Here is a 113,241-nt window from a genome sequence, read left to right as displayed (position 1 = left end):
CAGATGTCTTCTTGTTATCTTTTGGATTCTCCAAGCGATGACTTGTCTGCCATCTACCAAAAATACACGGACATCGCCCTTCTGTCCAAATTCGCCGGCGGTATCGGTGTGGCTTACTCCCGCGTTCGTTCCCGTGGTTCTTTGATCAAAGGAACAAACGGTCACTCCAACGGTATCATCCCTTGGCTGAAAACCATGGATTCCTCCGTAGCGGCGGTCAATCAGGGTGGTAAACGTAAAGGGGCTGCCTGCGTTTATCTTGAAACTTGGCACGGTGACATCGAGGAGTTCCTTGAACTTCGCGACAACACGGGTGACGAAGCAAAACGTGCGCACAACCTGAATCTGGCTAACTGGGTTCCAGACTTGTTCATGAAGCGCGTTGAAGCTGATGCGATGTGGTCTTTGTTCGACCCTAAAGTGGTTCCTCATTTCGTAGACACTTACGGTGAAGAGTTCGAAAAAGCTTACGCAGAAGCGGAAGAAAAGAAACTTTACATCAAACAAATCAAAGCTCGCGACCTATACAGCCGTATGATGAAAACATTGGCTCAGACTGGTAACGGCTGGATGACTTTCAAAGACCACGCGAACCTGAAAGCCAACCAGACTGGCGAAGCTGGAAATGTGATCCACCTTTCCAACCTGTGCACAGAGATCCTTGAAGTGACCTCTGACAAAGAAACTGCGGTGTGCAACCTGGGTTCTGTGAACCTGGCTCGCCACGTGGAAAACGGTCAGTTCAACTTCGAAAAACTGGCTCGTTCTGTGCGCACGGCTGTGAAATACCTGGACCGCGTAGTTGACATCAACTTCTACCCTATTCAGACAGCTCAGGACTCCAACCACAAATGGCGTCCCGTGGGCTTGGGCGTGATGGGTCTTCAGGATGCATTCTTCCTGATGAAACTTCCGTTCGACTCTGCTGCTGCCCGTGATCTTTCTGCAAAAATTCAGGAAGAGATCTACTACAATGCGCTGGTCACTTCCTGCGAATTGGCTGAAAAACATGGTCCTCACGGTGCTTTTGAGCAGACCAAAGCCGCTAAAGGCTTGTTGCAATACGACCTTTGGGGTGTGACACCTTCTCAACCAGAACGATTTGAGAAGTTGAAAGAGAAAATCAAGAAGCACGGTTTGAGAAACTCTTTGATGATTGCGATTGCGCCAACGGCAACAATCGCGTCTATCGTGGGTTGTTACGAAGCGATCGAACCACAGGTTTCCAACTTGTTCAAACGTGAAACCCTTTCCGGGGAATTCATGCAGATCAATAAGTACCTTGTGAGTGACCTGAAAGCGATGGGCATCTGGAACGAAGACGTTCGCAACGAAATCAAGTTGCAAGACGGTTCCATTCAGGACGTGGCGATGATTCCTCCACAAATCAAGGAATTGTACCGCACTGTTTGGGAAATCCCGATGAAGTCTTTGGTTGATATGGCTGCCGATCGTGGCGCTTACATCGACCAGGCTCAATCCTTGAACTTGTTCCAGGAAAGCCCGACCATTGGAAAACTTTCCTCCATGTACATGTATGCATGGAAAAAAGGTGTGAAGACGACTTATTACCTTCGCTCTCGTCCTGCGACCAAAATCGCAAAAACGACAGTGAAAGCTTCCAGCAACTCTGCAAATCCAAATGTTTCTGAAAGCATGATGGATGCAGCTCCTGCTCAAGAAACTAAGAAGTCTTACTCTGACGCAGAAGTGATCGCATGCTCCCTGGAAAATCCAGAAGCCTGCGAAGCTTGTCAGTAGTCGCGGCTCACCCGCGGAGAGAGGTCCGCACTCGCGGACCTCTGAACCAGCAGCAGTAGCTGCGGAGTGCTGACTGGGGCGGTGCCTCAGTCGCTGAACCAGCGCTTTAAGCGCGTAGTACTTTTTTGGAGATTTTTATGATTCTAGATCCTGGCTTTAATCTGACTTTGCGCCCAATGAAATACCCTGTTTTCTACGAAATGTACAAAAACGGGATCAAAAACACCTGGACTGTAGATGAAGTTGATTTCTCTACAGACCTTGTGGACTTGCACTCCAAAATGACTGAATCAGAAAAACATCTGATCCGTCGCTTGGTGGCTTTCTTCGCAACGGGTGACTCTATCGTGGGGAACAACCTGGTATTGAACCTTTACAAGCACGTGAACTCTCCAGAGGGTCGCATGTACTTGTCCCGTCAGCTTTACGAAGAAGCTTTGCACGTGCAGTTCTATCTGACACTTTTGGACAATTACATTCCAAATCCGGATGAACGCGCTGAGGCTTTCGCCGCTGTTGAAAACATCCCGTCCATCAAAAAGAAAGCGGATTTCTGCTACAAATGGATTGATTCCATCAACGAGCTGAATGAGCTAAACACGATCGAAGATCGTCGCCGCTTCCTGATGAACTTGATCTGCTTCGCGACTTGCGTGGAAGGTTTGTTCTTCTATGCAGCGTTTGCTTACGTTTACTTCCTGCGCTCCAAAGGTCTTTTGGCCGGTTTGGCGTCTGGTACCAACTGGGTCTTCCGCGATGAGTCCATGCACATGGCTTTTGCGATCGAAGTTGTTAAAACAGCTCGCAAAGAAGAGCCAGAATTGTTCAACCAGCAAATGGAAGACATGGTTGTGCAAATGCTTGAAGACGCCATCGAGTGCGAGATGGAATTTGCTCACGACGTACTAAACCTGGGTGTTGCCGGATTGTCTGCGAAAGACATGAGACAATATCTTGAGTACTGCGCTGATCAACGCCTTGAAAGCTTGAACATTGCTCCACGCTACAACGTGAAAAATCCGTTCATCTTCATGGAACTTCAGGACATGCAAGAACTAGCCAACTTCTTCGAAAGACGCGTTTCCGCCTACCAAACAGGCGTATCCGGCGCCGTTGCCTTCGACGAAGCGTTCTAGTCGGCCACGCCGAGGAGGCTGGAGTGCCGCTACTCCGGCAACGCCGGAGTGCTAGCGGTCACTCAAGCTGAACTGGCTTTAAGGAACATTGTTGAAAAGCAACATTCTTTGGATCTTATTTTTTCTAATCTGCATGGGGGTGGGATTTCTACACGGAGTCCTGCCCCAAGGCATTTCTAGATCCTATTTTGTCAGTCCAATTAAAGTTCAGGTTTTGACCACTGATGAAATTCTTTTTCCGGAAAGTCTGCGCCAGGAATTGGAAGAGGAACTGCATGTTCGCTTCTCAGTGACTGTCACTCGCGACTGGGAATCCATGCTGGCGAATGTGGTGGCCAGCCCTTCTGCTGATTTGATTTTCCTGCCTTCGTACTGGGCCAACACCCTGGCACATCAGAGCCTTCTGGCCAATACGGCAGGAAATCGTGGTGAGCTTTTACAGCGAGTGGCTTCGGACTTTGTGAAAAGTAAAAAGCCTGAAGATTTTTACTTTTTGCCTTTTTACTGGATCAAAACCGGCATCGATACGCCGCTGGATGAAACATTCCTGGACTTCCTGAAAAACAAAAAGGAAAGTTTTCTTTTCTTGCTGGCGGACGAGGATTTGTTGTTAAAACATTTCCAGGTCTGGAAAGAGCAGGGACTTTGGGATCAGGTTTCTCAAAAAAGAATCCTGACTTTACAGCTCGATCAACTTTCAAAAACCAGTGATGAAGGAGCTGTCGAAACTCCTTTGAATCGTGAGTTCAAAGAAAGCTCTCATCCCTATTTGAGTGCTCTTTTGATCTGGGGAGCCGCCATTCCGGTCAACTCCACACAAAAAGAAGTGGCTTTGGAAATTCTCGAAACCTTGACCTCCACAGAGCATCAGGAAAAAAGTCTGTTGAAGACTCCGTTTAACTCGACTTTCTCCAATGTGACAGCCACAGAGATACCTTTACACCGCCGCGCCGATTTTATCCGCGACTTGCAGTTAAAAGACACACTGATTCTTGAATCCAAGGATCAGGAAGCCCCTCTTAAACTAAAAAACGACTTTAACTTCACCCTTTAGGGTTTCATTAAAGTCGTTGTCTGCTCTTTCACTTATAAGATTCTATTACTTGCTAAGATTGAATTGCGGGGCTCCACGGGCCTCATTAATAACCACGTTCCCGTCCGCATCGCGGGCCTGCAGATAAAGTCGCAAAGCGTGAACGGCCGGAGAGGCCAGTGACGTTATATTGACCAGAATGTTGAATCTTCCATTGCGACAGGTCCCGTAGCCAGAATTCAGTGGAGTGTTCGAGTTCAGATCTGTCACCGGCAATGGCGTACTGCCATTTAGAACGATGATGGAGTGAGAGGGATAGGTGGACACGTAACATTCACCTGTGACTTCGGCCTTGGTGTCCGTGCTGGTCATGTTAATATTGGGATTATACATCTGCAGCATCAGCTCTTCAGACTTGGGTTCTTTATTGACGGTGTGAGCGCTGGAATCGTCTTTTCGGTCTGTTAATAGAGAATCCCCCTGGATCGGCTGACAAGCCGTCACGAGCAGACAAAGACCCGAAAGTCCTGCTAAATACCGCACTGAAGATCTCATAAATCCCCCACTCAAAAAGGATACCTATCTTCATCGGCAAACTAAACCATTGGCATAACCCCTATCTCACATAGAGACAGTCTCCAGCAATTTTTTCTAATTTACCCGTCCTAAAATGAGACTAAAAGGTACCTGCTCACTTTTGCAGAAGCGACAAGTCATGCATTTTCCTTTTAGCATTTAATTCGAAAACACGATTCTAGGCGCCCGGCGTTCGGCTTTTAATGCGCAGCTTCTGCAAAAGTGAGCAGGTACCTTTTTCCAGTAGTTGTGGATCCAGGAACAGGAAGTAGGTTGAAACCATGACTGTGGCAAATGGCATCAGCCCCATAAAGATCCCAATGCCCGCATGGAAGGACAAACCCACCAACAGACACAAGTAACGGGTGCGGTGCCAGACCACCATCGCCGGGAAATAGATTTCAAACAGGATCGTCACATAGCCAATAACTGGAATGACCCATGGGAAATGCCTCAGGAAAGAAAAATCCATCGTCGTCATCTGCGGATTGGCCAGAACACTCCACAAAGCAGTCCCATCCCACCAACTGCCGCCTTTGAGTTTTTCCCATCCGGTGTAGGCATAGATCACGCTGATCTGAACCTGCATCATGCGGATCATCGCGGAACTTAGAACATCCGACTGTCGGAATTGGGTTTTTCGCAAAATCAGGTTCTTAAGGCTCAATCGTTCGCAGGACTGCGTGAAAGACATATAAAACAGGAACAAAGCCCCGATGATGTCCGCACCAAAGTTCACTGCGTAGTTTCTTTGCAGGAAGCCTGCATTGATGATCCAGGTGATCCACATCAACCAACGGCCACCGATGCCCAAGGTCAACAAAGCCAGGAAAACCACCAGCACCAAGTTCATGGCAAAGTTCATGGAGTCTGGCCAGAACATCCACATAAACAAAGGACGCCCCAACTCTGGCATCACTTCCAAAGCGCGAACGCGGGGAATCCAACTGGAGTCCGTGTAAAACTCCAGATTGTAGAACCGCGTGATATTCATATAAAGCAGGGTTCCGCACAGCATGACCCGCATATAGGCCAATCCCAGCAGATTTTGCGGGGCAAACCAGAACTGATCCCACTGAGCCCAGATTTTTTTGATCATAAGCTCTCCTCGTCCATCCCGCCCTGGCAGGACACGGACTCACGCACGGACTGCACTTCTTTGGAGAGATCCTTCACACTTTCTTCCTGAAAACGCACGGCCTGATCCAAGAACGGAATGGTCTCGATCACATGTTCCATATCAATAGAAGCTGCGCCCGGGTACTGACGGCACAGCCAAGGCCCCATCAAAAGGCGCAGTCTTTTCGCATCCAAAACCATATAGCGCATCAAAGCCCACTCACGCTTGTGGGTGATATTGGGAACATTGCGTTTGTCGTTTTGAATAGGGAAAAAACCCTCGACAGGTTCACGCTCTTCCTGAGAAGTCTCGCCTTCCAGGTTTTCAGATTCAGGGTAATAAACGGTGTATTTGAGATACATCGGGTGCGCGGGTTCCGGAGAAAAGAAGTTCCAGCCCGCGTTCAAACCGACGGTGTTGGCATAAGGGGTCACCACATTCGCGGTGACCCGCCCAAAGTAGGCTCCTACATTGGGCATGACCAACATCACAAAGATATTATAGACAATCCACAAGCTCAAAAGAGCTTTAAACAGAAGCTTCACCTTCTTCATCAATATCGTCCGCCTCGCCTAGGAAAGGCAACTCCTCGTCTTCGTCAGAAGATTCGTCGTCAGAGTCAGCGAACAATTGGTCGTCTGAAGCCTCATCCTGATCTTCATCATTATCAAATGCTACGATAGCCTCTTCCAGGTCGGAATCATCCTCACCGGTGGATTCCATACCTTCTTCAAGAGCCTCCATAGCTGTCTCTTCAGATCCTTCTGCAGAGATCTCTTCACCGCCTTCGCCTTCTTCCATGGAAGACTTAGGTTTCTTGGTGAATGCTGCCGCTTTCTTTTCAGCAGCCAACGCGACCAAAGTTGTACCCGCAGCCAAAGCCTCGTCGTACTTGGTCAGCCAGTTCTGATCACGCGTGGACACAGGTTCGCCGAATGCCAGGGCATCACGGATGTTCTGTGCGCGTTCCTGATCACGTTTTTCCGCCTGACGGCGTTTTTCTTCCTCGAAGAAGTTGCTGGTTGTCGCAATATCTTCAAGTTGTTCTTGAATCTTCATCAATTCTTCTTCCCCTTGAGAGTAAGAACCGACAAAGGTCTCTGACATAGAATCCGTGATCATCGCCAAAGTTGGTTTTTCTTCAGCCTGCTGTTCGTCGATACCTTCGGGCAGCAACTCGTCGATCTGAGACAAAGTTGGAAGCTCTTTCAAGCTTCTTAGGCCGAAGATTTCAAGGAACTTCTTAGTAGTTCCGTATTGCATAGGACGACCCGGCAATTCGGATTTACCTTCAAAGCAAACCAGATTTTTTTCCATCAAAGCGCGCAGCAAGTGTCCGGACTCAACGCCACGGATTTCATCAACTTCTGCTTTAACTGTTGGCTGCTTGTAAGCCACGATAGAAAGAACTTCCAAAGCCGGACCCGAAAGCTTGAATTGACGAGCTTTCAAAGTGCGCTTCAGGAATTCCATATTGTCGATTTTAGTGCGCAACTGATAGCCACCTGGAACTTCTTCCAAAGTCACACCACGACGGCCGCCGGCGTATTCCACCGCCAGTTGGTCCAGGGCGCGGCGGATTTTGTCTCCGCGGATGTTGGTACCCTTGAAAAGCAATTTTAAGGACGCCAGACTGACCGGGCGATCAGACGCAAACAGAACGCTTTCCACGATGCTTTCCAGGCGCTCTTCTTCAACGAACTCGACTTCTTCGATTTCAGCGGAATCAAAGCCGTCAAGCTCAGTGCCATCCACGGAAACTTCGTCATCAGAAGCCGCTTCCATTTCAGCGACTTCGTCTTCACTGACTTCAGGAAGGAAACCTTCAGTTTCTTCTTCCTCTTGCAGGAACAAAGAGGCTTCGGTATCCACGTCTCCGGCAGAAAGTTCATCAGAGGAGTCCTCAGCGTCGGACATTTCCTCGGCTTCAGCATCCACCATTTCAGAATCTTCGGAGTGATTTACTTCATCATTCAACAATTCGTCTTTTTCTTCAGACATGGTCCCCTCTTACACTTCCGTCACGTCATCTTTAAACAATTCATTTTCTGCAGCCAAGATTTCGTCGTCCGTGGCGATATCGTCAGCACCAGCGCCTTCAACCAGCTCTGTGCCTTCTGCAAGACCAGCACCCAATTCCATTTGGATCTGACTGTTTTCTTCCAACAGATCTTCTGCATCTGTCAGGATAAACTCTTCGTCAGCATCGATTTTCTTTGAATCTTCCATCATTTTGGCCGCCACCTGATCAGCACCCATGGAGTCGTATTCTTCCACACGGCTCAGGACGTCTGTTTCAATCGGCTTTTTCGTATCCACCCAGATGTCAGAATAGGCCTCGGACTGATAAAGACCGACAAAGCCCATTTTACCCAGCTCCAACAAAGACAGGAACGTGATCAAAGCCTGACGAGCGCGATCTTCTGTCGCCGTCACAAGCTCCATCAATGTGGTCTTCTGACCCACGATCAGACGGTCCTTAATTTCCAGAACACGGCTGGAGATGGACTGAGCTTTCGCCGCCACCTGGTGCACTTTCTTTTTCACGGAACGAAGCATTTTGCGGTAGCTGGCGATCAAAGAGAACAGGGCGTTGTCTTCCAGGACAATTTCTTCTTCCTTTTCATCCAGAGATTCACGCATACCGCGCAACCACACATCGCGACCCACCAACGGGCGCTCATAAAGAAGCTTCGCGGCCTCTTGATATTTTTGGTATTCAAGAAGCTTTTGCACCAGCTCTTTACGTGGGTCTTCGGTTTCAACGATTTCGCCGTTTTCATCATACTGAGGCAAAAGCATGCGGGACTTGATCTGAATCAGGGTCGCAGCCATCGCCACGAACTCGCCTGCCACTTCCAAATCCAGTTCTTTCATCAATTTGATGTAATCAAGGTATTGCTTGGTGATCTCATGGACTTTGATGTCCATGATGTCCATTTCCTCTTTACGGATAAGGTAAAGAAGCAGCCCTAGAGGTCCCTCGAATTTAGGCAACTGTACTGTAATACTCATGAAAGATGGTCCCCTCTACCAATTTCATTTTGAGAACGTTCTGCATTCGTTCCACAAGCCAAGCGGCGACAATTCAATCAAGCCGCTTGTGTTATTTCAACAACTTTTTAGATACCCACTCCGCCCATCGCAAGACCGATCAGGCGCTCAGAGCTCCAAATAACCGGGCCCACCAAAAAGCGCAGGACACCCGTTAAAACCAGCACCATCAGCACCATGCTGGTGATGTGCTCGTTTTGCTCCAGCTTATAATTCAAACTGGCTGGCAGGAAACGCGCCAGCACCTTGCCACCATCCAAAGGATGCACCGGCAAAAGGTTGAAGAAAGCCAGGAACATATTAGTCACAATAAACGTTTGCAAAATGGTCACCGCCCCTTTGGCATACATGCCGAAAGAGTAGTACTTCGCGACCAATGCGATGACAAAAGCCCCCACACACGCCAACAGGATGTTAGACAGCGGCCCCGCCAAAGCGATCCAGAACATATCCACCCGGGGGTTCTTCAAATTGCGCGAGTTCACCGGAACCGGCTTTGCCCACCCAAAGAAGATCGGCGAAGAGAAGATGATCGCCGCCAAAGGCAGGATGAAGGTTCCGATCATGTCCATATGCGCCAAAGGGTTCATCGTCAAACGACCCATTTGCTCTGCCGTGTTATCACCACGCAAACGCGCCACCCATCCGTGTGCAAACTCGTGGAAGCACAACGCAAAGAGGAAAGGAATAAAGTAAACGCCTATCTTGGCACCAATTTCCATCAAATCCATAGACCCTCACGCTAAAACACACCTAGACCCTTGTCTAGTGTAGCGAAACAGTTGCACATTTAAAGTGCAATCAGTCTAACACAGCTCGTTAAAAGTATCCCTCTTGTCCTCTCAAAATCTTGAATTCATCCCTTAAAACAGATACGGTCATTCCCGCTTTTCATACACGTTTTAACAAGAACTGAAGCCACCAGCTTTAGGCCTTACCTAAGCCCGATCCAAGTTCCGCAGCAGCAACTCCCGAAGGGAGGCGTCCGCGAGGACTGTCCGAAGGAGCGGGTTTAGGTAAGGCCTAAAGCTGGTGGCTTCCGATCGAAGGGAAATTCAATGTCTGATGTTCTAAATGCTCGCCCCGCTCTTACGACACTTTCTGAAGACGAAGTGGCTTTCCGTGATGCGGTAAGATCTTTCGCTGAATCTGAAATCAAACCTCACGTCACTCACATGGACGAAAAAGCGGCCATGAACCCAGAGATCCTGACGAAACTTTTCGAAATGGGTTTGATGGGTATCGAGACTCCTGAAAAATGGGGCGGCGCTGGTTCCACCTTCTTCATGGCCTGCCTGGCAGTTGAAGAAATCGGTCGCGTCGACGGTTCTGTTTCCGTTCTTGTGGACGTACAAAACACTCTGACCACCAATGCCTTCCTGAAATGGGGCACTGAGGCTCAGAAAGAAAAATACCTTAGCCAAATGGCGACCAAATCCGTGGGCGCTTATGCTTTGTCTGAATCCTCTTCCGGCTCTGACGCTTTCGCCTTGAAATTGAAAGCCGAAGACAAAGGTGACAAATGGGTCCTGAATGGCTCCAAATTGTGGATCACCAACGGTAACGAGGCCAATATCTTTATCGTGTTCGCGAACATGGCTCCAGAAAAGGGCTACAAAGGCATCACGGCGTTCATCGTTGAGCGCGGCTTCAAAGGCTTCACAGTAGGAAAAAAAGAAGACAAGTTAGGCATCCGCGCTTCTTCCACTTGCGAATTGCTATTTGAAAACTGCGAAGTTCCAAAAGAAAACGTTTTGGGCGAAGTCGGCAAAGGCTACAAGATCGCGATTGAAACACTGAACGAAGGCCGTATCGGTATCGGCGCACAAATGATCGGTATCGCTCAAGGTGCTTACGAAGCCGCTCTTGGGTACGTTAAAGGTCGCGAGCAGTTCGGCAAACCGATTGCTCACTTCCAGGGTGTTCAGTTCCAGTTGGCAGAAATGCGCACGGAGCTGGAAGCAGCTCGTTTGATGGTTTACAATGCCGCTCGCTTGAAAGACGCGGGTCAGGACTTCATCGAAGCTGCCGCAATGGCGAAGCTTTACTCTTCCCGCGCGGCAGAGAAAATCACTTCCAAAGCCATCGACTTGTTTGGCGGTAACGGTTTCACGAAAGAATATCCGGTTGAGAAATTCTGGCGTGACGCTAAGATCGGTCAGATCTATGAAGGAACAACCAACATGCAATTGCAAACGATCGCAAAAATGGAATTGGATAAATAGTTTTTATCTCTATCTGGTTCCGAAAAAAAGCTGGCGAGGCAAAACCTCCCAGCTTTTTTATTTTCTGTTGCAAGCCTGCAACCTTAAAAACATCTCTGATTGTCTTACCAAATTCAAATTTGCAAAAGCTTAAACCACCAGCCTAGAATCGCACAAAAATTATGTTCCAGGAGATGGTTTATGAAGTTTCTGATTGTCGCTCCCGCCTTGTTAATGATCGCCCTTTCATCGCAAGCCGCCAGCGTTTCCGGTCACGCCAACAACCGGCCGATTTCACTCAGTCTGCAAGAGGATCAGACCATCACCAAACTTTCCGGTCACGCAGACGGACAACCGCTGTCGTTGGAAATTCTTAAATCCGAAAACGGAAGTGTGATTTCGGGATACGCCTATGGGCAGCGGGTGTCTCTGAGCCTCTCTGTCACCCCTGAAGGGCAGACAATCAAGGGATTCGCCCGAGGCACCCCGGTCAAACTGGTCATCACCAAAGAAGGTGACATCATTCGGGTCGTCGGGCATGCCAACAACAGCCCCGTCTCACTGACCGTTGAAGGCTCTGCCTCTTTGGCAACAGCGCAAATCAACACTTTGTTGCGCCTGCCACTGCCATGGGTTCCCTAGGTTATTGACAAACCATTTGCGCCTGAATCTGGGTCACAATTTCGCTTTTTCCGCGCAAAAGTTTTAAAGGCACTTTCTTTAAGTCTTTGTAGGCTGCTTTATTAAATTCAGGTTTTTTTGAAAACTCACCGTAAGAGTGCGAGTCCACTTCCAGCACGAAGTCCCCAACTCGCATTCCCGCCCTCTGCGCCGGCGATTTCTTATCAACAGTGGTGACCTGGTACTTCAACTGCCCATTTATCGAAACCGGTTCGACGGCAAAGCCCAGCCTGGGAAGGCACCCGGGGGGACCGGCTTGTTTATGCTCCTGCACGCGGCTCTTGAGGGTCTCCAGACCTGTGATCCATGCCTTGGTGGACTCTTCAATAGCCTTGCGAAGAGCCTCTGATCCGACCAATCCACGCTGGCGCATCCAATAAATATCCTGTGGCCGCTCACCATAATTCTGCGCATAAACTGTCAGGTAGTAATCGCCAACTTTTTCATTCTGCTCTGAGCGTAGTGAATAAAACTTTCCATCCATGAGAACCTGCACACTTCTTTGCGAGGAGGTCGGGATTTGCTCCGCGGGAGCATCCCCTTTTTCTGTTTCTGGCGGGAGTGGGCCGACGTTTTCAAACGGAAATGCAGTCGCAAAACTGACCTCGGAATAGCTCATGCGAATGAAAACATGGGCGTCAACTTTGCCGGGAACCAGTTTAAATCCCAACGCCTGCAACTGGCTTTCGGTCTCTTTTTTAAGTTCTAACAGAAGATTCTTTTGCGTCAGTTCTTGGGACTTGTTTTCCAGCTCCACAAAGACATTCCAACCCGAAACACCTCTGCCCTCCGCCCAGCGGCCCCCACTGGGAATGGAACCTTCCATACGGGGAGCTTCCTGATTTTCAGGCTTTACCGAGGCAGAACGACAGGACGTCAATGACAATAACAACGTCAGCACTAGAATAAGCTTTAACATAACCCCTCTTAAGAACTTTATTCTGAGCGGAGGGACTTTTCTGCGGCAAGAAGTTTGCAACAAAAAGCCCTTTATCAGGACGTTTTCCCGCTTCAATTCACAGCCCCGCTACGCTAAGATCAAAAACATGAAAATCATCCTTGCACTCCTTCTGGCATTCCCTTCGATGACCTTTGCCTCTGACAAAGTCTTCCGCCTGCACCTGGCGACAGAGCCCGGCAGCCTGGACCCGAACAAACAAAAAACTTCAGCGTCCAGCTACTTATTGGGAAATCTTTATCGCAATGTTTTCACTTTTGATGACAAGGCCGGACTGGTTCCAGACCTTGGCAGTTCATGCTCCCGCGACAAAAAACAGGTTCTGACCTGCAAACTGAAGAAGGATCTGCGATGGAGCGACAACTCGCCTTTGACCGCCGAGGACTTCCTGCGCACTTACAAAAAGATTCTGGATTCAAAAACGGCGGCTCCCCGTGCGGATTTACTTTTTAAAATTAAAAATGCCCGAGACATTTACCTCGGCAAAGCCAAAATGACTTCTTTGGGGATCACGACCCCTGACGCCCTCACTTTGCGCTTTGAATTCCAGGAAGCCGATCCGGATTTTGAGTACAATCTGGCAAGCTTCCTTCTGGCACCGACCAAGAGCGATCTTTCCGCTTACTCCGGCCCCTACAAACTGGCTGAATGGAAAAAAGGACAAAAGATCATTCTTCTCCCCAACAACAGCTATCACGGAGGTCATGCTTCACGCCCTCAGGTAGAGTTTCTGTTCATTGAGGAAGACACCGTGGCCCTGCAGCTTTATGAAAAGAATGAACTGCAGTTCCTGCGCCGCTTGCCGACTCTGTTTATCCCTAGCCATAAGAAGCGCCCGGATTTTCACTGGATTCCGGTCACACGCCTGGATTATGTAGGGTTTGGGCCTGAGCTGAAAGATCGAGAGGAATTGCGCAAAGCCTTTATTTATTCTTTAAACTACGTGGAACTGCAGAAGATTTTTTCGTCTGAAGGGCGTCCTGGTTGTGTGGGAGTTCCGGATTCCTGGTTCCCGGAAAAAGCCCCCTGTTATGATTTTGACCTGAAGAAAGTGACAAAGGGTCTTTCCAGCAGCACTTATACGTTCATGTTTTCCAGCCTTGGCGGCGAAGATCACAAGCGGGCAACGGAATGGATGCAGAATCAGTGGATAAAGAATGCGGGGCTTAAAACCCATCTTGAAGCCAAAGAGAACAAAGTTTATCTGCAGATCCTGCAGAAATCTCCACCAGCTTTGTTCCGCAAAGGAGTCTCTCCAGACCGCCCGACCTGCCTGGCCGCACTGGAAACCTTTGCCCCGGAAAGCCCCGAAAATTACTTCCGCCTCAAGGACCCTGAATACGATCGCATTTTGTCCTCACTTGCACAGGCACGAAAAAGTGCTGAGCAGAAAAAATGGTGCCAGGCCGGAATGGACTTCCTGATACAGCGGCACCTTTGGATCCCTTTGGGTGGAATTCATTTCTCGATGCTGGCAAAGCCAGAATTTACCGGCTGGAAAATCAATCAAATGAATCAGCTGGACTTGTCGAACCTGCACTAAAGACCCTATGATAAACATCTATGAATGAAGCAACTCAGTCCGTCGATATCCACAAAGACCAGATTATATTCAGCGAAGGTGATGAGGGTGACTGTGCCTATATTATCGAAAAAGGTCGGGTTCTTATTTATCTGACCAAGGACAAAGAGGAAATCCCTCTGACGATCCTGGGTGAAGGCGAGATCTTTGGTGAAATGGCTTTGATCGACAACCAGAATCGCTCTGCTTCCGTGAGGGCGCTGGAGGACGTGCGCCTGGCGATCGTCACCAAACAGCAGGTTTTAGAGCGCGTTTCCACAGCTGACAAAGTCGTTCAATTGTTGATGCGAGTCCTGCTAAAACGTCTGCGCCGCAAAAACATGGGCGGTCCAGCACGACTGTCCGAAGTGGAAATCGACAATTCCGGAGCTGGCACCGATGGCACCCAAAGTGCGTTGGATCAGATCAAACTTGAAAATCAGATTTTCCAGGCCTTTCAGAACAAGGAATTCGAACTTTTCTACCAGCCCATCGTAAACCTGAAAACAAAAACCATCACAGGCTGTGAAGCTCTTTTGCGCTGGAATTCCCCGCAGCATGGTTTAGTGTCCCCGAATTTGTTCATTGATATCATCGAAAATTCGTCCATGGTGATCCCGATTGGTCATTGGATCATCAATCAGGCCCTGAAGGATCTGCGCACCATTCAGGATCAGTTGCGCTTAAATAAAAAAGAAAAGATGTCTGACGATTTCATGATGAGTATTAATATCTCCGGTCGCCAGTTCACACATTCTGACTTTGTGAACAATCTGGAAGATTTACGTGAAAAGCATGATCTGCAAACTCAGAATATCAAACTTGAGATGACTGAAAGAATCATGATGGATGGAGCCATTGCCCTGGACGCCCTGAACCAGTGCCGCAGCCTGGGATATGCCATTTCCATTGATGACTTCGGGACCGGATTCTCGGGTCTGCAATACCTGACTCAGATGCCGATCAGCTTCCTGAAAATCGACCGCTCGTTTGTGATGAAAATCTTAAGCGATCCAAAATCCAAAGCCGTGGTAAGTTCCATTATTCACTTGGCACACGCCATGGATATCGAGGTTATCGCTGAAGGTATCGAGCACCATGAAGAAGCCCTGGTTCTGGAAACTTTGGGGGCTCGCTATGGTCAGGGGTATTTGTTCTCTAAACCTGTGGATCTGGGCCGCTTCCTGAAACTGATCTAATTCCTCTGACTTTACCAATCCAATTCCATAGATAGCCAAGCCTTGCTTGGCTATCTTTTTATTGTCTCAAACTGAGATCTTCCAGATCTGAGAATATTTCCTAAAGTCCATTAGACCTTCGCCGATAAGTCTTATGTCTTAAGACAATTAACCAGCTTAAGATTACATCTGGAGGTCACTCGATGGCTGACAAAAATTTTTCAAAACAGATTCCAAACAATGTTGTTTCTCTTGAATCCGCTCGCTGCTGCGGTGAAGGCTGCAAAAAGAAATCCGAAAAAGCAGGTTTCTGCGCTGAGCACTTTGACTGGTTTAAAGCCGGTCTGATCACCAAAGAGGGCGCCAAGGCGCCGGACTTCGACAAGAAGTACTATCACTACACGGCGGCCAAAAAAGTGGCTTAAAGCCGTTCCTATTTCGAATTCTTCCGTGAAGCCGGGTTTCCCACCCGGCTTTTTTTATTCGACGACAGGCAACAAAACAGCCTCAGCGCTTAAAAGAAGATTTAAGGGATTTGAATAAGAAAGGCGCCGAAGATCATCAGGCCGACAAAGAAGAACTTTATTCCAATAGAAAACGCTTCGCGCAAGGACATAACTTCTCATCGGCCCTCTCCTTTGCTACCATAAGTCCAGTTCAAAAAACGGGAGTCAGCACATTGAAAAAAGCCGCCCTTATCACCGGAGCCAGCAGTGGCATCGGAGCCGCCACCGCCATCGAATTTTCCAAAAACGGATACTTTGTCTATCTGATGGGACGCAATAAGGAACGCCTTCAGGACGTGGCCTTGAAATGCCGTAGCGGGGCTTCGATTGTGTCCTGCGATCTTGCCGACGAGGCCGCTTTGAACAAACGCCTGGGCGAGGTTCTGGGGGCAAAAATCCACCGCGTTGAATGCATCGTGAACAGCGCGGGAGTTTATGAGGCTCACTCCACTGAAGAAGGCAGTGATGAAATCTGGCAACGACAGTTTGAAGTGAACATGCTGGGACCTTTGCGCATTGTGCGCGCCTTCTTCCCCTACTTCAAAGAACAAGGTGGTGGCAGCATCGTGAATATTTCCTCAACGCTGGGCCTGCGCCCGCAAGGACCGACCTCCTCTTACTCGGCCGTGAAAGCGGCTTTGATCAACTGGACACAAAGTCTGGCGGCGGAGGGGGGACCGCACAAGATCCGCGCCAACTGCGTCTGCCCCGGGATCGTGGACACACCCATTCACAGCTTCCACGGCCTGCCGGTAGAAAAGAAAAACGAAGTCGTGGAAAAGATGAAATCCCTGCAGCCACTGGGCCGCATTGGCCAACCCGAAGATGTCGCCAAAGCCGCCTACTTCCTGGGATCTGATCAGTCCGCCTGGACCACCGGAGCGGTCCTTGCTGTGGATGGCGGAATCAATCTGTGATTTTAACTTTAAAAAGCCCCTTCAGCTCGGCGCACTTTTATTATCAGCCCCAATGGGATGACAAAACCAATCGTGCGGAATTTGGTCGCTGCTTCACACAATATGGGCATGGACACAATTACACTCTGGAAGTGGGCTTTAAAGTGGCAGAAACCCAGTGGGAACAGGAAAAAAGCCATTTACAGGATATTTTATCCCAACTCACCGGCCAACTGGATCATGAGCACTTGAACTTTGTGATCCCAGAGTTTAAAAACACCATCCCAACCACCGAAAATATTGCTTTGTATTTTCTGAATAAACTTAAAGAGCAGGTCAAAGTCGAAAGCCTTTCTTACCTTCGCCTTTATGAAATGGATACGATCTGGACGGAGATCCGCTTATGAGTGACGACAATAAAGTGCGCCTTTCCAAACTGATGGCTGAACGCGGGATTTGCTCTCGTCGAGAGGCGGATGACTATATCTCTCGCGGTCTGGTGCGTGTGAATGGCGAAATCATCAGCCAGTTGGGAACCAAGGTGGATCCTGATGTCAGTATCACTTTGGAAGCTCAGGCTTTAAAACAACAAAAGCGACTGGCGACGATTCTTTTAAACAAACCTGTCGGCTATGTCTCAGCCCAGCCCGAGCCGCCTTATCAACCGGCCATCAAGCTGATCACGCCGCAAAATCAGTTTGGCAATTCGAAGATGCGCTTAAAAGAAGAACACTTCAAGGGCCTGGCCGTGGCCGGGCGTCTGGATATTGATTCACAAGGGCTGCTGCTTTTCACGCAGGATGGTCGCATCGCCAAACGCATTATTGGTGAAGAGTCCAAACTGGAAAAAGAATACATCGTGCGTGTGGAAGGAAAGCTTCCACCGGATAAACTAAAACTTTTAAATTACGGCCTTTCCCTGGATGGGAAAAAACTAAAACCCGCCAAGGTGGAATGGCTGAACGAAGATCAGCTGCGCTTTGTTCTGCAAGAGGGTAAAAAGCGCCAGATTCGCCGCATGTGTGAACTGGTGGGCCTGAAAGTCACGGGTCTGAAGCGGGTGCGCATCGGCAACATCCGTTTGGGAAAACTTCCCGAAGGTCAGTGGCGCTTCCTGGAGGACGATGAAAGCCTGGATTAAATTCTTAGGGCTGCTTCTGCCGCTGTCTTTAGCCCCCTCTGCCCAACTTCAAGCCAATCAAGGAGAGGCCTTTACCGTCTCTATCGAAAACGATACGCGCCGCCTGGGAGGACCGAACTCGGACAATGGCTACACCAATGGCTTTCGTTTCTCCTACCTTTATGCGGAAGACACCGTGCCTTCCTGGGTGCCTTTTTTAACCAACTGGACACCAGAGCTTCAGGAGGAGTTTAAAAACTCCACCACCAACTTTGGTATTTCGCTTAATCAGAAAATCTACACACCAGAAGACATCAAGGAAACAAAACTGATCACAGATGACCGTCCCTATGCGGGTTGGCTTTATGTCGGCTTGACTGCGAACTATAAAACTGAAATCCGCAGTCACACCCTGGAACTGGATCTAGGGGTTGTTGGTCCGGACTCTCTGGGTGAAGAATTTCAGAACAACTTTCACGACCTTATTGACGTGGACCGCGCCTATGGCTGGAAGAACCAATTAAATACCGAACCCACGGTGCAACTTTCGTACTTTCAAAAAAACCGCTTTGTCGATTATCTGGATAAAGATGCCGGGCGCATGTTTGATATCATCCCGTACATGGGGGCGTCCCTGGGAAATGTACTGATCGCCGGCCACGTGGGTGTGATTGGCCGCCTGGGCATCAACCTGCCAAATGACTTCGGCCCCACCCGTCCTTCCGCTTCTGACGGCGACATGATCAAAGATCCCCGCGAAAGCAAGGCCCAGCTCCCCTGGAGAGTTTACGGCTTTGCTGCGGCCCGAGGCAATATCGTTGGCAGGGATATCTTTCTGGATGGAAACACATTTGGTGGCAGCCACAGTGTCACCCGCAAAACGCTGACCGCCACAACGGAGTTCGGCTATGGCGTGCAGTATTACAACCTGAGTTTTATCTGGCGCTTTGTCACCACATCGCCCGAGTTTGAAGAACGCGAAAACTTCCACAGCTTCGCGTCCCTCACTCTTTCCTATTATCAAGATTTAGACTGACAAGCTCTTAGGCTTTGCGAGCCAGGAAATCCAGACGCAGATCCTCGAAGTATTTGATTTCATCTTCAGAAAACCCCGCCTTGGTGCGCAGAATACGATTGATCGGCTCGACCCGCTTCGGCAAGCGCACACGCAGCGAGGCCATGCGCTCTTTGAAGTCCACCGCCGCGTCGATCTTGTTTTCCCGGCAGATTTCGCGATACCAGACGGAACCGAAATTCACATGCCCGATTTCCTCAAAGTTGATCTGCTTCACAATCTTTTGGATGGTATCTTTGCCGGCAGTTCCTTCCAGGCGGCGGATCAAAGTATCCCCCGCGTCCAGTCCGCTGCCTTCCAGATAACGATGCACAATCAGAATTCGATCCAACAAAGTGTCTTCAGAACTGACCGCGCGCCACAAAGCAGAATGCACAGGCCAATCCCCCCACTTGAACCCCAGAGCCTCAATCCCCTCCAGACACATGCGTAAATGCTGGGCTTCGCTGACCGTGACGGCGACAAGCTCCTCTTTAAAGCCTTGGGGCGCCTCCGGAAACTCCACCAGGGTACGAACCCCCAGTTCCATAGCCTGAAGTTCAATGCTGGCCAGATCGTGCAGCATACGGGCCTGTCCCTCGGGGGTCGCAAAACCCTTTTTGGGAGGGTGCTCTTTGGGGTGCAGCAACAAGACGTCGCGGGCCGGGTCCTCGGGAATATCCGTCCACGGCTGCTTCAATTTAAAAGCCGCCTCACATGCTTGTTCGATCGTGTCTATTTTTTCCCAGACATCGGGGATGGAAAAACTGAACATAGCCCCTTTTACATCCCGCTCCCATTCTTGCCAAATATATACTGATTTGCTGCAATATATCTCCCAAGGCGAAGAAGGAGACATATGGGTAAATCATGGAAAAACGCCGGTAAAGTTGAGAAAGCTCAACAAAAAGGCCAAATATTCACCAAACTTGCGCGCGAGATCGCTGTTGCTGCAAAGGCTGGTGGCCCTGATCCCAACGGAAATGCACGCCTTCGCATGGCTATTGATGCCGCTAAAAAAGTTTCCTGCCCGAACGACACGATCGAGCGCGCTATTAAAAAAGGTGCCGGTCTTCTGGATGATGGCAAGGTGATTGAAGAGCTGACCTATGAAGGCTATGGCCCTCATGGCGTGGGCGTGATCGTGGAATGTCAAACCGACAACAAACACAGAACCGCTCCGGACATGCGTCATGCTTTCAAATCTCACGAAGGCAACATGGGTGAAACGGGTTCCGTGGCATGGATGTTTGACCGTGTCGGCCTGATTGAAGGCACCAAAGAAGGAACTTTCGATCCGGACGAAGAAGCGATTGAAGCAGGTGCCAACGAGGTCTATGAAGACGAGGGCACCTACGAATTCTACACTTCGGCAGATGATCTGGATGCTGTTCGTGAAGCGTTGACCAAACGTGGTTGGAAAATCACCAAAGGTGAACTGTCCTACAAAGCCAAGAACATCACCGAGCTGACAGACGAACAAAGAAAAGACGTTGAGGAGTTCTTGAACTACCTTGATGACATGGACGACACTCACCGCGTTCACGCGACAATCTAAAAAATATTTTAATTTAATACGCCTTAAGAAAGAGGAGACCCATGGTCTCCTCTTTTGTTTTAAGCCCAGTGCCAGGACACATCGTCTGGGACTTCTGCATTTGTGCTATAATAAACAATAGCTCCCGTTTCAAAAAGAGGCCCTTCAACACAAAGGAGGCCATTATGAAACACAAAGCTTTATGGCTTCTGGCCGCTTTGCTAATAATCCCGCATCTCACTGAGGGTGCGCCTTTTCAGGCCGAAACCAAAGACACGACCGGCAGCAGCTCTATCACCTTAGAAGAGCTTCAGCGAAAACCCGCCACTTCGCAGAAAGATTCTCCTTTACTCCCCTGCGCCGGTGAAGCTGCAAGGGATAAACTGTCAGACATGGCCAGACTGCAAAGCACCGACAAAAGTTGTCCGAACGAAGGCGCAATCAAACGTCATCCTTTGGCTCCTTCCAATGTCCCGGATCCCGGAAGACCTTTGCGCTTCCAGTAGGTGCCCAGAAAAACAAAAACCCACAGTTGGAGCTGTGGGTTTTTGCTTATTTCAGATTCTTTTTAAAATTACTGCTGCAAAGCCTTTACGATGTACGAGATGTTCGTCACATCCTCGCCACGGCAGCCCTCATCAGAACAACGGTTGCTGACCGTGCATTTATTTTCGCGGTCAAAGACAAAGTCCTGCGCCCCACGAACCAGGATTCCGACAACCTCATTGGTTCTGGCATTAAAAACGGCAGAACCTGAGTTGCCACCATAGGTGTCCAGATTGGCCTGGAAGTAAGCCCCATTCTGAGAACGCACTTTGGCGCCATCAGCAATCTTGGTTGGCAATCCGGACGGATGCCCCACAACGTAGATATCATCACCGGCTTCAACAGGTGTTGTTTGTAAACTCAAAACACGGTGACCACGCACCGGACGATCCAAACGAACCAAAGCATAATCCTGCTCACGAGTGTATTCGCGCGCAACGATCTCTTTGCAGGAATAAACATCTTCCTCAGCCACAGACAAAGGGGCTCTTCTTTCATCAATCATGCGATAACCGAACACGAAAGCATATTTCGCACAATCCGAGCTGCTGATGCAGTGACCGGCCGTCGCGATCAGATCTTCCCCCACAAGGGAACCCGAACAGTTGGCCGCCGCCGGCTGATCAAAGAAGGGCTCTGAAGAACACAGATTCATCTGTTTTCCGTAAATTTTTGCGTGAATTTTAATTTTGCCTTCAGCGCCTGGGACCAAAGAACTTTTAGGAATCAAAGCCACCGTCGAATCCGCGATTTCACGGATGTCAGAACGTTGAACCTGGTAAACATCGACTCGATTATCTTCACCGTAAATGACTTTGGGAGTGATATTGACAAATCCGACTGAAAACGTTGCTGCAACAGCGACAGAAAGCGCCGCGACGAATGAATTCCTTTTCACGATTTCCCCTCTGAACGACCCTCATGGTCATCCACCTCTTTTAGTCTGTGTAAAAATACAGGGAAAAACAAACTATTTTTTTGTTTTTAACAAATAATCGAAGGCCGTCGCATAGAGTTTGATTTGCTTTAGCATCGAATGAAGACCGTTGGCGCGACTCGGGGATAGGTTTCCTTCAAACCCCAAAGCTTTTAAAAATTCCGGCGGCGTCGCTAAAACTTCTGCCGGCGTCACTCCGGAATAAACACTCAGAACCAGTCCGACCAAACCCTTCACGATCAAAGCGTCACTGTCCCCTTGCAGAACCATCTGCCCCTGATCGTTCAAGCTGGCAGACAGCCAGACCTGAGACTGGCACCCCTTCACCATGTTCTGCTCGATCTTCAAAGACTCGGGCATTTCCGGCAGGCTTTTTCCCAACTCGATGATTTTCTTATAACGATCCTCCCACTGAGAAAGAGCGGAGAAATCGGCAATCACTTTGTTTTGTTTTTCTTGAATGGTCATCTTTATTTATTCACTTTTCAGTTTCGGCAAAATGGTGAAAAGCTCTTCTTCCAAAGACTGCCCTTGTTCACCGATCAATTCGTGGAAAGCCTTTTTATCCAAGTTCGCCACGATCTCAAAGCTCTTTTTATAAAAGCCCTCTTGATCATCATAATACCCGTTCCAAAGCTCGCGCGCGGTTTTTTCCGGCAAAACCCAGGACTTTTTTTCGGCGACTGTGCCATCAAAACGGTTGTGATAATCAAGTAAAGTCATAACTTGTCGCGGAGAGAAGTCCAGCATCGCCAGAGCCTCTTCCAGCAGGGCCAGCTCGACATACCAGAGATAATTGCTGAACTTTTCCCAGAATTTCAAACCCATCTTACCATAAGAGCTTTTGCAGAAGAAGGTCGTGCAGACCACCCCGCGATTGCGCCAGACGTTGCAGTTTTGTGTTTGTTTATTGTAGTACGGGCACAGCCAGTCTTCGCGCTGACCGAAGTCACCCTCTTCACGATTGTTGAACTCAACCTGGTACTTGACCGGCGCCACCATCCCGATGGGCAGGGCGTATTCGCGACGGGCCATCTTATCCCGCAGAATGCGATGAGCCTCGGTGGCCGATTCATCTAAAAAGGTCGCTCCGACCAGATAGTTGGCCAAGAAAGGATGAAAGGTGCAGCACTTCAGATCCTCGCGATAGTGGATCTTGGCCTTGTTGCGCGGGCGAGCCATGGCACAAGTGTCACAGGTGGCCTTTTTTTCTTCCGGAGAAAACTGCAGAATCTCTCGCGGAAGTATGTTTTCGTAAATGCGGGGAAGCTGATACTTTAACAACATGATCTAAGCCTTAGGGGCGAATCTTACAGCGTTCAATCACACGCTTTTTAAGATCCTTCAAGGGAGCAAAGCGAACCACGTCCGCATCCCATCTCCAGACAAAGTCACGGCAGTTCACAAAGTAAGGGAATGCCACCACGCCTTCGGCTGTGTAGTTTTTCTGAATCATAATTTCCGGCATCAAAGCGTCCATCAGAAGATCCACAGACGATGTCTTCAGAATACCGGCCTTTTCCAGCTCGACAGCCACCTCAATCGGTGTCACAAAGCCGACCTGACCAGACTGCAGGCGCGTGTCCAGAATCATAAAGCTTGTGTTGGAATAAACCACCCGGATGAACTGGTGAAAGCGGATTCCTTTGTTGGCGTACTCCTGGGAAATCTGCTGATAGACTTCAGCATCCTGCTCGCCGTTGTCGCCCAGGAAAATGACGGTATCAGGGCGAACCCGGTTCATGATGTCCCGTAAAGAATAAAGCTTATGAACGTCGGAATCGTAATTGGTGCGATTGATGTACTGACCTTCAGGGAATCCACCATTAACCAGGAATTTGCGGTGGGTGCGACCCATCAGCCAGTTCGGCGCACGGGATAGATACACGATATCCAGATCGGGCTGATCCTGATCGATCAGCTGATAAAGCTCACTCATGCCCAGGAAGCGGCTCTGGGAATCAAAGGCAAAACGTGCGGCCTCAGACAGATCCTTCACGTGCGCAAGTTTGATAGTGTCGTCGATATCACTGACTAAAAGAGTTTTGGCCTCAGCCGAAATGCCAAGAAGAAGCAGGACAAAAGCGATCCATGTTTTCATTGTTTCAACCTCCCTCAAAGCAGGAGGTTTTATAACATATTAGGCCCTTGGCATAGGGCCTTTTCAGGAAACCCTGTATTAAACACCCTGAGCGTCGAATTTCATGACAAATCGCTCGGGCGTAGCTTCGATCTGGAAGACGCCATCGCCATCTTTGTAGGACAGGCGGCCATTTTGCGTGTGGAACTGGTCAAACAGGGCGCGGGCCTGATCACCGCGGGCATCAAAGTACGCCTTCCCAGGAGCAATGCGAGCCAGGGCGGATTGATGGATGTAGATCGAGCACTGATAATTGTTTTCACCTTTGCGGGCACAGATGAAGTTCAAAACCTTCTGTGGAGCTTCCAGCACCTTTCCCCGGCCAATCATGGAGTCTTGCTCAGGACGATTCATGGTTTCAAAAAGAATCTGCGGCGAGCTGTCATTGGAGCCATCGTACATGACCGAGGCGATATTCACGATGAACTGCATCCCGACAAACTGGCCCCGGGTTCCTGCAAAGGAGGTGGAAACCGAAAGCATCATCAAAGCAAAAAGAAGAATTCTCACAGACACGTCCTTGTTGTTGTTTTTTGAGTTCTTCTCAAAGCTTAAGCAGTGTCTAAAAGTTTATCAACCGCATTCCCCTTCATGTCACCTGTCGAGTTCCTGCATACCCCTTTGAGACGCCCCATCTTGAGACTTATTTCACGTGTATTTTCAATATCTTACAACACCAAAAACCACCCTCGCCCCGGCACCCCCTGGCCTGCGGATTGCTCTATGTAAAAGTAACGAAACAAACCTGATTACAGGGGGACTTATGAAGACAATCATCACTATCGCAATCCTGGCTTTCTCTTGCTCTTCCTTTGCTTGGAGCAGCCGTGATGCCGCTTCTAAAGAGTACACCTTCAAATACAAGATGGCGGGCCAAAGCCTGGAGCTTAAAAAATCCGCAGGCAGCTACGAGGAAGCCTATGAACAGGCCGCCCAACAGTGTTTCAGCTTCTACAAAGGCGCTGGCAAAGTTTCCGAAGACCGCGGCTTGGATATCATCGACGTCTGCGCGAACCCACGTTCTTAGTTACGACCAAAGACGCAGCGCTTCTGCAAAAGGCAGCTGGCGTCTTGCCGTGGCCCCGGAGGTCGCTTATATTAAACAAGCAATCTAAGGAGCGGTTTATAATGGGAATTCTTAAATCCATCGGTCAATTTCTAGTTGGTAAAGATCCAGACATCTTTGATGAAAAGGGTCAGGTCTCTCACAAACTTCCAAAGAAAACTTGGGAAATGTGGCACAACCGCACGAAGACTCACCCTGAATACAATTGGCGTAACCACACCGGCATTACCGGTGCGGCAAAAAAGAAGAGCAACTAAACCTCTTTGCCATAAAAACAAAAAAACCCAGCCTGCGAAGCTGGGTTTTTTTGTTTTTATCCCGCCATTCTTTTTGATTCTTCTCCGCGCACCAACAAATTCAACATCTCCACCAGTCGGCGCAACTCTTTGCTTTGCGCATTGAGATCCTCTGCCGCGGCTGATGTTTCTTCGGCGGCAGCTGCATTGGCCTGCGTGGCTGAATCCAACTGGGTGGTGGCGGTGGATATCTGCGCCAAACCTTGTGCCTGCTCGCGCGAGGTCACCGCGATTTCTGAATTCACGGCAGCCAGCTTTTCAATCGCATCAAAGACCTGCCCCATCACTTTATGACTGCTGCTGGCCAGTCGCGCCCCCTGTCCGGTCTTTACTGCACTTTGTGAAATCAACTGGGCTATTTCGCGCGCCGAGGTGGCACTGCGCTGGGAAAGACCCCGAACCGCCTCAGCGACCACGGCAAATCCACGCCCTTGCTCTCCGGCCCGAGCCGCTTCCACGGCGGCATTTAAAGCCAGAAGATTTGTCTGAAAGGCGATATCGTCGATGATTCCCACGATCTCCTGAATCTGCCGGGAGCTGACTTCGATGTCCGCGATAGATTTCAAAAGTTCCTGAAGCTGAGACGCTCCTTCCTTAGAAAACCGCATGGCCATGGCACTGAGATCCCGCGCCATTTCGGCGCGATCAGAGGTCAGCGTGACCTGACTGTTAATCTCCTCCAAGGAGGCCACTGTTTCTTCCAGGGAAGCGGCCTCTTCAACTGTGGCACTGGATAGCGCCTGACTGGACTTTGACATCTCTGCAGCAGCTGCCTCGACATGCGATCCGGACTCATCCAATGTCGCCGAGAGTTCGGCAAAGTTTTTATTTAATTTGCGACTCAACAGACCCCCGAAAATCAAACTGCCCGCGGCAAAAAGACCCGCAAACAGCCACATCGTGAACAGTACTTTTTCACGCATGATTTCAGCCTCTGCGATGGATTTCATATTAGCCTCTTTGAGCACCGTCCCCATACGCAAGAGGATCTTGGTCAGCTCATTGGCTTTTTCAACGGTCCCGGCCATTTCCTTTATCAGCACACTGTCTTCGACAGAGCCCACGCGGGACAGGATCGAACGGTAGTCCTTCTGCAAGACTCCCCACACCCGCACAAAGTCTTTCAGATTCTTTTGATTCTCAGCCACAAGACCGATGCCCTGCAGTCCCTGTATAGTCTGATCCATCTCAAGAAATCTTTTTTCCAGGGCCTGGGTTGTGACCTTTTGTTGATCTCCGGCATGAGCTGAGATTTCCTGCCACAGGAGTCTGGCAATGGCGTTGGAGTGAATCCGCGCATCCCCGATCATCTGCGTGATGGGAATTCTTTTTGCGCTCAATCCTGTGATGACCTCATCCAAATTTTGAATTCCCCTTAAGGCCACCACCGAGGTCAGAATCAAACCCGCTACAGGAACTGCTGATAACAACAACAGTCTGCCATTGAGACTTTTCAGAAACTTCATAACTCACCTCTTGCAATGTCCCATCTATCGGTGAGTCTGATTTATTACTTTTTAGAAATACACAAGGTTCATGACGGCGGTCAGGTTGAGCGGAATCTATCCTGAAGAGCGCTCACGATTTGTTCAGGATTCCCTTGCGCTTTGACGACAAAGATATCATCCACCTGTCGCCCCCACGTATGCACCCGAGCTGACTTGATACTGATCCCCAGATCACTCAAGGCCCGGGCCGCAGAAGCCAACAGTCCCGACTGATCGGCCGCTTTGAAACTCACGACCCATTCTTTTTCATCCGCACTGACCAGTTGAATGGAATCAAATTTTACCATTGGAGCAGGCTTGCTTTGCATCGAACTGTTTTCAAGTATCTTGATCAAAGAGGCCACGGGCCGCGAACTGCTGACCTGGAACCAGTCATAAACCCCCACCTTCGGCAAAGTTTGAATGGACGCATGACGAATCCCCAATCCCAGGGAATAAAGCTGCCCGACATAGTCACTGAGCAGCCCCTGACGATCTTCTTTGTTGTGGAAGCGAATCCATAGATCCCCTTTTCGTGTCTTGAGCACCAGGGGTTTTAATGAATTGTCGCTGCTTTCGGCTTTTTTCAGATCTGTGACCAGCTCTTTTAAAGAAACACTTTCAAGCAACTGCACACCCAGCTCTTCCACCACCTGAGCATCCACCTGCAACTTCTTGCTTTTCTTTAAGGCCGCAAAGTCGAAATAATTTTGCGCACGCTTTGATTGAAGACTTAACACTAAGTCCTTTAAAAGTTTGGCTTTCCATTCATTCCAAGCCTCGGGATTGGTGGCCCGAATATCAATGGCTGTAAATAAAGCCAGACGCAAAAGACGGGAACCCCCGACTCCCCTTTCACGCAGTTCTTGCCAGACCTTAGGGTCCTTTGGATCTTTACGGAAGGCCGCCTGAGAAAGCTCCAGGTGATTTTGCACCATCCACTTCACCTCAGCAGTGAAGGCTTTGCCAAATCCGTAGGTTTTAAAGTCGCGCTCCGTGAGCGTCACCCCCAGATCGGAATGATGTTCCGGGCTTTCCATGCCTTTGGCTAAATCGTGATACAAACAGGACCAGCTCAAGATACGCCAGTCTTCGGTCGTCAGATCTTTGGCAATAAACTTTAACGGCCCCAGACCTGAAGGCTTTTTATACACGCGCTTGACCTCGCGACAGGCCTGCATGATGTGGGAATCCGCGGTGAAGCGATGGTACTGATCGTGTTGAACATAGCCCACCAACCGTCTGATTTCAGGCACCAGTTTATCGATCAACCGCGAACGAAACACACTAACCAACAGCTCATCCGACGCTTTCACATTCAGAATCTTATCAAGCACCTGCCCCCGGCGTTTCGCCGCTGATTTGACGACGGAATCCGGCAGCAAGATATCCAGATTCTCGCGGACCTTTTTCTGAACCAAAACGCGGGAACTCTTATGTAACGCAGTTAAAAAATCCTCGAACTTTCTAAAGGTCTGACTTTCAATTTTTTTCAGATCCTTTTCGGAGGCTTCAGCAACCTCCACGATCCAGTCCGAATAGAAATGCACGCGGGACAATCCGCGCTGCAAATCCCGCATAAAATCCTTATGCGACTTAAAGCCCATCCACTGAGCCATATCAAACTGTGCCGCTCCGGAAAGAACATCACCATATCCATCCAGATGAAGCTTCTGGCGCAAACTTAGGAAATAACTGCGATAATACTGAAGTACATTCAGGGCATGTCCGGGATTGGTGAACTTTTCCGCGAACAGTTCATAGATCTGAAGGCCCTGCTCCAGATCGCGCAGGCCTCCTGGACCAAACTTGATATTTGGTTCCAGATAGTTGGTGATGGAATCATAGCGCTTTTCGCGGTTCTGACGCTCTTCTTTTACGGCCCGCAGAAGTCCCCGGCGGTATTGGTTTTTCTTGCTCCAAATGCGCTTTTGTTGTTCGAAAAGTTTTTGGGCCGCCTCGGGCGTCCAGGGACGCGCTTTGAGCAGAGCCAGAATATCAAAGGCCTCGACATTCTCAGTCCAGTCCGCTGGATTGTGTGGCATGCGATAGCGCAGCTTAAGCCCTTGCTCCTGCAAGGCATCCACAAAAGAGCGCACCTTGCCTTCATCACCGCAGAACAAAACATCAATGTCAGATTTGGGGCAGAGTTCACCCCGCGCCCAGGAGCCGATAATAATAGGATGGCAGTCTTTCCACTCAGGCCGGGTTTTGAAAAGCTCTTCCAGCCGATCTCCCAGCCAGGAAGATAAATTCTCGGACGAAAAACAAAACACCTGACGAACATCTCCGTCAGGTGTCATCAGCGGAGGCACCAAAACCTCCTGAGCTTGATTCCATTGTTCTGAATTCAAAAAAGACTTCTGCGCCATAAAAATATGGTAAACGAAGCCCCACCGAAAACAAACCTTAAGTTACCAATCTGATCAATGCGCCCGATCCATCTGCAGTATTCAATCGGGCTATAAAGGCTTCAGACAAGGCGGGAGGAAGGTAAGCGCGGAGGCCTACTCAATGTAGGCCGCACAAGCGTCCGCCCGACCAACGCAGGATCAAGCCTTTATAGACTGATTGGAGACTAGTTCTTTCCATTTGGCGATTTGGTTCATGGCCTCTAGCGGACTCATCTGCATCAAAGGGTATTTTTCCACTTCATCCAAAAGGTTCTTCAGACTTTCAGAGATCTGAGAAGCCCCGGCAAGATCCATGTCCATGGCTGGCACTTCGACTTCCGCAGACAAAGAGTCCAACAAAGAAAGCTGGCTGGAGGCCTGAACCCGCTTGGACTCAATGTCTCTCAACAAACTTTTTGCGCGACGAGTGACCGTTGCTGGCAAGCCTGCCAACTCGGCCACCTGAACCCCGTAGGACTTCAAAGCCGGGCCTTTTACCAAAGTATGCAGGAAGCGGATTTCACCGTTTCGCTCGGCCACAGTCATGTGCGCATTGGTGATCTGACCAAAACTTTGATCCAAAGAGGTCAGCTCATGATAGTGAGTGGCAAAGAACGTCAGAGCTTTCACCTCACTCAGCAGATGTTCCAAAATCGATTGGGCCAGACACATTCCATCAAACGTGCTGGTTCCGCGCCCCACTTCATCCAGAATCACCAAAGAATCCTTGGTGGCATTCTTTAGCATCGCGGATGTTTCAGTCATCTCGACCATGAACGTGGATAGCCCCTCGGACAACTGATCACTCGCCCCGATACGGGTGAAGATCGCATCAAAGATTGGCAATTGAGCCTCATCACAAGGCACGAAAGAACCCATTTGAGCCAAGATGGCAATCAAAGCCACCTGACGCATCAGCGTGGATTTACCGGCCATATTCGGGCCCGTCAGCAGCAAACAAGAGTGCTGGCGAAGCTCAATGTCGTTGGCCACAAAGTTTTTCTTCACAGTTTGTTCAACCACCGGATGGCGGCTGGCCTTCATTTTCAAAGACCCATCGGCAGAGAAACTTGGACGAACATATTTTTCTTCAAGGCTGAGCCAAGCCAAACTTGAAACCACATCCACTTCACTGCACTCATGCGCCAGCCCCAACAAAGCCGGACACTGAGAAAGGATTTCCTTGCGAAGAGCTTCAAAGAATTCAAATTCCAGATCTGCTCGCTTCGTGTTGGCACTAAGAACTTTTCTTTCAAGCTCGATCAGCTCTTCCGTACAATAGCGCTCGGCATTGGTCAGGGTTTGCTTACGCTGATAGTTCGCCGGCACCTTGTCTTTGTGAGAATTGGTGATCTCGATATAATAACCAAAAACGTTGTTATAACGAATCTTCAGGCTGGAGATTCCAGTCTTTTCTTTTTCCTCAACTTCCATGCGCGACACCATGGCCTGCGCATTGGTGGAAAGCTCAATCAACTCATCGAGTTCCGCCGAAACCCCAGTGCGGATCAGATAGCCCTGCTTGGTCGTCAGTGGCGGATCCTCGACCAGAGTGCGCTCAATTTTATAAGCCAGCTCGCGCAAGGCCTCAAAATTAGCCGTCCCGCCCGTGGCGTGAACCAAAACCTCCAAAGAACTGATACCGGCATGCACGCTTCCCGCCAAAGCCAGAAGATCGCGGCCATTGCACTGAGGTTGAGAAATCTTACCCAAACGGCGTTCGATATCGCCCATCTGCCCCAGAATCTGGCGCACGCGTTTGAGCTCCAGCACATGGTTTCGCCAGAACTCAACATTGGTCAGACGCTGCTCGATCGCATTTTGATCGCGCAAAGGGAAGCTCAACCACTGACGAAGCAAACGGCTGCCGGCGGACGTCTGAGTGCGGTTGATGGCATGGAACAAACTGCCCAGGCCTTCGCCCTTATAAGTTGAGAAGATTTCCAGATGACGCTGTGTTGTTGCGGTCAGCTCCAGACGGTGCTCAAGATCGCGCAGTTCAAACGCAGACAATGTCGCCAAAGATTCATCACCCGACATGTTGCTGACATAAGAAACCAGACGTGCTGCTGACATCGGTGCTTCATTTTTCAAAAGCGGATGAAGGGCATCGGCGATGTCTTCATGATGGCTGATCAGAATTCCATCAAGACCCGTCAGCAGGGACTCATCCTCTTTGTTGATGACTATCTCCGCCACAGGAAGAATCTGCAGGAAGCGCAAAAGCTCCGCCGTTTTTTTAGAACGGAAGAAGAAAGCCTCTCCCGTGGTGGTGTCCAGGAAACTCAAAGACTCAGCATCAAGGCTTGCCAGATAGTGCGGTTTAGTGCCATCCAAGGTGTCTGAATCGTAAACCATTCCCGGCGTCAGAACGCGGGTCACGCCACGCTTAACAATTCCTTTGGCTGTTTTCGGATCCTCCAGCTGATCACAGATGGCAACCTTAAAACCGTGCGCCAAAAGCTTGTTGATGGGTCCTGCGATGGAGTGGTGCGGGACTCCGCACATCGGAGTTTCATCCTGGGATTTTTTATTTCTTTGAGTCAGCGCAATTCCCAAAACCGGTGCGGCTTTGACAGCGTCATCAAAGAACATTTCAAAGAAGTCCCCCATACGGAAAAGAAGGATTTTATCTTGGTGGACAGACTTGATGTCCCAGAACTGTTTCATGAGCGGAGTAAGATTCGACATAGGCCAAAAAAATTAACGAAACCTCGGCCCTATTTCACCCTAAAACCTCCATTGACGCGCACCCCCGAAAGGTACCTGCTCACTTTTGCAGAAGCACTGCTCCGAAATTCGATTTTAACCCCCTCTGAGTCAGGGATTTATTGACGTTTCTGTGCTGCCTAAGAGTTACACAACTCCGGGATATGCCTAGAAAAGGGGGACTTTCTCTTGGAAAAGGGCGCCTGCATTTTCCTCTTTACCCAGACGAAATTCTTTTTGAATCAATCGATCAGACTTTGAGATGGGTCAATGAGACTCCCAACTCTTATGATACAGAGATTATAAAGCAGAGCCTACGCAAGGGGGTCTTCGATGTTGCGACCGATCGGCGGACAGGACGTCCGAGAGAGTTACTCCTAAATCCATATTAAAAAAGCGCCGCGAAGAATGTCGCGACGCTTCTGCAAAAGTGAGCAGGTACCTTTTATTCCAAGGCTTTCATTAGTTTGGTGTAGATTCCGTCGAAGCCGCCGTTGCTCATGATCAGAATCACGTCGCCCTTGTGGGCTTTGGACTTCAAGGCGGCCACAATATCATCGGCCGTATCAAAGTCGGCGGCTGTCACCTGGGACTTCTTTAAATCATCCACCAGCTCGTGACTGGAGAAGCGATTTTCCTCGTCGATCTTGCTTTGATCAAAGGCTTTGGCCAGCAACACTTCATGCGAACCCTTGAAGGCTTCGACATAGTCTTTCTGGAAGACTTTGCGACGGGAGGTCGCGCTTCTGGGCTCAAACACCGAGAAAACCTTGCGCCCCGGATATTTCTTCTGAATGCCCTTCACGGTCTCACGCACCGCTGTTGGATGGTGGGCGAAGTCTTCGATCACCAAAATTCCGTTCGGTTCGCCCAGAATTTCCTGACGGCGCTTGACGCCCTCGAAAGATTCCAGCGCAATTTGAATGCGGTTTTCCGAGAACCCCAGCATCTTGGACATCGCCACCACCGCCGTCGCATTCAGAACGTTGTAATCGCCCGTGATCTGCATGGCATAAGGGCCCAGGATTTCACCTTTGTGATGAACTTCAAAGCCCAGACCATTGGCATTCTGGAACATGATCTTCGCACGGAAGTCCGCCTCGGCGCCAAAACCGTAAGTGAAAGAATTTTTGCATTTCGCCAGCTTACGAAGTTCCATCACGTTGGCATCTTCAGAACAAGCCAGCAACGTGCCTTCTGCAGGAATCAGATTCATCAAGCGAGCAAAGGATTTCTTCACATCATCCAGGTCTTTATAGATATCCGCATGATCGAATTCCACCGAAGTCAGAATCACATGCTTTGGACGATAGTGAATGAATTTGGGAACCTTATCGAAGAAGGCCGTGTCGTATTCGTCCCCCTCAATAATGAAATAATTGCCTTCCGGATTTTTAAAGGACTGCGAGAAGTTTTTCGGAATTCCACCAATCAAAAAGCCCGGCTTCACTCCGGCATTTTCCGCCACCCAGGCCATCATCGAAGTCGTCGTGGTTTTCCCGTGAGTCCCCGAGATCACGACACTTTCGCGATTTTCAATGATAAATTCGCCCATGGCTTTAGGGAGCGATGTGTACGGAATCCCGAGTTTCATCAACTCCTGGGCCTCTTCATTGCTGGCGGAAATCACGTTACCCACGATCACAAAATCCGGCTTCGGGTGCAGGTTTTCGGCCTTATAACCCTTCATGATGTTGATCCCCAGATTTTCCAGTTGCGTGGACATCGGAGGATACGGATTGGAATCACTGCCAGTGATTTTAAAACCGCGGTCTTTCAAAAGACCGGCCATCGACGCCATCGCGGTTCCGCAAATACCCATCAAGTGAATGTGACTGCCTGGTTTAATATTCATTTTAAAGTCCACTTCTTCTGTAGTTTTCAACAATCCAATTATGGATATCCGGACGAAGTTTGCCAAAGGCTTTGTTGTCGGCTCCATAAAGAACGCGATTAGAAAGGATGCACACACTCAAATCCATCTTCGGATCATACCAGACTGAGGTCCCGGTAAAGCCCGTATGACCAATCGAATCCAGCGAAAAATACGTCCCGCAGCTGGCCGAACCTGGTGTCGGCATCATATACCCCATCGCCCAGTCGCCTTGTCCTTCCGGAAGCGCGCGTTTGGCAAAAAGCTGAGCCGTCTTCTGACGGATGGAATAACGGGCAATCCCCAACAAGTGTGATCGCAGGTGCAACGAGAACCAACCCACATCATCGATGCTTCCGAACAAGCCCGCATGGGTGGAAACACCCCCCAGTGCCCAGGCATTCAGATCATGGACTTCACCCTGCACCAGTTTACGCCGCACCGGACATTCTTCAGTTGGAGCATACAAGGAAAGTTTGTTGGTCACTTGATTGTCCGGATGGAACTCCAGCGTGGTTCCAAGATAGAATTTATTTTTAATGTCCGTCCAGACATCATCCAGGGACTTATCATAGATTTTTTCAATGATATAACCCAGCACCAGGAAGCCTACATCCGAATAAATGGCCGTTTCCTGTTTTTCAATTTTCAAACCCTGCAGGATCGACTGCAGTTGTTCGCGGCGTTTTTCCCGCGAAAGCGACGTGTTGATTTCCTGATACAGAGGAAGCCACCATGGCAAACCTGAGCTGTGAGTCAGAAGCTCGGTGATTTTCGTGTCTTTATGCTGAAACCACGGCAAGAGATCGCTGACTTTGGTTTCAAAATTCCATTTGCCGCTTTCAAATGCCTGCAACATCGCCTGCGTGGTGAAAATCACTTTGGTCAGGCTGGCCAGATCGTAATAGGCATAGGTGTTACCCACGGCCACATCACAGATAATACGTCCTCCCTGATAGGCTCTTACCATCACTCCCGGAGTCGTATCGCGGATGCGCTCTTCCAACTGCGAGATCAGATTTCTTTCCAAAACAGAATATTTCATTACGGACGTCCTCCGGTTTCAATCTGTAACAAGACCCGACCACTATTGACGGTCAATTCACAGGATGTGTTAAAAGGAACGGGTCGCTGCACTGGCGCGTGTCCCGCCTCAAGGCCCTTGAAAAGAGGAATCTCCAGATCCTCGGCCCAACGTTTAAAGACTTTATTCGTTTTATCCGCGCCGGTTCCCCCGGGTTCTTCGCCACCGAAGAAGTCCCCCAGAATCAGACCCTGGCATTTTTTAAAGATTCCCGCCTGACGGAACTGCTCAAACATACGATCTACGCGGTAACCACGCTCGCCGATGTCCTCGACAAAAAGAAGCTTCTTGTCGGCATTAATCTGCCATGGCGTTCCCAAAGTGGACTGCAACACCGTCAGATTCCCCCCGGTGATACGGGATTTGATCGTTTTAGCTTCGCGTGCCGCCTGATTCAGAGGCTTGAGTTTCTTAAACTCAATTTTTTTGGTCTTTCCAAAAAGCACATCATGAATTTCTTTTTCATGTTTGGCAGACACCAGGTTGCGCCCCAAACGATCCAAAAGTGGTGCATGCAACGTGGACCAGCCCCATTCCTGAGTCACAAATGTGTGCAAAGAGGAAATATCACTGATCCCAATCAACAACTTGGGTGTCTTTGGTTTTTTGAGCTTCGCCAGATAGGGCAACAAACGATTGCTGCCATAACCGCCCCGCAGACACCAGATCACCTGGGAATCCCTGGACTCAATCGCAGCCTTCAGAAAACTCCAGCGCGCCTCATCTTCATGCGCATGCAGAAAATGCGGTTTGATGATGCCTTTGGGAATTCGCGGCTGAAGCTTCCACTTTAACAAAAAATCCCGGGCACCTTCGACCTCATGAGGCTTTGACGGATAGCCCGGAGCGACCACATCAATGACATCATTTTCCTTTAAAAACTTCCAACTGCCTGTCATCCGCTACACCCGTTTGATAATATCTTTGATAGCTTTTTTATGTTTTTTCCCTGTGAAAATCTCGTCGATTTCTTTCGGCTTTAGCAGCTTACTGATCTGATCATCCACCAAAAGTTTGTCTTTCAAGTGCTCTCCATAAGCCAGGGAGTGACACAGACGCTGCACCAACGCATAGGCCTCTTCACGGATCATCCCCTTTTGAATCAGGGCCAGCAGAACATGAGAACTGAAAATCTGACCTTGAGAACTTTCAATATTGTCCATCATGCGCTTTTTATTCACATCCAGACCATCCAAAAGAATCGTCATACGATGACACGCATAATCCGCGACGATGAAAGCATCCGGGAAGACAACACGCTCAACCGAAGAATGACTGATATCGCGCTCATGCCACAGGGCCACGTTTTCCAGACCAGCGATCGCATAACCACGAAGCAGGCGGGAAAGGCCCGTGATATTTTCCGCACTGATGGGATTCTTCTTGTGCGGCATTGCAGAAGATCCCTTTTGCCCCTTGGTGAAACCTTCCGTCACCTCTCCCACATCACTGCGCTGCAAGTGGCGAAGCTCCACAGCCAGGCGTTCCAGACCCGTGCCAAAGATCGCCAAAGCTGAAAGCATCTCGGCGTGCCGGTCGCGGGGAATCACCTGCGTGGCAATGGTTTCTGTTTTTAACTTCAACTTTTTTGCCACCAGATTTTCAATTTTCGGCGCCTGACTGGAGTACGTACCCACAGCTCCACTGAGCTTGCAGATCATCATGTTGTCCAACGCCGCCTTCACTCGCTTTTTATTGCGCTGAGTTTCAGCCAGAAAGCCGGCCATCTTAAATCCGAAAGTTGTGGGCTCTGCGAACATTCCATGCGTGCGCCCTGCACACAAAGTTTCAGCATGACGGTTCACCAGGGTCTTCAGGGATTTTTCCAAAGCCTCTATGGATTTCATCAGCACCACACCCGCTTCACGAACCTGCAGACTGAAGGCTGTGTCCAACACATCCGAAGAAGTCAGGCCATAATGGATGAACTTCCCCTGAGGACCGACATTTTCAGCCAGATTGGAAACAAAAGCGATCACGTCGTGTTTGGTTTCACGTTCGATTTCAGAAATTCTTTTAACGTTGAAGCGGGCCTTTTGCGCAATCGTCTTGGCCGCCCCTTTGGGAATAAGACCCAATTGCGCCTGCACTTGCGCCACAGCGATTTCGACTTCCATCATCTTGCCGAATTTGTGATCAGAATCCCAAAGAAGGCCCATCTCAGGGCGAGTGTATCTTTCAATCACGAGTTCTGTTCCTTTCGCTTCTTTTCCTTTTGTTCCTTGAGCAGCTTTTCTTTCCACCAGCTCACGATACGGCCTTGGATGGCCTCATGATTGTCAAAATAAGAGCCCCAGTGATAGTTCGGCCAAACTTCCGGTCCATCCAAATGCAAATTCCCATAAGAACTGCGACCCCGTCGTGCTTTCTGCTTCTCGCCGAAAACCGGGAACCGAGACGCCCCCAACTGGGCATAGGTGTAATAGTATTCCTGCGGGAAGCTCAGGATCTGAGGATCAGTCAAAGTCATGCGCTCTTTAAGATGGTTCTTCATGCGCTCACTGCGAACGGTCAGATAGTCTTTGTTGAACCTTTGCACAGTGGGGATTCGCATCCAGACATCAAATTGTTCTGGCAGCGTGGTTCTTTGCAACACCATCATATTTTCATGAGTCCACGGAGAGTCCACATCACCAATCATCACCGTATGCAAAGGCAGTCGATCCCGCTCAAAGCACGCCTGCAGACCGACTCGGTAACGCACCCAGCACCATTCAGGCTCCAAGGCTCCTTCCGGGAAGAAGTATTTACCCAGGCGTTCATTCAAAAAATAACTTTCTTCGCTGGTCAGCATCCACACAATTTGCTCCAAACGGAACAAACCTTGTTTTTCGCCGGAAAGCTCCAGACCCGTGATGGACTTACCACCACCGAATGAAACGTCCATGATCTGGTGCGGGCGGATGACATCCACCCCTTTGCTGGTCAGCCAGCTTAAGGATTTTTCCAAACCGTTGCGAGTCGCATGACGAACCAGGAATGAGGAGGTCAGCGGCGTCGGCACCCCCAGACGGGCCCCCTTGGCGTTGGAGGTGTAAGTTGTTCCCGACCACTGGTGCGCCAGATGCAGAATCCAGCTTGAATCAAAATCAAGGGCATCAATATTCTTGTAAAGATACTTTGCCGCCTTTTCGCCCGCGCCCCCGATCAGATGCTCCTTCACAGACGGCGCCAAAGTGGACTGGTCAATTTTATACTTTGTAACCGGCCCCTTAAACTCAAAAGGGCCGTCCTTCAGCCACAGAGTAAATCCATTTGGAACTTCGTCAAACGGATCGTCGGAATACATTCTTTCGGACTGGGATTCTGAAATGCGCTCGTTGCGGAAGAAACCAAAAGGTCCTTCCACATCTTCTGAAGGCCACACACCCAGTTTGCTGGATACATCAACAAGAGTTGTTTTAATTCCCTCTTTCGCCAGAGCCGCAGCCAACCAATGACCCCGACCAAAAGCTGAAATAAGGATAACGGGACTGCCAAGTTCCATCGCCGCAAATGTCTCCTGTTTTTGAAGTGAAATTGAATCCTAAAGGCTCTTAATGATTAGAAAATCACGAATTGATAAAGTCAAAGGTGCGCACTGCATCCAAAGTGCCTCCGGGGCTTTTTCTTGTGATTTCCCGATGGCGGACCTACAATACGCTCATCAGGAGGAACTCATGCGTCTTTTAACTCTCCTTGGCCTCATTTTCTGCTCTCAGCTTTCCTGGGCAAACGAGTCTGCCGTTGCGACAAACTTCTTCGATCTTTCTGCTAATTCTTTAAGCGGGAAGAAGATCAACTTTTCTACTTACCGAGGCAAAGTCGTTCTCGTTGTGAACACGGCATCTCAATGCGGCTTTACACCGCAGCTTAAAGAACTGGAAGAAATGTACAAAAAATACGCAAGCCGCGGTTTTATTGTTCTGGCCTTCCCCTCCAATGACTTCAAACAAGAAAAAGGCACCAACGAAGAAGTGCAAAGCTTTGCTGAAAAAGAGTTTGGCGTGACCTTCCCTTTCTTTGATAAAGCCCCCGTCACCGGCAAAGACAAGCAGCCGGTGTACCAGTTCCTGACCACGCAGAAGCCGGGACTTCTGTTCAAGGACGTTGCCTGGAACTTTGAAAAGTTTCTGATCAACCGCAAAGGACAGGTCATTGAAAGATGGAGTTCCATCACCAAGCCCTCCTCTGAAAGTATCACCAAGGCGGTTGAAAAAGCGCTGAATGAGCCCTTATAGATGTCTCACCCTGAGACAAACTGCGATATCTGGACTTCGTTTTGATACTTTACTTTGAAGTTTTCCCCGTTTTGATTCGATAATATCAAGAGGGGGAACTTGTGAAAACCACAGCTCGATTACGTACATACAGCCTTCTTGCAATTCTTTTTTCCATGGCCGTGGCCATGCCCCAAAAGTCCCTGGCTCAGTCTGATCAAAAAACATACTTGCTTTCTCAGGTTGATGTGGATGAAGCCTATGATCCGTTTACCGATTACAGTGAATTTGAAGAAGAGTCTGACGAAGAGGCGGACATCAACTTCTTCCGCAACGGACGATTCTTTACTATCGGTCTTGCTGGCGGTATGCGTGGTTTTACCGGCAACTTCGCTGATGCCTATTCAGCGGCGCCGACTTTCGGTATCTTTCTGACTTATTTCTTTGATCTTCGCCTGGCGATGTCCCTGGGCTTCCAAACTGGCGATCATGCCGTGAAATTCAAGGTCCTAGGAAAGACCGACCCTTACGAAGGCAATGTTTCCATCACAGCGGTTAATTTTGACTTGAAGTACTACATGAACACCCAGAATGTGACGCGGGGTCTGGCCGATCTAAATCCCTACATCCTGGGCGGTCTGGGTCAGTTTTATCGCACCTATACCATCGCAGGTCTTGACGGATTCAGCCGAGACTCCACCATGGGTTTTGATATCGGCGCGGGGTTGGAGATCCCCTTGATGCGCAAAAAAGCCTACCTGGGTCTGCAAGGAACTTATCACTATGTGAACTTCAGTGATGAAAATAAAAACTATGTCGATGGCACCGAAAAACTGGAAAAGAATCTGGCCGGGGACTTCTATAACTTCCTGGTTATTCTGGGGATGAATTTCTAGATTCCAGCGCGCTACAAAATAAAAAAGGGACCTTCAAGGTCCCTTTTTAGTTCCGGATTCACAAAGCAAAGACGCCGACAACCTGAAGCAACAACCCCAGTACAATTACAATTGGCCCCGCCCACTGCAAAATGAACAACCAGTGAGGATACATGGAGTAGCTGACAAACTTGTCCTTATCGACAAAGCCCAGCTCTTTTTCCTTGTCTGAAATACCCTTATTAAAAGCAATCAGGATCCCCAAGGCGACCACCGGCAACAGCCAGTTGATCAGCAGTGAATCCAGATTTTCAATCAACGAGCGCCCGCCCACACGGACGTCTTTAAAGACTGAACTCGACAAAGCCGGAAGCACCGTCAACAGCAAGGCGATCGCCCCGGAATACCAGGTCGCTTTACCGCGCTCCATCTTCTTCTGCGCATCCACCCAGTTTGAAACTACAACCTCCAAAAGGCCGATACTGGCATTCAAGGCCGCCATATACAGACACACGAAGAAGGCCAGTCCGAATAAGACTCCCCCCGGAATGCCCAAAAGATACTTCGGCAGAACCTCAAACATCAAAGCCGGATCTGTCAGCGGAACATTGGACGCCTGGAACGCCACCGGGAAAATCATCACCACCGCAATCATGGAGATGATCGTATCCACGATCGTCACCCGAAAGCCCGCGGTCGGAACGTGATCTTCCTCACGCATATAAGAACCGAAAGTCACCATGGTCCCAAAGCCCACAGACAGGGTGAAGAACACATGTCCCAAGGCATGATTCAAAGAGGACCAGGTCAACTTGGAAAAATCAGGATAAAAAAGGAAGCGCAAAACTTCCGGAGTCGACGGCAGCGAAAAAGACCGCATGACCAGAATCACAACCAAAGCCACAAAGAGGGGCATCGTATAGCCGATCCATCGCTCCAGCCCCTGCTGGACCCCTTTAACGACCACCACAACCGTAATCAGAATGTGGGCACTGGCCAGCATCAACTGCAACCAGCCATTGGACATCAGGGCTGCCAGATTGGTTTTATCGACGACCTGATCCGAAGTGGAAAACAATGAAATCAAAAACTGAGTTAGAAAATGCAAAACCCAGCCGCTGATCACGGAATAGTAAGACAGAACGACAATACTGACTAACACGGCCAGCCGCCCGACCCAACGCAAAGAGCGCACGCCGGATTTCTGTCCCATCTGCTGGGTCGCCACGATCACAGAACGACGTGTGCCTTTTCCCAGCATCAGCTCGGCAATCAGAAGCGGAGCTCCGATTGCCAGGGCCATAAAACCATAAAGCAAAATAAAAGCACCGCCTCCATTTTCCCCCACGACGTAAGGGAAACGCCAAAGATTCCCCAGACCGCAGGCAGAGCCCACGGCCAGAAGGTAAAATCCATAGCGTGTTTTCCAGGAGCCGCGTTTACTGGCCATTATTCCCCGCCACCACTGCCGCCACGGCGTGATTTCATACAGAAGATACGAATCGGCATTCCATGGAGGTCCCAGCGTTCCTTGATGTTTTTAATCAAGAAGCGACGATAAGAATTCGTCACCCCGTCGGGATGATTGGCAAAGGCAATAAAGGCCGGTGGTCTTTGATACGTCTGAGTCAGATAATAGAACTTCACGTTCGTCGTGCCCCAAACCGGAGCCGGCGCCTTACGAATCGTTTCAAAGAAGAAGTCATTCAGCTCAGCCGTTGGAATACGCATGGTCATCTGATCAGCCACACGCTCGATCATCTCGAACATTTCCTCCAGACCATACTGGGTCTTGGCGCTGGTGAAGACAACATTCACATCGGTAAAGAAGTGGAACACGCGCTCGACTTGTTCGCGGAAGGTCTTGCGATACTCCGGAATCTCTTTACCACCCAAGTCAGACTTATTTGCCACCAGGATCACACCTTTATGATCCTCCAGAATAGACTGCATGATGCGTGCATCCTGATCCGTCGGTCCGATTGTTCCATCGACAACCAGCAGGATCAAATCCGCTCGGCGAATGGCTTCCTGGGATTTAAAGGCAGAAATGATCTCCAGATCCTCTTCACGCTTGGCAGATCGGCGTAAACCGGCCGTATCCACCAAAGTGTACTTTTTGCCGTTATAGATGAACGGAGAGTCAACAGAATCAATTGTTGTACCCGCAACATCGGACACGATCATGCGATTCACACCCAGGATCGCGTTGCACAAAGAGCTCTTACCCACGTTGGGCTTACCTACGATGGCGATATTGATGCCCTCTTTCACCGTCCCCGGATTTTCAGGGATCTGCTTGGTGATCCACTCCAGAACATCTGCGACACCGCGACGCTGCTCGAAAGATGCAGAAATGATATCCACGCCAAACTCATAGAAGTCCGCTTTGGCCATATCCGCTTCGGCATCGCGATCCACCTTATTGATCACCAACAAGAAGGGCTTCCCGGTCTGCTTGGCCACACGGATGATGTCACGATCCTCCGGCACCAGACCCGCACGACCATCCATCACCGCCACAATCAGATCCACAGAATGCAGGAATTCGGTCACTTGTTCTTTGATCAGTTTAGAGAAAATATCACCAGCTTCGGTGATACCGCCCGTATCGATCAGGTCAAACTGCTTGCCCCAGATATCCACCGGCTCAATGATGATATCGCGGGTCACACCCGCCTGATTCTTCACCACGGCTTTGCGCGTGTCAGTGATAATGTTAAACAGTGTGGATTTACCCACGTTCGGGCGACCGATGATCGCCACTTTGGGTGCAAACTCAGTCCTTTGATTCAACGACATAGCCCAGCTCCTTCATCATGCGTTTATTGGAGAACCACTCAGGCTTACTCGCCACATTCAGGTCCAGGAAGATTTTCTCTCCCATCAGTTTTTCAATTTCTTTGCGTGCTTCCATACCAATTTGTTTGATCATGGCAGCGCCCTTGCCGATAACCATTGCCTTGTGGCTTTCTTTACCCACCACAATTTCTGCAAAGATCTTCGGCACTGGCTTGGCATCTTCCTCAAACTTCACAATACGAACTGCGATCGAGTAAGGAACCTCATGGTGAAGAGCATCGAAACATCTTTCACGGATGATTTCTGACGCCATTTCACGCACATTTTCATTGGTGTAAAGTTCAGTGTCATAAAGAGGCGCCGGAGATTCCGGCAACAACTCCAAGAACTCAATCAGAAGTGCTTCACGCTCTTCCTGATCATCCTTGGAATCTTTCACAGACACAGAGAAGGCTTTACCTCCGGCATCCTCGACCATCTTGCGAAGGATCATCACGCGGTGAGCTTTTTCCTCAATATCCGTTTTTGTGATAACCGCCACCCAGGGCTTGCCGCTTTTGGAAACCATTTCGATTACTTTTTCTGCGTCCTCGGGGCGCTCTTCGTCCACAGATAAAACCGCCAACAAGGCATCAGAGCTTCCAATAACGTCTTTGGCTTCCTGAGCCAGGAAGCCATTGAGTCCCTCGTCCGCACGGATCAATCCCGGCGCATCGACGAAGATGATCTGACCTTTATCAGTACTCCAGATACCCAGAATACGACGGCGTGTTGTTTGGGGTTTTGCAGAGACGATGGAAACTTTCTCGTCCACCAGGAAGTTCATCAGCGTGCTCTTCCCTGCGTTCGGTTGTCCAATCAGACCTAAAAATCCGGCTTTGTAACTCATTCTAATTCGTCTCCTTGTATTTCATCTCAAGAGCGTTCTTTGCCGCCATTTGTTCGGCGTTTTTCTTACTGCGACCCCGCCCTTGAGCCCAGATATCTTCTTTAACTTTCACACACACCAGGAACTCGCGGTCATGCGGAGGTCCTTCCTCAGCCAAAACCTCGTACCTTGGCGTTTCTTTCGAGGACTTCTGCACCAGTTCCTGCAAGCGGGTTTTATAATCCCGCTCGAAGTCCTCATGTCGACACACCCGATCCGCCAACGGAACAAACTCCTGGCGGATGAAAGTGCGCGCCACCGTGAAACCACCGTCCAGGTACAACGCCCCGACAATGGCTTCAAAGGAGGAAGCAATCAGACGGGGCTTTTGAGCACCACCCGTCTGCGCTTCCCCTTTTCCAAGCTGCATCAGCTTGTTGAGTCCCAGATCCAACGCCAGTTCGGAAAGAACTTCTTCATTGACGATGCTGGCTCTTTTCTTCGACAAACCCCCTTCGGTGTCCGTCGGGAATTTTTCATATAAAAATTCACCCACAACCAGATCCAAAACCGCGTCACCCAAAAACTCGAGCTTTTCATTGTGCTCAACACAGTTACGCAGTTCATTGGCAAAACTTTTGTGAGTCAGGGCGCGCTCCAGCAGTGCCTGGTTCTGAAACTGATATCCCAGACGCTCTTCCAAAGACTTTCGGAATTGATCGTTCATGTCAGAACCTCGCCCACCAGGTGACCTTCCATGTGTTGTTTGTTGGAATGATCATACCCTGTGATCTTAACCTCAATTTCCTGTCCCGCCCAGTGATCCAGGAAACTCTCGGCTCCCGTGATATCCACCGGCCAATAGTCATGGCTCAGACCCTGGCCGCCTTTGGCAGCATTCTTCAGAACCAAAACTTTTTTGGTTGTGCCCACCTGAAGCTGAGCCTGCTCGGAATAACGAGCAATACTCAAGTCACGCAGACGCGCAGCCCGCTCGGCACGAACATGCGGATACACTGACACATCCATCGCCGCAGCCCGCGTGCCCTGACGTTCACTGTAAGGGAAAACATGCAGCTTGGTCCATGGCAGATCCTTCAGGCAGTCATAAGTGTCTTGAAACTGCTCATCTGTTTCAGTCGGGAACCCGGTGATCACGTCCATCCCGACAAAACTGCCGGGAACACGGTCTGCAATCGCGCGCAGAGATTTTTGCACGTCGGCTTGGGTGTACTTGCGCTTCATATGGAACAAAACATCCGTATTGGCACTTTGAATGCTCATATGGAAGTGCGGACACAATCGGGAATCCTGATACAGATCCAAAAGACGCTCGGAAACCTCCACCGGCTCAAGACTTGCCAAACGGAACCGAGGCACCTTTGTCTTTGCCAGAAGATTTTCGATCAGGTCTTCCATCACGTAGGTCTTGCCACCGACCTTGTCTTCGTAATCACCAATGTGAACACCGGTCAAAACGACCTCGCGGGAACCCTGCGCATAGAGATCATTAATACGATTCACCAGATCCGCCACCGGGATCGAGCGACTCTTGCCACGAGCATACGGAATTATACAATAAGTGCAGAAACTGTTGCAGCCGTCCTGAATCTTCAGGAACGTGCGCGTGTGTTCTTTTTCAATACCACCGCCGGCTTCCAGGTCCTCTTTTTTGAAGATGTTGGATTTAAACACCCTCTCAGTCAGCTCCCCACGGAAGTGTTTGCTCAGAAGATCCGGCAAAGACCCTTTGTGAGAGTTCGCTACAATCAGATCCGCCCCCGGCAAGCTGGAGAAAGACCCGGTGTCGACCTGGGCCGCACATCCCGTGACCACCACTGTGCAAAATGGATCTTTTACCTTCAAACGACGGATATAGCGGACAGCCTCTTTCGTGGCCTCTGCGGTCACAGCACAGGTGTTCAAAACATGAATACGGGCGTTTTTTTCACCGGACACCACCGGGGCAAAACCACTGGCATTCAGATTCTTCTGAATCAGACCCGCATCATATGTATTCACCTTACAGCCGAAGGTGTGGACCTGATACTTCATAGAGTGATCCATCCGCCCCCCACCAACTGCTTGTCACGATAGAACACCGCCGCCTGGCCGGGAGTCACTGCTCTTTGTGGTTCAGAGAATTTTAACTTAAAGCCCGTGGCGGTCTTATGAATTTTCGCTTCAGACCCTTTGTGCTGATAGCGAATCTTCACATTCATGACTTCGCCATCCTGAATTTCATCCAGAAGTTTCGGATCCACAACATCCACTTCGTCGGCGAAAAGATATTTTTCATCGCCTACCCAGACCGTGTTGTCTGTAGCATCAATTTTAATAACAAAAAGCTTTTCATGGTGATCCATACCCAGGCCTTTGCTTTGACCGTAGGTAAAGTTATGAATCCCGTTATGAGGTGCCATCACCTCACCCGTCGGGTAACGCTTCAGAAGGCCTTTTTTGGAAGCCAAAATTTCCGGTTTCACCTGACCTTTGATAAAGTTCTGATACCCTTGTCCACCCACAAAGCAGATCCCCTGAGAATCTTTTTTACGTGCCGTCACCAGACCACGGCTTTCAGAGTAAGCACGCACTTCCGGTTTCTTCATATCCCCAACAGGGAACAACAGCTTTGGCACCAGCTCCGGATCAATCGTGAACAGGAAGTAGGTCTGATCTTTCCAGTCATCCGTCGAAGTGTGAATGGAGGACTTCCCATTTTCATCAGTCACAATCTTGGCGTAGTGACCTGTGGCAATGTAATCGCACTCCAGCTCTTTCATCTTTTTAACAAGATGGTCGAATTTCAAATAGGTGTTGCAGTTCACACACGGAAGCGGTGTCTGACCTTCCAGATAGGCTTTCAGGAAAGGATCAATCACAGCGGCGCGGAATTTCGCTTCGCAGTTGATCACATAAAACGGAATCCCCAGGCGGTCTGCCACAGAGCGGGCGTCGTCCACATCAATACTGGAGCAGCACGTACCATTGCCTTCTTCGATATCGCAAGTGGAATAGTCCCAGACTTGCATTGTTGCCCCAATAACCTCATACCCCTGTTCGACCAAGAGCGCAGCCGCGGCGGAACTGTCCACGCCTCCGCTCATAGCAACAAGGACTCTCCCTTTAGACATGACAAGAATCTCCTTCGTCGTCGTTCAGTGATCGCAAGCGATCCACCACTGTTTTCAATGTATCTACAAATAAATCCACTTCGCTCAAAGTGCTTTCCCAACCTAGGCTGACACGCAAACTGTTCTGCGCCTCACCACGACTCAGCCCCATGGCCAACAAAACCGGGCTGGGTTCAGGGTTTCCAGATGAACAAGCCGCCCCTGTGGATACGGCAAAGCCTTTGATATCCAAAGACATCAGCATCGTTTCGCCATCAGCCCCTTTCAAAATCAGGGAGCTGGTGTTCGGCAGACGTGGACTTTCCACGGCGGTGATTGTCACATCAGAGATCTCAGCCAGAATACGAGTCTCCATATGATCGCGCAGGGCTGCGATGGCGCGGGCTTTTTCCTCAATCAGGGAAACGCGTTTGGCAACAACACCCAGGCATCCAATCCCCAGAGTGTTTTCTGTACCGCCACGACGGTGTCTTTCCTGACCGCCACCGTGAATCAGAGAACTCACGTTAGAGCCTTTTTTGGAATACAGAACCCCGGTGCCTTTTACGGAATAAAATTTATGACCCGAGAAAGAGGCAAAATCCACATTCAGCTCATGCAGATTCACCGGTACTTTGCCGAAAGCCTGCACCGCATCCGTGTGGAAGAGAGCGCCTTTTTTATGGGCCATCTCGGCCATCTGCTTAATCGGAAACAAGGTGCCTGTTTCGTTGTTGGCAAACATGACCGACACCAATGCGGTTTCTTCGCTGAGGTGCTCTTCGTAGAATTTCAAATCAATCTGCCCCTGACGGTTCACGGGAATAAAATCCACGCGCGCGCCAAGAGCTTTCAGATGCTCCATGGTCTTCATCACACTGGGATGTTCCACGGCGGAGCACATGAAGTGTGTGCGACCACGCTGTTCAGGCGTCAGAAACTGAGCTGTCTGGTGGTAGTCAAACAGACCTTTTAAAACGGTGTTGTTGGCCTCACTGCCGCCAGAGGTAAAAATGATCTCCAAAGGATGAGCCCCGACGGCATCAGCCATGGCTTTGCGCGCGTCACGCAGAATATTTTTCGGCTGACGACCGCTCCAGTGGATAGAGCTTGGATTCCCCCAGGCCTGCGCAAGTTCTGGCAAAGCAGCCAGAACTTCTGCACACACGGGGGTCGTGGCATTGTGATCGAAATAGTGAAGGACTTTGGTTGATATCATAAGCGCACGGAACCTATCATAGTTCTTAAGTATTGAAAACTTCTAAGATAATTTGCCAATTCCGGGTGTCCAGCGCGTTAACACTTCAGGAAAATTCTACACCCCAAACCCCCCTTCCCCGGGGGTCAACTGGACTAGACCTCAGTTTTTACTCAGGTTTTCGTAAAGAATTCCGATAAACACAGTGATGAGTCATCACCTATGGTTTGAACATTTTAAAGAGCAACTTCAAGGACTTACCGAAGCCTTTGAACAAAGCGGAACGCATTTGAGCCTTCTGGCCTACGCCATTAAGGAACAACGCCTCAGCTCTGAAGCCTATCTTCAATGGGCCATGACTCACCATAGACTTCCTTTGCTTCAGTCACGATTTTTTACAGAAACTCCCGTGTCCCAGGAAATGTTCGCGAAGTGGGCGACCCATTATCCGTGGTCTGCGGAGTGTCTGCCTGTGGCGGAGTGGGATGGATCCCTCATCGTAGCATGTCTTCAGCCGCCGCAGGATTTTCCTTCTTTCCCGTCCAGCATCCTGGTGCTGGCAACTTATGAAAATCTGAAACAGGTCTGGACACAACTGCATCCGGAAAGACAAGCGACCCCTGCTGCCGACGCAGCCCCGGAAGGCATTGATCTTTCCTTAAGCACACCGAAAAAACAAAGCTCTGACAGTTTCTCGTTTGATGATCTGGGCGTGGCCTCTGAAGGATCTTCTCCGAATTTTGAACCTTTGTCCTCTGATGAACTTTCTGTCGAAGGTGCTCCGGAAGAAAAACTTGACGGTCTTTTCGATGGCCCGACCGTGATTCGTCTGGAGGCCCTCAGCCCAGCCCCGGCAGGGACACCTGCAGCGGAGGCTTCAACTTCTGCCAAAATCGAATTGACACCGGAAATCCCCGAAACCGAGCAAAAAACAACAATCATGCCTTTGCCAGCGGCCTCCACGACTCCTGTCGTTGAGGAGGTTCCGGCTGTGGTGTCGCAGCCCGTTGTCGCGCAAGCACCGGAAAGCTCTGCTCCTAAAAAAGCAACACCTCCGCCGCCGCCAAAATCCGAACTGCCTCCTCCATTTGAGGACAGCTTCAGTAATCGCCCTGTTGCCATCACACCTCGTCCGGCGGGAGTGGCTAAACCCACAATCAATCCCGTGGCCACAGGTCACTTTGCGCTGGATAAAATCAAAAAGAAAAATGCCGCGGCTTTGAATGAAAAAGTCAAACTGGTCTTAAGCGAGATGAAGGCTCATTTTGAAAAATCCATGATTCTGACTTTGGATGAGCAAGAAACGCAGATGATTGCCTTTGCCTGGGATGAAAACTTCAAAGGCATGAAAGACACTTCCATGCGCTTCCCGCTGCAGGTGCCCAGCATCTTCAGCATTGTGGCTTCCACGCAAAAGCCTTACCACGGATACATCTCCCTGAATGAAACCAACGAAAAGTTCTTTGAAGGCTGGAATCAGGGCCGTATCCCCGATCATGTCACCATCACACCGATCATTATCAATGAAAAACTGGTGGGCATGCTGATGGGATTTGCGGAAAAATCAGCCTACAACAAGGTCTCTCTGAATTTAGCGGAAAAACTTTCAACCGACTTCACCAAGGGTCTTCAGGCGGCATAATTTATGATGCTTCTTTTGCATCTTCTCTTGAACGTCACACTTGCAAACTCCAACTCCTGCAGCCAACACAATCCCATGAGCCCCGATGTTCCAGCCTGCCCAACCACTGGCAGCAAGTTGTTATCGGAAAATTATCCCATCATGGCCGCCACGGTTTCTGACGACGCTGGCGGTTCCCGCTATGTGAAAGAATACGTCACCAAGGTTTTAAAAGCCCAGCCCTCCAAATCTCCGCAGTTCTTTCTGCACGTCACAGATCAAACCTGGCATGAGGTGGTGCGCGAAATAAAAAAGCAGGCCCCCGACGAAGCCACAGCCCAACGTTGGATTGCTGGCTTAAGCCGGGTGCAAACCCGCCACCGCTGGAACTGGCAACAGGACTACTTTGAAAGCTTCTTCGACAGCAACACCGGCAAGCCTGTGCTGCGCGAAGTACAGGGATATGGCCGCCACGGCAATGCCTTTAAGGATCTGGTCAAACAATCCAGCGCGGATTGCTCCATCAACGCTGGCAAACAACTGAGCAACGACCAATACAAATCAGGACACAGCGGCGGCAATATTGAAGCCGTCAACGGCCTGTGCCTTGTGGGATCCGACCACTTTGAAGGTGATGAGTGGGACAAGTACGCAAAAGTCACCTGCGAAAATCCGGCGACTGCTGTAAAAACACCTTCTGATTTCCTCAATGTCGGCCACACCGATGAGTTCTTTAAAACACTCAAAGATCCCACCCAGAAGGCGCCTTGTGATTTCAGTCTGGCCTTTGCCAGTCCGAAAAAAGCTCTTGAGATTTTGAAGAAAAATCCTCAGGGACGCGCCTTTGATTTTTCACATCTAAGCCCGGATGAAATCATGGTGCGCCTGAGACAAGCGCCTTACAACCGCATCTGCAGTGAGTTTTCCTACATCAAAGAAATGAAAAGTCGTGGCAACAGACCCGGCAACGGCAAAGAAAAACGTGTTCGCGGAGTTTCCCAGTTCCTGTTTAACATCATCCTCCCCCCTGTCTCCGCTGGAAACATCGTGGCGTCCCTGAAAGACCCGGAATCTTTGCGCATGGACGAGTATCTGGAGCAGATAGACGAGGATGGCATTTCAGATCCGCCGCTGGATCGCGGTCGCGACCGACGGCAAGAGCGAATCGATCGCCTGAACCGGCAGCGCGCCCTGCTTCGCCAAGCCGGAATTCTGAAGTCTCAGAGCGATTCTTCCATCCTGAAAGACTGTTACAACATGACGAACAAAGAATTGGCGGACATGTTTGAAGACGACTACGAGATGAAAGAATTTAACGAATCTGTGGAAGAGGCGACTCAAAAATTCAAAAAGGAACTGCTGGCAAAAGTAAAAAAATCCTATCCCCAATGCAATCCCAAGACGGTGGAATTGCCGGACCTGTTCCTGGGTGACATGAACTACGACTCGGAGAAACCCACCTATGCCATAGGGACTGCGGACTCGGTTTTCCCGAATCCCACCAATGGCGAGATCGTGGAAAGTACTTTCATTTTGCCAGAGCCCGTCAATCCCGCTTTTAAAGCGGAAATTGATAAGTCTATAAAAGATCTGGGTCTGAAAACTGACTACATCGACACGCATTTTGCCCACACACTCAACGGAAATCTGCACTGTTCAAGCCATGCCATGCGCTATTGCCGACCTCAAGGAGGCCAGAAATGATTCGTCTTATCCTCATGATCAGCCTGGCCCTTGTGGGAGTTTCAGGAGCCCAGGCTCAATCCCAAAAACTGATGTACTCCTGCGAGCTTCAGGACAAGTGGTTGCAGGGGCAAAAGCTTTCCGCCGGCATTGACATTCAGGATCTGGATCATGCCAGTCTGAAAATTCAGTCTTCGACCGAAACGGTGACCTGTCCCCTTGAAATTGAAAGTGTTCAGGATGCCTCTCGCGGACGCATTGCCAAGGTCATCTTCCTGATGACTCCGGAATCCTGCTCTCCTCCGGAAAAGTCCTTTAATCGCAATCTGCGCCGTCGCATCGAGCTTCATATTGATGCCCAGCCCGGCGGCAAAGGTGATGCCCAGCTTTCCTGGCGTCATCGTGGAAATCGTTCCCAATGCAAAGAGGTTGTGAACAATCTGAAATCCCATGGCATCGGTAATAAATTTCATCCCGCCTCAGCAGGCACCAATAAAACCACCGCCGGAACACGATAAACGCTTTTAAATCCGGCATGGCGGGAAATTAATACGCTCTCTCAGCCCCCGCCTTGAAATCCTCTGGAAAACCGGTTACTTCCTTGGGTCATGAAATACCTGTCCTATGTCTTCATAGTCCTTCTGTTTCCTTCCCTTCTTTTTGCCCAAGGCACACGCATTAAAGTGATCAGCGTGCATGACGGCGACACTCTGACGGCTGTGGGCGCAGAGGACCCAACCCTGCGCTACAAGGTTCGCCTGATGGGCGTGGATACTCCGGAAGTTGATTTCATGAAAGAGACTCAAGGCGAAGTGGCATTGGCCGCCCGGGACTTTCTGAGGTCTTTGATTCCTGCTGACGGCATCATCACTTTAAGCGACGACAGCCAGGTCGATAAGCACGGCCGGATCCTGGGGCGACTTCTTGTTGGCAATCAAGATCTGAATATGGAAATGCTAAAAAACGGCTGGGGTATGATTTATTTTATTTACCCCTTTGAAAAGCGCATCGTCAGCGATTACAGCCGTGCCTCTAAAGAGGCCTATGACAACCGCCGCGGCGTTTTCTCAAACGACTATCGCCAGACGCAAGAGCCCTACCAGTTCCGTATGAAGGTGCAAAAACAAGTTGGCAGAAACCCCGTGGGCGATTTGGAATTAAAAAAGATCCTGCCACCTGAAGACATCAACAAAATTCCCGTCTGGAAAAGAGTCTTCTTCCCTAACTACGAAATGGCCTATCAGAACGGTTACAACTAAACCAGGCGAGTGGTGATTTTTCTTTCGGTGTCAGATAGTTTTTCGAAGACGACTTCGACTCTTTGCCAGTTCAAAGGCAAATAATCGAAGTCCAGTCGATTGGCCCACTCAATGACAATGAGTGAATTCTTTTGCGCAAATAAATCCCAAAAACCCGAACTTTCCAGATCATCATCGTCTTTCAGCCGATAAAGATCCAGATGATCCATGGCTTTGCCCTCGGCGTTCTCATAGCGCAGATGAATGGCAAAGGACGGCGACTGAACATCTCGCATACCCAAAGCAGAAGCCATCATCTGCACGGAGGTGGTTTTGCCAGCCCCCACATCACCACTCATCAACAAAATGCAGCGATCATTTAAATGAAGCAGGAACTCTTGCCAAAAGGCTTTAAGTTCCTCCAGATTCTTCACAATTCTTTGGGAATTCAAAATAGTGGACATGTTACTTTAAGATTTTTCTCATCTTACGAACAGATTCTTCCATGCCATACTCCAGCGCATAACACACCAAAGAATGTCCAATATTTACTTCCTGAAGATGCGGCAACTTATTGATAAGCCTGGAGTGTTCGTAATCCAGACCATGCCCCGCATGAACATTCATCCCCAGATAATGAGCCCACTCGGCCGCCTCGCACAAACGCTTCCATTCCGCGTTCTTCTTAGCTCCTTTGAGCGTCACCCATTTACCCGTGTGGAACTCAACAGCATCCGCACCAGCCTCATAGGAAGCCTCAACCTGCTCGATGGAAGGCTCAATAAACATGGAAATTTCAATCCCAATGCGCTGAAGCTTTTCAACCATCGGAAGCATTTTTTTAAGGCCTCTTTTCACATCCAGACCACCTTCCGTGGTCAGTTCCGCCCGTTTTTCAGGAACAAAGCACACCCAGTCCGGACGATACTTTTTGGCAAAGGAGACCATCTGGGAAGTCGCTGCCATTTCCAGATTCAATGGCACCGGACACTGCTTTGACAGGAGCTTTAAATCCTCTAACTGGATATGGCGACGGTCTTCGCGCAGATGAATGGTGATCTGCTCTGCACCGCCCTTCACGGACTTCTTAACCATATCCAACAGGTTTGGATAAGCTGTTGTTCCACCACGCACCTGACGAAGCGTTGCCACGTGATCTACATTCACACCAAGACGAATTTTATTTTTCATATTTTTCCAGGATGATCCGGCGGGATCACCCTCCTTTTTACTTAAGACAGTTCTTTTTCCAGGAACGAGGCAATTTCTTCTGCAAATTGAGTGATCTGGGTTTTGTCAGAGCCTTCCACCAGAACACGAATCACCGGCTCTGTCCCGGAGAATCGCACAAACACACGACCTGTCCCCGCCAGCTTTTTTTCAATGGCGTGAATCATGTCATTGTATCCGGCAAGTTCATTCAGCTCCGCACGGCGTTTTACGCGGCAATTGATCAGTATTTGCGGCACATCTTCAAAGACGTGATTCAAGTCACTCATCTTTTTCCCTGTTTGCTTCATCACTGCCAGCACACTCAAAGCCGCGATACAGCCATCCCCTGTGGTCGTATGATCCAGGAAAATAATGTGCCCGGATTGCTCGCCTCCCAGGTTGTAACCGTTCTTGCGCATCTCTTCGACAACGTACTTGTCACCCACGCCTGTTTTCACAAGCTTGATACCGGCCTCATTCATACGCTTCTCAAGACCGAAGTTGGACATTTGTGTCGCCACCAGAGTGTCCCCCTTAAGAAGCCCGCGCTCTTTCATATGAAGCGCACAGATTGCCAAAATACGGTCTCCGTTAACGATCTCACCCTTTTCATCCACCATGATCACGCGATCCGCGTCACCATCAAGGCTGATACCAACATCCGCACGGTACTGCAAAACAGCTTCCGCCAACTTTTGCGGGTACAAGGCACCGACCTTGTCGTTGATATTCACGCCATTAGGATCATCACCTAGCTGAATCACTTCAGCTCCCAATTCCTGGAACACGGAGGGAGCCACTTTATAAGAAGCTCCGTTAGCCGTATCCAGAACAATACGCATCCCATCCAGAGTGTACTCCAGAGGGAAAGTGCCCTTCACATAAACAATATAACGTCCCTGAGAGTCTTCGATACGGCGTGTACGACCGATCTCTTTGCTTGGAGGCAGATGCGGCGTCAGATCCTCTTCCAACACCAGACGTTCGATCTCGCGCTCCATGTCTTCAGAGATTTTAAAGCCGTCAGAACCAAACACTTTAATCCCATTGTCATGGAACGGGTTGTGAGAAGCCGAAATCACAATACCTGCCGCCGCACGCATGGTGCGAGTCAGATAGCCAATCCCCGGTGTTGGCAGTGGTCCCACCAGCTGAACGAAAATACCCATGGAATTCAAACCCGAAGCCAAGGCTTGTTCGATCATGTAACCGGACAGGCGTGTGTCTTTTCCGATAACAACTTTACGAACGGCGCCGGGAGTGTGCTCCACTTCCTTGCGCAACAGATAACCGATCGCCTGACCGATCTTTACAACCATATCCGGTGTCATGGGCCACTGATTTGCAGTGCCACGAATACCGTCTGTTCCAAACAATCTTGATTTTTTTTCCACTTTATTGGCCTTTTTGTTCGTCACGAGGCTTTTCCTTTATAGACAATACTTCAGCTTGAATTTGATTGGGGCGGACTCCCAAGATACGAACTCCCAGAGGAACTTCGATCTTACTTAGCGGAATATCCACATTCACAACCCCTTCGCCACGCTGGGAAATATCCAGAGTGATATTTTGCGAAAGAGAGCTTTCCAAAAATTTCTTTAACGAAGATCTCGGTCCAGAAACCTTCACCTTGATATGATCCGTCGTCTGAGCCACCACATGAGTGCCCGGCGCGGTCACCAGATCCACATCAATATTTTTACTTAAGACAAAATCCCGGCGCCCCAAAATGGTCAGCCACAAAATCAGGGAAATGAAGAGCGCGACGACTTTATAACTGAAATTTTCAGTGATCACATTCGACCAGCGGCGTCTCATGAAACCTCCCCCTGCTGAGAGAAGGCTTTGTACTTTAGTCCGAAGGTTTCATACAGGGCTTTACGGATATCACCGAGTTCGACGTTAGGACTTAAATGGCCCCCTTGAACAATACCGATGGATTTATTTTCTTCAGAAACAACAAAGACCAGAGCATCCGTTTCCTCGGTCAAACCGATGGCGGCTCGGTGTCGAGTTCCCAGATTTTTATCCAAAGCCGGATTTTTACTGAGCGGAAGGAAACAACCGGCGGAATGAATTTTACCATTACGAATTAACACAGCCCCATCATGCATCGGACTTTCCGGATGGAAGATGGAGGCCAACAACTCGGCCGAGACTTTGGATTCCATCTCAGTTCCGAATTCAATATGGTAATCGATCACGATCTCACGTTCGACCACCACCAGCGCTCCGAAACCTTTTTGCGCCGTCAGAATGATGCCTTTGGCAATTTCTTCGATCACTTGCGTTTCCTGAATCGTGGAAGCGTCACTGAAGAACGGATTACTGCCGATATGAGCCAGGGCACGACGAATCTCGCCCTGGAACAGAACCACCACGATCACAAACAAATTAGAGAAGAACTTTTCCAGAATCCAGTTGAAGGTGAAAAGTTCCAGCCAAATACTGAGGATATAGCCGATGGCCAAAACCCCCAGACCCGAAAGCATCTGGATGGTACCCGTCCGTTTGATCAGGACCAGGATACGATAAACCACCATCCACACCAAAAGCATGTCAATAGCATCCTGCACCCGCAGGTGCTGGACGATAAAGACAAGATTGTCGATGAATTGCTGCAACATCAAGATGCCTTTATAACTGGTTGTCGTTAAAAACACCTGCCGACTAAAAACGTCGGCAGGTTCAATGTTCAGATATTTTTTAGATCGTTACCGGTCCGGTATTGCCTACCGGGTCGCCGGAAGATCCTTTCTTTTCCGCGGCACTCATGATCGCGGCATTGGTGTCTTTTTTGGTGTTGCGGTATTTTTCGATTTCCGCAACTGCCGCACCGTTCACCAGCATGTCCACTTCGTGGCCGTCGATGGTTTCGTACTCAAGCAAGGCTTGAGTCAAACGCTCCAGCGCGTCCTGATGGTCACGCAGAATCTGGATAGAGATGTCGTAACCAGTCTTGATGATCTTTTCAACTTCCGCATCGATCTGCTCGGCCTTCGCTTCAGAATATTCTTTCTGCTTGTTGCCGTAGTTCATGCCCATGAAGACCGGGTTGTCGCGCGTTTCGTAAGCCAAAGGCCCCAATTTGCTCATACCCCATTCGCACACCATGCGGCGGGCGATCTCGGTGGCGCGCTCGATGTCGTTACCAGCACCTGTCGTAATATCTTTAAAGATCAACTCTTCCGCTGCACGACCGCCAAACAAGAAGGCAATCATGTTTTCAGCTTTGGACTTGGACAAAGACACACTTTCTTTTTCAGGCAAGGTCTGGGTCACACCCAACGCCATACCGCGAGGGATGATCGTCACCTTGTGGATCGGATCCAAGCCGCTGAGTTTTTTACCAACCAGCGTGTGTCCCGCCTCATGGTATGCCGTGACCTTTTTATCTTCATCAGAGATCACCATCGAGCGTCTTTCTGCACCCATCGTGACCTTGTCCTTGGCTTTTTCAAAGTCTTCCATGTCCAGATACTTTTTGTCTGAACGAGCCGCCACAAGAGCAGCTTCATTCACAAGGTTCTCCAGATCCGCTCCCGAGAAGCCTGGCGTCCCACGTGCAATTTTAGACGCATCCACATCAGGACCCAATGGAGTCTTACGCATATGAACCGCCAGAATCTGCTCACGACCTTTCAGGTCTGGCTTATTGACGATCACACGGCGGTCGAAACGACCTGGACGAAGAAGGGCAGGATCCAGAACGTCCGGACGATTGGTCGCAGCGATCATGATCACACCTTCAGAGGATTCAAAACCATCCATCTCAACCAGCAACTGATTCAGAGTTTGCTCACGCTCATCGTGACCACCACCCATACCAGCACCACGATGACGTCCAACCGCATCGATCTCATCAATAAAGATCAAACATGGAGCATTCTTTTTACCTTGTTCGAACAAATCACGAACACGGCTGGCACCGACACCGACGAACATTTCAACGAAGTCAGAACCGGAAATTGTGAAGAATGGAACGCCCGCTTCACCCGCAACGGCGCGAGCCAGCAAGGTTTTACCAGTTCCCGGAGAACCGACCAGCAAAACCCCTTTCGGGATACGGCCGCCCAGTTTGGTGTATTTTTTGGGATCTTTCAGGAAGCTTACGATCTCTTGCAGATCCTCTTTGGCTTCATCCACACCTGCAACCTCTTTGAAGGTCACGCGGTTTTTATGCTCGGTCAGAAGGCGCGCACGAGACTTGCCAAATGACATAGCCTTGCCACCCCCGACTTGGATCTGGCGCATGATGAACAAGAACATCGCCACAATCAGAATCAATGGCAACCAGTTCACAATCAAAGACTGGAAGAATCCGCCACTGTCTGCACGCTCGTAGTTCGGAGTGATCCCGTGCTGTTGCAGGAATTTGTATCCTTCATCTTGCGTGTTGCCGATGATGGCAAAATGAGTTCCGTTATACTTCTTTTCAAAGTCAGGCTTCATCTCGCCGATAATTTCACTGGTGTCCTGACGGAAAGTGACAGTCGCCACTTCACCCGCTTTGACCGCTTCAGTGAACTTGGAGAAATTGAAGTCCGCAATCGATTTTTGATGCTTGCTCTCGTAGGCTTGGAATAAAAACACAGCCATAATGATCAGGAAGAACCATAGAGCCAGCGTTTTCTGGGTTGATCGCATTTCAGTTCCTTTCAGTCGAAGGTCTAATTACCCCTCAAGGGTAGCATGATTACCATCTCAAAAAAAGAAACTTTAGAGTGAGAATTCAGTCCTCTCAAATCAGGACTGGACCTTGATTTGCTCTGCGTTAACTTCCCATTGGCAACCTGCGACTTTAAATGTGATCACTTTTTGCGACTTGTCCAGGCGCTTTTGAATTTCTTCGAGGTGAGACTGGGAAAAATCTTTTTTCCCCAGCGAGTACAGGTACTGAGCCAGCAGCCTTTTTTGCTCAAAAGGACTCAATGTGAGGTAAAACGCCCTCTGCAACCCCTGTGACTTATAAGCCTCATTTTGGCTCAAAAGATCTCCCCACGGGCGGTTTTCAATCTCCTGCGCAATGGTCTCTAAAGACCTCGCCAAAGCCGCAGTCGAGCCTCTGGAGCGTTTTTCAAGCACTTTCAACCAATCCTCCCGCACCCAGTTACGCAAGGGGTCCAGGGACTCATTACTTGGGTCTTCAAAGCTTCGCAGCTTCTCTTCGCGCAGGTACTTTTTCAGTTCTCGCTTTGAAAGCTCCAAAAAAGGCCGGAACAATCCATCACGCAAAACATGCATCGCGGTAAACCCCTGCGCCCCTGTCCCACGAATCAGTCGCATCAGTCGGGTCTCCAAAAGATCATCCCGATGATGTCCAGCCGCAACAATCTCAAATCCCTGCTCTTTCTTCAGGCGCTCCAAAGCCTCATAACGCAGGTCACGATACTCGGCTTCAGATTTAGCCAGCTGTGAAGCCTTTAAAGGATAAAAGTCCACTGCCAGTTTTTTGCACAACTTTTCACAGAAAACCTGGGCTTCTTTGCGATACTCCTGATTGGAATCCTCGCCATGATGGAAATAACAAACCCCCAGAAGTTCCTTTTTATGAACCTTGGTCAGAGTTCGCAACAGCGCCACCGAATCCGTGCCGCCGGACACCGCCACCAGAATCTTTTTGTCCTTCAGACCGTGTAGCTTGATCAACTTCCAAACATGATGATCCAAATCCTGTTTTGCTCTTGTCAGCTTCACCTAAACTCCCGCGACAGCGACTGTCTTGATATTCACAAACTCCAAGATTCCGAAATGCCCCAGCTCCCGACCATAGCCGGATTCTTTCACTCCGCCAAAGGGAATGCGCGCATCGGATTTCACATAATCATTCACCACGACAAATCCGGCCTGCAACTCTTTTTCAATGAGCTCTTTTCCTTTTTGAATGTTTCTGGTGAAGACACCCCCACCCAAACCAAACGGAGACGAATTGGCAATTTCCAAGGCCGTCTTTTCGTCTTTGGCTATAAAGACTGAAGCCACGGGCCCAAAGACTTCCTCTTTGTGAACGTCCGGGTTGTCCTTTTCAAAAACCACCACTGTTGCAGGATAGAATGCCCCCGGCCCCTGCGGAGCAGACCCACCAAGCACCACCTTCCCGCCCCAGGCTTTTAACTTTTCCACCTGATTCACAATGGTTTTTTGAAACTTCACCGAAGCCAAAGGAGCAAGCTCTGCCGCCTTCATTTCATTTGTAAAGTGATATAGAAAATCTTTGGCCACCTTTTCATGCACAATAAAGCGTTTGCCGGCCACACAGCTTTGTCCACAGTTCACCAGGCGCGCCTTTGCACAGGTCTTAGCCGCCATCTCGACATCGGCATCCTCCAAAACCAGATAGGCATCACTGCCACCAAGCTCCAAGACAATCTTTTTCAGATTCTTGGCCGCCTCCATCGCCACAGCCTTTCCTCCCTGACTGCTTCCCGTAAAGGTCACACCGTGCACAGCGGGATGTGCAATCACCTGAGCTGCAACCTCATGATTCACCTGCAAGTTGCGCAAAAGTTTATAGTCCGCCGTCAGGTCGTTAAAGATCTTACCAATCAGCTCGGCCGTTCCCGCGGTTAAATCCGCATGTTTAAGAAGAATCACATTGCCTGCCATCAAAGCCGGCGCCGCAAATCTTAACACCTGCCACAGTGGAAAATTCCAGGGCATCACACTAAAGACCACCCCCAAGGGCTGAAAGCTGACCTCTGCATGAGCGTAGGGCGAAGACACCGCCACTTGATTCTTAAGCATGCCTTGAGCTTCTTTGGCATAGTACTCACAAGTCACAGCGCATTTTTCAACTTCTGCTTTCCCCTCAGAGATTAATTTACCCATCTCTTGGTTCATGACTTGAGCCAAATCTGTCTTATGGGTACGCAAAGCCGTCGCCAGTTTGTGCAAAACTTCCGCGCGGTCCTTAAAAGAGACCTTACGCCAAATTTGAAAGTCTTTGGCCGCCTGCTCGATTTGCTTTTCTGCCTCGGCCCACGAAAGATGCTGATAGGATTTAAGGATATCCCCAGTTGCAGGGTTCACGGTTTGAAAACTGCTCATGACAACCTCCGAAAGATTTAAGGTTGCCACATTTGCAGGACTCACGCCTCTCTCGGCGCGTCGGATGAGATTTTACAAGGTGAAAAAGACTTCCTGGAAGGACATGATAAGGCCTCCGAGGAAAGCCATGGTCATCGTTCCCCATGCCAAGGACTTATAGAATTTGCCAAGCTGCATGGCGCCTCGAGCATAGGCTCTTTCCGTGGCCAGAGTGGGAATAGGCATTAGCACCGTTCTAATAAACTGGTGACAGCAAGCGCAGAATAAAGTCACAGAGATAAGGCTGAGAAGAAGTTGTTCCATACCAAACTCTTCGGCAGGACAGTGTCTCAACTTGAGATCTACTTAGGTCCAGCTTTAAGTGCTAGGCTTTTTCCTCTGAAGAGTCGGCATTGTCTTTTTTGATAATATCAATTTCAGCTGTGATCTTGAACTTGTGCGTTTCTGCAAACTTCGAAGCTTCTTTTACGAAATCAATTTTCTGAATGATTCCAAGAATTTCTTTTGTCACTCTTTGAGTGACTTCTTCCTTGGATTTGTTGGCTCCCTGAATCAGTAAATTCAAGGCCTCTTTGGGAAGTTTTAACTCGGACACATACGCGCGCAAGCTTTCTTCGGTCATAAAAGCCGCACTGACGCCTGCGGTGAAGACCTTCTTCACCGTATCACCCAGAAGACCCTTGAGGTCCCCGGACTGATCTTTGTCGTCTTTTTTGCTTCCATCAGTTGCCATAAAGTTGTTTCACCCGCTTGTGATAGCTGCTGATCATGTTTGGCAAATTCACGCTGACCAAGGCATTGGCGATCGGGCCTGGAACAAACATGCTGAACGTGGCTTCCACAGAATAAGTCGCTCTTGTTTTGCCAGCTTCATCTTCCAGTTTCCAGGAACCCACAGAGGTTTTAAACACATCACCTGAAGCAAATTCCCACGTGATGCCTTTGGGAGCTGTTTCTGTCATCCATAGAGAATACTTGAAACTTTTAATAACAGCCACATTGTATTCCACCAGCTTGCGATTGCCCTCCGTCTTAAGCACGGTGCATTTTTTAACTTCTGGCAGGAACTCGTGATACTTTTCGTAGTCAGAGATAATTTTAAAGAATTGTTCGACTGTACAATTAAAAACTTCTGTTGTGGATGCTTTTGCCATAGGCCTTTAGTGTGACTATTTGTTTACAGCGAGTCAACGCAGGCCTAGACCACAGAATGATTATGTTACATATGCTTAGAAGTTATCAAAGTACTGCCGAGTCAGACTTCGGCGCATCAGCTCAAGCGCACAATCGAAACCCACACAGTAAATCTTATTTGCATCTGTGGTGATATAAAGATTCTTACCGCCATCGATTTGTGTGGGATTTCCGACCATGCCAGTGCGAGCGACTGGCACGGGAACCGCACTTTTACCCTCAATGGCCAAAGAGGTGCCTTCATTTCCCCAGCAGTAAATGTTCTTCGCGATATCCAAAATCCCGCAAGAGTAAGGATCAAACCCTTTTACCATCAATGGAGCCTCGCCTGCCAGAAGACCGGTGACAGTAACTGGTACCGGAGTACTGGAAGATCCAGCCACCACCCCATTCCCCAGCTGCCCCCACAACGAATCACCCCAGCAATAGGCAATGTCATCCGTTGAAACACCACAGAAGGTTTCTTTGTTCCCGTAGATATCCTTCCACAGCTTTGCCCCCGACATTCCTGAGGTGTCCAAAGGTTGGGGTCTATAGACTGAATTAGCACTTGAATGCCCTGATCGCGAGTAACCCGAATTTCCCCAGCAATAGACCTTCTGATCTGTCATCAGCCCACAGGCGTGAAATTCAGAAACAACGATCTTACTGAAGAGTCTTGAGTCCGTAACAGGAATCGTCGACACATCAATAGGGGTCGGGCTGTAACGTTGCGCAGAAGTTCCGTTCCCCAGAACGGGATTATAGAGGGAATGACTAAACCCTTTACCACCCCAACAATATCCCACACCATCTGTCGCAACAGCACAGGCTACAGTTTCACCAATGGACACACTGGCAAAAGTTGTAGCGCCTGTGACTGCGCTGGTATCCACCGCCTTCATGGTGGCCTGAATCTGGATGAAGCCCCCCTGACCCGTCGTCGCACCGTTGCCGACACAGTGAAGAATGTCATCCGTATTGATTCCACAAAACGAATAAGAACCGGCAGCCAGCGTTTTAAACTTCGTGCTTCCAGTCATAGTACTGGTATCCAGCGGTGTTGGTGTATAAGCAGTTGCATTCAACCCGATTGAATAGCCCCAAAAATAGGCTGTCCCGTCAGAGGACTTTAACAACAATACATTTTTTTCAAAAGAAGGATAAACCCCCGCCCAGTGCTGCCCGGCAGGCAACACTGACGTGCTGATCTCCTGCGGCTGATAGGCGACAACATCTTTATACCGAACCTCGCTGTCCGCATAGCCCCAGCAATAGACGGTGCGCCCATTGGTCTCTCCGCAAGAGATACCTTCATGTATCGCCAGGTTTACAAAATAGGTCCCCCCCGCAAGAGGCGTCTGATCCACTGGTGTTGGTATTAAAATATCCGTAGCTCCACCGTCCGCCGTCAAAGAATGCCAGTTGTATCCAAAGCAGTAGGCCTTACCTTTTGACGAAACCCCGCACGTGGCCCATACACTTGCGACCACTGAGACAAGTTTTTCTCCGTCAGCAAGAGCCGACAAATCCGCAAGCTGTGGCAAGGAACTATCCACGGTTGTACCGAGACCCAACTGCCCACGACCGTTGGCCCCCCAACAATACAGTGCGCCCTCAAGATTCAGAGCACAGACATGACTTTCCCCTGCAGCAATATGCACAAATGGTGCTGCAGGCGCTCCAGCACCGAAGTCCACAAACTTCACCGCTGGGGAGTCCACCAAGGTGCCATCGCCAAGTTGCCCCTGATCATTAGCACCATAACAAAAAATTTTTCCGCGATCCGTCAGACCACAGGCGAAACTCAGCCCCACGGCGACCTGAAGAACCTTCACGGAACTTCCCAGCGGTGTTAAATCCACCTTGTTGGGAATCCCAGTTACCGCTGCATCCAACAAACCCCAGCAATACATCTCATGTTTTGCCGAGACAGCACAGGTGCTTTCCCAGTTGGACTCAAAGTCGACAAACTTTTTTTCGCCTTCCACATTTGTCATCAGCGCCGGGGTCGGCTCATAGACTGAAAAAACCCCAGGACCGATGCCCGCCTCATCCGAATAGTTGTCACCCCAGCAGTAAATCAATCCGTCTGAATTCAGCGCGCAGGAGGCATAGGACCCCCCACTCATCTTCACAAAGGAAGGGGACCCCACGACATTACTTAAACTGACTTCCTTAGCGCTGATTTGCAGACCATAGCCCACTCCACGACCGACCTGCCCGCCATAGTAGTCTCCGAAGCAGCGGACTCGTGAATTTGAATCAATATAACAAGTCGTGCTTTCCGCCACGTTCATGCGCGAGTAGGTCTGCGCACGATCCACTGTTGACACATCTGAGCGAGAGGCGACATTAACGGTCCCATCATCAAACTCAACACTGCCTGCTGGCAGTTCCAGATCAATCGTTCCGGCCCGGGTGGATACCGAAACCGTTAAATCAAACTCCAAGGCATGAGCCCCTGGAGTCAGATGCAGAATCAGACCCTCGGCGGTGCCTTTTTGAACGAAGTCCGAAACATCAAGACTTTCAGGCTTGATGGGATTTAAAGACTGAACTTTGTAAGACTTGGAGGACCCCACAGAAACCGCACTCTGCGCTTCAGGTGCAAGAAAGATCTTAACTTCTTGAAGAGAAGAAAACTCTGCCTCCCGACTGATGGATGCAGCCAAGGTGCATCCCAGAAGGGGAACTACGGAAAACCCGATCAGTGCCAGAACATACCGAAAAGAAATCATACTCTCTTTTCGGAGAGTATTTCCTCACATATAAGCCCCATTTGCGTTTCAAGATGAGAATCGCGAGATTTCGTTCTGCTCGAAACAAGGGATTCTATTTACTTTTTCTTAAAAAGAGCTTCTGCAGCAGCTCGCAGCGCGGCTTTTTTATCTTCAGCCGAATTGGCCCCTTTGCGAGGCGTGAAGTAGTCACAGAAGTTGGCACGGTCTTTTTCACGCACCACGTCCGCCTGAGTCTCACGGCATTCGTTGTAAACCTTGGGATCGTAGTGCTCACAGTTTTTACACACATGCACATCCGAACGACATTGCGGGCACTCATCACGGCGGCCGACGTTCCCCAGGAACGTCAGCTCTTTGTTGCAATTAAAACAATGCAATGTTGTTGCCATATTTACTTGCTCGGCTTGCGATGCAGATCATGGAACGCTTCAATGGTTCGAATGGTCCCTGTCTGAGAACGCATCACCACAGAGTGGCTTTTCGCCTTTCCATCAGGAAGGAAGCGAACACCTTTCAAGAACGGCCCGTCCGTCACGCCAGTAGCGACAAACATCACAGAGCCCGAGGCCAATTCATCCACTGTGAACTTCTTATCCAGGTCCTTGATGCCCATGCGAGTCGCGCGCGCACGTTCTTCATCGTTTCTGAATTTCAGACGTCCTTGGAAATCACCACCAAGACATTGCATCGCCGCTGCCGAGATCACCCCTTCCGGTGCCCCGCCAATGCCCATCAGCAAATCAATCCCTGAATCAGGCCATGCAGCCCCCACGGCCGCTGACACATCACCATCCCCGATCAAGTGAATGCGCGCACCCGTTCGGCGCACTTCCGCAATCAAAGCCTCATGACGTGGGCGGTTCAAAATCACGACGGTCAGATCATTCACCGCTTTATCCAAAGCCTTGGCCACAGCATGAATGTTTTCCGTCGCGGATTTATCGATGTCGATGGAACCTTTGGCCGCCGGACCGCAGGCGATTTTGTCCATGTAGGTGTCCGGAGCATGCAGGAACTTACCTCTTTCCGCCACGGCGATCACGGAGATGGAGCCCACTCCACCTGTTGCACAAATAGTCGTACCTTCCAGTGGATCCAAAGCGATATCCAATGCCGGAGCATCGCCACCCGAGGTGTCACCGACTTTTTCACCGATATAAAGCATCGGTGCTTCGTCACGCTCACCTTCCCCGATCACCACGGTGCCATCCATGCGGATGATGTCGAAAGCTTTTCTCATCGCATCCACGGCGGCGGCATCAGCGGGTTTTTCTTCACCGCGGCCCACCCAGCGAGCGGAAGCCAGAGCGGCTGCTTCGGTTACACGTACGAATTCTAAAGCCAGGTTTCTGTCCATGGTTCTTTCTCCAGTTCGTTATTCACAATGGCTTTCATATCTGCCGGAAGTCTTAATAGTTTTAAATCGAACCCAAGTGGGACGTGGATGGTTTTTGCGACCGAACACACCTCGCCACCACGTCCACGCAAACGATACTGGAACACCAGTCGATTGCCTTCGGTGCGGGCCTGAACCTCAATCTCCAGATCATCGCCGAAGAATGTGGGTTTCACATGTTTTACCTGCGTCTCATAAACTGCAAAATGACTGGCAGACCCGGGCTTTTGATAATCCAGCAAACCTTTGGAATGCGCCCAGGCAACCCGGGCTTCTTCATAAAATCTCAGGTAATTGCTGTGGTGAACAATCCCCATCAGGTCTGTTTCGTAAAACTGCACTTTGTGACGATGAATAAACATTGATTATTTCTAGTCTAAATTGCTACCTTAAGTCTAGCAATTCTACGGAATGGAGAGCTTGTGGCCGTTACAGAGTTTCAGAAGAATCTTGCAACCAGAATCACTCTGAGCCGAGTGTTTTTTGTGCCTGTTATTGTGGCACTGATGTGGCAGAACACGCTGCCCTGGAATATTGCCGCTGCCTGCTGCTTCATTCTAGCCTCCATCACCGACTACTATGACGGCTACTATGCCCGCAAGTACAATGCCGTCAGCAATTTCGGCAAATTCATGGACCCGATCGCTGACAAAATCCTGGTCACTAGCGTTTTGGCCATGCTTTTAGCCCAAGGCAAAATCGACGCCTGGATGGTGATTATCATCCTGGCGCGCGACAACTTTATCGGGGGGATCCGCTCCGTTGCTGCGGCAGATCAAATTATCATTGCCGCCAAACCGGCTGGCAAGTGGAAGACCGCCATGCAGATGGTCGCCATTCCTATTGTAATTATTGGAAATATGGACCCGATCGTGCCCTATTTGGACAAAATCGGCTACGGAGTCTTGTGGGTCAGCGTCATTTTGAGTATAACCAGCGGTATTGAATACTATTTAGGTTATCTTAAGAGTCGCAAGACCGACTGAGCGAAAACACGTATGTTAATGCAATACACCCCCAGCAACTGGTTCTTTATCTTCCTGGCGCTGCTATTATGCAGCTTCGTGAAGCTTTCGTCTGGGAAACCGCAAAGTCCAATCCAATACGCCAGCGCCTCTATCATCTCTGCTCTTCGTTAAAACTGAACCAATTGCTGACCGGTATTTAGCTCCAGACTCACAATAGCCTCTAAAGCCCCCAACTGCGCATTGATGACCCCCGCACGGGACCTAAATAACTCGGCCTCCGCATCCAGAACATCTGTATTCGTCCGCACACCAACGCGCTGTCCTTGACGGGCCAGACGGACACTTTCTTCAGACCTTTGCACGTCACTGATTCGCGCCTCATAAACAGCACAATGGTAAAGATATCTTTTGCGCCAGAAATCAAAATCACGTTGAGCTTTCAATTCAGCCAGGCGCACGGATTTGCCTGCCTGATATCTCTGTTCAACACTTTGTTTGGATCTTGAAATCGATGCTCCATCAAAGATGTTCCAACTCAGCGTCACCCCAACCTGATACGCCTCCCTGAAGCTCTCATAGTCATCAAATCGATCATTGCGATTGTTGTAGTACTGATACTGCCCCACCAGGGCAACACGTGGCACCCAGTAGCGTTCTGTCGCCGCCTCCTGGTCGGCAAAGCTTTCCGCCTTACGACGAAGTGAGCGCAGATCCTTGCGCTCGGTCAGATCGGCCTTTTTGAGTTTTGCCACCAGTTCTGGTGTCAGTATCGGCAGCGTCCCCTCCACGTCTGTTAAATCCTGCTCTCTCCCCAAGGCCTCACTCAAACGCCCCCGACTTAGCTCGACATTGTCCAGAGCATTTAAGAGCTCCGATTGCACCTCACTCACCTGCACTTCAACCCGCAGCACATCGTAGTTGGTGGATGAACCGACCTTCGCAAAAAGACGGACATTTTTTAAGTGATCCTGCAAAGCCCGCACACTTTTCTCTGCCACGTTTTTCAATTCTTTCGCGGCCACCGCCTTAAAGAAAAGCAGCGTAACTTCTCGTTGCAACTGAAACCGGACCCATTCAAGATCGTCTTTGGCAGCTTCCATGAAGGCATTGGCCCCGAGATACCTGTTCGTGCTTGAAAAGCCATCAAAGATGGACCACTGAGCCGTTAAAGAGGCACTTGTCGTGGGGACGATTTGAGGAATGGAAAAAGAGGAGTTTGCGATGTCCACATCAATCAATGCATATTTTTTATCAAACAAATAACTGGCCTGAGCAGACAAGGTGGGAAGAAAGCCGGAAAAGGATTCGTTCTTTTTCCAACTGGCTTCATGATATTGCGATTCAGATCTTTGCAGTTTGGGTGATTGCGCAAGAGCCTCATTCAACGCCTCTGACAGACGAAGACTTTCAGCCTGCACGCGACCGGATAAAATCAAAGACAAGCTGAAAACAAGCACACTTTGGAAGTGGATTAGATTCATAGAACATCCCATTTTTCATCAGCTCAGAACCCGTAATATCCTTCAAACATTGGATAATCGCTGCCGTGCAAACTTCGCTCTCTTTTAATTGCGGTTTCAACAATCGGAATGAGGTTTTTATGCTTCTTGTTTAATCTAAAATAAAGTGGCACCGTGACTGAAAAATCCTTCACTTGCTCCAAACTTATAAATCTTTTGTTTGTTTTTTTATACTCCGAAAAAACGGCATCGCTCATAATGACGTAATCGCATCGTTTATGAAGAAGCATATCCAATGCCGCATCTAATGTATTTACACCGATAGTCCTGAGCTTGTTTTGCGCAATAAAATCTTCAATGCCTTTGACGTTCAAAGGAAGCACACCTTGAAGAGAAGATATATTCTTCTTATCTATGACCTCATTCTGCCTATGCACTAAGATGTAACGAACTAAAATGAATGGGAATGAAGTCTCCACAAGATTACTGTAACCGTCCGAAGAAAGTTTGATCCGAGCCAACTCCCCATCCATATCCCCCTTATCTGCAAGAAAGCTGCCTCTTTCGATCGGAAGAGACGTATAGATGACTTCGATATTGTCCCGGGCCAAGGCATTTTTGATAAAGCGCATGATTTCCTTGTAAGGCGTGGAATCGACATGTGCATCCGAGGCAGAGATTTTCAAGACAGTACGAGAGTCCGCTTTGACACTAAGGCTTAAGCCTAAAATGACTGCTGCCAGGAGATTAAGTGTGGCTTGGAGAAACCCAGGAATCATCATGATTAAACCTACACAACAGTGCAAAGTCCTTCAATCGATTCTCAGCAATCATTTCAATGTTTTCAGACTACTAAACAGGTGGGTTGCGTTTGCATCAAAAAGCGCAGACGAACGCGAATGTGATCTATCAAAAACTCGAACAATTTACTTGAGTTTCTCTTCTATCGCCGCCAGTCGACGCTTTAGTTCCTCGTTCTCTTTTTGCAGGGCCAAGACTTTACTTTCAAGGTTGTGGATTTGATCCTCGTTCATCTCGCACTTGCCATTCACCTCGCGGACCGCCTCGATCAACGGCGCCACAAGCTTTGAGTACGCCACCGACTTAAAGCCTTTGGAATCTGTTTTAACCGCCTCTGGGAAGACTTTTTCAATATCCTGCGCAATCACACCGACATCATGTCCCTGCTCAAAGTTCCAGTCAGGATATTCATCCTGTCGCCAGTCAAAAGACACACCTTTCAGGGTCAGAATTCTTTCAAGGGCTCGTTCAATGGGGACAATATTCTTCTTTAGACGTTCATCTGAAGCGTTCACGTAAGCCCCAACCCCTGCCACTGTTCCATTGGCGTGAAACTTATAGCTTGGATTGATGCCGACCCCCACATTGCCTCCAAGGATCGTATGACTGACGTTGGGACTGCCGGCAACCCGATACGAGTGCAGAATGGTGGATCCGGCGGAATAAGCGTCGTTCATATTACGAAGTGCGACATTGCCGTTTTCGTCAGAATAGAATTCGGTCCAACGCATGTTTGCTGGCGCGTTGGGGTTGTACAACTCAAAGGCCGACATCTGTCCCGTGGCTGAAGTGGCGCGAATTCTTCCCACCGAATCAAGTTGCGCATTAGGGGTCTTAGTTCCAACTCCAAAACCACCGCAGACAACCCAAGAAGCTCCAAAACTGGAAAGATGCGAACAATCATTATAGTTGCCAGAAGCATCCGAGTTCTGCACCGTGATCGTGGCAAGTCGATTCCCCGCACTGCCCCAACCCGGTCTGAAGACGTAGCTTGCATGTGTGCCTGCTGTCGGCACACCACTGAAGTACATTCCGCCACTGTTGAAAATAGTGGCACTGCTGCCATTGTCGACGCGGATATTCCCGCTGACATGAAGGGCCTGGGCTGGAGAAGCCGTTCCCACTCCCACATTCCCCGCGGCGGTCACAGTCATTCGTGCGACACCCGCGGTTTCCAATGACAAATTGTGAGAGCTGTTTGTGCCCAGCACCGCTGTTCCAGCGACCGTATTACCACCAATAACAAAGGCATCGGTTATTCCATAACCAGCCACAGTGGTCGGATTGGTTCCAGCGGTCACCCGCCCTTTCACATCCACTGTCACTGACTTATAGGTTCCTGCCGTCACTCCACTATCCGCCAAAGTCATCGCGGTGGAACCCGCTGCGGATGTCACATCCCCAGTGAAAGCTGGCATCCGCGCCGCCGCAAGAGTGCCGCTAGTGATTTTTGAGGCATCCAGCACAGGAATATCCGCAGCCAATAAAGCAGCTCCACCCGTCACCCGCCCCTTGGTATCCACTGTGACCTTGGGATAAGTTCCCGCCGCCACTCCCGTGGCTGTCAAAGAGGGATTGGGATAGGTTCCGGCAAGATCCCCTCCGGCACTTCCACCCGGTACAACCCCTGAAATGGTAATATTCGAGGCCGCCGTCAGGCGCCCCTGCGCATCCACGGTGAAGCCGGGAACCTGAGTCGATGATCCATAACTACCAGCAACAACCGTCGTGTTCGCCAGTTGAATCGTTCCTGAGCCCGTGATCGTCCCGCCGGACAACCCCGTACCGGTGGCCACACTTGTCACAGTCCCACCGGATCCCGCCGCTGAAGCCAGCACTTCCCAAACACTGCCGGTGTCGCGATAAATACGTTTGCTGTCACTGGCAACATACAACCGGCCTGCAACGGCCGCCGCAGGTTTTGCCGCATCAGTGCCTGATTGCAAGCTGGGGGTCCCTCCCAGGTTTGTCACCGCATTGGTGATTCCATATCCAGCCAGACTCGTTGGCAAACCCGATGTGATCTGACTCCAGGACAATCCCAGATTCTGACATTGAAAACTTCCCGCCACTGAATTCCAGTACGGAGCCTGGTTCACCGAACAATTAGCCGAGCCCACTGCGCTGTTAAACGCCGACTGTGTCAAATAGGAACTCAATGTCGTCGCAAGACCACTCACATCACTTGTGGCGATGGCCGAAGGGGTCCACTGCGCCCCATTGTATTTTAAGAAATTCCCCGCCACCGGGGCGCTGTTTGAAACCGCAACCCCTTGCAAAGCGCTGACCGCTGGAGCCGGATAGGTTCCCGACAGATCCCCGCCTGCAGAGCCCTTCGGCACACGAGAGTCCGACAAGCGAGCATCATCACCGGCAGCCACGGTTCCGGCCACGGTCCCAACTTTTAAAGTCAGCGCGGGAGTTGATGTTCCATTTGAGATCGTCAGATACGTGTTCGTGGAACTGACTTGTGTGACCGTTCCACCATTGGCCCCACTAATTCCTTCGCAAATAAAATCGGATCCATCCCAAGAAAGAAAAGTTCCCGATGAACAAATCGGAAGGATATTTTTGAGCACAAATTCTGATGCACTATGAGCCCCCAGCTTCGCCGCACTGCTAGCGTATGCCGCATAGGGAATAGAGCGAATCAAAGAATCCGGCGAAATCGTCTTCCAACCTTCACCGTCGTGAAACTTCACACGCAAGCGCCGCCCTTCATTAAAGGCCGGACTGTAGCTGGCACCACCATCACACACAAAGGTCGCAGAATTATTAAAGCTATCCAGAATATTGAATCCGGCATCTGCAGGATACTGCTTCGCACCCGTCCCAATCGCCACATCAAAAACCCCTCCGGAGTTCACCATATTGATGCCGTTAACTTGCTCACGATAGAGCACACAAAGCCCATCGGGGCTTGTGACTTCAAAGTTAAAGCTGACGTTGAAAAATTCAAGGGGCTGGCCAGAACTTTTTAAAATGCGCCCCTGGTAAGTCAAAAACTGAGGAGCCCCTTGTGCCAGAGATGACACAAGCAAACCCAACCCGACAATGACCCGACACGTTCCAAAAAAGTTCATATCTATAAGATCGGGAGGCCTGTGAACTTACTAAATCCATGAAATATGAAAAACGAGTCGCATTCACGAATGAAATTACCTGGCCGCAATGGTTTCGTAATATAGCCAATTCGTTTTGAGATCACAAGGTGCCTAAGCGTCACCCGAGAGCAGAGATATGACAAAAGTCCCCCGACAGCTGAAAAATAACAAAATAAGACCGAAGATGGAAAGTATCTTCAACGAATCTTTTAAGAGGATTCGACATGACCCCCGCGCACATTCGTTTCTTGGAAATGGCCGTCAACCTTGCTGCCGAGAATTTGCAAGAACACCACGGCCGCCCTTTTGGTGCAGTTCTAGTCAAAGACGGTGAAGTGATCGCCACCGGAGTTAACGAAATTCTAAGCACTCAAGATCCCACGGCCCACGCGGAACTTTCTGCGATTCGCGCGGCCAGTCAGGTGCTTCAATCACCGCGTCTTGATGGTTGCGTGATTTATGCCAGCGGCCAGCCCTGCCCTATGTGTCTGAGCGCAATGCATTTAACAGGCATCAAAGAAGTGTAATTCGTACTTTCAAATGCAGATGCCGAACCTTATGGATTGTCCACGGCAAAGATCTATGAAGAAATACAAAAACCTCTGGGTTTGCAGAACATCAACGTACAACAACATTCTATCACTGGCGCTCGGGAACGCCTTTATGAAGGCTGGAAGCGACAGACTAAGAAATAGGAATCTCTTTTACCTTATCTTTGCGGCGAACATACAGAACTTTATCCACTTCTGCCACGACTTCATTTTGTTCATCAAAGAGCTGCACCACAAATACAGGTTCAACCTTATAGGATGCGGCAGCCTGCTCTACAATCGACTTCAGTTCGTCCTCCGTCACGGAGAAGCGCGCGCGAATGCGTCCTTTGCCGGGCTTTTTAAAACGAATCGTCGCAGACTTGTCCCACACAATGTAGTCACGTCCCAGCTTCTGAATAAGAATCAGCATTATAAAGGGATCAGTCATCGAATACATGGATCCGCCAAAATGAGTCCCCACGTAATTGGCATTCCAAAAACGCAACTTCATTTCAACATCGATATAGTCAAAATTGGGCGCCACCTTTTTCACACGAACACCAGCCCCGACGAACGGAGGCCAGAAACTCATAAATCTGATGACCCAAGGACGCATCATTTTAAAATTCTCCCACCAGAGAATTTTATTGAAAGCCTGCAAATGTTGTCAGCCATTTTGTTGAAATTAGGAACGTCTTAAAAAGCTCTTAATTGCAGCAGCCGATAACTTAGCAACACAAACATTATAATACCAGAACCCACCAGATAGACCTGCTGATCAAATTTTCCCAAAAGGAACAACGACGCTGCCACCGCCATCATTGGCAGCACGGGGTAACCATGCCAGGACCACGGAACAATAAAGGCCCTCTTTCGCAGCGGCTCTTTGCGCCGAAAATAGATCACAGCACCATTGACGATAACAAAAACCACAATCGTCACAAACGAGGACACACTTGCAAGGACCTCGATCTTTTCCAAAAGAAGAAAGATCAGCGACACAAAAAAGATGAAAATAGAAGACAACCAGGGACTTTGCCTGCGGGGCAGAATCATCGCAAATGCCCGGGGAAGATCTCGTTCCCGCGCCATCCCCAAAGCAATTCTGCTGGCCGCCAGCAAAGAAATCATCACCGTATTGGCCGTGGCAAACAAGGCCACACCCCCCAGAGCTCCGGCGGCTTTGACTGAATACGGACGCAAAGCCTCACTAAGGGCAGTATCAGAAAAACTCAACGCCGACACATCCATCAATGCCAAAGCAGACAGACTGACCAGAACATAAAGAACCGTGGTCAGGGCCAAACTTCCCAATATGGCCTGTGGGATAATCTTTTCTGGATTCTTGGTTTCTTCTGCCAGATTCACAATACTTTCAAAGCCCAGATAGGCAAAAAATATCAGAGAGGCCCCCGAAGCCACCCCCCAGGACAGCGGCGCCTTCAGCGCCTCACCAAAATCCGGCTGACGAATTCCATAATAAATAAAAACCAAAAGTCCTGAAATCTCAACCAGGGTGAAGACAATATTCAGCCAGCCCGACAGACGGACCCCCCAGATATTAATCAGCGTAAAAACCGCAAGAACCCCTATGGCACAGATGATTTTAGAAACACCCCAAAACACCCCCATATAGGCGGAAAAGGAAAGCGCCACCGTGCTGGCCGAAGAAATAGCGGCAAACACCATCAGACAGCCGCACAGAAATGACAACACTTTATGTTGAGGCAGGATCTCCCGAAGATACACATACTCAGCCCCCGCTTTCGGAAACAATGTGGATAATTCAGCATACGATAAAGCCGTTAAGAGCGCAGGCACGGCTGCCAGCACCACGCTGAACCACAACCCCTGCTGTGCAACTCCCGCAGCCTTGCCAATAAGCGAATAAACCCCCGCCCCCAGAATCATCCCGGTGGAATAAAACGTCAGCATCAGAAGCCCCAATGACTTCCGCACCTAGTACCCCTCTTCGATTTCCTGCTTTACACCCATGACGATTCGATCTTTGGCATAGATATATTCTGCAGGATATGCAACCCCACCGTCAGTCCGCAGTGAGGCCAAAATCCGCGCATAAAGCTCTGCCGCATGCAACCCCTGATCCGCGACATTTTTGAATTTCGCCCTCACACTGGAACTTCGTCGGCTTATATTATAATAAATAAGATCCATCCGCCGCTCGACCTCTAGGGCCACGCAAGACAGATCCACGGGAACACCACACTTGCGATCCGCGGGAACGAAGTCTGTCACCTCTTCCGTCAGATCTTCTATCTGCCCCAAATGATGAGACGCCAAATTTTCCAGACGAGTCGACACATATAAAATCTTGTTGGCGTAGTGCTCTTCACGCTGTTTTTTGTTTTTAAGATAAGTGTGCGTCTGCGCCGCCGCATTGGCGTAGGCTTTATAGGCCACCTTGTGGCCCGTAAGATCTGAAACAAGCAAAACCTTGTCCGCCTCGGTGATTTGCCCTGTGTTCAATAGCCGATCCACCAAAGCCAACACCTTTTGTTGTGCCTGATCCATCACAAGATCCGCTTCCCGAGGAGTCGCGGCAATTAATTGAAGGGACATAAACAGGACACCGACGACAATGGCAAAGCGAACCATAGTCACCTCCTGGACACAGTACAAATCATAGAGAGTCTTGGGCCAAACGAAGAATCCCAATCGTGCTATCTTTCATGGTCCAGTTCAGGCTTGTTAAATACCTGCATTTTGTTTCACAATAAAAGTTATGAAAAGACTACTGATGATTTCCGTCCTGATTTTATTTGCCGGCTGCTCCAGTCAGCCCAAGATCACCACCGAAGAAGCCGAAGCCCGTCTTCCCAAGGCGTCTCCACCACCTGGAGGCGGAACCAAGACCTATGGAGGAACCCCGGCTCCCAATGCCATTGAGCTGACTCCCGCCAAAGACGCCCCGACCGTGGTCGAAGGAAAAAGCTGCGACTCTCCGCTGGGCACGATTCCCGACGGTGGCAAAGCCACTGGATACCTTCAGGCCGTCGTCCCCGCCGATGATATCTGCATCTCGGATACGATCACTTGTAAAGATGGAGTTTGGTCAGGTCAGGCTGTTCATCCCACCTGCAAAAAAGAAAAGTCCAAATAAAAAAGGCGCCCATGAGGCGCCTTTTTTATTTTAAAGACTCAATTCAGAAAATGCGTGGGTGGTTTCGTCGTAGTACCAAAGTTGTCCACTTTCCAAATCAAAGTAAACCCCCAGAAGCTGCAGACCACGATTCTGCACAGCCTCTTCAACAAAGGGGAACGTGCGAAGATTCTGCAAAGACGTCACAATGGATTCCTTTTCACACTCTTTACACAAAGTATCCACATCAGCGTGAGGAGCACGACTTAGAACCTTTTCGCGTGCATCACGGGCAATGGTCATCCATTGCGCCACAAAGCCGTCTTTTTTCACATTTTCAGTTTGGAACAGGGATCGGATGCCCCCGCACTGACGATGCCCCAGAACCACAATGTTTTCGACTTTCAGGTTCACCACAGCAAACTCGATTGCCGAACTCACCCCGTGAAAACCAACCGAGGATTCAAAAGGCGGCACCAGATTGGCAACGTTACGAATGCAGAAAATTTCCCCAGGCGAGGATGAAAATAAAATAGCAGGGTCAACACGGGAGTCACTGCAGGCGATCATCAATGTCTTGGGACTTTGCCCCGTGGCCAAACGACTAAAGACGGAGGACTCTTCGTTAAAAAAGCGGTCGTGAAATCGGCGGAAGCCGGCATACATCTTGAGGATTTCTTTTTTCACTGGCGATCCTAGCGTTGAAGGTAGTTTTTTATTTCTGTACCACCGGAGGAGGATCATGAAAAGGACAAATAAACGTCAGAGAAAGGAAAAATGAAAAAAAAGGGGCATTAGCCCCTGCTTAGCGTCACCTATTCGAGATGAGCCAAACAGGACAGCAGAGTGGAGTTTTGTGCCTCAATATCTGCAGAATCACCGAACAATTTAACCTTTAGGGATGAAAGAAATTCCATCATAGAAGCCTCCTTTTTCTGTTATTGCTTCATGAACACACAATAACAGAGTCCCCCCGCCGGGAGTGAGGCCATTTATGGAAAACAGATATGCATCAAATGCATACTTAAGGTCTTAATATGTCTAAGATATAGACACCTTCAGAGCCTAAAAATCCTGTAACCCCAGAATCTCCTTGCAAGATTCCATATGCCGCTCAATCTCAGCCAAGGACTTTTCCAACTTCAACATTTCACGCTCGTCCACTTCAGCTTCCATCGCGGCCAGGACAATGGGATGTTTTTTCAACCACTGCCCCTGCTTGGAAGCATAGTTTTCCGGCACCCCAGAGCGAAGAGCGGCCATGCGCGCATTGCCGTCCTTGAGATACTCAACAATGAACTTCAGAGTCTCTAAAGTCAGAAGCTTGCGGTGTGCTTTAAGTCTTGATGAAAAGCCAACTTGCCTGATTCTCATGATCAGCTTTCACGCGGGCGAACTTCGATCATCTCAACATCAAAGATCAAATTGGAATGAGGCGCGATGTGCGGTCCCTTCTGGCGATCACCATACGCCAGGTGCGCGGGCACAAACAAAGTGCGCTTACCGCCTTCTCTCATCCCCATCAAACCAATATCCCAGCCTTTGATGACCCGCCCCGAGCCGATGACAAATTGAAAAGGCCTGCCATGATCATAAGAGGAATCAAACTTGGTTCCGTCCTCAAGCCGACCTTCATAGTTACAAATCACCAGCGCGCCTTTAACAACCTCAACGCCGGTTCCAACAACAGTGTCCGTAATTATCAGTTCATTCTTGTCCATGAACGGAAGCCTACAGTGCAGACACGATCCAGTCAAAAGAAGTCAGAGTTTGGGCGCCGGAACTTCATAATGAAGCTCCACAAAGGGGCTGCGATCCAAGACAGCTTTCAGTTTCATTGGAGGATGCATGGTACGAGGAAGAAGCGGGGCACCGCCGGATAAGGTCACCGGCGCAATATTAAGAACGATCTCGTTTAAATAACCCTGATCGTAGAACTGCCCCACCAACTCCCCACCACCCACAAGCCAGATGTTTTTCCCGTTGGCCACCGCTTTCATTTCTTCATAGACGGGCCTTACATCACCTTTTACAAAACGCACGTCGGCCTCAGGAAATAGAGGCAAATGACGGGTTGTAAAAACCCAGGAGGGGATTTTATACGGCCAGGCTTCGGGTTTTTCTTTCTTCAACAGATGATCATACAACCACATATAAGTGGTGGAACCCATGGCGATGGCACCGACATCACGAATAAAGGATTCAAAATCCGGAGCCCCGGCGCCCCCGTCGAATTGAAAAAGCCATTCCAAAGAATTACTCTGATCAGCAATAAATCCGTTTAAACTGGAGGCACCATAGTAGACAGTTTTCATACACTAACTCCCCCCGTAGGCTTGAAGTTCTTTTTCCACAACATTCACCAGAAGTTCATCGTAAAAACGCATCACATTTCGATCCGAGCCAGAACCATTGTACATAAAGCTGAAGTTAAAAATCCGCCCGTCAGAGCCCTTCACTCGCCCCACCATGGTGATGACATTTTTCATGTATCCGGTTTTGGCCTTCACCCACTCGATACTTTTGGAGGCAAGCCCCCGCTTCTTCAGCGTTCCATCAACCCCGGATATTGGCAACGAATCCATAAACACGGGTCTGAGTTTTTCATCCGAAACCACACTGGACAGGATTTTTAACATATTCCGCGAAGAAGTACGATTGCCATGATTTAATCCCGCCGGGTTCAGGAAGGTGAAACTGCCTTTGGGAAAATTCATCGCTTGCAGCTGTTGATTGATGATCTCGACACCTTCCGAAACAGAGGCCCTGCGACGATGCTTGATTGCTATCTGTGTGGCGAGCATCTCTGCCACCACGTTGTTGGATTCCTTATTCAAGTCGGCCAACAACTCCGCAATGGTTCTGCCTGAATGAGATGCCACCGTGACAGCGTCCGCTGGGGCCTGCCCCAGCTTTACCTGACCAGTGATCTGAATACCTTTTTGCTTCAAATAATATTTCAACGCATGCCCGGACCACTTTGCAGGACTGGAAACATTCTTTTCAAACTCATACTCAGTGTATCCACGTCCCAGCGTTCCTTTGACGAACAGAACCTCCTGCCCCGAAGACAGTTTTCTTCTTTCTGCAATCACGCCATTGGCAGACCCTTTGACTGTTTTGATATGCCCCACAATTTTAATGTAGTCGTTGGCAGGAATCATTTGCAGCTTTGCATTCTTGCCAAGCGCTCCCGGCCGCACGACGATTTTAAATGAATTCCAATGAAAACTCATCGCCCCGATGCGTGCATCGTGAAGGGCATCGACCCGGTCGTAGTCGCGACTGTCATAGCGAACCTGATCAAACAAGGATTCATCAACAACCAGATCGCCTTGGATTTTTCTGATTTTCTTCTGTTGGATTTTAGCTGCCAGATCCATCATCCCGGCGACTCCAAAGGAAGGATCGCCTCCGCCCACCAGGTAAAGATCCCCTTTATACAGAGCCCCCCGAACCGCCCCCGCCAGTTTCACCGTGGTTTCAAAACGCTCTTTTGCGCCAAAGTTGCTTAAGACGCCCACTGAGGTGATGAGTTTTGAAACGGAGGCCAGACTCATGCGCTGATCTGAATTTATATCGACCAAGATCTTGGGTGCTTTATCAGCGGTGACAATCAATGCTGACAAATCAGAAAGAGAGATCTGGTACTTCTGGGCGGAGCGAGCGACTTCGGCGCTGTAGTCCGACGCCCAAGCAAGTGAACCCAGTTGCAACGCACAGAAAAAAGAAACAATGCTTTGCCGGAACATACTTTAAGGATACGCACACTTGTGATTTCGCACAACCCTCGTTTGCCGGTTTTTTCGTGAGTATCTTTCGCTTCATCCACAGTCAGCTTATGAACTCTTTATCGAAGGATTCCTGAAGACGTCATCGCATTAACTCTATCGATATACATCAGTTTTAACGTGAACAAATCTCCGGCGCTAAGTCCGCGATCATCCGAACCGCGAGAGACACAGTAGCTCATCACTGAGTTCGGGTCGTACTCGGTGTAGCCAAAGCCCCATTTCAAGCCCTCTTGCTTTTCACCACCGATGCTGCATGTGGAGTGAGGATGGTCATGTTCGTGATACAATCCGGCGATATGACCGAATTCATGGATCACAGTGGATTTCCGCAGGCCTCCAACAAAAAAGTGAATGTTGCCCGCTACATTTGGAAAATCCTTAGAAACACGGAAGAGCTGATATCCAATCGTAGCACTGCCCCGAGTGCCCTCCAGCCATCTCAAAACATTTTTGGGGCGGAAGTTAATGATGACGTTATCTTTCTCGCCGGGCACACAATCATGGAAACCCACAAAGTGAATACCCGTGCGCGCTGGGGTGAACTCATCCTCAACCCAACGGCGCACTTGGGCTTTATCCTCGGCTTTCCATCTACTTCTGCGGTAACCGTCCCTGGAGTTTTCAACAGGGTTCGCGAAACAGACTTTCACGGCATCAGGAGTCCAACGACGCCACGTAAACATACCGGCTGAGGCCTCATAACCTACAGAGCTTAGAATTAAAAATAGGAGCCATACTTTTGTTTTCAACCACACCTGCCTGATCTAGTCCATTGGTGCGATGCAAGCGATTCGCCAGCTCCAAATGAGATATATTTGCCATAAAAGCGAGCTCCGACTCACTCCTTAGACAATGGGTTACAAATATCGTCAGGGATGGGGTCTACATCTGCCTGTTCGCAAGTTGCTCGGGAACATTTACCACCCCCGACACTGGAAATCCCCTCAGGGACGGGGCTTAATCACCCACACTGAAATTCATATTCATTTGCGGGCCCGGCGTAGTGGACTTTGAATTGCCCGTCTTTTCGGGATTGGTATTTTTAAACTTCACATCACTGAGGCAGGTCTCATACCCGGCTTCACCCTGTTTGATTGTGCGACCGGTGACATCGGTGCAGCTGGATGAAAAAGTGACTTTAGAATTTGATTTCTGAGAAACCTCTGCAGGCATTCCTTCCATTTCCATGGCTTGGAAACCCTCAGGAACAGGAACTTTCACGGCGGCCTCTTCAGCCAAACTGAAAAAAGGCAAGCCCAACACTGCTACTAATAGCAAAAATTTCTTCATGCCATGACCTCCACACCTATGAAGCAATCATAACCTGAAGAGGACCTCAGCGCCCGTAAAATTTTCGACGCATATCCTTGGTGATCTCTGAGATCTTCTGATTCAGGGCCGTTTCGAAAAGCTCTTCGGCCGAGATTCCATAAAGATGACCAATCTTTTTAAAAGACTCCACTGGAGGCATGGATACATTTCGCTCCCAATTTGAAATAAACTGAGGCGTTGAGTATCCGAAATGTTCTGCGACGGCAGCCTGGGAAAGATTCGCAGCGAGGCGCTTGGCTTTTAGAATTTGTCCAAATGTCTTTTTCTCACGCATGCCCTATTCAAACAAGATTTCTTGACACGATCAAGAAATCTTAACGTGCAGGTCCAGGATTCCCCACACAAAAGCAGTGCGAAAAATCTATCCAATGTTCATTCAGATTCGTTCTCCCCCAGAAGAGAAAGCTGCTGCGGATTGTAGGATTTTAGTGCTTCTCTCTCCTCAAACTCAAACTCCACCACTTCCCTGCTATTTCGTAAAAACTCCACAGACTGCTTCGGCGACAACTGCCCTTCCATCCAAGGATCCCAAGCATCTTCACGCAGAAACAAAGGACATCTATCATGCCCCGCCTCCAGAATGTCGGCTGGTGGTTCCGCAGTGAGAATCGCGAAAGATTCAAAAGCTTTTCCTGTGGTCTCATCTGTCCAGGAATCCCAGATGCCAGCGGCAGTCAAAGGCTGGCGGTTCTTTGCAAAAATACCGATGTTGTGTCCAGCAAATCGCCCGGTTTGAACGGATTCAATAAAGAACGACATCGGCACCAGACAATGACGGGATCGAAAAGGCTCCCGCCAAGAAGGTTTGTTCAGGACCTCTTCAATGCGTGCGTTGTAAGTTGCAAACTTAGGCCTTCGCGTTTTCGACCAGGAAGGTATAAGGGAGTAGTTCATCAGCCGAGCTTCACGCCCGGATGACGTTAAGACCACGACCGGAGCCGGCCGATGGGGGTAGATGATTTCTTTTGGGAGTACAAAAATCTCAGGCAACGCAATTCGATAAGTCCGCTCAAATAAATTGAACTCTTCCAAAGCACCATATCTTGCGCACATGCTCTGCGTTCCTTTCATACTTGTGATTTAAGAGATATTTGACACCTCATGAGACCAGATTCCCAGGGGCAAATAAGTGATCAACGCCACCTCAAATAGGTTGGATCTGGGCCTCCAAAAAAATCCTTTCATGACCGCCCGCGAAAACAGTTCTAAGTTGTGAAAAAATAGTTCAAGATTGTTCTTCCATTCGATGCGCGGGTGGTGGAATTGGTAGACACGCAGGTCTCAGAAGCCTGTGGGAGCAATCCTGTGGGGGTTCAAGTCCCCCCTCGCGCACCACTAAGAAAGCCGCCAACAGCGGCTTTCTTTGTTTTGACTGACGGGTCCTTTCTAAGGCTCCCAAAGACCACCCCACACGAGAAATCTTTACCAAAGCCCCCTAAGACAATTTTTTACTACGGCCCCGCGGTGCTCTGCACTTCAAGGAACTTCGCCGATCCTTTGGAACTCCCCCAAAACCCGTCATCTCGCATTTAATGGCCCCTCGACAGACTTCTAAGCCCCGCCTGGATATCTTTCTTAAGTGCCTAGATTCATGGAAGGTTCCAAAATCGGAATATCGCGGAAGGACCCGGAACAAAATGCAAACTGATCCGGCCTCCCCTAGATGACTTCGTGAAAATCAGATATATAAAAGCCACTCATTAGGGAGCATCGATATGACCAAGAAGCACCACTATAGAGACTATATCCTGAAGGAACTTGAACGACGTCAGCGCAAGAATCCTTCCTATTCCCTTCGCGCCTTCTCCAGAGACCTGGAAGTGCCCTGCTCGCGCCTGTCAGAGATTCTAAATGGAAAGGTCGGCCTGTCTGAAAGCCGCGCCGTAAATTTGGCCTCAAAGCTGAACCTGTCCCCTTCGGAGCAGGAATTTTTTGTGGATCTGGCTTTATCAGAACATGCGCGCAGTGCTGTTCTGCGTGACCTAGCGGCCCAGCGAGTGAAAGCCCGCGAGGAAGCCTTCGGAAAAATCGGGGAAGAGCAATTTGCAGTAATTTCTGACTGGTATCACACTGCGATCACTCAGATTCTTCTGCTTAAAGACTTTGATCCATCCATCGAAAATATCGCTCACCGCCTGGGACTGACACAGGACACGGTCGAAAAGGCACTGGAACGCCTGGATGCACTGAAGCTTGTCATGAAAACTCCCGAAGGCCGATGGGTTGCGGACGACAGCAAATACTCTTCCAGCTATGGCGGATCCTCAGAAGCTGCTCGCAATTACTTCCTGCAGATGCAAAACAAAGCAGTCGAAGCCATGAGTGCTGAAAACAAACGCCGCTGGGACATGGGTTGCACCATGGTGCCCACCAATCGTGACAAAGCCAAAGAAGTTGCACAAAAAATCCGCCAGTTCCGACTGGAGCTGATGCAGGATCTGCAAAACTGCGAAGACAAAGATTCCTTGTTCGCACTTTCAACGAGCTTCTTTGAAATGACCGACCTGCCAGCGCATTAACCCTCAGGGCGAGGGCTTTGCCCCGCCCTCGAGTTAACTTTTCTGATCCGCAGGAAAAATCACCGTCACCTTACCTCCCCAGGTCTTGCGTGAAGAAAACTCCAGACGGCCCTGATGAAGACGCACAAACTGATTCACCAAAAACAAGCCCAGACCATAACCTTCCGCCGAAGTGGTTTGACCTGATGGCTTGCTGCCGGCATGGCTTAGAATTTTCTGCATTCTTTCCGCATCAAACCCGGGCCCCTGATCGATAACACTCAGATGAACCTCGCCGTTTAGAATCTCTGAATTGACTTCAATCACCGAGGACCTGGGGGAATGTTTGATGGAATTACTAATGATATTTCTTAAAATCGCCTCGAACATTTTTAAATCCACATGAACCACGGTTTCATCGCGCAGAGAATTGCCGGCGACCGTAAGATCTTTTTCGTTCAGGGCCGGCTTCACCTGTCCTATGGCGGACTTTACCAAATCCGAAATCTTTGTCGGTTCTTTGCAGATCTCATAAAAGTCCCCCTTGGTGGCGGTCCAAAGAAGAATATTACGCACCAAATCCATTGAGGATCTGGCAGTTTCAGCCAGCAAATCCCAATCCTGTTCGCGACGGTGGGCCACCAACAAAGACATACCTGACAAATTCCCCAATAGGTCATGGGACAGCAGGGACATCAGACGCTGATTAACCTGGGTTGTGACTTTTAAATCTGTGACCTCATTAAAGACGATCAGATGCCCGGGCCCCGCAGGAAGAACCTCCCCTAAGGGCTGACAGGTCACTTCAAAATATCTGCCCTTAGCTGTGGCGGCACTTTCATCCGTTCGCAGCTCCAGCGAAACATCCACGGGCTTCTGGTTCAAGGGAGGAATGCCCTTCATCAAAGACGCGGGTAAAACCTCTTTCAGCAGAGCCCCGACACTGGCTATGGACAGATCAAAAAGTTCGGCAGCACGGGTGTTGAACAATGCCACCCGCTGTTCGGAGTCCACCAGCAACACTGGGATTGGCAAAGCCTCAAACAGACGATGACTGCGCTGAGACAAACGTTTTACAACCTGTTGCCGTCGCAGAATATAGTAAAAGGCAAAAGCAGACACAATCTGAGTCAAGATGGGCATCCCCAAGAATCTAAAACGCGGCAAAAACAAAAGACCCGACACATCAGCCACAATATACAAAGACAGCGAAAACAACATCAGACGAGAATAGAGAGCTTTATTTCTTCCAGCCTGACGGACTCCGCGACTGCAGATAGAAATCACAAAGCCCAAGAGAACATAGGAATACAACACATGAAGCTGCCCCAGCCATCCCAGCCTCCAGCGAATTGCCGCAATACCAAAGGATTCAAACGGCTGCACATCGGTCATGACCAACCGATGACCTTGTGGAATCAAACACGCAGCGATGATCAGCAAAGGAATAACAAAGAACCAGCCAATGCCTCTTGTTGAGGGAGCCTTCTGAGGCTCGCGAAAAAGTTCTTTGGCAAACCAAAGCCACAGCGCTGGCAACGGAGTGATAAAGACAAACCGCAGGCGGGCAAAAACTTCTTTGGTTTCAACAGTGACACTGAAGACCATCAGAAGGTTCATGATCAACCAGCCGATGTACATAGCCATGATGGCCATATAGATCTTCACCGCAATATTCTGACGATACTCCAAGCAGGCCCCGGCAAAGAACACACACAGCATGGCCCCAAAAAAATAAGCCATCATCAGAATCTGGGCATTAAAAGCAGAATTTTCCAAATTAACTCCAAAGAAGCTAATTTTCCGAACCCTAATCACGATAGTCAATCAACGGAGATTTGTAGAGTTTTGAAAAGAAAAAACCCCTATGATTTCTCACAGGGGTTTTGATTTTTTGCTTCAATATTTTCTAGGTAGAAAATTTGGAGCGGGAGACGGGGCTCAAACCCGCGACCTTCGCCTTGGCAAGGCGACGCTCTATCAACTGAGCTACTCCCGCAGTCTCGTTTCGAGAGAACCAAAATTACAGTTGCCTCACCCTATTGTCAACGGGTAAAAATCAAAAAAATGAAGACTTTATTGTACGGACGCATCAAAAAATGGGTGATTTTTGCTCTTATAGGCTGTTCTGCTTATTTTGCAGGCTATATTTGGGGGCAAAGCCAAAAACAAAAGCCTCCGACTCCAATTCCGGTTCTGACAAACCCTCAATAATGCCTACCCAATCGTCATCTAGGTTAACTGATTAAAACATGACTCGCCCCCGAAAAGGCCCCATGAACTAACTTTAGTTTAAGGAGACCGCATGAAAGCGTTTTGGGGAATCATCTTTTGCCTGTTTGCCACAAACTCGGCTCATGCCGCCTTGTTTTCACAACTCCAGGGAGCCTACCAGGTTCTGGGTTGCGAGAATCTGGGGGCCACACCGCACACTTCGGTTTGCCAATTTGCTCAAGTCACCCTCCGCAGTGAAGCCTTCTTCACCACGATCACCTTTATGGACGACGGATCGCAAGAGCACAACACCCTAACCCTGACCCTTCCCGGCAGCTTGAAAGATCAACCAACGGCCCGCTATTGCGAAAAAGGCGACTTCTTTGGGTTCTATAGTAACGAGGGCCGACTGGGGGGCCAGGTGGTGATCCTGCGACGACTTAAAAATGGTCTTTACCACCTCTCTGTCCATCTGCGCTCGGATCTTACGAAAACTCTGGACGTGATTGAGGTCGACCTGGACAAGCTCCCCTAAGACAGCGTGGTCTTAAAGCGATTCCAACTGACTGTGATCGCCAACAGAGCCATGGCAGACAAAATCAGAATATTAAAAACGATCAGACGCCCATCTCCCCCTTTAAGCATTATGTTGCGCAAAAGTTCGATAAAATAAGTCAGCGGATTGATGTAAGAAAACACCCGCAAGACCCACGGCATATTTTCAACAGGAAACACCATCCCCGACAGTAGCACTGAAGGAAACAGATATAAAAATCCCCCCATCATTGACTGCTGCTGAGTTCGGGCAATGGTTGATATAAACAATCCAATCCCCACTGTGCAGCAAACAAAGACAAAGGCCGACAAAAGCAACAACCACAAACTGCCGCGCAAAGGCATTCCAAACAGCACCATCGCCACACCGACAATCAAGGGCACATTGCTCATCCCCAGCAGAACAAAAGGAACTGTTTTTCCCAGAATTACTTCCTCGGGCTTTACCGGAGCCGAGATCAAAGTCTCAAAGGTTCCCAATTCTTTTTCACGAGTGATCGACATACTGGTTAATAAAATCGTGATCAGACACACCAGCATACTCATCACCCCAGGAACCAAAAATAACGATGTACGCATGGCGGGATTGTATAAAACCCGCACATCAAAACGCAAAGGTTGATTGAATTCATAAAGGGATCTGACGATGGCGGAAAAGTATCTTTCAATCCCCTGCGCCCGTGTGACATTGGTCGCATTGATCAGAAGTTGAAGCTCCCCCTGCCCCCGTCCGACAAGGGCATCCAATCCACCTGCGGGCGCCACCATGACGGCATCCGCTTCATCCTTTTGAATCTGCAAAAAAGGATCGTTGGATGTCGTTGTTGCCGGAGCAAACCAGCCCGATGCCAGAGCTTTACGATGAATCTGATGCAGACTTGTATCACCCGGAGCCCCCACCACACTTAAGCGGATATTCTTGGCCTCGGTGGAAAGCGCCACACCGAAGATCGTCAGTTGCACACAGGGAGCCAGAAAAAGCAATATCCGCATCCGCGGATCGCGCAAAGTCTGGCGAAACTCCTTAAGCACAAACCCCCACAGTGTTCTCATGGCTCCACATCCTTTTTAAACTTCCGGGTCGCCAAGCCAATCATCAGGAAGAACAAAAGACACATCGCCAGAAAACTGGGCAGGACACTTTGCAGACTGGCCCCTTTTAAAAACAGATCCCGGCTTAAAGAAATAAACCAGCGCGCCGGCAATAACATGGTCAGATAATAAAAAAACCGCGGCATGTGCTCGACCGGAAAAATAAATCCCGACAAAAGGATCGTCGGCAGAAGACCAGACAGCATCGCCATCTGCATACTGAGCTGCTGCTTGCGCGTCACAACTGAAATCAACAACCCCTGCGCCAGATAGGTCGAAAGAAAAATCAAACACGAAATTAGATACACCACAAAATTCCCCCGAAAGGGCACCGCAAAAACAATCTGCGACATCAGAAACACAAAAAACACCGCCACAAGCCCCATCACCGAGTACGGCAACAGTTTACCCAGAATGATTTCCACGGGCCGCACCGGGGTTGACAGCAAAAGTTCCATCGAGCCGTTTTCCCATTCCCGGGCCACCGTCAGCGCCGTTAGTAGAATCGACAGGATGGCAATGATGGCCGCGGCAAGTCCGGGAACCACGAACCACCGGCTGTTGAGTTCGGAGTTAAAAAGAAAGCGCGAGCGAATCACAATAGGCTCCCGAAAAGGCCCCAACTTATCCGTCAGAACTTTTTGCTGTATCCCCCCAAGATAGCCCAAAATTGAGCCCGCAGAAGAATTGTCGGTTCCATCAATCAGGATTTGCACAGAACTTTCCGATCCGGGTCTCAAATCTTCGACATATTGCGGGGGGATCAACAAGGCGGCATGCGCCCGCCCCTCATCCAAAGCCTGCAGCCCCTCGGCGGGACTGTGCACGGGAAGTAACTGAAAATACGACGAACTGGCAAAGCTCCTCTGCAGTTGCCGTGAGCCCTGCGATTTACTGCTATCAAAGACAGCCAACGAGATGTGGTTCATATTAAATTCAATCGCATAGCCAAAAAAGATCACCATAATCACCGGCATACCCAGGGCCAGCGCCAAAGTGAACGGATCGCGGATAATATGGAACACCTCTTTCTTTGCAATCGCCTGCACGGAACGAAGTCTCATCTTCCCTCCACCTGCTCAATAAAGACGTCCTCCAAACTGATCTGATCCGGATCTTTGTCAGGAAAGCTGTTTCTTTTTAATGCTGCCGGAGAATCCAGAGCAATCAACTCTCCAGAGCGCATCAGGGCAATACGCCCACACTGTTCAGCTTCATCCATGTAGTGAGTTGTCACAAAAACCGTTTTACCTTCACTGGCCAGACTGTCGATCAACTTCCAAAACCGCTGACGAAAAGCCGGACTGACTCCCGCCGTGGGTTCATCCAGAAAAACGATCTCGGGATCGTGCAGCACTGCCGCCACCAGACTGACCTGCTGTTTGATCCCCCCCGGAAGATCCCGAACCAATGTGCCTTCCGAAGATCTAAAACGAATCATCTCCAGCAGTTTTTCTTTTTGCCGTTGAAACAGCCTGGGGTCCATCTTGCGCAAGGACGATGTGAAATCCAGATTTTCCTTCACGGTCAAGTCATCATACAAAGTGAATTTTTGCGACATATAACCGACCTTTTTCTTCACCTCAAAGGACTGGGTCAGCACATCCAGTCCACACACAAAAGCCTGCCCCGCACTTGGAAGAAGAAGACCGCACAACACCCGGATCGTCGTTGTCTTCCCCGCCCCATTGGCCCCTAAAAAGCCAAAGACCTCCCCTTTTTTTACAGAAAAAGAAAGCCCACTGACGGCAAAGAAGTCACCAAACTGAACCGACAGATCGCGAACCTCCACGGTATTCATGGGGTGTCCTCCAAAGCATCGTACTGCAGAAATATCTGATCAAAACTTTTGCAATTTTCTTGCTTCAACAACGAATGAGGCTCGCCCTCCAGCAAAGTTTTACCATTAAACAGCAGATGCACCTTTTGACACTTGAGGGCCTCATCCATGTAAGAGGTTGTCACTATAATCAGCAACCCCTCGGACCTCTGCAATTCATACAGAAGCTGCCAAAAATCCCGACGACTGAGTGGATCCACTCCATTGGTCGGTTCATCCAAAAGCAGGACCTTGGGTGATGCCAGTAAAGAGCAGATCAATCCCAGCTTTTTATACATGCCTCCGGAAAGCTGCGAAGCCAGTCGATCTGTGAATTCTTCCAGACGCGCCATTTGCAACAAGGCCTTGCGGCGCTGATCATAGATGCGGTCTGAAAGCTGATACAATGTGCGAAAGAATTCCAGATGCTCATGAATGCTCAGCTCCGGGTACAGGCTTTGTGTCTGAGGCATGTAAGCGATGCTCTGGCGAATCTCTGTCAGGGGAATCTCTGTCCCCTGAAGCAAATACTGAAGGCGACCCCTATCGGCGCGCAACAACCCAATCAGATGTCGAAGCAAGGTGGTTTTGCCAGCACCCTCGGGACCAATAATCCCGTGAATCAGTCCTGGCTCGAAAGACATATCCACCCCGTGCAAAGCTTGGGTCCGTCGCAGTTTTTTGTATAGCCCTGAGACCTGCAGGGAAACGCCTGAGGCTGTCATCGGTCTTTTTGCCATTCCAAAGTCATTCCAGGCTTCAAAATGCCGTCTGGATTATTAAAACGAACTTTAACAGCATAGACCAGACGTGTCCGCTCCTGGCGGGTTTGTACGTTCTTAGGGGTGAACTCGGCTTCGGGATTAACGTAGCTCACTGTGCCGGGGAATTTTTTGTTATTTATTTCCGGAAGTGTTGCTTCAATTTTTTGCTCCAGCTTCAACGAGGCGATTTCATCGTGAGGAAGATAGAAATAAGAATAGACCTCCTCCAGATCACCGATGGTCAAAAGCTTTGATCCAGGCCCCACCATTTCACCGGGCTCAAAGTAAGTGTTCAGCACCGTTCCTTTTAACGGCGTCGCCACCGAGCACCAGCCCTTGCGGGTTTCAATATCGTCCTTCTTGTTCTTTATTTGGTCGTAACTTTCCTGTGCGATACTGCCGCTGCGATAAAGCTGTGCAGCCCGATCAAAGTTTCGCTTCGCCAGGTCGTACCCCAGCTTGATCTCCTCGCAAGTCAGCCGAACCAGCATCTGATCCTTTTGTACGGTCTGACCTTCTTTCACCAAAAAGGCCTCGATCACAGATGAAACCCTAGCTGGAATGTCCACCTTGGTGACTTCCACCGTTCCGGCATAAGAAAAAGAACTTTTAAAAAGAAAGACTTTAGCCAGATAGGCCAGAAGCAAAACCACCAGAATAACAATCAGAGGCAGAATCTTCTTTTTGGACATCCCTCAAGCCTAGCCCCAAGGATGATAAAGGCAAATTTGATACGATGAGACTTGAAGAAAAACAAAAAGCCGGGATCTCCCGGCTTTTTGCAGAATTGCTTATGATATTTCCCGGCAATTAATTGCCCGGAGCAAACCAGCAGCGTGGACGCGCACCTACAGCATCGCGTGGAGTGTAGCAAGAACCGGCTTTGTAGTCAGAGTTGCTCAGCTTTTCACTTTCTTTAGCAACACACAAGCTGCCTGCGAAGTAAGTGTCCAAACGGCACTGAGTCGCAGGATGTCTGTCATCTGTGCGAGTCACTTCTTTTTTATCTGGAGTGCCAAATGTTGGTGGAGTTGTTTCTTTACGCAAAGCCTGGAAAAGGTTTGCGACAGACTGACCCGCCAAGGAAGTTCTCAAGCAGATCAGACGATCTTGCTCTTCCGGGAATTGAGCCGTACATGCCGCCTCAGCCACTGGATCCAACTCAAGGTCTTTCAGGATCGCGGCATTGTCGTCTTCAGCAAAGAAGCGACGAAGACATTTCAAGCCTGCGAAATAGTCAGAGCCACCTTCATTTGTCGCCCATGCGCCACCAAACCAGCTTTGCATTTTTGGTGCACCACCATTGTGATGACCATACTCATGACAAATAACCAAGGCGAAACCTTCAACAGTTGTCGCCGGGTGACGAGCCAAACCACCGTACATGTTCACAACCTGCGTATTGCCTGATCTTTGAGCAGACGCATTCACAGTTCCGTCATTCCAAAGACGGTTGATTTTCAAACGATCACCCATTGCTTCCACGTCTTTAGCGTAAAGCCTCTCCATACGATCGATGACCTGGTTAAATTGTTGTTCTGTGATACCGCCCACAGTGAATAGACCCACTGGAATGTTCAGATTGTTTTCTGGTACAAAGCCAGCGCACAGTTCACTTACTTCCTTGGTAGCTGTTTGGTTCGTGAAGCCTACAGTTGCAACCAATGCAACAACGGCTAACGCACGACGTAGTGTCGTATTTGTCATGACTTTCCCCTCCTTGAGTCTAGACGTATGAAAAATCGTATCAACATGATGCGGACAAACTCAAATATTTTAAATATGTTATGATGCACCACACCTTGGTCGAGCATTAACATTACAACCCTCATCTTTGATTAAAGATCCGCAATGCATGTGTCGAAAAGAAAGAATCAATAGATCTTCCATGATTGAAGGAGCCCATTCATGAATTCCATTACGACCTGGTTCCGCGGCTTACGCGGACGTCTGCTTTTCTCTGCCACACTTCCAGTTGTTGCTTTTGCCATTCTTACGGGGATTGCATGGAAGTCGATGAACAATCTTGGCGGCATGCTGACTGACGCTTACACCAATGTCGTCCCAAACATGGATGCGCTTGGACAGATCGGGATGCAACGCGCACGCATTGGCTACTTTATCTGGGCCGCCTTGGCCAACGATGAAGATCCCAAGTCACGCGAGAACTTCATCAAAAGAGCCCGCGGCGCCTTTGATGAATTTAAAAAGTATGAGGCTGTTTACTCCAGCACCAGCTTCACTCCAGAAGAAGAAAAGAATTATGCTAAAGCCAAAGAGATCCAGAGCAAGTTCTATGCATTGACAGATCAGATGATCTATCTGCTGGAGGCAAACACTACTGAAGCCAACAAACAAGTTCATAAGGCTATGAATGGTGGCGAATGGCATATCATGGCCATCACCTATCAGGACATGATTGCTGCCAACATGAAAATTTACCGCGAGGTTTCGGCGGCCAATGATAAGCTTCAACAAGAATCTCGTGCGCACGAAGTCCAGCTTTTGTGGCTGATTTCTGCATTCTGTTCTTTCCTGGTGTTTGGTATTCTTATGTGGATTGCCTACCGCGTTTCCAACACTGTGGGTTCTATCGCCACGGGTCTTTCTGAGGCGGGCCAGCAGGTTTCCAGTGCGATCACTCAGTTGACAGCGGCAGGCCAGACTCTGTCTCAATCCTCCACAGAAGCTGCTGCTTCTTTGGAAGAAACCGTGGCGTCCCTTGAAGAGATGTCCTCTATGGTTCAAATGAACTCTGATAATGCCAAACAAGCGGCGGCCCTGTCCCAGTCTTCCAAAGACGCTGCCGAACAAGGTCAGTCTGAAATTCAGCTTTTGATCACTTCCATGAACGACATTTCCCATTCTTCCAAAAAGATTGAGGAAATCATCAGCGTCATCGACGATATCGCCTTCCAGACCAACCTGCTGGCTCTGAATGCAGCTGTTGAGGCGGCTCGGGCCGGTGAACAAGGAAAAGGCTTTGCCGTGGTCGCCGAGGCCGTTCGCGCCCTGGCTCAACGCTCCGCATCCGCAGCCAAAGACATCAACACGCTTATCAAAGACAGCGTGGAAAAAGTCGATCGAGGTTCTCAGATCGCAGACCGCTCGGGCGATGTCCTGAACACAATTGTGAACTCGGTTAAAAAGGTCTCTGACCTGAACAATGAAATCGCAGCGGCCAGCTCCGAGCAGACCACCGGAATTCAGCAGATCTCCAAAGCCATGAATCAGTTAGACCAGGGCTCTCAGGCCAATGCGGCCTCCTCTGAAGAAATCGCGGCTTCTTCTGAAGAAATCAGCGCTCAAGCCCTTCAGATGCAATCCATGGTGGTCAACTTGAACGAGGTTATTGCTGGAGCCCATGCCCACAGTGAACCTCCCAAAGTCACACCGAAAAGCCAAAAATCCACCCCAACAGCGACCCCGAAAGCGGCCGCCCCTAAAAAAGTGATTCCTTTCCCGAAACAGCCGGCTAAAGCCCCAGCTCCAAAAGTGGAAAAAAAGCCACAGAGCAGCGCCGTTATCCCGTTCGATGAAGACGAAGGACGCGGCAAAGTCGGAACCACTGACGGCTTTTAAAGATTTGCTCCCACAACGGCCTTCAGCTAGTATGTGGGAGCATGAAAATACCCTTTAATATCCCACCTCGAAGTTCCAACGAGGAAAACTATATTTCTCAAGCCATCGCCGCGAAAAAACTCAGCGGCGAAGGTCAGTTCAACAAAAAGTGCGCTGAGTGGCTGAATAAAAACATCCCAACTCTGATGACGGTGATCACTCCCTCCTGCACTTCCGCCCTTGAAATGGCGATGGTGTTGGCGGACCTTTCTCCGGGAGATGAAGTCATCCTGCCCTCTTTCACATTCACCTCCACGGCCAATGTCGTTGCCCTGTATGGCGCCACACCCGTGTTTGTTGATATCGATCCCAAGACAATGAATATTGATGTTGATGCCATTGAAAAAGCGATCACGCCGAAAACCAAGGTGATCATGCCCGTTCACTATGCTGGTGTGGGTTGCGAGATGGATCGCATCATGGATCTGGCTAACAAACACAATATCTGGGTTGTGGAAGACGCGGCTCAGGGAATCTTTGCTTCTTACAAAGGCAAGAACCTGGGAGCCTGGGGCCACATGGCAGCCTTCAGCTTCCATGAAACCAAAAATATCGTCTGCGGTGAAGGGGGAGCTTTAACCATCAACGATCCCCGTCTGTTGGCACGTGCAGAGATAGTGCGTGACAAAGGAACCAACCGTCAGCAGTTCTTAAACGGCCAAGTTGATAAGTACACTTGGCAGGACAAAGGATCTTCCTATCTGCTGTCAGAACTGGCCGCAGCCTTCTTGTATGCACAGCTTGAGGACGGCGAAAAGATCACAAAAAAACGCCTGACGATCTGGAATAAGTACTATCAAAACCTCGCTGACCTGGAAAAAGCCGGAAAACTTCAGCGCATGACGGTCCCGGGTGAAGCCCACCCCAATGCGCACATTTTCTATATGTTGCTGCCAACCGCACAAATCCGTCAGAATCTGTGGTCTTACCTGAAAGAACGCGGCATTCAGTCCACATTCCACTATGTGCCACTGCACTCGGCTCCGGCAGGATTGAAGTATGGCCGCGTAGCGGGTTCCCTTGCTGTGACTGAGGATCAGGCTGCGCGCCTTTTGCGCCTGCCGATGTACGCTGATCTGTCTGCGGAAGACGCACAGACCGTTTTGGACGAAGTTCATAATTTCTTTAAGGAGACCCGATGAAAGGCATTATCCTTGCCGGCGGAGCTGGCTCCCGTCTTTACCCAATGACCCGGGTGATGACCAAGCAGCTTCAATCAGTTTACGACAAACCCATGATTTATTACCCCCTGAGTATTCTGATGCTGGGGGGGATCAAGGACATTCTGCTGATCACTACTCCGGACGATCAGCCGTTGTTCAAGCGTTTGTTGGGCGACGGCTCCCAATTCGGAATCAAGCTTTCTTACAAAATCCAGGAAAAGCCCAACGGGCTTCCGGAAGCTTTCGTACTGGGTGAAGATTTCATCGGCAATGATGATGTCTGCCTGATGTTGGGGGATAATCTGTTCTATGGCGATCTGACCTTCTTCCGGGATGCGATTCAGGCACAGAAGAACAAAACCAATGGTCTGAATGGCCGTGTGTTTGCTTACTACGTTGCCGATCCATCGGCCTATGGCGTAGTTGAATTCGACAAGAACACCAAGAAAGTGAAGTCCATCGAGGAAAAACCCAAGGTTCCCAAATCCCATTATGCGATTCCGGGACTTTATCTTTTCGACAACACGGTTGCCAAACGCGCCAAGGCTTTAAAACCCTCCCCGCGTGGCGAAACAGAGATCGTCGATCTGATTTTGGCTTACCACAACGAAGGCACCCTGGGTGTTGAAATGATGTACCGGGGCCTGGCATGGCTGGACACAGGCACACCTCGCTCATTGCTGGATGCGGCCTCATTTATCGGCGCCATCGAAGAACGTCAGGGCATGAAAGTGGCCTGCCTGGAAGAAGTCGCTTACCGCATGAAATTCATCACTCTTGAGCAGCTTCAGTCCATAATGGCGGAGCTGCCAAAGTGCTCTTACCGCAGCTATCTTGAAAAAATTATCTCTGAGGAACTATGAGAAAGACTGTCATGCTGACCGGTTGTGCCGGTTTTATTGGATCTAACTTTGTAAAAACCGTAGCCTGCCGCGAGGCTATCAAGGCGGAATACGACTTTGTAATCGTGGATGCATTGACCTATGCCGGCCGCCTTTCCAATATCGAGGCAGAACTGCAAAACCACAACAACCTGACCTTCGTTCAAGCAGACATTCGTGACACACAAAAAATGCACGACCTGTTCACAAAGTACAATTTCACCGGGGTTTTAAATTTTGCAGCGGAATCCCATGTGGATCGCTCGATCGAAAATCCGAACATCTTTGTTGAAACTAATGTTCTGGGAACTTTGAATCTCTTAAAAGAAAGTCTGGCGGCTTTTGAAAAGAATCCGAACTTCCGCTATCTTCAGGTTTCCACGGACGAAGTCTACGGCACACTGACCATGGAAGATCCGGCCTTTACCGAAGAAACACCGATTGCCCCTAACAGCCCGTACAGCGCGTCGAAAGCCAGTGCGGACCTGATGTGCCGGGCCTTCTTTGAAACCTACAAACTGCCGGTGGTGATCACTCGTTGTTCCAACAACTATGGCCCCTTGCAAGTTGAGGAAAAATTCATCCCTTTGATGATCAAGCGTGCCTTGGCGAATGAAAAGCTGCCCATCTATGGCACAGGCATGAACATTCGCGACTGGATCTATGTGGATGACCACAACGAAGGCGTGTGGCTGGCCTTCACCAAAGGAAAATCCGGCGAAGTGTACAATCTGGGTGGAAACTCGGAAAGACAGAACCTGGATGTTGCCAAGATGATCCTAAAGCATCTGGGTAAGCCTGAATCTTTGCTCAGCTTCGTCACGGACCGCAAAGGCCACGACTTCCGCTATGCGATTAACTACTCCAAGGCCCAGCGCGAGCTGAATTGGAATCCCACAGTGCGCTTTGAGGAAGAAGGACTGGCAAAAACAATTGAGTACTTCAAAAATCTATGGGCGAAATAAAAGTCCTGCACTGTATCCAGTCCCTTTCCTGGGGGGGACTGGAAATCTATACAGCCGAGCTGATTCAAAAGCTTGCTGAAGCAGGCGTTGATCAGCGCGTGTTCTGCTCAGCCCACTCTCGCGTGGCCGAGGAGCTTCGTCATACCAACGTGGAACTGATCACCTTCCCGGAGAAAAAGCTTTCCAAACTGAAAGCGGCCGCGCTGATTCGAAAAATCTGCCGTGAACACAAGATCACACATCTGCACTCGCACACCCGCATAGACATGTGGTCCTGCGTGCTGTCGCGCTGGGCTTCGTCGCATCCGAAGCATATCTACAACCTGTACATGAACGCTCTTCCCAAAAAAGATCTGGTTCATCGCTGGCTTTTTTCCAAAGTCGATGCTTTATGCAGTTCCTCTGAATGGGTTCTGAGTGAGGCGCGCAAGAACTTCCCTATTGATCCGAAAAAACTGCGCCTGATGCGCTACGGACGCAAGACTGAGGACTATCACACAAATCCCGAACAACGGGAACAACTGCGTCTGAAAATGGGGCTTGGTAAAAGTGATCTGGTCTTTGGAACACTTTGCCGCATTGATGCCGGCAAAGGCGTGCGCGAACTGGTGGAGGCCCTGGATTATCTCAGTGATGAAGAAATCAAAAAGATTCACATGGTGATCGTGGGTGATCCGACAATTCTGGGGCGCACATCAGAAGGTCATCTGACCTATGAAACCCAGTCTATCGAGCTGGCGGACTGGATCACAAAAAAAGCCTCAGAGCCCCGCTTAAAAGGACACCTGCATCGCGTGCCCTTTCAAAAAAATTTCATCCCTTACATTGATATTCTGGATGTTTTTATCCTGGCCTCTTACAACGAGACCTATTCACTGAGCGTTCTGGATTCCATGCTGATGGAAAAACCTGTCATTGGAACAGATGCCGGAGGCACGACGGAACAAGTCGGTCAAAATGAGCGTGGTTTTCTGACAGCCCCCCGCAACGCCAAAAGTCTCAGCGAGGCCTTGCGATATTACATCCAGAACCCGGATCAGGTACCCCTGCAAGGCGCCAAGGCCTGTCAGTGGACCCTGGCGCAACATTCGTGGCAACAAACCCTTACCAAAACCCTGGCCTTGTATGATGAGCTGGGAAGGAATTAGTCGTGGCAAAAGTCTATGATTGTTTTTCGTTCTTCAATGAACTGGATCTTTTGGAAATTCGCCTGAATGAACTTAATGACGTTGTTGATGTTTTCGTTTTAGTCGAAGCCACCCGCACCTTTCAGAACAAACCTAAGGAATTGATCTTTGAAAAAAACAAAGAGCGTTTTGCCAGGTTTTTGCCGAAAATCCGCCATGTCGTCGTGGATAAATACCCGACCTTTTTCACCCGCTTTCGCCGCACCAAAACCTGGGATTTTGAGCGCAATCAAAGGGACTTTGTCAGTAAAGGTCTGACGGACTGCCAGCCGGACGATTTGATCTTACTGTCTGACGTGGATGAAATTCCACGCAAAGAAGCTATTGAAAAAGCCAAGTCGTTGCCTTACCTGAAGGTCTTCCGGCAGAAGATGTTCTATTACTATGTAAATTGTTTTGTGTACGACTATAACGAACCCATCGAATACTGTGCAGAGGGCTATATGCCATGGCATGGAAGCATTGCGGTTCATTATAAGGATTTCACGAACTTCGAAGATCTGCGCACGTCACGCAATCAGAAGAAAACCAAGCGCAGCTTCATCGAAAATGGGGGCTGGCACTATAGTTGGCTGGGCGGAGTGGATCGAGTTCTGCAAAAGCTGGACGCTTATTCTCACCAGGAGCACAACACCGAAGCCAACAGATCCCCGGAAAGAATTCGCCAATTGATTTCTTCCGGCGGTGATTTGTTCGGAACGGGTATTAAAACAAAAATCGTCGATCCTCTGGCGGACTGCCCGGACTATCTGCGCACTCACCTGCAGAACTATCCGGACTTTGTCCTAAAATAAGACGGAAAACCTAGGGGACTCCCAGAGCGCGGAGTCCTTGCACCACGGCCACAACGATCAAGTAAGCGCCGACGTTAAAGACCACCAACTGCATGATCGCAAACTTCCACGATCCCGATTCGCGGATCTGCACGCCCACTGTGGACATACACTGCAAAGCAATCAGGAAGAAGATCATCAAACCTATCACAGAGCTGACAGTGAAGATCTTTTCTCCGGCCGCATTGGTGGCCGTGCTCATTTGTGTCAGCAGGGCCTGTTGTTGAGTGTCCTCGTCTGTGTCCGTGATATTGAAAGTCACCGCCATGGACGAAACAAACACTTCACGGGCGGCAAAGGCTGAGATCAATCCCACACCCACACGCCAGTCCACACCCATAGGGGCCACCACAGGCTCGATGAACTTACCCATCTGACCCACATAGCTGTCTTCCAGCTTTTGATGAGCATCTTCTGTTTGGTAATTCGGGAAAGTTGTTCCCACCCAGATGATCACAGCGAAAGTGAAAATGATCGGCCCGGCACGTTTCACATAGGAAAGAGTTCGGGTCCAGGCCTGACGAAGAAGAACACGCACCTTCGGACGGCGATAAATCGGAAGCTCCATCATAAAGAAAGAAGGTTCTTTACGAGGGATGAACTTACTGACCACGCCAGCGGCAATCGCCCCCACAATGATGGATCCCAGGTAAAGAGACGCCATCGCAAGTCCAGCATAAAGAGCGGACTGTCCATGGAACAAAAACGCGATACACAAGGCATACACCGGCAAACGCGCCGAACAACTCATCAACGGGATCACAAAGGCCGTGATCAGCCGATCTTTGGTCGACGGGATATTACGGGTCGCAATGATCGCAGGCACCGCACAGGCAAACCCTGACAGCAATGGCACGAAAGATCGTCCACTCATTCCCAACGCCGAAAACGGACGATCAATCAAAGTGGCCGCTCGCGCCAGATAGCCGGTGCTTTCCAGAAGGCCGATAGCAATAAACAAAATGAAAATCTGGGGCACAAAAACCAAAAAGGCTGCAAAACTTGCCACCACACCGTTAGACAGGAAATCCGCCCACAAAGTGCCAGGCCCCAGTGCGGCGACCTGTTCACCCAAAGCTGTAAACCACCCATCAATGGCATCCATAAACGGTGTTGCCAGCCAGAAGACACTGGCAAACAAACCACCCATAATGAGAATGAAGAACGCAAATCCAAAAACCGGATGCAACAAGAAACGATCCATCTTTTCCGTCGTGGCCACAATACGATTCAAACGCTCTTGCGCATGATCCGTTTTATGTCGCAAAGCCTCTTGAGCAATACGCTCGCATTCCTTCAGTTTCTGTTCTTGCAGCTCAAAGCCCCAAGGAACCGGGCGCGACGGAGTTTGTGAGGAACCCAGCTTCTGAGCGGCCGCCACAATTTCACGAAGACCGCCAGCCAGCAAACCATCAAAAGCCATCACAGGACAGCCGAAGGTTTGACTTAGATAATCAAAATCAATCTCGACCCCTTCACGACGAAGCAGATCCGACATGGTGATCACCACCATCATCGGGAAGCCGGTTTCTTTCAGTTGCATCACCAGTTGCAGGTGGCGGGAAATTTGTGTCCCATCAACCACGACAATGATGCCATCGATTTTTTTCACTTTCGGATTTTCATAGATTGAACGCAACGTCACCCATTCATCGGCAGACTTTGGGTGCAGACTGTAGGTCCCAGGCGTATCCATCGCCAGCAGCCCCTCACCCAGATGAGGCGCCAGATGGCCGATAGAAAATTCCACCGTTGCCCCCGGATAGTTCACCGTCTTAAAGCGTGAGCCGGTCAACCAGTTGTACAGGGTTGTCTTACCGGAATTCGGTGCGCCCACCAGAGCTATGCATTTTTCTTGAACTGCTACTTCAACATCACTTGAGCGCATGCGGCTTCCTCACTTCTCAGGGCCAGAAAGCTGGTGTTAAAACGAATCAATAAAGGCCCCCCAAACGGGGCTTTACCCAAAACCGTGATCAGGGACCCCACTCGAAGCCCCATTTCATGCAAACGCTCACGCAAGACGTCCTCACCGGTAAATCCAGTGATCTCAACTCGTTGCCCGGTTTTGATCGCAGTATCGTGTAACTTCATACTTTCCTCTGTCTGTGTACCTCTTTGTTAAGAGCTTGCCGACCTAAAGGGAAGTCCTTTAACCCGCCCCTGGGGCGTTGAAAACTAAATGAAAATGATTCCGAGCTCCACTCAGACGCCCTATCTTAGTCCGGTTTTTAGGACCTTTGGTTAAGTTCCAGCCTTCAAAGCCGATCCGAAGTCTATATGGATTTTAGTATTAAGACTTCAATCGGTATTAGCAGCTTGATCCTTCTAACCCACCTTCCTGCAGCGGCTTCGCAGTTGTTTTATTCCCCTGCGCTGTGCCCCCCTGAAAACCTTACCATCTTTGTGACAAACACATCCTCAGAACCGCAGCGAGTCTGGACTCAGGTGAGATTCAACCACGAACTTGATGAACTTCATCACGATCTGGACCCCAAGTCCCAAATCAAAATTCGCGGCACGGAGTTCCTGCCTGAAACTAAGGGCTTTTCCATCAAAGCCTGGGATAAAAATGTTGTTCAAGTCAGCAGCACTTGTGCGGATTCCTTCAGCACTCCCTTGAATGATACGACCTCGCCTGAAGTGACTCACTGGCTGCCGTCATCTGTGCATACCGTAAAGCTTCATATTATGAACCTTTACTTGAAGTCCAACTCGGTGCAATTGAAGGCCTTCAACCGCCTGGGGGCTGAGATTGGAACCCGTGAAATTCAACTGAAGAACTATTATGATACAGAGACATTCAAGTGGTCCCTGGGACAAGAGATTGCCCGTATCGAAATTCAAGGCCAGGAGCGTCTGCACTCCGTTCTAAGTTACGACGCCGGCACTTCTGAGAGGGTCAGTCCTGCGCTGGCGATGCAGCCAGTGCGCCTGTCCGTAGACCTTTCAAAAACCTATTTCCTGGTCTCCACCCGAGATGCCCGTCCTGAGGAAGCCTTCGTTATTGCCTTGGATAAACCTGAATTAATCGCCACCGCCCGGGAGCAGATTCGCAATCCCGCCTTGGAAAAAATCGTGGTGGCGGGCATTGAGTTGGGCCATGGTGGTTTTAACCGGGCCTTCTTATCGCGCGACAAATCGCCTTATTCATGGTCTGTGAATCGCGTGGATGCGTTTGCGGACTTTGCGCATATCGACTGCGATGGCAGTCCGGAACTGACGGAGGAGCGCCTGATGCAAAAGCTCAACGAAGGCGGTCGCATCTGTTTCTGGCGCTATCGTGTGGTAAAAGAAATTTCAGCAGAAGAGGTTTCTTCAGGGAAACTTAAACCTTAGCAGGAGCTACGGTGGAAGCCCCCTGCCCGCGGGTTTCCTCCACGTAAACTCGTACGCTTTTAACCCCGTACTTCTTAAATTCCGAATAGAATTCCTCGGCCAGCAGGCTGGAAAGTTGTTCCACGCTGGTGTTGGTGACAGGCAACAACGTCACTTCATTTAAAGGGAAAACATAGAAACGGTCACGGAAGGTGACCTCCAAAGACCGGTCCGTCTTTTTGAATTTCATGTCTTTTTGTTTTTCCGGCAACAGTACAATTTCGTCCCACTGATCCAGACGGGCCTTGATGTATTTCTTAAAGACATTGAAATCCAAAAAATAACCGTCTGCATGCAATTCGGCCTCAGACGGTGTTTTGATGTCCACTTTGACTTGATAGTTATGACCATGCAGACGCTCGGCGTGCGTTTCGTCAAAGATCAAAAAGTGCGCGGCGGAAAACTTAAAATTTTGCTTCGCCAAATGCAATGTGGTCGTGGACATAATCACCTCGGAATGACTATAGTAGTAGCATGAAATTCGAACTCAAGCAGCATTTTCAAATTGAATCCGCCCGATTCCTGCCTCACCTTCCGGCAAGTCATCCGTGTTCTCGCATGCATGGACATAGCTTTAAGCTGATCCTGACATTGGTGGGCGATTTAGACCCGCAAATTGGCTGGGTGATTGATTACAATGACATCCAGGCCGCGATGAAGCCTCTTTTAGAGCAGATTGACCATCGCGTTTTGAACGAAGTTCCAGGCCTTGAAAATCCCACGTCCGAACTCTTGGCAAAATGGCTTTATGACAAAGCCCGTTTGGTGCTGCCAACTTTGACGAAAGTCACTGTGGCAGAAACACCCCTGACAGAGTGTTCCTACCCGGCTTAGTTTCTTATGAAATCAGGCTGGCGTTCACGCGAACGGCCGGCCCCAGATTCAGATTCTTTTCATACTTCTGACGGAACGCCGGTGGATACAACATCACCACCGTGGATCCCATGCGGAACATGCCCAGTTCCGAGCCTTTATGAACCGGAATTTCCGGAGAATACTGTTTATGCTGGAAGATGTGCGGGCCTTTTTGATTGCCACGGATGGTCTCATCAAAACTCAAAACGATGTGCCCCACGTTGGTGGCCCCCACAAAGACAACACCCACCGGCCCCAGATCCGTTTGAATCTCGACCAGAACACGTTCGTTCACAGAGAACAAGTTCGGCACATTGGTGGTGCTCCACTCGTTCACCGGCCATAGCTCGCCTGGCATATAGCGAACATCGGTGATTTGCCCATCCACCGGGGAATGCACGCGGTGATAGTCTGTCGGGCAAAGATAGTAGGTCATAAAGAAGCCACCGGCCCATTTTTTTGAGCAGTCCGGATCTTGCGTGAACTCACTGAGTTTGTAGGTAAGCCCTTTTGCCTGAATCAGAGTGGCATCATCAATAGGCGCCGCTTGGGTGATTTTACTGTCGGCCGGGTGAACCGCCCAGGAAGACCCCACAGGTCGGATGCCCGCCTTCAAACGACGGACAAAGAACTCCCCAATGGAAGGATATTCGTTATAAGGCTTTTCCGCCTCGTTCAGGTCGATGTTGTACATCCACGCAAAGCCGCGGATGGACAGGCGAGCCCACAAAGAAGGCCCCTGCCAGTGCATGAAATAACCGATCCAGCGGCTGAGGCGACGTTTTGGAAGAATTCTTGTAATTGCTGACATAGAAATCTTTATATCTAAGACAGACCCCTTTGTCACCAAAAGGACTTTCAAGTATGATAGTTCTCAAAACACACCCCCTTTTGGTCCTTAACAGGGACCCGGAGTCCAAAGCAGCATGTCCAAGATTTTCCAGAATCTCGAAATTCCTATTGATCAAGACCTTGATGAAAAGCTCCAGTGGCTGATGCCTGAGCACGGCCCCTATCGAATTCTGCGCCAAAGCGTCGATGCGCGCCGCTCTCACTCTCCGCACTTTGTTTATACGATTGAAGTGGCGGAAAAAGGTGAAACCCTGTCTTTGCCCGAATTTAAAATGGAGCGCATTGAAAATCCCAAGGAAAAACCTTTGATTGTGGGAACCGGCCCGGCGGGTTTATTTGCAGCTTTGCGCTTTGTGGAACGTGGCGTGCCTTGTGTGTTGTTTGAGCGAGGTTCTGACAGTGGCGAGCGCATCAAAGGTATTAACCAGTACTGGCGCTACGGCAAGCTGGATCCACGCAACAACGTCTGCTTCGGTGAAGGTGGCGCAGGACTTTATTCTGATGGAAAATTGATCACCCGTATCAAGTCCCCGCATATTCCTTATGTCATGAACCGTTTGGTTCAGTTCGGGGCTCCTGAAGAAATTCAATGGCTGTCAAATCCTCACGTCGGTTCTGACCGAATTCGTCGTGTGATCCCAAAACTGCGCGAGTTCCTGCGCGCCAATGGTTGCGAAATTCATTTTAACACTCAGGTCACTGAAGTCTTGCTGGAAGGAAAGCAGGTCGTGGGTGTGCGCACAGAGCACGGAACTGAATTCCGCTCACCTCATGTGGTTATGGCCACGGGGCACTCGGCCGAAGATATGATCAATCACTTGCGCGACATCGGCGTCAAACTTGATGGCAAGTCATTTGCCATGGGTCTTCGTGTGGAGCATTCTCAGGCGGCGATCAATAAGATTCAATATCGTCAGTTTTCAGAACACCCGAAACTGGGTGCTGCCAATTATAAGCTGGCCCATCACGACAACAAGTCTGGCATTGGGGTTTACTCTTTCTGCATGTGCCCGGGCGGTTATGTTCTGTCTTCAGGCACCGAAGCTGATGGGATCGTCTGCAATGGAATGAGCAATTACAACCGCAACTCGCCTTTTGCCAATGCCGCGATTGTGGTCAGTATTGATCACGACAAAAATTTCGGCGACGACGTCTTTGGTGGCATGAAAATGCGTCGCGAGCTGGAAACCCGCGCTTATCAGGCGGTTGTGAAGGCCGGAGGCACACGCGAACTTCCTGCACAGAATCTTTTGGACTTCCTGTATGGAACCAACAGCAAGACTGGCCCACGTCCTTTGCGTGCGGGTTCATCCCCGTCGGGAGCCTTGAATGTCCGCCTGGACGAACTTCTTCCTAAAAACATGCGCGATCGTCTGCGCGAAGGTTTTGAAAAATTCCAAAGCAGCATGAAGGGCTTCTTGGTAGAGGATGCGCAAGTCTATGGCGTCGAGTCCCGCACAAGCTGCCCGGTTCGTGTCACCCGCGACGATGAAACTCTGGAAAGTGTTTCCCACAAAGGACTGTACCCCGCAGGTGAAGGTGCCGGCTACGCCGGAGGAATCACTTCCGCCGCCTGCGACGGAGTCCGCATAGCCGAAAAAATCATCGCCCAACTCTAGGAAAAGGTGCCTGGTTGTTTTTTCTGGCTACAGCGCAGCAGTACTATATATACTCAATAAAAAGCCCACAGCCCTCAAACTGTGGGCTCTTTTTTTTCGAACACTCCTACTGATGCATTGTAGCCAGAAAAACCGGGTGGGCCCTTCTGCGGAGGTGTGCCCGGCAGTCACCTTTTGTCTTGGCGTGGTGCTTGCAAATACCCTCTTCGTCGAAAATGAAGGGGGATTCATGACACTCAAACCACTAATCGGAGCCATTGTGACTCTGATGATCGGAGCTTCGGCGTCTGCGGCTCCGCAGGAAACCAAGCAAACCGTACTGACCCGTACCACTCAATCCGGAAACATTATCAGAGGCGAACTTTCTGCCAACGTGTACAAACAAGAGCCCTATCAGGCCAACTACACCGAGCAAGTTCCTTATCAGGCTGAAGAAACTTACTACGTCGATGTTCCCTATCAAGCCCAAGAAACCTACACAGTTGATGTTCCTTACCAAACCACCGAAACCTACTACGAAAACGTTCCTTACACGGAACGCGTGTCCTACACCGACTATGAAGAATACTGGGATACGGAATATCAATGTCGCAACGTCACCAAGTATCGTCAGGAATGTTCCAACGAACGTCTTTGCGAACCCGGTGGCCGCACCTGCCAACCCATCACCGAATGTGGCACCAATGCTCGCGGTGAACGCATCTGCAAAACGCGCAACGAGTGCACCGAAGGGCCTCGCGTCTGCCGTGATGTTCCAAGCTGCCGCCAGGTTCCCTACACCGACCGCGAATGCAGCCACGAACGTGTTCGCAAAACTCGTCCTGTAACCCGCTACCGCGAAGAAACCCACTATAGACAAGAACTGCGCACACGCGCCGTGACCAAATACCGTCAGGAAACCAGAACTCGCACAGTGACCAAGTATCGCTCTGAGGCCCGCACTCGCACAGTCACAAAGTACCGTGAAGAAACACGTTGCTGCGTCACTAAATATCGTGAGGTGTTCGATCATCAGTACACTCAACCAGTGTCTGTGATCTTCCCGCAAGAGGCAGCTTTGCTGGCTGATGAGTCTGAGAAAATCAAACTTGTTCTGAATGGCACAGAAGCCAAACCGGAAGTTCAAGTGACTGTACAGTCTGAGATCTTCACTTATGTTGTGGCTGAATCCAGACAAGAAGGCCGGGAGAAAGTCTTCGTGATGAAAACAACTCCGAAGTGGAATGATGCCAACGCAGGCACCGCAACTGTTTCTGGCCTGAAGCTTCAGTTCAATAAGGGGCAAGGCCAGATTACTTTCAAAGAAACAATCGGTTCTGCGCGAATGACTACTGTTTATACAGTAGTCATTCGTGATCAACAAAGCCAGGCCGTGGTCTTTGAACAGCGTGCGGAAAACACGACTGCCAAGATCGTGACAATTGCGACTCCGGGCCTGGCTCGTGAAGGTCAATACAGCATCCTGCTGCGTGTAGAACGCCATGGTGTCAACGTGGCTTCCGGCGCCTTGAGCTTTGAGCAAACGGCCGTCTATGAAAAGAAAGACCTGGACCAGGACGAAATACAGAACCTGAAGAATGCGTCTCAGGTGCAGATCCTGCATATTGAAGGCACCGGGGCTGAGCGTGTGGTGATCATCCGCGATCAGACTCCAGCGATGGAAGAAGTTCAGTCCCAGTACAAACTTGTTGTTTGGAAAAAACTGTCGAATGGCAAGATTGAATGGTTGGGAGAGAAAAACTTCACTCGTGAAGCCATCACTTTGGCGGGTGACGAGCTGGGGATCGCCCTCAAAGCGATCAATCTGAACCCGTCGTCTTCCACAAAACTGTACATGGACCTTGTGGTTCGTCGTGACAGTGCCCAATACCTGGGTGGTCAGAAAGTTCAATTTATCGTGAATAAAACCTTCTAACGGTCCTGAAGGTTACGGCCCCGTTCCTCCACCTATAGGAGCGGGGCCGTTTTTATTTTTGAAACACTACTATGAGACTTCTCCTCGCAGCGGGAAACCCTCCCCAAAGTCTCCCCAAGAAGCATAAAAACAAAGGGAGCCCGACTCACCATCAGACTCCCCATCTCTCCTCAAAACACCTAATGCACTATTGCCAGAAAAAACAACCAGGCACCTTTTACTAGAGGTTGCGGCGGTATTGGCCGCCCACTTCATACAACGCCTGGGTCATTTGATACAAACTGCAATGTCTTGCCGCTGTCATCAATGCCGCGAAGATGTTGCCCCCATTCAAGACTGTGTTCTTGAGGTTCTGCAGTTCTTTTTCGCCTTCGGTAGCATGGCTGTTCTGGAACTTGTGAACATTGTCCAACTGGGCGTTCTTTTCTTCGTAAGAAGCACGTGCCAGTTCAATCTTCGGTGGCACATAGTCTGCTGCCATCGTTTTTGGATCGATGAACGTGTTCACACCGATGATCGGCAAAGTGCCGTCATGCTTCAGTCTTTCATAGTACAAAGACTCTTCCTGGATTTTAGAACGCTGGTACTGAGTTTCCATCGCGCCCAAAACGCCGCCACGCTCGTTGATCTTCTTGAATTCATTCAAGACCGCTTCTTCAACCAAGTCGGTCAGCTCATCAATGAAGAAAGAACCCTGCATTGGGTTTTCATTCATCGTCATGCCGAACTCGCGGTTGATGATCAACTGAATCGCCATCGCACGACGAACGGATTCTTCCGTCGGCGTGGTGATCGCCTCATCGTAAGCATTGGTATGCAAGCTGTTGCAATTGTCATAAAGAGCAATCAAAGCCTGCAGTGTTGTTCTGATATCGTTAAAGTCAATTTCCTGAGCATGCAAAGAACGCCCGGAAGTCTGGATGTGGTATTTTAACTTCTGAGAGCGATCATTGCCCTTATAAAGATCACGCATCGCCACGGCCCAAATACGGCGGGCCACACGTCCCAGAACAGAATACTCCGGATCCAGACCATTACTGAAGAAGAACGAAAGATTCGGAGCAAAGTCGTCCACTTTCAAGCCACGCGCCAAATAGTATTCAACAAAGGTGAAACCATTGGAAAGTGTAAAGGCCAACTGAGAGATCGGATTCGCACCGGCCTCGGCAATATGGTAGCCCGAAATACTGACAGAGTAGAAGTTACGGATTTTACTTTTTACAAAGTATTCCTGGATATCACCCATCATCTTCAGGGCAAAGTTGATAGAGAAGATGCAAGTGTTCTGACCCTGGTCTTCCTTCAAGATGTCAGCCTGAACTGTACCGCGCACCTGTTGCAGCGTCCATGTCGCCAGATCATTCCATTCTTCCTGAGAAAGTTTGCGACCCAGTTCTTTTTCTTTCTTTTCCACCTGCTGATCAATCGCGGTGTTGAAATAGAAGGCCAGAATCATCGGAGCAGGACCATTGATGGTCATGCTCACAGAGGTATTTGGATTGATCAGATCAAAGCCTGCATAAAGCTTTTTCATGTCATCCAATGTACAGATGCTGACACCGGACTCTCCCACTTTACCGAAGATATCCGGACGCTGATCAGGATCTTGACCGTACAACGTCACAGAGTCAAAGGCCGTGGAAAGACGATGAGCTGTTTCACCTTTGGTCAGGTAATGGAAACGACGATTGGTTCTTTCCGGCGTGCCTTCCCCGGCAAACATACGCTTGGGATCTTCGTCGGCACGCTTCAGCTGGAACACACCTGCCGTGTACGGGAACTCACCAGGAACGTTTTCCAGTTTCAAATAACGGAAACGATCGCCCCAGTCTTTAAACTTAGGCACCACCACACGACGGATTTTTGTTCCCGACAAGGATTCGCGCACCAAGGGCTGACGAATTTCTTTGTCGCGAACTTTGAACACCAGTTCGTCGCCGGAATAGGTTTCGATCAGACCTTCATAGTTTTTAAGCTGATCGATTTCTTCCTGTGTGAACTCGGCTGACAACTCTGCCTCGACCTTTTTCACCGTCTCTGGGTCTGTCCCCAAAAGAGGAGCCACTTTTTGCAAGCCGCCCAATTGGGACGCTTTTTCGGCCAAAATTTCCGTGCGTTTTTTGTATTTGTGAATTGTGGAGGTGATTTCCGCCAGATAGTTCTGGCGATCTGCCGGAATAATCACATGTTCTTCCGCAGACAGGATGTTTTCCTTGTACTTGCTGTCGATCACCCACTGACCGGGTTGTTTTTCATTTAAGATATCAGCCAGTTTAAAGAACAACTTGTTCACGCCGCCATCATTGAACTGAGACGCCTGAGTCAGGAACACCGGCACCTGAACTTTTTCATCAAAGATTTTTCGCGAGCGTTTGTATTGTTTCGTCACATCACGAAGAGCATCCAAAGCCCCACGACGGTCGGCCTTGTTCACCGCCACCAGGTCAGCAAAGTCAATCATGTCGATTTTTTCAAGCTGAGACTGCGCACCGAAGTCCGACGTCATCACATACATAGACATGTCGCTGACTTCCGTAATCGCCATATTGCCCTGACCGATACCGGAGGTTTCCGCGATGATAAAATCAAAATCCAACTGACGGATGAACTTCAAGATATCCGGCAAAGAGGAGGCAATTTCACGTCCCGAACCACGGGAAGCCACAGAGCGCATGTAAACGTGGTTGCGGGACAAAGAGTTCATACGAATACGGTCGCCCAACAAGGAACCGCCCGTTTTGCGCTTGGACGGATCCACGCACACCACGGCAATCTTCTTGTCTGGATAAGCGTTCAGATAACGCTGAACCATTTCATCAATCAAAGAGGACTTCCCCGCCCCACCCGTTCCGGTGATCCCCAAAACCAGCGGCTGGCGGTCTTTGGCTTTAAAAGACTCCAGACCGAAATTACTCAAGGAAGAATCCTTGTGACCATTTTCGATCGCCGTCAAAGCCACACCCAATTCCACAGAAGGAATGGAGTCGCCTTTGAAGATATTCTTTTTGGTTTTAAATTCTTTTTGTTTTGCCAGAATGTCGAAGTCACAACCTTCCACGATCATCTGGATCATGCCTTCCAGACCCAAACGACGTCCGTCGTCCGGGTGGAAGATTTGAGCAATGCCGTAAGCCTCAAGCTCTTTTTTTTCGTCATGGACGATCACACCGCCGCCACCGCCGTAAATACGAACATAACCAGCCCCGGCTTCATCCAGAAGGTCCTTCATGTACTTGAAGTACTCCATGTGGCCCCCTTGATAGGAGCTGATGCAGACGCCCTGAGCGCCTTCCTGCAGAACAGCCTTGACGACGTCACTCACTGAGCGATTGTGCCCCAGGTGAATGACCTCCGCGCCCATGTCCTGAAGGATTCTGCGCATGATGTTGATACTAGCGTCGTGGCCGTCAAACAAAGCGGCGGCAGTTACGATACGGATCGGATTCTTCGGTGTGTATGCCATGTGTCTTATCGACCTTTAAATTCAGCTTTACGTTTCTCAATGAAGGCGCTTGTGCCTTCTTTCACATCTTCAGAAGAGAAGAGCTCAGCAAAGATTCTTGCTTCGTTCTTTTGCGCCTCTTCCACGTCCATGTCCCAGGCCTGATTGATAGAGAACTTCGCAGAACCCACGGCAATCGGCGCCTTTGACAAAATCGCTTCGACCGTTTTCATCACGGTGTTCATCAACTCTGCCTGTGGAACAACTTTATTCACCAGACCCAAGGCTTGAGCTTCCGCCGCATTGATCATGCCGCCTGTATAGGTCAGCTCACGGGCGCGACGCTGACCGATGGCACGAGCCATGCGCACAGTCCCGCCAAAGCCCGGGATCAATCCCAGGGAAACTTCCGGCAAACCAAACTTGGCATTTTCAGAGGCATAGATAAAATCACACCCCAAAGCCAGTTCACAGCCGCCCCCCAGGGCAAAGCCATTCACTGCCGCAATAACAGGGATTTTCAACAACGTCAGTTCATGGAAAATGCTTTGACCGCGTTCAGCGAAAGTCAGCGCTTTTTCTTCATCCAGCGCATTGATTTCTTTGATATCCGCACCAGCCACGAACGCTTTTTCACCGCTACCTGTGATGATCAGCGCGCGCGCATCGGAATAGTCCATCTCACCGATTTGACGAAGGGCTTCGCCCATTTCATTCAAAACCGTGGAGTTCAAGGCGTTCAAAGCTTCCGGGCGATGAATCGTCAGAAGCCAGACAGCGTTGCTTTTTTGTTCAAGTTTAATCGTGCTAAAAGAGAAATCCATTATCAGTCCTTGCTAAAAATTACTTCGCAGAATAGTCGTAGAAGCCACGACCTGATTTGCGACCCAACCAACCCGCTTCAACGTATTTCACCAATAGCGGGCATGGACGGTATTTGGAATCACCCAGACCTTCATGCAACACGTTCATGATCGCAAGACAAGTGTCCAAACCGATAAAGTCTGCCAAAGTCAAAGGACCCATTGGCTGATTGGTTCCCAACTTCATCGCGTTGTCGATCGCCTCAACAGAAGCAATACCTTCATGAAGTGTGTAAACAGCTTCGTTGATCATTGGCATCAGGATGCGGTTGACGATAAAGCCTGGCATGTCTTTCACGGACTCAACAAAAACTTTGTCCATTTTTTCCGCCAGAGCTTTCACTGTCTTGAAGGTTTCATCAGAAGTTTGCAAGCCACGAATGCCTTCCACCAGCTTCATCAAAGGCACCGGATTCATAAAGTGCATACCTGCCACTTTTGTTGGACGTTTGGTCACGCCTGCAATTTTTGTGATGGAGATGGAGGATGTGTTAGACACCAACAGCGCTTCTGGTTTTACGATCGCATCCAGATCTTTGAAGATTTTAAGCTTCAAATCGACGTTTTCAGTCGCGGCTTCGATCACGATATCGCAATCCTTTAGGCCAGCAGTTTCCTGGACAGTTTTAATACGTCCCAAAAGAGTTGTTTTATCAGCTTCGGTCATGGCGTTTTTCTTAATCAGGCGATCACAGCTGCCAGAGATCGTGGCCATGCCTTTTTCCAAAGCCGCCCCACTGACATCCATCATCACGACATTGAAACCGAACTGAGCCGCCACCTGAGCAATCCCATTACCCATTTGACCCGCACCAACAACACCAATAGATTTAATCTCCATAAAAACCTCACTCTGCGTTATAAAAACAAAAACCAACCCCGAATTCGTACTTCACTTTGGTCCTGACGTCAAAAGTTCTCACTTCTGGTCTTGAGAGGACGTCCTTCGCCCCCTCACAATAGAGAAATGCGTTCAGTCTTAAACCTGTCCCTGTCGATCATTTTTGCCTCCTCCAGCACTTTTGCGGCTTTAGCCACCGACGCTACGTCGGCCGTCTCTTTTTACCGCAACAAAAACAGCGCCTTTCCCTCTGGCCAGGTGAGTCGAAGCTCTCTGGAAAAAGCCCTGATTCGTTCGGAGATGGACGCTTCTTTCAAGGTCGCCTGGGATCACAAAGAATACACCATGACGGGGGATCGCATTCTGCGCGACATCCAGGTCGCCCGCTTTGTCGACACGCGCTACCCGATCAACCTGCTAAGCCTGAATCGCAGTGATGCCTCGATCGTCAAAGGGGTGCCTGGAAAGTACACACTGGAAGTTCTGGAGTGTGATGACTACTGGGCGCGAGTGCGCGATAAGAAAACCAACTCGGAAGGCTGGGTGGCATTGCAGCACCTGACTTCACGCCATGACGATGCCGGTGTTTATGTCAATCTGATCGACACCTACATTCGGGCACAACCTTCCAGCGACAGCAAAGTGCTGACCACCCTGCCCCGTCTGCAACGAGTGACTCCGCTGCTGACCAACGATGGTTTCCTGCGCATTCGCTAT

111 protein-coding genes, 2 tRNA genes and 1 pseudogene (2 of these 114 cut by a window edge) are annotated in these 113,241 nt (G+C 49.6%); 41 read left to right on the top strand and 73 right to left on the bottom strand.

The features are described from left to right. From ACZ5ZZ_RS08500 to ACZ5ZZ_RS08490, 3 genes are all read left to right on the top strand, one after another. Positions 1-1,761 carry the 3' portion of a ribonucleoside-diphosphate reductase subunit alpha gene (locus ACZ5ZZ_RS08500; protein ID WP_464135108.1) on the top strand. 645 nt of this gene lie to the left of the window's left edge, so the window shows 1,761 of its 2,406 coding nt (coding positions 646-2,406); the start codon falls outside the window, past its left edge; its stop codon occupies positions 1,759-1,761. A 137-nt stretch (positions 1,762-1,898) separates the two neighbouring features. Then, positions 1,899-2,897 carry a ribonucleotide-diphosphate reductase subunit beta gene (locus ACZ5ZZ_RS08495; protein ID WP_088565253.1) on the top strand — a complete coding sequence of 333 codons (999 nt, stop codon included), beginning with the start codon at positions 1,899-1,901 and terminating at the stop codon, positions 2,895-2,897. 214 nt (positions 2,898-3,111) lie between these two features. Continuing rightward, the gene (locus ACZ5ZZ_RS08490; protein ID WP_464142278.1) at positions 3,112-3,951 is read left to right on the top strand and encodes a hypothetical protein; all 840 of its coding nucleotides are present in this window, start codon (positions 3,112-3,114) and stop codon (positions 3,949-3,951) included. Between the two features lie 45 nt (positions 3,952-3,996). Here ACZ5ZZ_RS08490 and ACZ5ZZ_RS08485 read toward each other — a convergent pair whose 3' ends face one another. From ACZ5ZZ_RS08485 to ACZ5ZZ_RS08460, 6 genes are all read right to left on the bottom strand, one after another. Then, the gene (locus tag ACZ5ZZ_RS08485) at positions 3,997-4,485 is read right to left on the bottom strand and encodes a hypothetical protein (RefSeq protein ID WP_464121195.1); all 489 of its coding nucleotides are present in this window, start codon (positions 4,483-4,485) and stop codon (positions 3,997-3,999) included. 199 nt (positions 4,486-4,684) lie between these two features. Further along, complete coding sequence (locus tag ACZ5ZZ_RS08480) at positions 4,685-5,605, bottom strand: HTTM domain-containing protein (protein ID WP_464135105.1); 921 nt, start codon at positions 5,603-5,605, stop codon at positions 4,685-4,687. Beyond that, positions 5,602-6,180, bottom strand: a complete 579-nt coding sequence (locus tag ACZ5ZZ_RS08475; protein ID WP_464142276.1) for a hypothetical protein — start codon at positions 6,178-6,180, stop codon at positions 5,602-5,604. The genes ACZ5ZZ_RS08480 and ACZ5ZZ_RS08475 overlap by 4 nt, the downstream gene beginning before the upstream one ends. Then, on the bottom strand, positions 6,155-7,627 hold the full coding sequence (scpB, locus tag ACZ5ZZ_RS08470) for an SMC-Scp complex subunit ScpB (protein WP_464142274.1): 1,473 nt from the start codon (positions 7,625-7,627) through the stop codon (positions 6,155-6,157). The genes ACZ5ZZ_RS08475 and scpB overlap by 26 nt, the downstream gene beginning before the upstream one ends. 9 nt (positions 7,628-7,636) lie before the next feature. Then, positions 7,637-8,641, bottom strand: a complete 1,005-nt coding sequence (locus ACZ5ZZ_RS08465; RefSeq protein ID WP_464142272.1) for a segregation and condensation protein A — start codon at positions 8,639-8,641, stop codon at positions 7,637-7,639. Positions 8,642-8,748: 107 nt separating this feature from the next. Continuing rightward, complete coding sequence (locus tag ACZ5ZZ_RS08460; protein ID WP_464121184.1) at positions 8,749-9,411, bottom strand: site-2 protease family protein; 663 nt, start codon at positions 9,409-9,411, stop codon at positions 8,749-8,751. 327 nt (positions 9,412-9,738) lie between these two features. Here ACZ5ZZ_RS08460 and ACZ5ZZ_RS08455 point away from each other — a divergent pair, with 327 nt between their 5' ends. Together ACZ5ZZ_RS08455 and ACZ5ZZ_RS08450 are read left to right on the top strand one after the other, a co-directional pair. Beyond that, positions 9,739-10,905 (top strand): acyl-CoA dehydrogenase, encoded by a 1,167-nt coding sequence (locus tag ACZ5ZZ_RS08455; RefSeq protein WP_464121182.1) that lies wholly within the window; start codon positions 9,739-9,741, stop codon positions 10,903-10,905. Positions 10,906-11,085: 180 nt separating this feature from the next. Next, positions 11,086-11,526, top strand: coding sequence for a hypothetical protein (locus ACZ5ZZ_RS08450; protein ID WP_464142270.1), 441 nt, complete (start codon positions 11,086-11,088; stop codon positions 11,524-11,526). A 1-nt stretch (position 11,527) separates the two neighbouring features. Here ACZ5ZZ_RS08450 and ACZ5ZZ_RS08445 read toward each other — a convergent pair whose 3' ends face one another. Then, a complete protein-coding gene (locus ACZ5ZZ_RS08445) occupies positions 11,528-12,484 on the bottom strand; it encodes a PDZ domain-containing protein (RefSeq protein WP_464121178.1) in 957 nt (318 codons plus the stop codon). Positions 12,485-12,611: 127 nt separating this feature from the next. Between ACZ5ZZ_RS08445 and ACZ5ZZ_RS08440 the strand changes: the two genes are divergently transcribed. The 7 genes from ACZ5ZZ_RS08440 (at position 12,612) to ACZ5ZZ_RS08410 (ending at position 18,820) form a co-directional block, all read left to right on the top strand. Continuing rightward, positions 12,612-14,066: a peptide ABC transporter substrate-binding protein gene (locus ACZ5ZZ_RS08440; protein ID WP_464142268.1), complete on the top strand. Its 1,455-nt coding sequence runs from the start codon at positions 12,612-12,614 to the stop codon at positions 14,064-14,066. Positions 14,067-14,086: 20 nt separating this feature from the next. Beyond that, on the top strand, positions 14,087-15,283 hold the full coding sequence (locus ACZ5ZZ_RS08435; RefSeq protein WP_464135094.1) for an EAL domain-containing protein: 1,197 nt from the start codon (positions 14,087-14,089) through the stop codon (positions 15,281-15,283). Between the two features lie 182 nt (positions 15,284-15,465). Beyond that, positions 15,466-15,687, top strand: coding sequence for a hypothetical protein (locus ACZ5ZZ_RS08430; protein WP_464121172.1), 222 nt, complete (start codon positions 15,466-15,468; stop codon positions 15,685-15,687). Between the two features lie 110 nt (positions 15,688-15,797). After that, positions 15,798-16,685: an SDR family NAD(P)-dependent oxidoreductase gene (locus ACZ5ZZ_RS08425; protein WP_464142266.1), complete on the top strand. Its 888-nt coding sequence runs from the start codon at positions 15,798-15,800 to the stop codon at positions 16,683-16,685. After that, complete coding sequence (locus tag ACZ5ZZ_RS08420; protein ID WP_464121168.1) at positions 16,682-17,071, top strand: 6-carboxytetrahydropterin synthase; 390 nt, start codon at positions 16,682-16,684, stop codon at positions 17,069-17,071. Before ACZ5ZZ_RS08425 ends, ACZ5ZZ_RS08420 begins: the two co-directional genes overlap by 4 nt. Then, positions 17,068-17,805, top strand: coding sequence for a pseudouridine synthase (locus ACZ5ZZ_RS08415; RefSeq protein WP_464121166.1), 738 nt, complete (start codon positions 17,068-17,070; stop codon positions 17,803-17,805). The genes ACZ5ZZ_RS08420 and ACZ5ZZ_RS08415 overlap by 4 nt, the downstream gene beginning before the upstream one ends. Next, positions 17,789-18,820: a lipid A deacylase LpxR family protein gene (locus tag ACZ5ZZ_RS08410; RefSeq protein ID WP_464142264.1), complete on the top strand. Its 1,032-nt coding sequence runs from the start codon at positions 17,789-17,791 to the stop codon at positions 18,818-18,820. The genes ACZ5ZZ_RS08415 and ACZ5ZZ_RS08410 overlap by 17 nt, the downstream gene beginning before the upstream one ends. A 7-nt stretch (positions 18,821-18,827) precedes the next feature. Here the strand turns inward: ACZ5ZZ_RS08410 and ACZ5ZZ_RS08405 are convergent, their stop codons facing one another. Beyond that, positions 18,828-19,613 (bottom strand): DUF455 family protein, encoded by a 786-nt coding sequence (locus tag ACZ5ZZ_RS08405; protein ID WP_464142262.1) that lies wholly within the window; start codon positions 19,611-19,613, stop codon positions 18,828-18,830. An 84-nt stretch (positions 19,614-19,697) separates the two neighbouring features. On the opposite strand from ACZ5ZZ_RS08405, the gene ACZ5ZZ_RS08400 reads away from it, so the two are divergent. Both ACZ5ZZ_RS08400 and ACZ5ZZ_RS08395 read left to right on the top strand, forming a co-directional pair. After that, on the top strand, positions 19,698-20,396 hold the full coding sequence (locus tag ACZ5ZZ_RS08400) for a YebC/PmpR family DNA-binding transcriptional regulator (protein ID WP_464135087.1): 699 nt from the start codon (positions 19,698-19,700) through the stop codon (positions 20,394-20,396). 164 nt (positions 20,397-20,560) lie between these two features. Continuing rightward, positions 20,561-20,881: a hypothetical protein gene (locus tag ACZ5ZZ_RS08395; RefSeq protein WP_464142260.1), complete on the top strand. Its 321-nt coding sequence runs from the start codon at positions 20,561-20,563 to the stop codon at positions 20,879-20,881. Positions 20,882-20,949: 68 nt separating this feature from the next. Here the strand turns inward: ACZ5ZZ_RS08395 and ACZ5ZZ_RS08390 are convergent, their stop codons facing one another. The 5 genes from ACZ5ZZ_RS08390 to ACZ5ZZ_RS08370 form a co-directional block, all read right to left on the bottom strand. Then, entirely contained in the window at positions 20,950-21,819 is an 870-nt protein-coding gene (locus ACZ5ZZ_RS08390) for a trypsin-like serine peptidase (protein WP_464135084.1), read from the bottom strand. A 72-nt stretch (positions 21,820-21,891) separates the two neighbouring features. Beyond that, complete coding sequence (locus ACZ5ZZ_RS08385) at positions 21,892-22,326, bottom strand: SufE family protein (RefSeq protein WP_464121156.1); 435 nt, start codon at positions 22,324-22,326, stop codon at positions 21,892-21,894. 6 nt (positions 22,327-22,332) lie between these two features. Then, positions 22,333-23,145 carry a hypothetical protein gene (locus ACZ5ZZ_RS08380; protein WP_464142258.1) on the bottom strand — a complete coding sequence of 271 codons (813 nt, stop codon included), beginning with the start codon at positions 23,143-23,145 and terminating at the stop codon, positions 22,333-22,335. 10 nt (positions 23,146-23,155) lie between these two features. Continuing rightward, positions 23,156-23,959: a phosphatase domain-containing protein gene (locus ACZ5ZZ_RS08375; RefSeq protein WP_464142256.1), complete on the bottom strand. Its 804-nt coding sequence runs from the start codon at positions 23,957-23,959 to the stop codon at positions 23,156-23,158. A gap of 78 nt (positions 23,960-24,037) precedes the next feature. Continuing rightward, positions 24,038-24,508 (bottom strand): hypothetical protein, encoded by a 471-nt coding sequence (locus ACZ5ZZ_RS08370; RefSeq protein WP_464135080.1) that lies wholly within the window; start codon positions 24,506-24,508, stop codon positions 24,038-24,040. 253 nt (positions 24,509-24,761) lie between these two features. Between ACZ5ZZ_RS08370 and ACZ5ZZ_RS08365 the strand changes: the two genes are divergently transcribed. After that, on the top strand, positions 24,762-25,025 hold the full coding sequence (locus ACZ5ZZ_RS08365) for a hypothetical protein (RefSeq protein ID WP_464135077.1): 264 nt from the start codon (positions 24,762-24,764) through the stop codon (positions 25,023-25,025). 101 nt (positions 25,026-25,126) lie between these two features. After that, complete coding sequence (locus ACZ5ZZ_RS08360; protein ID WP_464121151.1) at positions 25,127-25,321, top strand: hypothetical protein; 195 nt, start codon at positions 25,127-25,129, stop codon at positions 25,319-25,321. A gap of 56 nt (positions 25,322-25,377) precedes the next feature. On the opposite strand, the gene ACZ5ZZ_RS08355 is transcribed toward ACZ5ZZ_RS08360, so the two are convergent. The 8 genes from ACZ5ZZ_RS08355 to ACZ5ZZ_RS08320 form a co-directional block, all read right to left on the bottom strand. After that, the gene (locus ACZ5ZZ_RS08355; protein WP_464142254.1) at positions 25,378-26,826 is read right to left on the bottom strand and encodes a methyl-accepting chemotaxis protein; all 1,449 of its coding nucleotides are present in this window, start codon (positions 26,824-26,826) and stop codon (positions 25,378-25,380) included. A gap of 80 nt (positions 26,827-26,906) precedes the next feature. Continuing rightward, on the bottom strand, positions 26,907-29,219 hold the full coding sequence (locus ACZ5ZZ_RS08350) for a [protein-PII] uridylyltransferase family protein (protein ID WP_464142252.1): 2,313 nt from the start codon (positions 29,217-29,219) through the stop codon (positions 26,907-26,909). A 180-nt stretch (positions 29,220-29,399) separates the two neighbouring features. Further along, positions 29,400-31,910 carry a DNA mismatch repair protein MutS gene (gene mutS / locus ACZ5ZZ_RS08345; protein WP_464142250.1) on the bottom strand — a complete coding sequence of 837 codons (2,511 nt, stop codon included), beginning with the start codon at positions 31,908-31,910 and terminating at the stop codon, positions 29,400-29,402. Between the two features lie 484 nt (positions 31,911-32,394). After that, on the bottom strand, positions 32,395-33,834 hold the full coding sequence (gene mpl, locus ACZ5ZZ_RS08340; RefSeq protein WP_464142248.1) for a UDP-N-acetylmuramate:L-alanyl-gamma-D-glutamyl-meso-diaminopimelate ligase: 1,440 nt from the start codon (positions 33,832-33,834) through the stop codon (positions 32,395-32,397). Continuing rightward, the gene (locus ACZ5ZZ_RS08335; RefSeq protein WP_464121147.1) at positions 33,806-34,867 is read right to left on the bottom strand and encodes a serine hydrolase domain-containing protein; all 1,062 of its coding nucleotides are present in this window, start codon (positions 34,865-34,867) and stop codon (positions 33,806-33,808) included. Before ACZ5ZZ_RS08335 ends, mpl begins: the two co-directional genes overlap by 29 nt. Then, complete coding sequence (locus tag ACZ5ZZ_RS08330) at positions 34,867-35,805, bottom strand: S66 peptidase family protein (protein ID WP_464142246.1); 939 nt, start codon at positions 35,803-35,805, stop codon at positions 34,867-34,869. The genes ACZ5ZZ_RS08335 and ACZ5ZZ_RS08330 overlap by 1 nt, the downstream gene beginning before the upstream one ends. Before the next feature lie 3 nt (positions 35,806-35,808). Further along, on the bottom strand, positions 35,809-37,092 hold the full coding sequence (gene purB / locus ACZ5ZZ_RS08325; protein WP_464135066.1) for an adenylosuccinate lyase: 1,284 nt from the start codon (positions 37,090-37,092) through the stop codon (positions 35,809-35,811). After that, positions 37,089-38,393: a hypothetical protein gene (locus tag ACZ5ZZ_RS08320; RefSeq protein WP_464135065.1), complete on the bottom strand. Its 1,305-nt coding sequence runs from the start codon at positions 38,391-38,393 to the stop codon at positions 37,089-37,091. Before ACZ5ZZ_RS08320 ends, purB begins: the two co-directional genes overlap by 4 nt. A 172-nt stretch (positions 38,394-38,565) precedes the next feature. Here ACZ5ZZ_RS08320 and ACZ5ZZ_RS08315 point away from each other — a divergent pair, with 172 nt between their 5' ends. Both ACZ5ZZ_RS08315 and ACZ5ZZ_RS08310 read left to right on the top strand, forming a co-directional pair. Further along, positions 38,566-39,126 carry a glutathione peroxidase gene (locus ACZ5ZZ_RS08315; RefSeq protein WP_464142244.1) on the top strand — a complete coding sequence of 187 codons (561 nt, stop codon included), beginning with the start codon at positions 38,566-38,568 and terminating at the stop codon, positions 39,124-39,126. Positions 39,127-39,227: 101 nt separating this feature from the next. Beyond that, on the top strand, positions 39,228-40,001 hold the full coding sequence (locus ACZ5ZZ_RS08310) for an outer membrane beta-barrel protein (protein WP_464135060.1): 774 nt from the start codon (positions 39,228-39,230) through the stop codon (positions 39,999-40,001). A 58-nt stretch (positions 40,002-40,059) separates the two neighbouring features. Here the strand turns inward: ACZ5ZZ_RS08310 and ACZ5ZZ_RS08305 are convergent, their stop codons facing one another. From ACZ5ZZ_RS08305 to ACZ5ZZ_RS08275, 7 genes are read right to left on the bottom strand one after another with little or no spacing between them, the layout of a single operon-like run. Next, entirely contained in the window at positions 40,060-41,430 is a 1,371-nt protein-coding gene (locus ACZ5ZZ_RS08305; protein ID WP_464121141.1) for a sodium-dependent transporter, read from the bottom strand. Next, a complete protein-coding gene (gene der / locus ACZ5ZZ_RS08300; protein WP_464121140.1) occupies positions 41,430-42,782 on the bottom strand; it encodes a ribosome biogenesis GTPase Der in 1,353 nt (450 codons plus the stop codon). Before der ends, ACZ5ZZ_RS08305 begins: the two co-directional genes overlap by 1 nt. Beyond that, the gene (era, locus tag ACZ5ZZ_RS08295) at positions 42,760-43,671 is read right to left on the bottom strand and encodes a GTPase Era (RefSeq protein ID WP_464135057.1); all 912 of its coding nucleotides are present in this window, start codon (positions 43,669-43,671) and stop codon (positions 42,760-42,762) included. Before era ends, der begins: the two co-directional genes overlap by 23 nt. A 1-nt stretch (position 43,672) precedes the next feature. Next, a complete protein-coding gene (gene rnc, locus ACZ5ZZ_RS08290) occupies positions 43,673-44,377 on the bottom strand; it encodes a ribonuclease III (RefSeq protein WP_464142242.1) in 705 nt (234 codons plus the stop codon). Further along, positions 44,374-45,717: a tRNA (N(6)-L-threonylcarbamoyladenosine(37)-C(2))-methylthiotransferase MtaB gene (mtaB, locus tag ACZ5ZZ_RS08285; protein WP_464121137.1), complete on the bottom strand. Its 1,344-nt coding sequence runs from the start codon at positions 45,715-45,717 to the stop codon at positions 44,374-44,376. Before mtaB ends, rnc begins: the two co-directional genes overlap by 4 nt. Beyond that, on the bottom strand, positions 45,702-46,784 hold the full coding sequence (mnmA, locus tag ACZ5ZZ_RS08280; RefSeq protein WP_464121136.1) for a tRNA 2-thiouridine(34) synthase MnmA: 1,083 nt from the start codon (positions 46,782-46,784) through the stop codon (positions 45,702-45,704). The genes mtaB and mnmA overlap by 16 nt, the downstream gene beginning before the upstream one ends. Next, positions 46,777-47,982, bottom strand: a complete 1,206-nt coding sequence (locus tag ACZ5ZZ_RS08275; RefSeq protein ID WP_464121135.1) for a cysteine desulfurase family protein — start codon at positions 47,980-47,982, stop codon at positions 46,777-46,779. The genes mnmA and ACZ5ZZ_RS08275 overlap by 8 nt, the downstream gene beginning before the upstream one ends. A gap of 187 nt (positions 47,983-48,169) precedes the next feature. Here ACZ5ZZ_RS08275 and ACZ5ZZ_RS08270 point away from each other — a divergent pair, with 187 nt between their 5' ends. The 4 genes from ACZ5ZZ_RS08270 to ACZ5ZZ_RS08255 all read left to right on the top strand — a co-directional run bounded on the left by ACZ5ZZ_RS08270 (position 48,170) and on the right by ACZ5ZZ_RS08255 (position 52,524). Then, complete coding sequence (locus ACZ5ZZ_RS08270) at positions 48,170-49,603, top strand: hypothetical protein (RefSeq protein WP_464142240.1); 1,434 nt, start codon at positions 48,170-48,172, stop codon at positions 49,601-49,603. A 3-nt stretch (positions 49,604-49,606) separates the two neighbouring features. Further along, on the top strand, positions 49,607-51,286 hold the full coding sequence (locus ACZ5ZZ_RS08265) for a protein-arginine deiminase family protein (RefSeq protein ID WP_464135047.1): 1,680 nt from the start codon (positions 49,607-49,609) through the stop codon (positions 51,284-51,286). Next, on the top strand, positions 51,283-51,783 hold the full coding sequence (locus tag ACZ5ZZ_RS08260; RefSeq protein WP_464142238.1) for a hypothetical protein: 501 nt from the start codon (positions 51,283-51,285) through the stop codon (positions 51,781-51,783). The genes ACZ5ZZ_RS08265 and ACZ5ZZ_RS08260 overlap by 4 nt, the downstream gene beginning before the upstream one ends. A gap of 90 nt (positions 51,784-51,873) precedes the next feature. Then, positions 51,874-52,524, top strand: a complete 651-nt coding sequence (locus tag ACZ5ZZ_RS08255) for a thermonuclease family protein (protein WP_464121131.1) — start codon at positions 51,874-51,876, stop codon at positions 52,522-52,524. Here ACZ5ZZ_RS08255 and tsaE read toward each other — a convergent pair. The 15 genes from tsaE to ACZ5ZZ_RS08180 all read right to left on the bottom strand — a co-directional run bounded on the left by tsaE (position 52,521) and on the right by ACZ5ZZ_RS08180 (position 66,437). Next, on the bottom strand, positions 52,521-52,967 hold the full coding sequence (gene tsaE / locus ACZ5ZZ_RS08250) for a tRNA (adenosine(37)-N6)-threonylcarbamoyltransferase complex ATPase subunit type 1 TsaE (protein WP_464142236.1): 447 nt from the start codon (positions 52,965-52,967) through the stop codon (positions 52,521-52,523). The genes ACZ5ZZ_RS08255 and tsaE overlap by 4 nt on opposite strands. A gap of 1 nt (position 52,968) precedes the next feature. Next, the gene (locus ACZ5ZZ_RS08245; protein WP_464142234.1) at positions 52,969-53,694 is read right to left on the bottom strand and encodes a pyridoxine 5'-phosphate synthase; all 726 of its coding nucleotides are present in this window, start codon (positions 53,692-53,694) and stop codon (positions 52,969-52,971) included. A 41-nt stretch (positions 53,695-53,735) separates the two neighbouring features. Beyond that, the gene (gene glmM / locus ACZ5ZZ_RS08240; RefSeq protein WP_464121406.1) at positions 53,736-55,109 is read right to left on the bottom strand and encodes a phosphoglucosamine mutase; all 1,374 of its coding nucleotides are present in this window, start codon (positions 55,107-55,109) and stop codon (positions 53,736-53,738) included. A 1-nt stretch (position 55,110) separates the two neighbouring features. Continuing rightward, positions 55,111-55,533: a CdaR family protein gene (locus tag ACZ5ZZ_RS08235; RefSeq protein WP_464121128.1), complete on the bottom strand. Its 423-nt coding sequence runs from the start codon at positions 55,531-55,533 to the stop codon at positions 55,111-55,113. Next, positions 55,530-56,342, bottom strand: coding sequence for a diadenylate cyclase CdaA (gene cdaA, locus ACZ5ZZ_RS08230; protein ID WP_464121405.1), 813 nt, complete (start codon positions 56,340-56,342; stop codon positions 55,530-55,532). Before cdaA ends, ACZ5ZZ_RS08235 begins: the two co-directional genes overlap by 4 nt. A gap of 79 nt (positions 56,343-56,421) precedes the next feature. After that, the gene (gene ftsH / locus ACZ5ZZ_RS08225; protein WP_464142232.1) at positions 56,422-58,362 is read right to left on the bottom strand and encodes an ATP-dependent zinc metalloprotease FtsH; all 1,941 of its coding nucleotides are present in this window, start codon (positions 58,360-58,362) and stop codon (positions 56,422-56,424) included. Between the two features lie 99 nt (positions 58,363-58,461). Further along, complete coding sequence (tilS, locus tag ACZ5ZZ_RS08220; RefSeq protein WP_464142230.1) at positions 58,462-59,412, bottom strand: tRNA lysidine(34) synthetase TilS; 951 nt, start codon at positions 59,410-59,412, stop codon at positions 58,462-58,464. After that, on the bottom strand, positions 59,413-60,762 hold the full coding sequence (locus tag ACZ5ZZ_RS08215) for an NAD-dependent succinate-semialdehyde dehydrogenase (protein WP_464142228.1): 1,350 nt from the start codon (positions 60,760-60,762) through the stop codon (positions 59,413-59,415). 72 nt (positions 60,763-60,834) lie between these two features. Beyond that, positions 60,835-61,065, bottom strand: coding sequence for a hypothetical protein (locus ACZ5ZZ_RS08210; protein WP_464142226.1), 231 nt, complete (start codon positions 61,063-61,065; stop codon positions 60,835-60,837). A 61-nt stretch (positions 61,066-61,126) separates the two neighbouring features. After that, on the bottom strand, positions 61,127-61,495 hold the full coding sequence (locus tag ACZ5ZZ_RS08205; protein WP_464121123.1) for a hypothetical protein: 369 nt from the start codon (positions 61,493-61,495) through the stop codon (positions 61,127-61,129). Next, the gene (locus ACZ5ZZ_RS08200) at positions 61,485-61,916 is read right to left on the bottom strand and encodes a type II toxin-antitoxin system RatA family toxin (protein WP_464121122.1); all 432 of its coding nucleotides are present in this window, start codon (positions 61,914-61,916) and stop codon (positions 61,485-61,487) included. Before ACZ5ZZ_RS08200 ends, ACZ5ZZ_RS08205 begins: the two co-directional genes overlap by 11 nt. Before the next feature lie 75 nt (positions 61,917-61,991). Next, positions 61,992-64,676 (bottom strand): RCC1 domain-containing protein, encoded by a 2,685-nt coding sequence (locus ACZ5ZZ_RS08195; RefSeq protein WP_464142224.1) that lies wholly within the window; start codon positions 64,674-64,676, stop codon positions 61,992-61,994. Positions 64,677-64,774: 98 nt separating this feature from the next. Next, positions 64,775-65,068 (bottom strand): hypothetical protein, encoded by a 294-nt coding sequence (locus ACZ5ZZ_RS08190; RefSeq protein WP_464142222.1) that lies wholly within the window; start codon positions 65,066-65,068, stop codon positions 64,775-64,777. Between the two features lie 2 nt (positions 65,069-65,070). Then, complete coding sequence (glpX, locus tag ACZ5ZZ_RS08185; RefSeq protein WP_464121121.1) at positions 65,071-66,036, bottom strand: class II fructose-bisphosphatase; 966 nt, start codon at positions 66,034-66,036, stop codon at positions 65,071-65,073. Beyond that, positions 66,015-66,437, bottom strand: a complete 423-nt coding sequence (locus ACZ5ZZ_RS08180) for an acyl-CoA thioesterase (RefSeq protein ID WP_464142220.1) — start codon at positions 66,435-66,437, stop codon at positions 66,015-66,017. The genes glpX and ACZ5ZZ_RS08180 overlap by 22 nt, the downstream gene beginning before the upstream one ends. 60 nt (positions 66,438-66,497) lie before the next feature. Between ACZ5ZZ_RS08180 and pgsA the strand changes: the two genes are divergently transcribed. Then, the gene (gene pgsA, locus ACZ5ZZ_RS08175) at positions 66,498-67,061 is read left to right on the top strand and encodes a CDP-diacylglycerol--glycerol-3-phosphate 3-phosphatidyltransferase (protein WP_464142218.1); all 564 of its coding nucleotides are present in this window, start codon (positions 66,498-66,500) and stop codon (positions 67,059-67,061) included. A 12-nt stretch (positions 67,062-67,073) separates the two neighbouring features. Beyond that, positions 67,074-67,214 (top strand): hypothetical protein, encoded by a 141-nt coding sequence (locus ACZ5ZZ_RS08170; RefSeq protein ID WP_262552195.1) that lies wholly within the window; start codon positions 67,074-67,076, stop codon positions 67,212-67,214. On the opposite strand, the gene ACZ5ZZ_RS08165 is transcribed toward ACZ5ZZ_RS08170, so the two are convergent. The 3 genes from ACZ5ZZ_RS08165 to ACZ5ZZ_RS08155 all read right to left on the bottom strand — a co-directional run bounded on the left by ACZ5ZZ_RS08165 (position 67,211) and on the right by ACZ5ZZ_RS08155 (position 72,387). Continuing rightward, positions 67,211-68,524 carry a TolC family protein gene (locus tag ACZ5ZZ_RS08165; RefSeq protein WP_464142216.1) on the bottom strand — a complete coding sequence of 438 codons (1,314 nt, stop codon included), beginning with the start codon at positions 68,522-68,524 and terminating at the stop codon, positions 67,211-67,213. The genes ACZ5ZZ_RS08170 and ACZ5ZZ_RS08165 overlap by 4 nt on opposite strands. A gap of 23 nt (positions 68,525-68,547) precedes the next feature. Then, positions 68,548-69,285: a type 2 periplasmic-binding domain-containing protein gene (locus ACZ5ZZ_RS08160; RefSeq protein ID WP_464142214.1), complete on the bottom strand. Its 738-nt coding sequence runs from the start codon at positions 69,283-69,285 to the stop codon at positions 68,548-68,550. Between the two features lie 144 nt (positions 69,286-69,429). Continuing rightward, complete coding sequence (locus ACZ5ZZ_RS08155) at positions 69,430-72,387, bottom strand: tail fiber domain-containing protein (protein WP_464142212.1); 2,958 nt, start codon at positions 72,385-72,387, stop codon at positions 69,430-69,432. 245 nt (positions 72,388-72,632) lie between these two features. On the opposite strand from ACZ5ZZ_RS08155, the pseudogene ACZ5ZZ_RS08150 reads away from it, so the two are divergent. After that, positions 72,633-73,103 (top strand): annotated as a pseudogene (locus ACZ5ZZ_RS08150) (nucleoside deaminase). On the opposite strand, the gene ACZ5ZZ_RS08145 reads toward ACZ5ZZ_RS08150, so the two are convergent. From ACZ5ZZ_RS08145 to ACZ5ZZ_RS08135, 3 genes are all read right to left on the bottom strand, one after another. Beyond that, a complete protein-coding gene (locus tag ACZ5ZZ_RS08145; RefSeq protein WP_464135017.1) occupies positions 73,093-73,560 on the bottom strand; it encodes a DUF4442 domain-containing protein in 468 nt (155 codons plus the stop codon). The pseudogene ACZ5ZZ_RS08150 and the gene ACZ5ZZ_RS08145 sit on opposite strands and share 11 nt — an antisense overlap. A gap of 77 nt (positions 73,561-73,637) precedes the next feature. Beyond that, a complete protein-coding gene (locus ACZ5ZZ_RS08140) occupies positions 73,638-74,900 on the bottom strand; it encodes an APC family permease (protein WP_464142210.1) in 1,263 nt (420 codons plus the stop codon). Then, on the bottom strand, positions 74,901-75,557 hold the full coding sequence (locus tag ACZ5ZZ_RS08135; protein WP_464142208.1) for a hypothetical protein: 657 nt from the start codon (positions 75,555-75,557) through the stop codon (positions 74,901-74,903). Positions 75,558-75,684: 127 nt separating this feature from the next. Here ACZ5ZZ_RS08135 and ACZ5ZZ_RS08130 point away from each other — a divergent pair, with 127 nt between their 5' ends. Beyond that, a complete protein-coding gene (locus tag ACZ5ZZ_RS08130; protein ID WP_464135011.1) occupies positions 75,685-76,062 on the top strand; it encodes a hypothetical protein in 378 nt (125 codons plus the stop codon). 30 nt (positions 76,063-76,092) lie between these two features. On the opposite strand, the gene ACZ5ZZ_RS08125 is transcribed toward ACZ5ZZ_RS08130, so the two are convergent. The 9 genes from ACZ5ZZ_RS08125 to ACZ5ZZ_RS08085 form a co-directional block, all read right to left on the bottom strand. Further along, positions 76,093-76,728 carry a carbonic anhydrase gene (locus ACZ5ZZ_RS08125; protein WP_464135009.1) on the bottom strand — a complete coding sequence of 212 codons (636 nt, stop codon included), beginning with the start codon at positions 76,726-76,728 and terminating at the stop codon, positions 76,093-76,095. A gap of 378 nt (positions 76,729-77,106) precedes the next feature. After that, complete coding sequence (locus tag ACZ5ZZ_RS08120; protein ID WP_464135007.1) at positions 77,107-77,415, bottom strand: terminase small subunit; 309 nt, start codon at positions 77,413-77,415, stop codon at positions 77,107-77,109. Between the two features lie 2 nt (positions 77,416-77,417). Next, positions 77,418-77,762, bottom strand: a complete 345-nt coding sequence (locus ACZ5ZZ_RS08115) for an FKBP-type peptidyl-prolyl cis-trans isomerase (protein WP_464135006.1) — start codon at positions 77,760-77,762, stop codon at positions 77,418-77,420. A 42-nt stretch (positions 77,763-77,804) separates the two neighbouring features. After that, entirely contained in the window at positions 77,805-78,356 is a 552-nt protein-coding gene (locus tag ACZ5ZZ_RS08110) for a dihydrofolate reductase family protein (protein WP_464135003.1), read from the bottom strand. 3 nt (positions 78,357-78,359) lie between these two features. Then, on the bottom strand, positions 78,360-79,793 hold the full coding sequence (gene dacB, locus ACZ5ZZ_RS08105) for a D-alanyl-D-alanine carboxypeptidase/D-alanyl-D-alanine endopeptidase (protein WP_464142206.1): 1,434 nt from the start codon (positions 79,791-79,793) through the stop codon (positions 78,360-78,362). A 98-nt stretch (positions 79,794-79,891) separates the two neighbouring features. After that, positions 79,892-80,518, bottom strand: coding sequence for a zinc metalloprotease (locus ACZ5ZZ_RS08100; RefSeq protein WP_464142204.1), 627 nt, complete (start codon positions 80,516-80,518; stop codon positions 79,892-79,894). A gap of 274 nt (positions 80,519-80,792) precedes the next feature. Next, complete coding sequence (locus ACZ5ZZ_RS08095) at positions 80,793-81,125, bottom strand: hypothetical protein (RefSeq protein ID WP_464142202.1); 333 nt, start codon at positions 81,123-81,125, stop codon at positions 80,793-80,795. A gap of 46 nt (positions 81,126-81,171) precedes the next feature. Further along, the gene (locus ACZ5ZZ_RS08090; protein WP_464142200.1) at positions 81,172-81,441 is read right to left on the bottom strand and encodes a helix-turn-helix domain-containing protein; all 270 of its coding nucleotides are present in this window, start codon (positions 81,439-81,441) and stop codon (positions 81,172-81,174) included. A gap of 98 nt (positions 81,442-81,539) precedes the next feature. Then, a complete protein-coding gene (locus ACZ5ZZ_RS08085) occupies positions 81,540-82,238 on the bottom strand; it encodes an SOS response-associated peptidase (RefSeq protein WP_464142198.1) in 699 nt (232 codons plus the stop codon). 177 nt (positions 82,239-82,415) lie between these two features. Here ACZ5ZZ_RS08085 and ACZ5ZZ_RS08080 point away from each other — a divergent pair. Together ACZ5ZZ_RS08080 and ACZ5ZZ_RS08075 are read left to right on the top strand one after the other, a co-directional pair. Beyond that, positions 82,416-82,502: transfer RNA gene (locus ACZ5ZZ_RS08080), tRNA-Leu, on the top strand. 380 nt (positions 82,503-82,882) lie between these two features. Beyond that, entirely contained in the window at positions 82,883-83,686 is an 804-nt protein-coding gene (locus tag ACZ5ZZ_RS08075; protein WP_464142196.1) for a TIGR02147 family protein, read from the top strand. Positions 83,687-83,719: 33 nt separating this feature from the next. On the opposite strand, the gene ACZ5ZZ_RS08070 is transcribed toward ACZ5ZZ_RS08075, so the two are convergent. Together ACZ5ZZ_RS08070 and ACZ5ZZ_RS08065 are read right to left on the bottom strand one after the other, a co-directional pair. Continuing rightward, positions 83,720-85,444 carry a sensor histidine kinase gene (locus ACZ5ZZ_RS08070; RefSeq protein WP_464142194.1) on the bottom strand — a complete coding sequence of 575 codons (1,725 nt, stop codon included), beginning with the start codon at positions 85,442-85,444 and terminating at the stop codon, positions 83,720-83,722. 144 nt (positions 85,445-85,588) lie between these two features. Next, positions 85,589-85,664 (bottom strand) — tRNA-Gly (locus ACZ5ZZ_RS08065). Positions 85,665-85,732: 68 nt separating this feature from the next. On the opposite strand from ACZ5ZZ_RS08065, the gene ACZ5ZZ_RS08060 reads away from it, so the two are divergent. Both ACZ5ZZ_RS08060 and ACZ5ZZ_RS08055 read left to right on the top strand, forming a co-directional pair. Then, positions 85,733-85,879 (top strand): hypothetical protein, encoded by a 147-nt coding sequence (locus tag ACZ5ZZ_RS08060; RefSeq protein ID WP_464142192.1) that lies wholly within the window; start codon positions 85,733-85,735, stop codon positions 85,877-85,879. Positions 85,880-85,970: 91 nt separating this feature from the next. After that, a complete protein-coding gene (locus ACZ5ZZ_RS08055) occupies positions 85,971-86,414 on the top strand; it encodes a hypothetical protein (RefSeq protein WP_464134987.1) in 444 nt (147 codons plus the stop codon). Here the strand turns inward: ACZ5ZZ_RS08055 and ACZ5ZZ_RS08050 are convergent. The 6 genes from ACZ5ZZ_RS08050 to ACZ5ZZ_RS08025 all read right to left on the bottom strand — a co-directional run bounded on the left by ACZ5ZZ_RS08050 (position 86,411) and on the right by ACZ5ZZ_RS08025 (position 91,816). Next, on the bottom strand, positions 86,411-87,487 hold the full coding sequence (locus ACZ5ZZ_RS08050) for an ABC transporter permease (protein WP_464142190.1): 1,077 nt from the start codon (positions 87,485-87,487) through the stop codon (positions 86,411-86,413). The genes ACZ5ZZ_RS08055 and ACZ5ZZ_RS08050 overlap by 4 nt on opposite strands. Then, a complete protein-coding gene (locus ACZ5ZZ_RS08045) occupies positions 87,484-88,590 on the bottom strand; it encodes an ABC transporter permease (protein WP_464142188.1) in 1,107 nt (368 codons plus the stop codon). Before ACZ5ZZ_RS08045 ends, ACZ5ZZ_RS08050 begins: the two co-directional genes overlap by 4 nt. Beyond that, positions 88,587-89,327, bottom strand: coding sequence for an ABC transporter ATP-binding protein (locus tag ACZ5ZZ_RS08040; RefSeq protein ID WP_464142186.1), 741 nt, complete (start codon positions 89,325-89,327; stop codon positions 88,587-88,589). Before ACZ5ZZ_RS08040 ends, ACZ5ZZ_RS08045 begins: the two co-directional genes overlap by 4 nt. Next, complete coding sequence (locus ACZ5ZZ_RS08035) at positions 89,324-90,085, bottom strand: ABC transporter ATP-binding protein (RefSeq protein WP_464134977.1); 762 nt, start codon at positions 90,083-90,085, stop codon at positions 89,324-89,326. Before ACZ5ZZ_RS08035 ends, ACZ5ZZ_RS08040 begins: the two co-directional genes overlap by 4 nt. Further along, positions 90,067-90,801: an efflux RND transporter periplasmic adaptor subunit gene (locus ACZ5ZZ_RS08030; RefSeq protein ID WP_464134976.1), complete on the bottom strand. Its 735-nt coding sequence runs from the start codon at positions 90,799-90,801 to the stop codon at positions 90,067-90,069. The genes ACZ5ZZ_RS08035 and ACZ5ZZ_RS08030 overlap by 19 nt, the downstream gene beginning before the upstream one ends. Before the next feature lie 118 nt (positions 90,802-90,919). After that, positions 90,920-91,816 (bottom strand): hypothetical protein, encoded by an 897-nt coding sequence (locus tag ACZ5ZZ_RS08025; RefSeq protein ID WP_464134973.1) that lies wholly within the window; start codon positions 91,814-91,816, stop codon positions 90,920-90,922. A 201-nt stretch (positions 91,817-92,017) separates the two neighbouring features. On the opposite strand from ACZ5ZZ_RS08025, the gene ACZ5ZZ_RS08020 reads away from it, so the two are divergent. The 6 genes from ACZ5ZZ_RS08020 to ACZ5ZZ_RS07995 are packed head-to-tail and all read left to right on the top strand — an operon-like array spanning position 92,018 to position 98,720. After that, positions 92,018-93,691 (top strand): HAMP domain-containing methyl-accepting chemotaxis protein, encoded by a 1,674-nt coding sequence (locus ACZ5ZZ_RS08020; RefSeq protein WP_464142184.1) that lies wholly within the window; start codon positions 92,018-92,020, stop codon positions 93,689-93,691. A 41-nt stretch (positions 93,692-93,732) separates the two neighbouring features. Next, complete coding sequence (rffA, locus tag ACZ5ZZ_RS08015) at positions 93,733-94,872, top strand: dTDP-4-amino-4,6-dideoxygalactose transaminase (protein WP_464142182.1); 1,140 nt, start codon at positions 93,733-93,735, stop codon at positions 94,870-94,872. Next, positions 94,869-95,756, top strand: coding sequence for a glucose-1-phosphate thymidylyltransferase RfbA (gene rfbA / locus ACZ5ZZ_RS08010; protein ID WP_464121057.1), 888 nt, complete (start codon positions 94,869-94,871; stop codon positions 95,754-95,756). Before rffA ends, rfbA begins: the two co-directional genes overlap by 4 nt. After that, positions 95,753-96,739 carry a dTDP-glucose 4,6-dehydratase gene (gene rfbB, locus ACZ5ZZ_RS08005; protein ID WP_464121056.1) on the top strand — a complete coding sequence of 329 codons (987 nt, stop codon included), beginning with the start codon at positions 95,753-95,755 and terminating at the stop codon, positions 96,737-96,739. The genes rfbA and rfbB overlap by 4 nt, the downstream gene beginning before the upstream one ends. Further along, complete coding sequence (locus ACZ5ZZ_RS08000) at positions 96,727-97,887, top strand: glycosyltransferase family 4 protein (RefSeq protein WP_464142180.1); 1,161 nt, start codon at positions 96,727-96,729, stop codon at positions 97,885-97,887. Before rfbB ends, ACZ5ZZ_RS08000 begins: the two co-directional genes overlap by 13 nt. Before the next feature lie 2 nt (positions 97,888-97,889). Beyond that, positions 97,890-98,720: a glycosyltransferase family 17 protein gene (locus tag ACZ5ZZ_RS07995; RefSeq protein WP_464134965.1), complete on the top strand. Its 831-nt coding sequence runs from the start codon at positions 97,890-97,892 to the stop codon at positions 98,718-98,720. A gap of 10 nt (positions 98,721-98,730) precedes the next feature. Here the strand turns inward: ACZ5ZZ_RS07995 and feoB are convergent, their stop codons facing one another. Continuing rightward, entirely contained in the window at positions 98,731-100,647 is a 1,917-nt protein-coding gene (gene feoB / locus ACZ5ZZ_RS07990) for a ferrous iron transporter B (RefSeq protein WP_464142178.1), read from the bottom strand. After that, entirely contained in the window at positions 100,623-100,853 is a 231-nt protein-coding gene (locus tag ACZ5ZZ_RS07985; RefSeq protein WP_464121052.1) for a FeoA family protein, read from the bottom strand. Before ACZ5ZZ_RS07985 ends, feoB begins: the two co-directional genes overlap by 25 nt. A 186-nt stretch (positions 100,854-101,039) precedes the next feature. On the opposite strand from ACZ5ZZ_RS07985, the gene ACZ5ZZ_RS07980 reads away from it, so the two are divergent. Then, on the top strand, positions 101,040-102,098 hold the full coding sequence (locus ACZ5ZZ_RS07980) for a BP74-related protein (protein ID WP_464142176.1): 1,059 nt from the start codon (positions 101,040-101,042) through the stop codon (positions 102,096-102,098). Here ACZ5ZZ_RS07980 and ACZ5ZZ_RS07975 read toward each other — a convergent pair. After that, positions 102,088-102,582: a 6-pyruvoyl trahydropterin synthase family protein gene (locus ACZ5ZZ_RS07975; RefSeq protein ID WP_464142174.1), complete on the bottom strand. Its 495-nt coding sequence runs from the start codon at positions 102,580-102,582 to the stop codon at positions 102,088-102,090. The genes ACZ5ZZ_RS07980 and ACZ5ZZ_RS07975 overlap by 11 nt on opposite strands. 29 nt (positions 102,583-102,611) lie before the next feature. Here ACZ5ZZ_RS07975 and queD point away from each other — a divergent pair, with 29 nt between their 5' ends. Continuing rightward, the gene (gene queD, locus ACZ5ZZ_RS07970) at positions 102,612-102,971 is read left to right on the top strand and encodes a 6-carboxytetrahydropterin synthase QueD (protein ID WP_464134956.1); all 360 of its coding nucleotides are present in this window, start codon (positions 102,612-102,614) and stop codon (positions 102,969-102,971) included. 4 nt (positions 102,972-102,975) lie between these two features. On the opposite strand, the gene asd is transcribed toward queD, so the two are convergent. Next, complete coding sequence (asd, locus tag ACZ5ZZ_RS07965; RefSeq protein WP_464142172.1) at positions 102,976-103,803, bottom strand: archaetidylserine decarboxylase; 828 nt, start codon at positions 103,801-103,803, stop codon at positions 102,976-102,978. Positions 103,804-103,918: 115 nt separating this feature from the next. Between asd and ACZ5ZZ_RS07960 the strand changes: the two genes are divergently transcribed. Continuing rightward, positions 103,919-105,463, top strand: a complete 1,545-nt coding sequence (locus ACZ5ZZ_RS07960; protein ID WP_464121047.1) for an NAD(P)/FAD-dependent oxidoreductase — start codon at positions 103,919-103,921, stop codon at positions 105,461-105,463. A gap of 229 nt (positions 105,464-105,692) precedes the next feature. Further along, on the top strand, positions 105,693-107,378 hold the full coding sequence (locus ACZ5ZZ_RS07955) for a hypothetical protein (protein WP_464142170.1): 1,686 nt from the start codon (positions 105,693-105,695) through the stop codon (positions 107,376-107,378). A gap of 220 nt (positions 107,379-107,598) precedes the next feature. Here the strand turns inward: ACZ5ZZ_RS07955 and icmF are convergent, their stop codons facing one another. Genes icmF through ACZ5ZZ_RS07940 form a run of 3 tightly spaced genes read right to left on the bottom strand, consistent with a single transcriptional unit; the run spans position 107,599 to position 112,524 of the window. Beyond that, positions 107,599-110,841 (bottom strand): fused isobutyryl-CoA mutase/GTPase IcmF, encoded by a 3,243-nt coding sequence (gene icmF, locus ACZ5ZZ_RS07950; protein ID WP_464134952.1) that lies wholly within the window; start codon positions 110,839-110,841, stop codon positions 107,599-107,601. A gap of 5 nt (positions 110,842-110,846) precedes the next feature. After that, positions 110,847-111,644, bottom strand: coding sequence for an enoyl-CoA hydratase/isomerase family protein (locus tag ACZ5ZZ_RS07945; protein WP_464134950.1), 798 nt, complete (start codon positions 111,642-111,644; stop codon positions 110,847-110,849). A gap of 19 nt (positions 111,645-111,663) precedes the next feature. Beyond that, positions 111,664-112,524 (bottom strand): 3-hydroxybutyryl-CoA dehydrogenase, encoded by an 861-nt coding sequence (locus tag ACZ5ZZ_RS07940; protein ID WP_464134949.1) that lies wholly within the window; start codon positions 112,522-112,524, stop codon positions 111,664-111,666. Between the two features lie 126 nt (positions 112,525-112,650). Between ACZ5ZZ_RS07940 and ACZ5ZZ_RS07935 the strand changes: the two genes are divergently transcribed. Beyond that, positions 112,651-113,241, top strand: the start of a protein-coding gene (locus tag ACZ5ZZ_RS07935; RefSeq protein WP_464142168.1) for an SH3 domain-containing protein. It continues 783 nt past the right edge of the window; 591 of the gene's 1,374 nt are visible here — the first part of the coding sequence; its start codon is at positions 112,651-112,653; its stop codon lies off the right edge, out of view.

The sequence above is a fragment of the Bdellovibrio sp. HM001 genome, assembly GCF_055397275.1.
This window is presented reverse-complemented; position numbering and strand designations above follow the sequence as displayed.

Excerpts from the sequence above, each read along its gene's own strand:
- ACZ5ZZ_RS08495 (WP_088565253.1), top strand. The coding sequence starts at position 1,899 with ATGATTCTAGATCCTGGCTTTAATCTGACTTTGCGCCCAATGAAATAC.
- ACZ5ZZ_RS08485 (WP_464121195.1), bottom strand. The coding sequence starts at position 4,485 with ATGAGATCTTCAGTGCGGTATTTAGCAGGACTTTCGGGTCTTTGTCTG.
- ACZ5ZZ_RS08480 (WP_464135105.1), bottom strand. The coding sequence starts at position 5,605 with ATGATCAAAAAAATCTGGGCTCAGTGGGATCAGTTCTGGTTTGCCCCG.
- ACZ5ZZ_RS08475 (WP_464142276.1), bottom strand. The coding sequence starts at position 6,180 with ATGAAGAAGGTGAAGCTTCTGTTTAAAGCTCTTTTGAGCTTGTGGATT.
- scpB (WP_464142274.1), bottom strand. The coding sequence starts at position 7,627 with ATGTCTGAAGAAAAAGACGAATTGTTGAATGATGAAGTAAATCACTCC.
- ACZ5ZZ_RS08465 (WP_464142272.1), bottom strand. The coding sequence starts at position 8,641 with ATGAGTATTACAGTACAGTTGCCTAAATTCGAGGGACCTCTAGGGCTG.
- ACZ5ZZ_RS08460 (WP_464121184.1), bottom strand. The coding sequence starts at position 9,411 with ATGGATTTGATGGAAATTGGTGCCAAGATAGGCGTTTACTTTATTCCT.
- ACZ5ZZ_RS08455 (WP_464121182.1), top strand. The coding sequence starts at position 9,739 with ATGTCTGATGTTCTAAATGCTCGCCCCGCTCTTACGACACTTTCTGAA.
- ACZ5ZZ_RS08450 (WP_464142270.1), top strand. The coding sequence starts at position 11,086 with ATGAAGTTTCTGATTGTCGCTCCCGCCTTGTTAATGATCGCCCTTTCA.
- ACZ5ZZ_RS08445 (WP_464121178.1), bottom strand. The coding sequence starts at position 12,484 with ATGTTAAAGCTTATTCTAGTGCTGACGTTGTTATTGTCATTGACGTCC.
- ACZ5ZZ_RS08440 (WP_464142268.1), top strand. The coding sequence starts at position 12,612 with ATGAAAATCATCCTTGCACTCCTTCTGGCATTCCCTTCGATGACCTTT.
- ACZ5ZZ_RS08435 (WP_464135094.1), top strand. The coding sequence starts at position 14,087 with ATGAATGAAGCAACTCAGTCCGTCGATATCCACAAAGACCAGATTATA.
- ACZ5ZZ_RS08430 (WP_464121172.1), top strand. The coding sequence starts at position 15,466 with ATGGCTGACAAAAATTTTTCAAAACAGATTCCAAACAATGTTGTTTCT.
- ACZ5ZZ_RS08415 (WP_464121166.1), top strand. The coding sequence starts at position 17,068 with ATGAGTGACGACAATAAAGTGCGCCTTTCCAAACTGATGGCTGAACGC.
- ACZ5ZZ_RS08410 (WP_464142264.1), top strand. The coding sequence starts at position 17,789 with ATGAAAGCCTGGATTAAATTCTTAGGGCTGCTTCTGCCGCTGTCTTTA.
- ACZ5ZZ_RS08405 (WP_464142262.1), bottom strand. The coding sequence starts at position 19,613 with ATGTTCAGTTTTTCCATCCCCGATGTCTGGGAAAAAATAGACACGATC.
- ACZ5ZZ_RS08400 (WP_464135087.1), top strand. The coding sequence starts at position 19,698 with ATGGGTAAATCATGGAAAAACGCCGGTAAAGTTGAGAAAGCTCAACAA.
- ACZ5ZZ_RS08395 (WP_464142260.1), top strand. The coding sequence starts at position 20,561 with ATGAAACACAAAGCTTTATGGCTTCTGGCCGCTTTGCTAATAATCCCG.
- ACZ5ZZ_RS08385 (WP_464121156.1), bottom strand. The coding sequence starts at position 22,326 with ATGACCATTCAAGAAAAACAAAACAAAGTGATTGCCGATTTCTCCGCT.
- ACZ5ZZ_RS08380 (WP_464142258.1), bottom strand. The coding sequence starts at position 23,145 with ATGTTGTTAAAGTATCAGCTTCCCCGCATTTACGAAAACATACTTCCG.
- ACZ5ZZ_RS08375 (WP_464142256.1), bottom strand. The coding sequence starts at position 23,959 with ATGAAAACATGGATCGCTTTTGTCCTGCTTCTTCTTGGCATTTCGGCT.
- ACZ5ZZ_RS08365 (WP_464135077.1), top strand. The coding sequence starts at position 24,762 with ATGAAGACAATCATCACTATCGCAATCCTGGCTTTCTCTTGCTCTTCC.
- ACZ5ZZ_RS08360 (WP_464121151.1), top strand. The coding sequence starts at position 25,127 with ATGGGAATTCTTAAATCCATCGGTCAATTTCTAGTTGGTAAAGATCCA.
- ACZ5ZZ_RS08355 (WP_464142254.1), bottom strand. The coding sequence starts at position 26,826 with ATGAAGTTTCTGAAAAGTCTCAATGGCAGACTGTTGTTGTTATCAGCA.
- ACZ5ZZ_RS08350 (WP_464142252.1), bottom strand. The coding sequence starts at position 29,219 with ATGGCGCAGAAGTCTTTTTTGAATTCAGAACAATGGAATCAAGCTCAG.
- mutS (WP_464142250.1), bottom strand. The coding sequence starts at position 31,910 with ATGAAACAGTTCTGGGACATCAAGTCTGTCCACCAAGATAAAATCCTT.
- ACZ5ZZ_RS08335 (WP_464121147.1), bottom strand. The coding sequence starts at position 34,867 with ATGAAATATTCTGTTTTGGAAAGAAATCTGATCTCGCAGTTGGAAGAG.
- ACZ5ZZ_RS08330 (WP_464142246.1), bottom strand. The coding sequence starts at position 35,805 with ATGACAGGCAGTTGGAAGTTTTTAAAGGAAAATGATGTCATTGATGTG.
- ACZ5ZZ_RS08320 (WP_464135065.1), bottom strand. The coding sequence starts at position 38,393 with ATGGAACTTGGCAGTCCCGTTATCCTTATTTCAGCTTTTGGTCGGGGT.
- ACZ5ZZ_RS08315 (WP_464142244.1), top strand. The coding sequence starts at position 38,566 with ATGCGTCTTTTAACTCTCCTTGGCCTCATTTTCTGCTCTCAGCTTTCC.
- ACZ5ZZ_RS08305 (WP_464121141.1), bottom strand. The coding sequence starts at position 41,430 with ATGGCCAGTAAACGCGGCTCCTGGAAAACACGCTATGGATTTTACCTT.
- der (WP_464121140.1), bottom strand. The coding sequence starts at position 42,782 with ATGTCGTTGAATCAAAGGACTGAGTTTGCACCCAAAGTGGCGATCATC.
- era (WP_464135057.1), bottom strand. The coding sequence starts at position 43,671 with ATGAGTTACAAAGCCGGATTTTTAGGTCTGATTGGACAACCGAACGCA.
- rnc (WP_464142242.1), bottom strand. The coding sequence starts at position 44,377 with ATGAACGATCAATTCCGAAAGTCTTTGGAAGAGCGTCTGGGATATCAG.
- mtaB (WP_464121137.1), bottom strand. The coding sequence starts at position 45,717 with ATGGATCACTCTATGAAGTATCAGGTCCACACCTTCGGCTGTAAGGTG.
- mnmA (WP_464121136.1), bottom strand. The coding sequence starts at position 46,784 with ATGTCTAAAGGGAGAGTCCTTGTTGCTATGAGCGGAGGCGTGGACAGT.
- ACZ5ZZ_RS08275 (WP_464121135.1), bottom strand. The coding sequence starts at position 47,982 with ATGATATCAACCAAAGTCCTTCACTATTTCGATCACAATGCCACGACC.
- ACZ5ZZ_RS08270 (WP_464142240.1), top strand. The coding sequence starts at position 48,170 with ATGAGTCATCACCTATGGTTTGAACATTTTAAAGAGCAACTTCAAGGA.
- ACZ5ZZ_RS08265 (WP_464135047.1), top strand. The coding sequence starts at position 49,607 with ATGATGCTTCTTTTGCATCTTCTCTTGAACGTCACACTTGCAAACTCC.
- ACZ5ZZ_RS08260 (WP_464142238.1), top strand. The coding sequence starts at position 51,283 with ATGATTCGTCTTATCCTCATGATCAGCCTGGCCCTTGTGGGAGTTTCA.
- ACZ5ZZ_RS08255 (WP_464121131.1), top strand. The coding sequence starts at position 51,874 with ATGAAATACCTGTCCTATGTCTTCATAGTCCTTCTGTTTCCTTCCCTT.
- tsaE (WP_464142236.1), bottom strand. The coding sequence starts at position 52,967 with ATGTCCACTATTTTGAATTCCCAAAGAATTGTGAAGAATCTGGAGGAA.
- ACZ5ZZ_RS08245 (WP_464142234.1), bottom strand. The coding sequence starts at position 53,694 with ATGAAAAATAAAATTCGTCTTGGTGTGAATGTAGATCACGTGGCAACG.
- ACZ5ZZ_RS08235 (WP_464121128.1), bottom strand. The coding sequence starts at position 55,533 with ATGAGACGCCGCTGGTCGAATGTGATCACTGAAAATTTCAGTTATAAA.
- cdaA (WP_464121405.1), bottom strand. The coding sequence starts at position 56,342 with ATGTTGCAGCAATTCATCGACAATCTTGTCTTTATCGTCCAGCACCTG.
- ftsH (WP_464142232.1), bottom strand. The coding sequence starts at position 58,362 with ATGCGATCAACCCAGAAAACGCTGGCTCTATGGTTCTTCCTGATCATT.
- ACZ5ZZ_RS08215 (WP_464142228.1), bottom strand. The coding sequence starts at position 60,762 with ATGAGCAGTTTTCAAACCGTGAACCCTGCAACTGGGGATATCCTTAAA.
- ACZ5ZZ_RS08210 (WP_464142226.1), bottom strand. The coding sequence starts at position 61,065 with ATGGAACAACTTCTTCTCAGCCTTATCTCTGTGACTTTATTCTGCGCT.
- ACZ5ZZ_RS08205 (WP_464121123.1), bottom strand. The coding sequence starts at position 61,495 with ATGGCAACTGATGGAAGCAAAAAAGACGACAAAGATCAGTCCGGGGAC.
- ACZ5ZZ_RS08200 (WP_464121122.1), bottom strand. The coding sequence starts at position 61,916 with ATGGCAAAAGCATCCACAACAGAAGTTTTTAATTGTACAGTCGAACAA.
- ACZ5ZZ_RS08195 (WP_464142224.1), bottom strand. The coding sequence starts at position 64,676 with ATGATTTCTTTTCGGTATGTTCTGGCACTGATCGGGTTTTCCGTAGTT.
- ACZ5ZZ_RS08190 (WP_464142222.1), bottom strand. The coding sequence starts at position 65,068 with ATGGCAACAACATTGCATTGTTTTAATTGCAACAAAGAGCTGACGTTC.
- glpX (WP_464121121.1), bottom strand. The coding sequence starts at position 66,036 with ATGGACAGAAACCTGGCTTTAGAATTCGTACGTGTAACCGAAGCAGCC.
- ACZ5ZZ_RS08180 (WP_464142220.1), bottom strand. The coding sequence starts at position 66,437 with ATGTTTATTCATCGTCACAAAGTGCAGTTTTACGAAACAGACCTGATG.
- ACZ5ZZ_RS08170 (WP_262552195.1), top strand. The coding sequence starts at position 67,074 with ATGTTAATGCAATACACCCCCAGCAACTGGTTCTTTATCTTCCTGGCG.
- ACZ5ZZ_RS08165 (WP_464142216.1), bottom strand. The coding sequence starts at position 68,524 with ATGAATCTAATCCACTTCCAAAGTGTGCTTGTTTTCAGCTTGTCTTTG.
- ACZ5ZZ_RS08160 (WP_464142214.1), bottom strand. The coding sequence starts at position 69,285 with ATGATGATTCCTGGGTTTCTCCAAGCCACACTTAATCTCCTGGCAGCA.
- ACZ5ZZ_RS08155 (WP_464142212.1), bottom strand. The coding sequence starts at position 72,387 with ATGAACTTTTTTGGAACGTGTCGGGTCATTGTCGGGTTGGGTTTGCTT.
- ACZ5ZZ_RS08145 (WP_464135017.1), bottom strand. The coding sequence starts at position 73,560 with ATGATGCGTCCTTGGGTCATCAGATTTATGAGTTTCTGGCCTCCGTTC.
- ACZ5ZZ_RS08135 (WP_464142208.1), bottom strand. The coding sequence starts at position 75,557 with ATGGTTCGCTTTGCCATTGTCGTCGGTGTCCTGTTTATGTCCCTTCAA.
- ACZ5ZZ_RS08130 (WP_464135011.1), top strand. The coding sequence starts at position 75,685 with ATGAAAAGACTACTGATGATTTCCGTCCTGATTTTATTTGCCGGCTGC.
- ACZ5ZZ_RS08120 (WP_464135007.1), bottom strand. The coding sequence starts at position 77,415 with ATGAGAATCAGGCAAGTTGGCTTTTCATCAAGACTTAAAGCACACCGC.
- ACZ5ZZ_RS08115 (WP_464135006.1), bottom strand. The coding sequence starts at position 77,762 with ATGGACAAGAATGAACTGATAATTACGGACACTGTTGTTGGAACCGGC.
- ACZ5ZZ_RS08110 (WP_464135003.1), bottom strand. The coding sequence starts at position 78,356 with ATGAAAACTGTCTACTATGGTGCCTCCAGTTTAAACGGATTTATTGCT.
- dacB (WP_464142206.1), bottom strand. The coding sequence starts at position 79,793 with ATGTTCCGGCAAAGCATTGTTTCTTTTTTCTGTGCGTTGCAACTGGGT.
- ACZ5ZZ_RS08100 (WP_464142204.1), bottom strand. The coding sequence starts at position 80,518 with ATGTTTACGTGGCGTCGTTGGACTCCTGATGCCGTGAAAGTCTGTTTC.
- ACZ5ZZ_RS08095 (WP_464142202.1), bottom strand. The coding sequence starts at position 81,125 with ATGAAGAAATTTTTGCTATTAGTAGCAGTGTTGGGCTTGCCTTTTTTC.
- ACZ5ZZ_RS08090 (WP_464142200.1), bottom strand. The coding sequence starts at position 81,441 with ATGCGTGAGAAAAAGACATTTGGACAAATTCTAAAAGCCAAGCGCCTC.
- ACZ5ZZ_RS08085 (WP_464142198.1), bottom strand. The coding sequence starts at position 82,238 with ATGAAAGGAACGCAGAGCATGTGCGCAAGATATGGTGCTTTGGAAGAG.
- ACZ5ZZ_RS08075 (WP_464142196.1), top strand. The coding sequence starts at position 82,883 with ATGACCAAGAAGCACCACTATAGAGACTATATCCTGAAGGAACTTGAA.
- ACZ5ZZ_RS08060 (WP_464142192.1), top strand. The coding sequence starts at position 85,733 with ATGAAGACTTTATTGTACGGACGCATCAAAAAATGGGTGATTTTTGCT.
- ACZ5ZZ_RS08055 (WP_464134987.1), top strand. The coding sequence starts at position 85,971 with ATGAAAGCGTTTTGGGGAATCATCTTTTGCCTGTTTGCCACAAACTCG.
- ACZ5ZZ_RS08050 (WP_464142190.1), bottom strand. The coding sequence starts at position 87,487 with ATGAGAACACTGTGGGGGTTTGTGCTTAAGGAGTTTCGCCAGACTTTG.
- ACZ5ZZ_RS08045 (WP_464142188.1), bottom strand. The coding sequence starts at position 88,590 with ATGAGACTTCGTTCCGTGCAGGCGATTGCAAAGAAAGAGGTGTTCCAT.
- ACZ5ZZ_RS08040 (WP_464142186.1), bottom strand. The coding sequence starts at position 89,327 with ATGAATACCGTGGAGGTTCGCGATCTGTCGGTTCAGTTTGGTGACTTC.
- ACZ5ZZ_RS08035 (WP_464134977.1), bottom strand. The coding sequence starts at position 90,085 with ATGGCAAAAAGACCGATGACAGCCTCAGGCGTTTCCCTGCAGGTCTCA.
- ACZ5ZZ_RS08030 (WP_464134976.1), bottom strand. The coding sequence starts at position 90,801 with ATGTCCAAAAAGAAGATTCTGCCTCTGATTGTTATTCTGGTGGTTTTG.
- ACZ5ZZ_RS08025 (WP_464134973.1), bottom strand. The coding sequence starts at position 91,816 with ATGACAAATACGACACTACGTCGTGCGTTAGCCGTTGTTGCATTGGTT.
- ACZ5ZZ_RS08020 (WP_464142184.1), top strand. The coding sequence starts at position 92,018 with ATGAATTCCATTACGACCTGGTTCCGCGGCTTACGCGGACGTCTGCTT.
- rffA (WP_464142182.1), top strand. The coding sequence starts at position 93,733 with ATGAAAATACCCTTTAATATCCCACCTCGAAGTTCCAACGAGGAAAAC.
- rfbA (WP_464121057.1), top strand. The coding sequence starts at position 94,869 with ATGAAAGGCATTATCCTTGCCGGCGGAGCTGGCTCCCGTCTTTACCCA.
- rfbB (WP_464121056.1), top strand. The coding sequence starts at position 95,753 with ATGAGAAAGACTGTCATGCTGACCGGTTGTGCCGGTTTTATTGGATCT.
- ACZ5ZZ_RS08000 (WP_464142180.1), top strand. The coding sequence starts at position 96,727 with ATGGGCGAAATAAAAGTCCTGCACTGTATCCAGTCCCTTTCCTGGGGG.
- feoB (WP_464142178.1), bottom strand. The coding sequence starts at position 100,647 with ATGCGCTCAAGTGATGTTGAAGTAGCAGTTCAAGAAAAATGCATAGCT.
- ACZ5ZZ_RS07985 (WP_464121052.1), bottom strand. The coding sequence starts at position 100,853 with ATGAAGTTACACGATACTGCGATCAAAACCGGGCAACGAGTTGAGATC.
- ACZ5ZZ_RS07980 (WP_464142176.1), top strand. The coding sequence starts at position 101,040 with ATGGATTTTAGTATTAAGACTTCAATCGGTATTAGCAGCTTGATCCTT.
- ACZ5ZZ_RS07975 (WP_464142174.1), bottom strand. The coding sequence starts at position 102,582 with ATGTCCACGACCACATTGCATTTGGCGAAGCAAAATTTTAAGTTTTCC.
- queD (WP_464134956.1), top strand. The coding sequence starts at position 102,612 with ATGAAATTCGAACTCAAGCAGCATTTTCAAATTGAATCCGCCCGATTC.
- asd (WP_464142172.1), bottom strand. The coding sequence starts at position 103,803 with ATGTCAGCAATTACAAGAATTCTTCCAAAACGTCGCCTCAGCCGCTGG.
- ACZ5ZZ_RS07960 (WP_464121047.1), top strand. The coding sequence starts at position 103,919 with ATGTCCAAGATTTTCCAGAATCTCGAAATTCCTATTGATCAAGACCTT.
- ACZ5ZZ_RS07955 (WP_464142170.1), top strand. The coding sequence starts at position 105,693 with ATGACACTCAAACCACTAATCGGAGCCATTGTGACTCTGATGATCGGA.
- icmF (WP_464134952.1), bottom strand. The coding sequence starts at position 110,841 with ATGGCATACACACCGAAGAATCCGATCCGTATCGTAACTGCCGCCGCT.
- ACZ5ZZ_RS07945 (WP_464134950.1), bottom strand. The coding sequence starts at position 111,644 with ATGGATTTCTCTTTTAGCACGATTAAACTTGAACAAAAAAGCAACGCT.
- ACZ5ZZ_RS07940 (WP_464134949.1), bottom strand. The coding sequence starts at position 112,524 with ATGGAGATTAAATCTATTGGTGTTGTTGGTGCGGGTCAAATGGGTAAT.